Source organism: Microbacterium sp. 20-116 (genome assembly GCF_041079415.1).
Lineage (GTDB): Bacteria > Actinomycetota > Actinomycetes > Actinomycetales > Microbacteriaceae > Microbacterium.
In genome coordinates, this window is record NZ_JBFYGP010000005.1 from 112,709 (window position 1) to 227,375 (window position 114,667).

At 70.1% G+C, this 114,667-nt stretch carries 105 protein-coding genes (1 of these 105 only partly in view); 30 read left to right on the plus strand and 75 right to left on the minus strand.

Features of this window, described 5'->3' with window-relative positions:
• Positions 1-1,479 carry the 5' portion of a ribonuclease J gene (locus AB6V29_RS11425; protein ID WP_210071881.1) on the minus strand. Its footprint begins 198 nt before the window's first position, so only the first 1,479 of its 1,677 coding nucleotides appear in the window; the start codon lies at positions 1,477-1,479; its stop codon lies beyond the left edge, outside the window.
• A 76-nt stretch (positions 1,480-1,555) separates the two neighbouring features.
• Entirely contained in the window at positions 1,556-2,533 is a 978-nt protein-coding gene (dapA, locus tag AB6V29_RS11430) for a 4-hydroxy-tetrahydrodipicolinate synthase (RefSeq protein WP_103210415.1), read from the minus strand.
• Positions 2,534-2,629: 96 nt separating this feature from the next.
• On the opposite strand from dapA, the gene AB6V29_RS11435 reads away from it, so the two are divergent.
• Entirely contained in the window at positions 2,630-3,166 is a 537-nt protein-coding gene (locus AB6V29_RS11435; protein ID WP_369358724.1) for an NUDIX domain-containing protein, read from the plus strand.
• 19 nt (positions 3,167-3,185) lie between these two features.
• Here AB6V29_RS11435 and AB6V29_RS11440 read toward each other — a convergent pair whose 3' ends face one another.
• The 3 genes from AB6V29_RS11440 to AB6V29_RS11450 are packed head-to-tail and all read right to left on the minus strand — an operon-like array spanning position 3,186 to position 5,246.
• Positions 3,186-3,938: an SDR family NAD(P)-dependent oxidoreductase gene (locus AB6V29_RS11440; RefSeq protein ID WP_369358726.1), complete on the minus strand. Its 753-nt coding sequence runs from the start codon at positions 3,936-3,938 to the stop codon at positions 3,186-3,188.
• Position 3,939: 1 nt separating this feature from the next.
• On the minus strand, positions 3,940-4,440 hold the full coding sequence (locus AB6V29_RS11445; RefSeq protein ID WP_369358729.1) for a dihydrofolate reductase: 501 nt from the start codon (positions 4,438-4,440) through the stop codon (positions 3,940-3,942).
• Entirely contained in the window at positions 4,437-5,246 is an 810-nt protein-coding gene (locus tag AB6V29_RS11450) for a thymidylate synthase (protein WP_307315997.1), read from the minus strand. The genes AB6V29_RS11445 and AB6V29_RS11450 overlap by 4 nt, the downstream gene beginning before the upstream one ends.
• A 156-nt stretch (positions 5,247-5,402) precedes the next feature.
• Here AB6V29_RS11450 and AB6V29_RS11455 point away from each other — a divergent pair, with 156 nt between their 5' ends.
• The 4 genes from AB6V29_RS11455 (at position 5,403) to AB6V29_RS11470 (ending at position 7,845) form a co-directional block, all read left to right on the plus strand.
• On the plus strand, positions 5,403-5,834 hold the full coding sequence (locus AB6V29_RS11455) for a TlpA family protein disulfide reductase (protein WP_369358733.1): 432 nt from the start codon (positions 5,403-5,405) through the stop codon (positions 5,832-5,834).
• On the plus strand, positions 5,827-6,399 hold the full coding sequence (locus AB6V29_RS11460; protein ID WP_369358735.1) for a DUF4395 domain-containing protein: 573 nt from the start codon (positions 5,827-5,829) through the stop codon (positions 6,397-6,399). Before AB6V29_RS11455 ends, AB6V29_RS11460 begins: the two co-directional genes overlap by 8 nt.
• A gap of 107 nt (positions 6,400-6,506) precedes the next feature.
• Positions 6,507-6,932 carry an OsmC family peroxiredoxin gene (locus tag AB6V29_RS11465; protein ID WP_103210405.1) on the plus strand — a complete coding sequence of 142 codons (426 nt, stop codon included), beginning with the start codon at positions 6,507-6,509 and terminating at the stop codon, positions 6,930-6,932.
• Positions 6,925-7,845, plus strand: coding sequence for a TIGR01777 family oxidoreductase (locus tag AB6V29_RS11470; protein ID WP_369358738.1), 921 nt, complete (start codon positions 6,925-6,927; stop codon positions 7,843-7,845). Before AB6V29_RS11465 ends, AB6V29_RS11470 begins: the two co-directional genes overlap by 8 nt.
• A gap of 54 nt (positions 7,846-7,899) precedes the next feature.
• On the opposite strand, the gene AB6V29_RS11475 is transcribed toward AB6V29_RS11470, so the two are convergent.
• The 5 genes from AB6V29_RS11475 to AB6V29_RS11495 form a co-directional block, all read right to left on the minus strand.
• On the minus strand, positions 7,900-8,352 hold the full coding sequence (locus tag AB6V29_RS11475) for a hypothetical protein (protein ID WP_369358740.1): 453 nt from the start codon (positions 8,350-8,352) through the stop codon (positions 7,900-7,902).
• Complete coding sequence (gene dapB, locus AB6V29_RS11480; RefSeq protein WP_369358742.1) at positions 8,349-9,161, minus strand: 4-hydroxy-tetrahydrodipicolinate reductase; 813 nt, start codon at positions 9,159-9,161, stop codon at positions 8,349-8,351. The genes AB6V29_RS11475 and dapB overlap by 4 nt, the downstream gene beginning before the upstream one ends.
• Before the next feature lie 64 nt (positions 9,162-9,225).
• A complete protein-coding gene (locus AB6V29_RS11485; RefSeq protein ID WP_210071892.1) occupies positions 9,226-9,828 on the minus strand; it encodes a histidine phosphatase family protein in 603 nt (200 codons plus the stop codon).
• Between the two features lie 78 nt (positions 9,829-9,906).
• On the minus strand, positions 9,907-10,932 hold the full coding sequence (locus AB6V29_RS11490; RefSeq protein ID WP_267786618.1) for an aldo/keto reductase: 1,026 nt from the start codon (positions 10,930-10,932) through the stop codon (positions 9,907-9,909).
• 229 nt (positions 10,933-11,161) lie between these two features.
• Complete coding sequence (locus AB6V29_RS11495) at positions 11,162-13,459, minus strand: polyribonucleotide nucleotidyltransferase (protein ID WP_210071894.1); 2,298 nt, start codon at positions 13,457-13,459, stop codon at positions 11,162-11,164.
• A 304-nt stretch (positions 13,460-13,763) separates the two neighbouring features.
• Here AB6V29_RS11495 and AB6V29_RS11500 point away from each other — a divergent pair, with 304 nt between their 5' ends.
• Positions 13,764-15,020: a hypothetical protein gene (locus tag AB6V29_RS11500; RefSeq protein WP_369358745.1), complete on the plus strand. Its 1,257-nt coding sequence runs from the start codon at positions 13,764-13,766 to the stop codon at positions 15,018-15,020.
• 99 nt (positions 15,021-15,119) lie between these two features.
• Here AB6V29_RS11500 and AB6V29_RS11505 read toward each other — a convergent pair whose 3' ends face one another.
• Complete coding sequence (locus AB6V29_RS11505; protein WP_369358748.1) at positions 15,120-17,087, minus strand: GDSL-type esterase/lipase family protein; 1,968 nt, start codon at positions 17,085-17,087, stop codon at positions 15,120-15,122.
• Between the two features lie 133 nt (positions 17,088-17,220).
• Here AB6V29_RS11505 and AB6V29_RS11510 point away from each other — a divergent pair, with 133 nt between their 5' ends.
• Complete coding sequence (locus tag AB6V29_RS11510) at positions 17,221-17,832, plus strand: DedA family protein (RefSeq protein WP_369358751.1); 612 nt, start codon at positions 17,221-17,223, stop codon at positions 17,830-17,832.
• Positions 17,833-17,919: 87 nt separating this feature from the next.
• Here the strand turns inward: AB6V29_RS11510 and AB6V29_RS11515 are convergent, their stop codons facing one another.
• From AB6V29_RS11515 to AB6V29_RS11525, 3 genes are all read right to left on the minus strand, one after another.
• Positions 17,920-19,635: a VWA domain-containing protein gene (locus AB6V29_RS11515; protein WP_369358753.1), complete on the minus strand. Its 1,716-nt coding sequence runs from the start codon at positions 19,633-19,635 to the stop codon at positions 17,920-17,922.
• A gap of 61 nt (positions 19,636-19,696) precedes the next feature.
• Positions 19,697-20,632 (minus strand): ATP-binding protein, encoded by a 936-nt coding sequence (locus tag AB6V29_RS11520; protein ID WP_267786610.1) that lies wholly within the window; start codon positions 20,630-20,632, stop codon positions 19,697-19,699.
• A 48-nt stretch (positions 20,633-20,680) separates the two neighbouring features.
• Positions 20,681-21,442 (minus strand): fructosamine kinase family protein, encoded by a 762-nt coding sequence (locus AB6V29_RS11525; RefSeq protein ID WP_369358754.1) that lies wholly within the window; start codon positions 21,440-21,442, stop codon positions 20,681-20,683.
• Positions 21,443-21,488: 46 nt separating this feature from the next.
• On the opposite strand from AB6V29_RS11525, the gene AB6V29_RS11530 reads away from it, so the two are divergent.
• Together AB6V29_RS11530 and AB6V29_RS11535 are read left to right on the plus strand one after the other, a co-directional pair.
• Positions 21,489-22,271 carry a DNA/RNA non-specific endonuclease gene (locus AB6V29_RS11530; protein WP_369358755.1) on the plus strand — a complete coding sequence of 261 codons (783 nt, stop codon included), beginning with the start codon at positions 21,489-21,491 and terminating at the stop codon, positions 22,269-22,271.
• Between the two features lie 13 nt (positions 22,272-22,284).
• Positions 22,285-22,701, plus strand: a complete 417-nt coding sequence (locus AB6V29_RS11535; protein ID WP_369358758.1) for a nuclear transport factor 2 family protein — start codon at positions 22,285-22,287, stop codon at positions 22,699-22,701.
• Positions 22,702-22,725: 24 nt separating this feature from the next.
• Here the strand turns inward: AB6V29_RS11535 and AB6V29_RS11540 are convergent, their stop codons facing one another.
• From AB6V29_RS11540 to efeU, 6 genes are all read right to left on the minus strand, one after another.
• Positions 22,726-23,328 carry a class I SAM-dependent methyltransferase gene (locus AB6V29_RS11540; protein WP_369358760.1) on the minus strand — a complete coding sequence of 201 codons (603 nt, stop codon included), beginning with the start codon at positions 23,326-23,328 and terminating at the stop codon, positions 22,726-22,728.
• Positions 23,329-23,672: 344 nt separating this feature from the next.
• The gene (locus tag AB6V29_RS11545; protein ID WP_369358872.1) at positions 23,673-24,317 is read right to left on the minus strand and encodes a CE1759 family FMN reductase; all 645 of its coding nucleotides are present in this window, start codon (positions 24,315-24,317) and stop codon (positions 23,673-23,675) included.
• A 1-nt stretch (position 24,318) separates the two neighbouring features.
• Positions 24,319-25,548, minus strand: coding sequence for an LLM class flavin-dependent oxidoreductase (locus AB6V29_RS11550; protein ID WP_210071904.1), 1,230 nt, complete (start codon positions 25,546-25,548; stop codon positions 24,319-24,321).
• 116 nt (positions 25,549-25,664) lie between these two features.
• Positions 25,665-26,954, minus strand: a complete 1,290-nt coding sequence (gene efeB / locus AB6V29_RS11555) for an iron uptake transporter deferrochelatase/peroxidase subunit (protein ID WP_369358763.1) — start codon at positions 26,952-26,954, stop codon at positions 25,665-25,667.
• Positions 26,951-28,180 carry an iron uptake system protein EfeO gene (efeO, locus tag AB6V29_RS11560; RefSeq protein WP_369358764.1) on the minus strand — a complete coding sequence of 410 codons (1,230 nt, stop codon included), beginning with the start codon at positions 28,178-28,180 and terminating at the stop codon, positions 26,951-26,953. The genes efeB and efeO overlap by 4 nt, the downstream gene beginning before the upstream one ends.
• Positions 28,181-28,242: 62 nt before the next feature.
• On the minus strand, positions 28,243-29,184 hold the full coding sequence (gene efeU / locus AB6V29_RS11565) for an iron uptake transporter permease EfeU (RefSeq protein WP_369358766.1): 942 nt from the start codon (positions 29,182-29,184) through the stop codon (positions 28,243-28,245).
• A gap of 216 nt (positions 29,185-29,400) precedes the next feature.
• On the opposite strand from efeU, the gene AB6V29_RS11570 reads away from it, so the two are divergent.
• Positions 29,401-30,417, plus strand: coding sequence for an isopenicillin N synthase family dioxygenase (locus AB6V29_RS11570; RefSeq protein WP_369358769.1), 1,017 nt, complete (start codon positions 29,401-29,403; stop codon positions 30,415-30,417).
• Positions 30,418-30,763: 346 nt separating this feature from the next.
• Here the strand turns inward: AB6V29_RS11570 and rpsO are convergent, their stop codons facing one another.
• Positions 30,764-31,033 (minus strand): 30S ribosomal protein S15, encoded by a 270-nt coding sequence (gene rpsO / locus AB6V29_RS11575; RefSeq protein ID WP_056227311.1) that lies wholly within the window; start codon positions 31,031-31,033, stop codon positions 30,764-30,766.
• A gap of 168 nt (positions 31,034-31,201) precedes the next feature.
• On the opposite strand from rpsO, the gene AB6V29_RS11580 reads away from it, so the two are divergent.
• Together AB6V29_RS11580 and AB6V29_RS11585 are read left to right on the plus strand one after the other, a co-directional pair.
• Positions 31,202-32,536, plus strand: coding sequence for an MFS transporter (locus AB6V29_RS11580; RefSeq protein WP_369358772.1), 1,335 nt, complete (start codon positions 31,202-31,204; stop codon positions 32,534-32,536).
• 99 nt (positions 32,537-32,635) lie between these two features.
• Entirely contained in the window at positions 32,636-33,553 is a 918-nt protein-coding gene (locus AB6V29_RS11585) for a DMT family transporter (protein WP_307315947.1), read from the plus strand.
• A 101-nt stretch (positions 33,554-33,654) separates the two neighbouring features.
• On the opposite strand, the gene AB6V29_RS11590 is transcribed toward AB6V29_RS11585, so the two are convergent.
• The 3 genes from AB6V29_RS11590 to AB6V29_RS11600 all read right to left on the minus strand — a co-directional run bounded on the left by AB6V29_RS11590 (position 33,655) and on the right by AB6V29_RS11600 (position 36,064).
• On the minus strand, positions 33,655-34,215 hold the full coding sequence (locus AB6V29_RS11590; protein ID WP_210071910.1) for a YceI family protein: 561 nt from the start codon (positions 34,213-34,215) through the stop codon (positions 33,655-33,657).
• Between the two features lie 150 nt (positions 34,216-34,365).
• The gene (locus AB6V29_RS11595) at positions 34,366-34,731 is read right to left on the minus strand and encodes an FKBP-type peptidyl-prolyl cis-trans isomerase (protein ID WP_013583439.1); all 366 of its coding nucleotides are present in this window, start codon (positions 34,729-34,731) and stop codon (positions 34,366-34,368) included.
• 172 nt (positions 34,732-34,903) lie between these two features.
• Positions 34,904-36,064, minus strand: a complete 1,161-nt coding sequence (locus tag AB6V29_RS11600; RefSeq protein ID WP_369358775.1) for a PrsW family intramembrane metalloprotease — start codon at positions 36,062-36,064, stop codon at positions 34,904-34,906.
• A gap of 83 nt (positions 36,065-36,147) precedes the next feature.
• Between AB6V29_RS11600 and AB6V29_RS11605 the strand changes: the two genes are divergently transcribed.
• Positions 36,148-37,014 (plus strand): fumarylacetoacetate hydrolase family protein, encoded by an 867-nt coding sequence (locus tag AB6V29_RS11605; protein WP_369358778.1) that lies wholly within the window; start codon positions 36,148-36,150, stop codon positions 37,012-37,014.
• 60 nt (positions 37,015-37,074) lie between these two features.
• Here the strand turns inward: AB6V29_RS11605 and AB6V29_RS11610 are convergent, their stop codons facing one another.
• The 4 genes from AB6V29_RS11610 to AB6V29_RS11625 form a co-directional block, all read right to left on the minus strand.
• Positions 37,075-38,538, minus strand: coding sequence for an aspartate ammonia-lyase (locus AB6V29_RS11610; protein WP_210071913.1), 1,464 nt, complete (start codon positions 38,536-38,538; stop codon positions 37,075-37,077).
• A gap of 184 nt (positions 38,539-38,722) precedes the next feature.
• Positions 38,723-39,625, minus strand: a complete 903-nt coding sequence (locus AB6V29_RS11615; RefSeq protein WP_267786598.1) for a phosphodiesterase — start codon at positions 39,623-39,625, stop codon at positions 38,723-38,725.
• A gap of 42 nt (positions 39,626-39,667) precedes the next feature.
• Positions 39,668-39,997, minus strand: coding sequence for a peptidase (locus tag AB6V29_RS11620; RefSeq protein ID WP_267786597.1), 330 nt, complete (start codon positions 39,995-39,997; stop codon positions 39,668-39,670).
• Positions 39,997-41,214, minus strand: coding sequence for an inorganic phosphate transporter (locus AB6V29_RS11625; RefSeq protein ID WP_267786596.1), 1,218 nt, complete (start codon positions 41,212-41,214; stop codon positions 39,997-39,999). The genes AB6V29_RS11620 and AB6V29_RS11625 overlap by 1 nt, the downstream gene beginning before the upstream one ends.
• Positions 41,215-41,423: 209 nt before the next feature.
• Here AB6V29_RS11625 and AB6V29_RS11630 point away from each other — a divergent pair, with 209 nt between their 5' ends.
• Together AB6V29_RS11630 and AB6V29_RS11635 are read left to right on the plus strand one after the other, a co-directional pair.
• A complete protein-coding gene (locus AB6V29_RS11630; protein ID WP_369358781.1) occupies positions 41,424-43,538 on the plus strand; it encodes a S9 family peptidase in 2,115 nt (704 codons plus the stop codon).
• Between the two features lie 262 nt (positions 43,539-43,800).
• Positions 43,801-44,646 (plus strand): endonuclease domain-containing protein, encoded by an 846-nt coding sequence (locus AB6V29_RS11635; protein ID WP_369358784.1) that lies wholly within the window; start codon positions 43,801-43,803, stop codon positions 44,644-44,646.
• 366 nt (positions 44,647-45,012) lie between these two features.
• Here the strand turns inward: AB6V29_RS11635 and AB6V29_RS11640 are convergent, their stop codons facing one another.
• The 4 genes from AB6V29_RS11640 to AB6V29_RS11655 form a co-directional block, all read right to left on the minus strand.
• Positions 45,013-46,041 carry a 6-phosphofructokinase gene (locus AB6V29_RS11640; protein WP_141375580.1) on the minus strand — a complete coding sequence of 343 codons (1,029 nt, stop codon included), beginning with the start codon at positions 46,039-46,041 and terminating at the stop codon, positions 45,013-45,015.
• Positions 46,042-46,179: 138 nt separating this feature from the next.
• Positions 46,180-47,244 carry a hypothetical protein gene (locus AB6V29_RS11645; RefSeq protein WP_369358785.1) on the minus strand — a complete coding sequence of 355 codons (1,065 nt, stop codon included), beginning with the start codon at positions 47,242-47,244 and terminating at the stop codon, positions 46,180-46,182.
• 89 nt (positions 47,245-47,333) lie between these two features.
• Entirely contained in the window at positions 47,334-49,493 is a 2,160-nt protein-coding gene (locus tag AB6V29_RS11650; RefSeq protein ID WP_369358787.1) for a DEAD/DEAH box helicase, read from the minus strand.
• 268 nt (positions 49,494-49,761) lie between these two features.
• Positions 49,762-52,152: a heavy metal translocating P-type ATPase gene (locus tag AB6V29_RS11655; protein WP_369358789.1), complete on the minus strand. Its 2,391-nt coding sequence runs from the start codon at positions 52,150-52,152 to the stop codon at positions 49,762-49,764.
• Positions 52,153-52,271: 119 nt separating this feature from the next.
• Here AB6V29_RS11655 and AB6V29_RS11660 point away from each other — a divergent pair, with 119 nt between their 5' ends.
• Complete coding sequence (locus AB6V29_RS11660) at positions 52,272-53,639, plus strand: MFS transporter (RefSeq protein WP_369358790.1); 1,368 nt, start codon at positions 52,272-52,274, stop codon at positions 53,637-53,639.
• A gap of 99 nt (positions 53,640-53,738) precedes the next feature.
• On the opposite strand, the gene AB6V29_RS11665 is transcribed toward AB6V29_RS11660, so the two are convergent.
• From AB6V29_RS11665 to AB6V29_RS11685, 5 genes are read right to left on the minus strand one after another with little or no spacing between them, the layout of a single operon-like run.
• Positions 53,739-54,683: a bifunctional riboflavin kinase/FAD synthetase gene (locus tag AB6V29_RS11665; protein ID WP_210071922.1), complete on the minus strand. Its 945-nt coding sequence runs from the start codon at positions 54,681-54,683 to the stop codon at positions 53,739-53,741.
• The gene (locus AB6V29_RS11670; RefSeq protein WP_307315925.1) at positions 54,680-55,099 is read right to left on the minus strand and encodes a hypothetical protein; all 420 of its coding nucleotides are present in this window, start codon (positions 55,097-55,099) and stop codon (positions 54,680-54,682) included. The genes AB6V29_RS11665 and AB6V29_RS11670 overlap by 4 nt, the downstream gene beginning before the upstream one ends.
• A gap of 51 nt (positions 55,100-55,150) precedes the next feature.
• Positions 55,151-55,519, minus strand: a complete 369-nt coding sequence (locus tag AB6V29_RS11675; protein WP_210071924.1) for a hypothetical protein — start codon at positions 55,517-55,519, stop codon at positions 55,151-55,153.
• Complete coding sequence (truB, locus tag AB6V29_RS11680) at positions 55,516-56,400, minus strand: tRNA pseudouridine(55) synthase TruB (protein ID WP_307315920.1); 885 nt, start codon at positions 56,398-56,400, stop codon at positions 55,516-55,518. Before truB ends, AB6V29_RS11675 begins: the two co-directional genes overlap by 4 nt.
• On the minus strand, positions 56,400-56,876 hold the full coding sequence (locus tag AB6V29_RS11685) for a hypothetical protein (protein WP_369358793.1): 477 nt from the start codon (positions 56,874-56,876) through the stop codon (positions 56,400-56,402). The genes truB and AB6V29_RS11685 overlap by 1 nt, the downstream gene beginning before the upstream one ends.
• 186 nt (positions 56,877-57,062) lie before the next feature.
• Here AB6V29_RS11685 and AB6V29_RS11690 point away from each other — a divergent pair, with 186 nt between their 5' ends.
• Positions 57,063-57,941, plus strand: a complete 879-nt coding sequence (locus AB6V29_RS11690) for an A/G-specific adenine glycosylase (RefSeq protein ID WP_369358795.1) — start codon at positions 57,063-57,065, stop codon at positions 57,939-57,941.
• A gap of 205 nt (positions 57,942-58,146) precedes the next feature.
• On the opposite strand, the gene rbfA is transcribed toward AB6V29_RS11690, so the two are convergent.
• The 6 genes from rbfA to AB6V29_RS11720 all read right to left on the minus strand — a co-directional run bounded on the left by rbfA (position 58,147) and on the right by AB6V29_RS11720 (position 66,566).
• Positions 58,147-58,626 (minus strand): 30S ribosome-binding factor RbfA, encoded by a 480-nt coding sequence (gene rbfA / locus AB6V29_RS11695; RefSeq protein WP_210071928.1) that lies wholly within the window; start codon positions 58,624-58,626, stop codon positions 58,147-58,149.
• A 171-nt stretch (positions 58,627-58,797) separates the two neighbouring features.
• A complete protein-coding gene (infB, locus tag AB6V29_RS11700) occupies positions 58,798-61,605 on the minus strand; it encodes a translation initiation factor IF-2 (RefSeq protein WP_267786573.1) in 2,808 nt (935 codons plus the stop codon).
• 93 nt (positions 61,606-61,698) lie between these two features.
• On the minus strand, positions 61,699-61,950 hold the full coding sequence (locus AB6V29_RS11705) for a YlxR family protein (protein ID WP_369358797.1): 252 nt from the start codon (positions 61,948-61,950) through the stop codon (positions 61,699-61,701).
• Positions 61,951-61,984: 34 nt separating this feature from the next.
• Complete coding sequence (gene nusA, locus AB6V29_RS11710) at positions 61,985-62,974, minus strand: transcription termination factor NusA (protein ID WP_369358799.1); 990 nt, start codon at positions 62,972-62,974, stop codon at positions 61,985-61,987.
• A 198-nt stretch (positions 62,975-63,172) separates the two neighbouring features.
• Entirely contained in the window at positions 63,173-63,793 is a 621-nt protein-coding gene (locus AB6V29_RS11715) for an HD domain-containing protein (RefSeq protein ID WP_369358801.1), read from the minus strand.
• Positions 63,794-64,070: 277 nt separating this feature from the next.
• A complete protein-coding gene (locus AB6V29_RS11720; protein ID WP_369358803.1) occupies positions 64,071-66,566 on the minus strand; it encodes a glycogen/starch/alpha-glucan phosphorylase in 2,496 nt (831 codons plus the stop codon).
• 179 nt (positions 66,567-66,745) lie between these two features.
• Between AB6V29_RS11720 and AB6V29_RS11725 the strand changes: the two genes are divergently transcribed.
• Positions 66,746-67,555, plus strand: a complete 810-nt coding sequence (locus AB6V29_RS11725) for a DUF1206 domain-containing protein (protein ID WP_369358805.1) — start codon at positions 66,746-66,748, stop codon at positions 67,553-67,555.
• Positions 67,556-67,564: 9 nt separating this feature from the next.
• On the opposite strand, the gene AB6V29_RS11730 is transcribed toward AB6V29_RS11725, so the two are convergent.
• The 8 genes from AB6V29_RS11730 to ispG all read right to left on the minus strand — a co-directional run bounded on the left by AB6V29_RS11730 (position 67,565) and on the right by ispG (position 77,475).
• Positions 67,565-68,386, minus strand: coding sequence for an aldo/keto reductase (locus AB6V29_RS11730; RefSeq protein WP_369358807.1), 822 nt, complete (start codon positions 68,384-68,386; stop codon positions 67,565-67,567).
• Between the two features lie 80 nt (positions 68,387-68,466).
• On the minus strand, positions 68,467-70,263 hold the full coding sequence (locus tag AB6V29_RS11735) for a proline--tRNA ligase (RefSeq protein WP_210071938.1): 1,797 nt from the start codon (positions 70,261-70,263) through the stop codon (positions 68,467-68,469).
• A gap of 119 nt (positions 70,264-70,382) precedes the next feature.
• Positions 70,383-71,345 (minus strand): hypothetical protein, encoded by a 963-nt coding sequence (locus AB6V29_RS11740; RefSeq protein ID WP_369358811.1) that lies wholly within the window; start codon positions 71,343-71,345, stop codon positions 70,383-70,385.
• 152 nt (positions 71,346-71,497) lie between these two features.
• The gene (locus tag AB6V29_RS11745) at positions 71,498-72,028 is read right to left on the minus strand and encodes an RNA polymerase sigma factor (protein ID WP_267786561.1); all 531 of its coding nucleotides are present in this window, start codon (positions 72,026-72,028) and stop codon (positions 71,498-71,500) included.
• A 121-nt stretch (positions 72,029-72,149) separates the two neighbouring features.
• Positions 72,150-73,334, minus strand: a complete 1,185-nt coding sequence (locus tag AB6V29_RS11750; RefSeq protein WP_369358813.1) for a benzoate/H(+) symporter BenE family transporter — start codon at positions 73,332-73,334, stop codon at positions 72,150-72,152.
• A 111-nt stretch (positions 73,335-73,445) separates the two neighbouring features.
• Positions 73,446-74,375 carry a L,D-transpeptidase gene (locus AB6V29_RS11755; protein WP_369358816.1) on the minus strand — a complete coding sequence of 310 codons (930 nt, stop codon included), beginning with the start codon at positions 74,373-74,375 and terminating at the stop codon, positions 73,446-73,448.
• Positions 74,372-76,129, minus strand: coding sequence for a phosphatase PAP2 family protein (locus tag AB6V29_RS11760; RefSeq protein ID WP_369358818.1), 1,758 nt, complete (start codon positions 76,127-76,129; stop codon positions 74,372-74,374). The genes AB6V29_RS11755 and AB6V29_RS11760 overlap by 4 nt, the downstream gene beginning before the upstream one ends.
• A 215-nt stretch (positions 76,130-76,344) precedes the next feature.
• The gene (ispG, locus tag AB6V29_RS11765; RefSeq protein ID WP_056228466.1) at positions 76,345-77,475 is read right to left on the minus strand and encodes a flavodoxin-dependent (E)-4-hydroxy-3-methylbut-2-enyl-diphosphate synthase; all 1,131 of its coding nucleotides are present in this window, start codon (positions 77,473-77,475) and stop codon (positions 76,345-76,347) included.
• 242 nt (positions 77,476-77,717) lie between these two features.
• Between ispG and AB6V29_RS11770 the strand changes: the two genes are divergently transcribed.
• A complete protein-coding gene (locus tag AB6V29_RS11770) occupies positions 77,718-79,697 on the plus strand; it encodes an anthranilate synthase family protein (protein WP_369358820.1) in 1,980 nt (659 codons plus the stop codon).
• A gap of 69 nt (positions 79,698-79,766) precedes the next feature.
• On the opposite strand, the gene AB6V29_RS11775 is transcribed toward AB6V29_RS11770, so the two are convergent.
• Positions 79,767-81,083 (minus strand): RIP metalloprotease, encoded by a 1,317-nt coding sequence (locus AB6V29_RS11775; protein WP_369358822.1) that lies wholly within the window; start codon positions 81,081-81,083, stop codon positions 79,767-79,769.
• Between the two features lie 87 nt (positions 81,084-81,170).
• On the opposite strand from AB6V29_RS11775, the gene AB6V29_RS11780 reads away from it, so the two are divergent.
• Positions 81,171-82,835 carry a Mur ligase family protein gene (locus tag AB6V29_RS11780; RefSeq protein WP_267786555.1) on the plus strand — a complete coding sequence of 555 codons (1,665 nt, stop codon included), beginning with the start codon at positions 81,171-81,173 and terminating at the stop codon, positions 82,833-82,835.
• Between the two features lie 260 nt (positions 82,836-83,095).
• Here the strand turns inward: AB6V29_RS11780 and dxr are convergent, their stop codons facing one another.
• Complete coding sequence (gene dxr, locus AB6V29_RS11785; protein WP_267786554.1) at positions 83,096-84,178, minus strand: 1-deoxy-D-xylulose-5-phosphate reductoisomerase; 1,083 nt, start codon at positions 84,176-84,178, stop codon at positions 83,096-83,098.
• A 13-nt stretch (positions 84,179-84,191) separates the two neighbouring features.
• Complete coding sequence (locus tag AB6V29_RS11790; protein WP_267786553.1) at positions 84,192-85,184, minus strand: FKBP-type peptidyl-prolyl cis-trans isomerase; 993 nt, start codon at positions 85,182-85,184, stop codon at positions 84,192-84,194.
• Positions 85,185-85,375: 191 nt separating this feature from the next.
• Here AB6V29_RS11790 and AB6V29_RS11795 point away from each other — a divergent pair, with 191 nt between their 5' ends.
• The 4 genes from AB6V29_RS11795 to dhaM all read left to right on the plus strand — a co-directional run bounded on the left by AB6V29_RS11795 (position 85,376) and on the right by dhaM (position 88,535).
• Entirely contained in the window at positions 85,376-86,077 is a 702-nt protein-coding gene (locus AB6V29_RS11795; protein WP_267789383.1) for a 1-acyl-sn-glycerol-3-phosphate acyltransferase, read from the plus strand.
• Between the two features lie 102 nt (positions 86,078-86,179).
• Complete coding sequence (dhaK, locus tag AB6V29_RS11800) at positions 86,180-87,175, plus strand: dihydroxyacetone kinase subunit DhaK (RefSeq protein WP_369358825.1); 996 nt, start codon at positions 86,180-86,182, stop codon at positions 87,173-87,175.
• Positions 87,172-87,807, plus strand: coding sequence for a dihydroxyacetone kinase subunit DhaL (gene dhaL / locus AB6V29_RS11805; protein WP_369358827.1), 636 nt, complete (start codon positions 87,172-87,174; stop codon positions 87,805-87,807). The genes dhaK and dhaL overlap by 4 nt, the downstream gene beginning before the upstream one ends.
• A gap of 8 nt (positions 87,808-87,815) precedes the next feature.
• Positions 87,816-88,535, plus strand: a complete 720-nt coding sequence (dhaM, locus tag AB6V29_RS11810; RefSeq protein ID WP_369358829.1) for a dihydroxyacetone kinase phosphoryl donor subunit DhaM — start codon at positions 87,816-87,818, stop codon at positions 88,533-88,535.
• Between the two features lie 19 nt (positions 88,536-88,554).
• Here the strand turns inward: dhaM and AB6V29_RS11815 are convergent, their stop codons facing one another.
• Positions 88,555-89,520 carry a sugar-binding transcriptional regulator gene (locus AB6V29_RS11815; RefSeq protein WP_369358831.1) on the minus strand — a complete coding sequence of 322 codons (966 nt, stop codon included), beginning with the start codon at positions 89,518-89,520 and terminating at the stop codon, positions 88,555-88,557.
• A gap of 112 nt (positions 89,521-89,632) precedes the next feature.
• On the opposite strand from AB6V29_RS11815, the gene AB6V29_RS11820 reads away from it, so the two are divergent.
• The 3 genes from AB6V29_RS11820 (at position 89,633) to glpK (ending at position 93,824) form a co-directional block, all read left to right on the plus strand.
• Complete coding sequence (locus AB6V29_RS11820) at positions 89,633-91,351, plus strand: FAD-dependent oxidoreductase (protein WP_369358833.1); 1,719 nt, start codon at positions 89,633-89,635, stop codon at positions 91,349-91,351.
• A gap of 121 nt (positions 91,352-91,472) precedes the next feature.
• On the plus strand, positions 91,473-92,228 hold the full coding sequence (locus AB6V29_RS11825; protein WP_307315859.1) for an MIP/aquaporin family protein: 756 nt from the start codon (positions 91,473-91,475) through the stop codon (positions 92,226-92,228).
• 84 nt (positions 92,229-92,312) lie between these two features.
• A complete protein-coding gene (glpK, locus tag AB6V29_RS11830) occupies positions 92,313-93,824 on the plus strand; it encodes a glycerol kinase GlpK (protein ID WP_210071956.1) in 1,512 nt (503 codons plus the stop codon).
• A 152-nt stretch (positions 93,825-93,976) separates the two neighbouring features.
• Here glpK and AB6V29_RS11835 read toward each other — a convergent pair whose 3' ends face one another.
• Together AB6V29_RS11835 and AB6V29_RS11840 are read right to left on the minus strand one after the other, a co-directional pair.
• A complete protein-coding gene (locus tag AB6V29_RS11835) occupies positions 93,977-94,456 on the minus strand; it encodes a hypothetical protein (RefSeq protein ID WP_210071957.1) in 480 nt (159 codons plus the stop codon).
• 47 nt (positions 94,457-94,503) lie between these two features.
• The gene (locus AB6V29_RS11840) at positions 94,504-94,974 is read right to left on the minus strand and encodes an OsmC family protein (protein WP_307315854.1); all 471 of its coding nucleotides are present in this window, start codon (positions 94,972-94,974) and stop codon (positions 94,504-94,506) included.
• A gap of 137 nt (positions 94,975-95,111) precedes the next feature.
• Here AB6V29_RS11840 and AB6V29_RS11845 point away from each other — a divergent pair, with 137 nt between their 5' ends.
• Positions 95,112-96,095, plus strand: coding sequence for an asparaginase (locus tag AB6V29_RS11845; RefSeq protein WP_210071959.1), 984 nt, complete (start codon positions 95,112-95,114; stop codon positions 96,093-96,095).
• A 36-nt stretch (positions 96,096-96,131) separates the two neighbouring features.
• Here the strand turns inward: AB6V29_RS11845 and AB6V29_RS11850 are convergent, their stop codons facing one another.
• From AB6V29_RS11850 to prmC, 17 genes are all read right to left on the minus strand, one after another.
• Entirely contained in the window at positions 96,132-97,664 is a 1,533-nt protein-coding gene (locus AB6V29_RS11850) for an APC family permease (RefSeq protein ID WP_307315848.1), read from the minus strand.
• A 43-nt stretch (positions 97,665-97,707) separates the two neighbouring features.
• The gene (locus AB6V29_RS11855; protein WP_267786544.1) at positions 97,708-98,481 is read right to left on the minus strand and encodes a PP2C family serine/threonine-protein phosphatase; all 774 of its coding nucleotides are present in this window, start codon (positions 98,479-98,481) and stop codon (positions 97,708-97,710) included.
• 115 nt (positions 98,482-98,596) lie between these two features.
• Entirely contained in the window at positions 98,597-99,577 is a 981-nt protein-coding gene (locus tag AB6V29_RS11860; protein WP_307315844.1) for an aldo/keto reductase, read from the minus strand.
• Between the two features lie 65 nt (positions 99,578-99,642).
• A complete protein-coding gene (locus AB6V29_RS11865; protein ID WP_210071963.1) occupies positions 99,643-100,305 on the minus strand; it encodes a large exoprotein in 663 nt (220 codons plus the stop codon).
• Positions 100,306-100,405: 100 nt separating this feature from the next.
• Positions 100,406-101,155 carry a YaaA family protein gene (locus tag AB6V29_RS11870; RefSeq protein WP_369358836.1) on the minus strand — a complete coding sequence of 250 codons (750 nt, stop codon included), beginning with the start codon at positions 101,153-101,155 and terminating at the stop codon, positions 100,406-100,408.
• 70 nt (positions 101,156-101,225) lie between these two features.
• Complete coding sequence (locus AB6V29_RS11875; protein ID WP_058597269.1) at positions 101,226-101,486, minus strand: F0F1 ATP synthase subunit epsilon; 261 nt, start codon at positions 101,484-101,486, stop codon at positions 101,226-101,228.
• A 1-nt stretch (position 101,487) separates the two neighbouring features.
• Positions 101,488-102,936 (minus strand): F0F1 ATP synthase subunit beta, encoded by a 1,449-nt coding sequence (atpD, locus tag AB6V29_RS11880; RefSeq protein ID WP_210071965.1) that lies wholly within the window; start codon positions 102,934-102,936, stop codon positions 101,488-101,490.
• Between the two features lie 22 nt (positions 102,937-102,958).
• Positions 102,959-103,858: a F0F1 ATP synthase subunit gamma gene (locus AB6V29_RS11885; RefSeq protein WP_369358838.1), complete on the minus strand. Its 900-nt coding sequence runs from the start codon at positions 103,856-103,858 to the stop codon at positions 102,959-102,961.
• Between the two features lie 24 nt (positions 103,859-103,882).
• Positions 103,883-105,514: a F0F1 ATP synthase subunit alpha gene (gene atpA / locus AB6V29_RS11890; protein WP_103210257.1), complete on the minus strand. Its 1,632-nt coding sequence runs from the start codon at positions 105,512-105,514 to the stop codon at positions 103,883-103,885.
• Positions 105,515-105,576: 62 nt separating this feature from the next.
• A complete protein-coding gene (locus tag AB6V29_RS11895; RefSeq protein ID WP_369358840.1) occupies positions 105,577-106,365 on the minus strand; it encodes a F0F1 ATP synthase subunit delta in 789 nt (262 codons plus the stop codon).
• Complete coding sequence (locus AB6V29_RS11900; RefSeq protein WP_103210253.1) at positions 106,365-106,922, minus strand: F0F1 ATP synthase subunit B; 558 nt, start codon at positions 106,920-106,922, stop codon at positions 106,365-106,367. Before AB6V29_RS11900 ends, AB6V29_RS11895 begins: the two co-directional genes overlap by 1 nt.
• A 35-nt stretch (positions 106,923-106,957) precedes the next feature.
• Positions 106,958-107,191 carry a F0F1 ATP synthase subunit C gene (atpE, locus tag AB6V29_RS11905; RefSeq protein ID WP_043360904.1) on the minus strand — a complete coding sequence of 78 codons (234 nt, stop codon included), beginning with the start codon at positions 107,189-107,191 and terminating at the stop codon, positions 106,958-106,960.
• Positions 107,192-107,235: 44 nt separating this feature from the next.
• Positions 107,236-108,027: a F0F1 ATP synthase subunit A gene (atpB, locus tag AB6V29_RS11910; RefSeq protein WP_369358875.1), complete on the minus strand. Its 792-nt coding sequence runs from the start codon at positions 108,025-108,027 to the stop codon at positions 107,236-107,238.
• Positions 108,028-108,261: 234 nt separating this feature from the next.
• Positions 108,262-108,750 (minus strand): hypothetical protein, encoded by a 489-nt coding sequence (locus AB6V29_RS11915; RefSeq protein WP_307315833.1) that lies wholly within the window; start codon positions 108,748-108,750, stop codon positions 108,262-108,264.
• Positions 108,747-109,919 (minus strand): MraY family glycosyltransferase, encoded by a 1,173-nt coding sequence (locus tag AB6V29_RS11920; protein WP_115920134.1) that lies wholly within the window; start codon positions 109,917-109,919, stop codon positions 108,747-108,749. Before AB6V29_RS11920 ends, AB6V29_RS11915 begins: the two co-directional genes overlap by 4 nt.
• The gene (locus tag AB6V29_RS11925; protein WP_210071969.1) at positions 109,916-110,653 is read right to left on the minus strand and encodes an L-threonylcarbamoyladenylate synthase; all 738 of its coding nucleotides are present in this window, start codon (positions 110,651-110,653) and stop codon (positions 109,916-109,918) included. Before AB6V29_RS11925 ends, AB6V29_RS11920 begins: the two co-directional genes overlap by 4 nt.
• A gap of 39 nt (positions 110,654-110,692) precedes the next feature.
• A complete protein-coding gene (gene prmC, locus AB6V29_RS11930) occupies positions 110,693-111,586 on the minus strand; it encodes a peptide chain release factor N(5)-glutamine methyltransferase (RefSeq protein ID WP_369358843.1) in 894 nt (297 codons plus the stop codon).
• Positions 111,587-111,685: 99 nt separating this feature from the next.
• Here prmC and cysK point away from each other — a divergent pair, with 99 nt between their 5' ends.
• Positions 111,686-112,624 carry a cysteine synthase A gene (gene cysK / locus AB6V29_RS11935; RefSeq protein WP_369358845.1) on the plus strand — a complete coding sequence of 313 codons (939 nt, stop codon included), beginning with the start codon at positions 111,686-111,688 and terminating at the stop codon, positions 112,622-112,624.
• A gap of 1 nt (position 112,625) precedes the next feature.
• Entirely contained in the window at positions 112,626-113,195 is a 570-nt protein-coding gene (gene epsC, locus AB6V29_RS11940; RefSeq protein ID WP_369358846.1) for a serine O-acetyltransferase EpsC, read from the plus strand.
• Between the two features lie 52 nt (positions 113,196-113,247).
• On the opposite strand, the gene AB6V29_RS11945 is transcribed toward epsC, so the two are convergent.
• A complete protein-coding gene (locus AB6V29_RS11945; protein WP_369358849.1) occupies positions 113,248-114,501 on the minus strand; it encodes an acyl-CoA dehydrogenase family protein in 1,254 nt (417 codons plus the stop codon).
• Positions 114,502-114,667: the final 166 nt, after the last annotated feature.

Sequence of the window (114,667 nt, forward strand, 5' to 3'; positions counted from 1 at the left end):
GTGGATCTCCGGACCGGAGATGACGCTGCCGGTCGCGGAATCGACGACGACGATCACCGAGATGAAGCCCTCCTCGCCCAGGATGCGGCGATCCTTCAGATCGGCATCCGTGATCTCGCCCACCGACGAGCCGTCGACGTAGACGAAACCGATGTCGACCTGACCGACGACCTCGGCGACACCGTCGCGCAGGTCGACGACCGTGCCGTTCTCACCGAGGATCGTGTTCTTCTCGGGGATGCCGGTCTCGCGTGCGAGCTTCGCATTCGCCATGAGATGGCGGTACTCGCCGTGCACGGGAAGCACGTTCTTGGGCTTGAGGATGTTGTAGCAGTAGAGCAGCTCGCCGGCGGCAGCGTGGCCCGAGACGTGCACCTTGGCGTTGCCCTTGTGCACGACGGTCGCCCCGAGCTTGGTCAGCCCGTCGATCACACGGTAGATCGCGTTCTCGTTCCCGGGGATCTGACTGGATGCCAGGATGATCGTGTCGCCCTCGCCGGGCTCGATCGCGTGGTCGAGGTTGGCCATGCGACTGAGCACGGCCATCGGCTCGCCCTGCGAACCGGTCGACATGTAGACGATCTTGTCGTCGGGCAGGTCGCGCGCCTTCTTGTAGTCGATCAGCACGCCATCGGGGACGTTCAAGTAGCCCAGATCGGCGGCGATGCCCATGTTGCGCACCATGCTGCGGCCGAGCAGCGCCACCCGACGACCGTTGGCGTGGGCGGCGTCCAGCACCTGCTGCACGCGGTGCACGTGACTGGAGAAGCTCGCCACGACGACGCGACGCGGAGCGCGGGCGATGACCTGGTCGAGCACGGGGCCGATGCCCCGCTCCGTGGGGGTGAACCCGGGGACGTCGGCGTTGGTGGAGTCGACGAGGAAGAGGTCGACGCCCTCCTCGCCCAGGCGGGCGAAGGCGCGCAGGTCGGTGATGCGGCCGTCGAGCGGCAGCTGGTCCATCTTGAAGTCGCCGGTGGCCAGCACGAGCCCGGCGGGCGTGCGGATCGCGACGGCGAGCGCGTCGGGGATGGAGTGGTTCACGGCGATGAACTCGAGATCGAACGGGCCGACCTTCTCGTGCTGACCCTCCGTGACCGTCAGCGTGTACGGGCGGATGCGGTGCTCTTTGAGCTTCGCCTCGATGAGCGCGAGCGTCAGGCCCGAGCCGATGAGGGGGATGTCGCCCTTGAGCTTGAGGAGGTAGGGAACGGCGCCGATGTGGTCTTCGTGACCGTGGGTGAGAACGACACCGACGATGTCGTCGAGGCGGTGCTTGATGGGCTCGAAGTCGGGCAGGATCAGGTCGACGCCGGGCTGGTGCTCCTCGGGGAAGAGCACGCCGCAGTCGACGACGAGCAGCTTGCCGTCGTACTCGAACACGGTCATGTTGCGGCCGACTTCGCCGAGACCGCCGAGCGGGATGACGCGGAGGGTACCCGCGGCGAGCGCGGGCGGGTCGAACGGGGTAGTGGGCATATGAGCCTCCTCGGACACCGCCTCGCGGCATCCCTTCGTGTGGCGTCCCTGGCCGCGGTTCGGCGGACGCCGATGCTTATCTCGTGGTGCCGTGCACCTTCGGCAGGGCACCGCCGGCGGCCGCGTTGCGGTCGGGGCGGAAGTTGGAGAAGTCGGCGCCGGCCACGTCCTTCACGAGGGCCAGCTCGTCTTCGATGACGGCGGCTTCCCACTCCTCCGGCCCGACGAGGGGCAGGCGGACGCGCGGGCTGCCGATGCGGCCGAGGCCGTGGAGGATGTACTTCGCCGCGACCGTGCCGGGCACGTGCGTCATGACGGCGCGGACCAACGGCTCGAGACTCTTGTGCGCGGCCGTGGCCGAGGCCAGATCCCCCGCGTTCACGGCGTCCACGATCGTGCGGTAGGGCGTCGCGGTGATGTTCGCCGTCACACCGATGAGCCCGGAAGCCCCGATCGACAGGTGCGGCAGCACGTTGGCGTCGTCTCCCGAGAAGTACATGAGGTCGGTCTGGTTCAGCACGCGGCTGACCTCGCTGAAGTCGCCCTTGGCGTCCTTGATGGCGAGGATGTTCGGGTGCTTGGCGAGACGCAGGATCGTCTCGTACTTGATGGGCACACCGGTTCGACCGGGAATGTCGTAGAGGATCACCGGCAGGTCCGTCGCGTCCGCGACGAGACGGAAGTGCGTCAGGATGCCGGCCTGGGTCGGCTTGTTGTAGTACGGCGTGACGATCATGATGCCGTCGGCGCCGGCCTTCTCGCTCGCCTTGTAGAGCTCGATCGCGTGCGCGGTCTCGTTCGACCCGCCGCCCGTGATGATCTTGGCGCGACCGGCCGAGACGCTCTTTCCGACCTCGACGAGACGCAGCTTCTCGGGGTCCGTGAGGGTCGAGGTCTCACCCGTGGTGCCGGTGACGACGATGCCGTCGGCTCCGGCGGTGATGACGTCGTCGATGTGCTTCTCGGTGGCGGGCCAATCGACTTCGCCGTCGGCGGTCATCGGGGTGATGAGCGCGACGAGCACCTGACCGAAGGGATTGCCGGAGTGCGTCATGGGTCCAGGTTATCGGTTCACGGCGTTCCACCCTCGGCGTCGCCCGCAGCTCGGGTGAACAATGCGTGACAGCGACCGCGTCCTAGGGTGGGCGTCATGGCCTGGACCACCCGCTCATCGCGCACCGTCTACGAGAATCGCTGGATCCACGTGCGTGAGGACGAGGTGACCGGCCCCCACGGCGACGGGATCTACGGCGTCGTGCGGATGCAGCACCCCGCGGTGTTCGTCGTGGCCCTCGACGAGCGGGAGCGCGTGTGCTTCGTCGAGCTCGAGCGCTACACGACCGGGCGTTCCCTCGAGGTTCCCGCGGGCGGCTCCGACGGGGAGGATCCCCTCGAGGCCGCGAAGCGCGAACTGCTCGAGGAGACCGGGGTCACGGCATCCGAGTGGAGCTCGCTGGGCCGGATGAATGCGCTCAACGGCATCGCAGACGCTCCCGAGTACGTGTTCCTCGCGCGGGGCCTGACGACGACGGATGCCACGGCCTCGCAGGACGAGGAGGGTATCGACGCCGTGCGGTGGATCCCCTTCGCCGAGACGCTCAATCTCATCGCGAGCGGGGAGGTGTCGGACGGCGAGACGATCGGCGCTCTCGCCCTGGCGGGAATCCGGCTGGGCCGTTTCCGCTGAGCCCGTGCGGGGGCGCGGTTCAGCGTCCGCGCGAGGCGGCGCGCACGACCACGGCGTCGGGAAGCAGGCGCGAGGCGGCGACGAGCACCCTGTACCGCCACGACGGCACCGACACCGAACGACCGCGAGCGGCGTCGCGCAGGCCCTCGCGGACCACGTGCTCGGCGTCGAGCCACATGCCCGCAGGTACGCCCTCTCGGCCGGGCGGCAGGCCGAGGCGCTCGTGGAAGTTGGTGTGCACGAACCCGGGGCACACCGCTGTCACGCTCACACCGCGCGGGGCGTAGACGACGTTCGCCCAGCGGCTGAACGAGATGAGCCAGCCCTTCACCGCACCGTACGTGCCGCGCGGGACGAACCCGGCGACCGATGCGACGTTGACGATGCGGCCGCTCCCCCGCTCGAGCATGGCGGGCAGGGAGGCGTGCATCAGCCTCATCGCGGCTTCGACGTGCAGGCGGAGATGCCGCACCTCGAGGTCGACGGAGTTCTCTTCGAAGGCGAGATCGAGGCCGAAGCCGGCGTTGTTGACGAGCACGTCGACGCCCTCGGCCAGGCGCCTCTCGACCACGGCGAGCGCTTCGCCGTCGAGGAGGTCGGCGCCGAGCACCTCGACTTCGACGCCCCATCTCGCTCGCACATCGTCCGCGACCCGTTCCAGCGCCGCGCCGTCGCGGGCGACGAGGACCAGATCGGCACCGCGGGCGGCCAGCTGACGGGCGAACTCCGCGCCCAGGCCCGAGCTGGCGCCGGTGATGAGGGCGACGGCCACCTCAGCGCGTCCCTCGGCGATAGGTCTCGAAGCGATACCGGATGCCGCTTACGGAGGTGTGCCACCCCTCGACGGGATCGGCGGCCTCGAGCGTCCAGCCGTCGATCGAGGGGGCGAAAGTGTCGCCGTCCACCTCGACGTCGAGGCGTGTGAGTTCGAGGACGTCGGCGCGGTGGATCGCCTCGGCGTAGAGCCGGCCGCCCCCCATCACCCAGACGTCTTCGCCCTCTGCCCGCGCGAGAGCGTCATCGAGCGAGGATGCCCTCTCGGCGCCCTCGGCGGACCATCCCTCGGAGCCCGACACGACGAGATTCCGGCGCCCGGGGAGGGGGCGGAACCGCGGCGGGAGCGACTCCCATGTGCGCCGACCCATGATGACGTCGGACGACCCGGTCACCGCGCGGAAGTGCGCGAGGTCCTCGGGCACGTGCCAGGGCATCCCTCCGTCGGCGCCGATGACGCCTCCGTGCGCCTGCGCCCACACGAGGCCGACCGCGGTCATACCGCGACGGCTCCGCGGATCGCGGGGTGGTGCTGGTAGTCCTCGACGACGATGTCGTCGAACGAGTAGTCGAAGATCGACTCCGGCCGGCGGGCGAAGCGGAGCGTCGGGTAGGGGTATGGCTCGCGCGAGAGTTGCTCGCGGACCTGCTCTCGGTGGTTGTCGTAGACGTGGCAGTCGCCACCGGTCCAGACGAACTCGCCGGGCTCGAGGCCCGTCTGCTGCGCGACCATGAGCGTCAGGAGCGCGTACGAGGCGATGTTGAACGGCACGCCGAGGAACATGTCGGCGCTGCGCTGGTAGAGCTGGCACGACAGCTTGCCGTCGGCGACATAGAACTGGAACAGGGCGTGGCACGGTGCGAGCGCCATGTCCGGGATGTCGGCGGGGTTCCAGGCCGACACGATCAGCCGACGCGAGTCGGGGTCGCGACGGATCTGCTCCACGACCTGCGAGATCTGGTCGATCGTCCCGCCGTCGGCCGTGGGCCACGAGCGCCACTGGACACCGTAGACGGGCCCGAGCTCGCCATCGTCATCGGCCCACTCGTCCCAGATGGTGACGCCGTTGTCTTTCAACCACGACACGTTCGATTCGCCGCGCAGGAACCACAGCAGCTCGTACACGATCGACTTCAGGTGCACGCGCTTGGTCGTGATGAGCGGGAAGCCCTCGGCGAGGTCGAAGCGGATCTGACGCCCGAACACGCTCGTGGTGCCCGTCCCGGTGCGGTCGGACTTGTGCACGCCCGTTTCGAGAACGTCGCGGAGCAGGTCTTCGTAGGGCGTCGGAATGTCGGCGGTCACGGCCCTCACGATACCCGCGAAGCGGTCCCACCAGAACGTGGGAAGGGGGCTCGGTGCATGGCCGCGGGGAGCGCACCGCTGGGGAGGAGGCTCCGTCACGGGAGGACTCATCGGCCCTCGTCGCGCGCACGCGCATTAGCGTTGACCGTCGTGGACGTGACCTTCGCTCTTCTCGCGGTCGGCGCGCTGGTCGTGCTGACGACGCTCGTCGGTGTCGTGTTCCGCCGACGACAGGGGCGCGCACGGACAGTCGACTCGGCCGAGGCGGTCGATCCCGGCCTGCTCGGCGCGGACCGCCTGGGCCCGGAGGCGACCCTGGTGCAGTTCAGCACCGAGATCTGCTCGCGCTGCCCCGGGGTGCGCCGCATCCTCACGCAGGTCGCCGACTCCCGTGAGGGCGTCCACTACATCGACGTCGACCTGACCCATCGTCCCGATCTCGCTCAGCAGTTCCACGTCCTGCAAACCCCCACCACCCTCGTGCTCGATCGACGCGGAGCCATCCGCACCCGTTTCGGCGGGACTCTCGAACGCGCCGCGGTCGAGAACGAGTTGACCCGACTGCAGAAGGAGCCCACCCGTGCCTGACCCCTCGCGCATCGACGCCCGCGGCCCGCGCTTCGCGGCATCCATCACCGCCGCCCTGCTCCTGGTGGCGACGGCACTCGCCCTGGTCGGTGTCTCGACGCGGCGCGGGGATCTCGGGTGGGTCGCCTACCAGCCCGCGGCCGATGCCACCTTCCGCCCCGACGTCTGGACCGTTCAACAGGTCTCGTTCCAGGACCGCGTCGCCGACCCCGGCTTCGTTCTGCTGCTTGTCATCGCGCTGCTGTTCGTGTGGGGGGTCGCCTGGCCCCGCACGGCGCCCTGGGGCGTCCTGTATCGCCGGCTGGTGCAGCCACGGCTCGCGCCGCCGACCGAGTTCGAGGACCCCCGTCCGCCCCGCTTCGCCCAGGGCGTGGGGCTGTTCGTCACCGCCGCGGGGCTGCTCCTGCACCTCGTCGGAGTGCCGTGGGCGCTGCCGATCGCGGCGGCGATGGCGTTCGTCGCAGCGTTCCTCAACGCCGTCTTCGGGCTGTGCCTCGGATGCCAGCTCTACCTCTTGCTGCAGCGCGCGGGACTCATCGGTCGCCGCGGTCCCGCCGCAGCCTGAGCGTCTTCGAGCAGAGCCCTGTCAAGACCCGCCCGGCGGCCGACGCTCTCACTAGGCTGGCCGCGTCGCGGTCGCCCCTGACCGCGCCGAGACAACGGAGGTTCCCCATGGCCGTCACGAGCGAAGCCACCACCGCCTGGAAGGGCAGCCTGTTCGAGGGATCGGGTGAGGTCACCTTCACCTCGTCTGGAATCGGCACGTTCGACGTGAACTGGAAGGCGCGCAGCGAAGGATCGGGCTCGGTCACCACGCCCGAAGAGCTGCTCGCGGGTGCGCACTCGTCGTGCTTCAGCATGGCGCTGTCGAACGCACTGGCCGAGAACGGCACCCCGCCCGAGTCGGTCGACGCCACGGCGTCGATCACCTTCAAGCCCGGCACCGGCATCACCGGCAGCCACCTCAACGTCAACGCCGTCGTCCCCGGACTCGACGACGAGACGTTCCAGAAGATCGCCGCCGACGCGAAGGCCAACTGCCCCGTGTCGCAGGCGCTCACCGGCATCGACATCACCCTCGAGGCGACGCTTGCCTGAGACTCCGGCCCGACGCGTCGTCCTCGCCGGCGCGTCGGGCCTCATCGGCTCGGCGCTCCTCGACTCGCTGCGCGGCGACGGCGTCGAGGTCACCTCGCTCGTGCGCCACGAGCCGACGGCACCGCAAGAGGTGCAGTGGCTGCAGGACGCCGCACCCCTCGACCCCGACGTGCTCGCCGGGGCCGACGCGGTGGTGTGTCTGAACGGCGCGTCCATCGGGCGCTTCCCCTGGACAGCCTCGTACAAGAGCACCCTGCTGTGGTCGCGTATCACGCCGACCCGTACGCTGGCCGCGGCCGTGCGCGCGCTCGGTGCCGACGCCCCCGCACTCGTGAACGCCAGCGCCACCGGCTTCTACGGATCGCAGCCGGGAGCCGTGCTGACCGAGACCTCGAAGCGCGGCTCCGGTCTGCTGGCCGACATCTGCGTCGACTGGGAGCACGCCGCCCGCGCCGCCGGCGACTCGGCCCGCGTGGCGATGCTGCGCACCGCTCCCGTCGTGCACGAGCAGGGTGTGCTCAAGCCCCTGCTGCTTCTGACCAAGCTCGGCCTCTCGGGCCCCATCGGGCGCGGGACGCAGGTCTGGCCCTGGATCTCGCTCGACGACGAGGTACGGGCCATCCGCCACGTCATCGACGCCGACGTGTCGGGACCGGTCAACCTCACCGGGCCGGTGCGCGCGACGGCGAACGACCTCGGGTTCGCTCTGGCTCGCCGCATGAACCGTCCCTACCTCGTACGCGCACCGATCTGGGGCGTCAAGCTCGCCCTCGGGTCCGACGCGACGGAGGCCCTGCTCACCTCGGATGCCGACGTTCGTCCTGCCGTCCTCGAAGACAGCGGATTCGTGTTCACGCATCGCACGGTCGAAGAGGCCGTCGCCTCGGCCGTTCCCGCGCGCGACGCGGCCTGAACGCGCGGGGACGACCGACGCCACGCCGGTCGTCCCCGCGGCGCTGGCTCGTGTTCAGGCCGTCCGGCGCTCCGCCGTCTCGAGACGGATCGCCGTGCGGATCGCGTCTCGTGCGCGACGACGATCTCCCGCCGCGTCGTACGCGAGCCCCAATCGGTAGCGCGCGCGCCAATCGCCGGGGTGCTCCTCGACGTCCGCGCGGTAGCGCGGAAACAGCGCGTCGCCGTCCTCGCGCTCGATGCGGCCGCTGGGACGAACGGGAAGGTCCTCGTCGGGCAGCCCGCCCTCGGCCTCCAGCCGCTCGCCCAATCGCTGTGCACGCACGCCGAACCACAGCTCCCGACCGATCGCCCAGATGGCCAGGGCCGGAAGGACGAGCAGCGCCACGCCCATGACGACGCCGACGGTCTCGCCGCTCGAGAGCAGCACGATGGCCCGCTGCCCCGCCAGCACGACGTACATCAGCAGAAGCACCGTCATGACGGCGACCGCGATGCGGACTCTCATGCGCTGGTGACGCCCGCCACCTGGCCCGACACGTCGCCGTCGGAGATGGGGGCCTCGGGCGGCAGGGGTCGCACGCGTACCCCGATGTCGATGAAGCTGTCGAGGCCCACGTGCACCCCGCGCGCGTCGCGGGCGGCGGCCAGGGCGATCCGGATGCCGGGAGCGTACGCCCTGGCCGGCTCGATCGTGTCGTGGACGACGGTGAGCGACTCCCCCGCACCCGAGAGAATCGTCTCCTGCCGGGCGACGACGCCCGGACGGCGGAGCGAGTGGATGGGGACCGATGCGACACGCTGGCCACGGGCTCGCTGATCGACGTGCGGCGATTCGACGGGTCCGACATCGGCCCGCGCCGCTGCGATCAGCTCGGCCGTGCGCACGGCGGTACCGCTGGGTGAGTCGATCTTGGTCTCGTGGTGCGCCTCGATGATCTCGATCGAGGGGAAGAACGGCGCCGCGGCCGCGGCGAGGGCACTGCCGATCACCGAGCCGAGGGAGAAGTTCGGGATGAAGACGGCGCCCGTGCCACTGGCATCCACGAGGGAACGGACCAAGGCGATGCGCTCGTTCGACCAGCCCGACGTGCCCACCAGCACATTGATGCCGCGTTCGACGGCCGCGCGGACGACGTCGATCGACACCGCGGGCGTGGTGGCGTCGATGACGAGGTCGGCGCCGTCGATCTCGCTGAGCGGAGAGGCCGAGGTGAGCACCGCCGTCACCTCGTAGCCGTCCTCGGCGTCGACGACCGCGCGGATCACTCCGCCCAGCTTTCCGGTTCCCCCCACGATGGCCACACGCGTCGTCATGCGTCCAGCCTAGGTGCGAGCACCCGGCGTCGCGGCGTTATCCACAGACGCGCCGCGGACGAACTCAGACGGGAAGCGGGTCGACCAGGCCGGTGCGCAGCTCCACCGGCAGGTGCGCCAAGTCGTTGTGGGAGAGCAGCGTCCAGGGGCGCCCCTTCTTCTGCGCGATGACCGTCAGGCCGCAGTAGGCCTGGTTGATCGTCATCCAGCGCCAGTCGGGCGCCTGCAGAACCTCGCGAACGAACCACGAGATGACGAAGTTGTGCGTGATGACGAGCTCGTGCACCTCGCCGGCCTTGCGCGCGAGGAACTCGGCGGTGGCGTCGGCCATCTGGGCGCGACCGGCGTCGATCTCGGCCTCGCTCACCGAACCGAAGAAGGGCTCGAACACCGAGGGCGTCTCGGGCGTCATCCCGGTGGGGATGCAGTCGAACAGCAGCGCCGAGGACTCGGGCGTGACCGCGGGCAGGCGGTCGGCGACCGCGCGGGCGGTCTGCGCCGCGCGCTCGAGAGGCGAGTGCCAGACAGCGTCGAGAGGGAGGCCCGAGAGGCGGTCGGCCAGCAGAGCGGCCTGCCGCTGCCCTCTCGGAGACAGGGGCCCGTCGGTCAGACCGTGTTCGGCATCCTGGTGCTCGCCATGGCGCACCAGGTAGATGTAGTGCGTCACGTCAGCTCACTTCGTCGTCGATCTGCCGTCCCCCGGCCCTCTCGACAAGCCTACGTCACACCCCCGACACCGGGCCGGTCACTCCGCGGCTCGGGCGATATCCGACAGGTGCGCGCGGCTCAGGCGCACGCCCACGGCGCGCATGCACTCCACGACGTGGCGGGGGGCGAAAGCGTTGACGATCGGCGCCGTCACGATCTTCTGCGCGAGCAGCCAGGCGACGGCGACAGCGGCATCCGGGAGTCCGAGCTCTTCGCCCACCGCGTCGAGGGCCCGCAGAACGCGCGAGCCACGACGGTTCAGGTGCGCCGCCACCTGCGTGCCGCGCACCGACTGCGAGGACTGGCCGCGGGTGCGCGTCTCGCCGGCGAGGAAGCCGTGGGCGAGCGGGTGCGAGGGGGTAACGGCCATGTTCTGGGCCGAGGCGATGAGCCGCACGTCGCCCTCGAACTCAGACCGGCGCAGCACGTTGTAGGGGACGTCGAGTACCGCGATGCGCGGGTACCCGGCGGAGGACAGGATGCGGGCCTCGACGAGCTGTGCGGCGGTATAGCCGTGCGCACCGATCGCGCGGACCTTGCCCGACTCCACGAGCCACTCGCTGGTGGCCAGGGTGTCCTCGAGCAGGGCTCGGTCGCCGCGGGCGGCGTCGAGCGAGAGCACGTCGATGCGGTCGGTGCCCAGGCGCGTGAGCGAGGCCTCGACGGCGCGGACGAGATTGACGGAGTCCAAGCCCGGGTTGTCGGGGTGGCCGCCGATGCGGACCGTCAGCACCGTGTCGTCGCGCATGCGGCGGGTGCGGAGCCACTCGCCGATGATGAACTCGCTGCGACCGGCGGCGTAGCTGTCGGCCGTATGCAGCGCGTTGCCGCCGAGCTCGGCGTACGCGTCGAGGATCTCGTGGCTCGAGCGGGCGTCGACGTTCCAGCCGAACTCTCCCCCGCCGAGGAACAGGGGGAAGACGTCGAACCCCGTCTCGCCGAGAGGCACGCGCACGTGAGAGCCGAGGCCGGGGCCCTGCAGGGTGATCGGCGACGAGGGGTGCGCAGCACGATCCCGACGCAGGCGCGGCGAGGCCGTCTCATCGACGCCCGAGCCGCTCATGGTGAGGTCCTCTCCCCGCGATGCCGGATGACGGTACGGAACCACCCGTATCACCACGCCCCCCGACGTACTACGAGGCTAGGCCTTCCCCGAGACCGGCCAGCCCATTGCCCCGCCGTGGCGATAAACATTGCGTAACGCTTACGCGGCGATCGTCACACCCGCCCCACGGGCCACACGACGGATGCCCGCCCCGCGAGAGCGGGACGGGCATCCGGTGATCAGAGGATCAGCCTTCGGCGGGAGCCTCGGGACCCTGGCTCGCGGCGGCCGAGCTCTCCGTGTCGGCGGGCTCGGGCGTGGTGGCCTCCTCGTCGAGCACGGGCTCGAGCGACAGCTTGCCGCGGTCGTCGATCTTCGTGATGCGCACGAGGATCTTGCGACCGACCGAGAGCACGTCTTCGACGTTCTCGACGCGCTTGCCGCCGGCGAGCTTGCGGACCTCGCTGACGTGCAGCAGGCCGTCCTTGCCGGGAAGCAGCGAGACGAACGCGCCGAAGGTCGCGATCTTGACGACGGTTCCGAGGAACTGCTCGCCCACCTCGGGGTTGGTCGGGTTGGCGATGGCGTTCACCTGGGCACGGGCGGCCTCGGCCGAGGGGCCGTCGGTCGCGCCGATGTAGACGGTGCCGTCGTCCTCGATCGAGATCTGTGCGCCGGTCTCGTCCTGGATGGAGTTGATCGTCTTGCCCTTGGGCCCGATGAGCTCACCGATCTTGTCGACCGGGATCTGGACGCTGATGACGCGGGGCGCGGTGGGCGCCATCTCGTCGGGGGCGTCGATCGCCGAGTTCAGGACGTTGAGGATCGTCAGACGAGCCTCCTTGGCCTGGGTGAGCGCGGCCGCGAGCACCGACGACGGGATGCCGTCGAGCTTGGTGTCGAGCTGGATCGCGGTGATGAACTCGCTCGTTCCGGCGACCTTGAAGTCCATGTCGCCGAGAGCGTCTTCTGCGCCGAGGATGTCGGTCAGGGCGGCGTAGCGCGTCTGTCCGTCGACCTCGTCGGTGACCAGGCCCATGGCGATACCGGCGACGGGGGCGCGAAGGGGCACACCCGCGTTCAGCAGCGACAGGGTCGAGGCGCACACCGAGCCCATCGACGTCGAACCGTTGGAGCCGAGAGCCTCGGACACCTGACGGATCGCGTAGGGGAACTCCTCGCGGCTGGGGAGCACGGGAACGAGAGCACGCTCGGCCAGGAAGCCGTGGCCGATCTCGCGACGCTTCGGGCTGCCCACGCGACCGGTCTCACCGGTCGAGTACGGCGGGAAGTTGTAGTGGTGCAGGTAACGCTTGCTCGTGATGGGCGAGAGCGAGTCGATCTGCTGCTCCATCTTGAGCATGTTCAGCGTGGTGACGCCCAGGATCTGGGTCTCACCGCGCTGGAAGATCGCCGAACCGTGCACGCGCGGGATGACCTGCACCTCGGCGTCGAGCGGGCGGATGTCGGCGAGGCCACGGCCGTCCATGCGCACGCCCTCGGCGAGGATGCGACCGCGGACGATGGTCTTGGTGACCGACTTGTACGCGGCGTTGAACTCCAGGGTTGCGACGGCGGGCAGCTCGCCCGACTCGACGGCGGCGAGGAGCTGCTCCTTGACGGAGGTCTTGACCTCGTCGTCGGCGTTCTGACGCTCCTGCTTGTCGGCGATCTGGTAGACGGGCACCAGACGGTCGTAGGCACGGCCGGCGACGAAGTCGTAGGTCTCCTGGCTGTATGCCGGGAAGACGGGGAACGACTGGATCTCCTTGGCCGCGGTACGGGCGACCTCGTTCTGCGCGTCGACCAGCTGACGCAGGAAGGGCTTGGCAGCCTCGAGGCCCTCGGCCACGACCTGCTCGTTCGGCTTGGTGGCGCCGCCCTTGATCATGTTCCAGCTGCCCTCGGTGGCTTCGGCCTCCACCATCATGATGGCGACGTCGCCGTCGTCGAGCACGCGGCCGGCGACGATGAGGTCGAAGACGGCGTCTTCGAGCTGCGTGACGGTCGGGAAAGCGACCCACTGGTCGGCGTTCTCGCCCTGGCCGGGGATGAGCGCGAGACGCACACCGGCGATGGGACCCGAGAACGGCAGACCCGAGATCTGGGTCGACAGCGAGGCGGCGTTGATCGCGAGGGCGTCGTAGAACTCCCCGGGAGCGATCGAGAGCACGGTGACGACGATCTGGACCTCGTTGCGGAGGCCGTCGACGAACGACGGGCGCAGCGGCCGGTCGATGAGGCGGCACACGAGGATGGCCTCGGTCGAGGGGCGACCCTCGCGGCGGAAGAACGAGCCGGGGATCTTGCCGGCGGCGTAAGAGCGCTCTTCGACGTCGACGGTCAGCGGGAAGAAGTCGAATCCTTCACGCGGGTGCTTGCCGGCGCTGGTGGCCGACAGGAGCATCGTCTCTTCGTCGAGGTAGGCGGCGACAGCGCCCTGAGCCTGCTGAGCGAGGCGTCCGGTCTCGAACCGGACGGTACGGGTGCCGAAACGGCCGTTGTCGAGAACGGCTTCAGCGGCGGTGATTTCTGGACCTTCCAAGAGGTCCCTCCTTCTTTGTTTAGGCTCGCCGCCCCGTGTGGGCGACGAGCTGACATGCGAAGGAGCAGGAACAGGCAGAAAGGGCGCGCCGACGAATCGGCCCGGAAATCCCGGCGACTGGCCACCAGTAGACGACCACCCGGCGATCCGACGGGGAGTCCACCACAGGGGACCAGCGTCTGCCGGCCTGCTCCGTGAGCTCATATGTAGTTGAGCCGATGCCGAGGCGGCATCCTTCCCCACCCTATCAGCGACCACCGTTCGGGGGTGGGCAGCACACGGGATCGTGCTCTAGCGTGACCTCATGGGCCTCATTCGTCGCATGAGTCACACGCTTCTCGCGTGCGTCGTCGTCGGCGCGGCCCTCGTGCCCTCTCCCGCCTCGGCGGGCGTCCGCACCGGCCATGCCCTCGCCGTCGTCGACGACAGCGCCGTGGCCCAGGTGAAGCAGGAATTGGATGCCGCGGAGGCCGATGCCGCAGCCGCGTCGCACCGTGCCCTCGATGCGTCGGCCGTCGCCGAGCAGACGCGCCTCCAGGCGGAACGGACCGCGGCGCGCGCGGCGGAGCTGACCGCGCAGAGCGCCTCGGCCGATGCCGCGGAGACCTCCAGCGCCGCCGCCGCGGGAGCGAGTGCCGCGCGGTTGTACCGAACCGTGGGCAGTGGCCCCCTCGTGGCGCAGCTCCTGACGGACGCCGATCCCGATTCGCTGCTCGAGCGGCTCGGCATCCTGGATCGTGTGTCCGAGGTCACGGCACGCACCGCGGGCCGGGCCCGCAGCGCGGCCGACGTCGCCACCTCTCTGCGCGAGCAAGCGGAGCAGGCCCGCGACGAAGCCGCGCGCCTGGCCGACGACGCACGGACCACCGCCGCGACCGCGCAGAGCGACGCCGACACCGAGGCCGAGACCGTGCGGGCGGCGCAGGCACGCCTCGATGATCTGTACGCCCAGCTCGCGGCGTTGCGGGCGACCACCGCCGCTCAGGAACGCGCGGCGCGCGAGCAGGAGAAAGTGCAACGCGACGCGCAGCAGCCCGGCGGGTCGGCGGGAGCACCGGTGGCGGCTACCGGCGGCGGATCGGGCTCCGGCGGCGGGTCGACGGGTGGGTCCGGCGGGTCGAGCTCGTCCGGCGGGTCGGGCTCCGGCGGCTCGGGCTCCGGCGGTTCGGGGTCGAGCGGCGGGTCGGGCTCCGGCGGCTCGAGCCCGGGCGGCGGGTCCGGCGGCGGGTCGACCGCCCCGGCGGGGCCGGTCATGAGCCCCGGCGAAGCGCGCTCCGCGGCCCGCGGCGCGATCGGTCGCTACGGCTGGGGCGACGACCAGTTCTCGTGCCTCGTCTCGCTGTGGAACCGCGAGTCGAGCTGGCGGGTCGACGCCTACAACAGCGGCAGCGGCGCCTACGGCATCCCCCAGGCGCTCCCCGGCGACAAGATGGCCGCCTTCGGCCTCGACTGGCGCACCAACGCGAACACTCAGATCTCCTGGGGCCTGTCCTACATCAGCTCGCGATACGGATCCCCCTGCGGGGCGTGGGATCACTCTCAGCGCACCGGCTGGTACTGACGATCCGGGTCGAGCCCGCGCGAAACGCGAGAGAGCACACCAGCTCAGCGCGCATCGTCGTGCGACGTCGAGCCGATCGTGAGATCCCGAACGGAGGGCTCACACCGCGTCGGCGCGCTGGCGATCGCCGCGGGTCGGCAGCTCGACGAGGCCGGTGTGCTTGGCGACGATCCCGTCTCCCGCGGTGCGCCCGCGCAGGCGCCGCCACACCCACGGCAGCGCGTCGCGTGTGAGCCAGGTCCCTCGCGACCGCTCGGCGTCGTCGGCGTGCAGAGCCTCGTCGAGTCCGAGCAGCGCTCGCGCATCCGGCACGCCCAACGCCTCCGCCGCCCGGTAGGCGACGAGGCGGTGCCCGGCCGAGCTGAGGTGCACGAGGTCGTCGGCCCACATCGACGCCTCACCGATCTCGCCCACCGCCTCGAGATCGAGCAGGATGGCGCCCTGCTCGGCGGCGATGCGGCGCACGTGCACGTTGTACGCGGCGAAACGCCGGGCGAAGATGCGCGCCGCGGGCCGGCGCGGGAGGAACGTCGTGACCAGCAGAACGTCGGCACCGCTGCGGCGGACCGCCCGCACCGCCGACTCGACCTCGGCCACCAGGGCCGGCAGCACCGGGGCGGGGCCGACGAGGTCGTTCGCCCCGATGAGGATCGACACGAGATCGGGTTTCAGCTCGAGCGCGGCCGGGATCTGCTCGTCGATGAGGTGCCGCACCCGCCGGCTGCGCACGGCGAGGTTCGCGTAGCGGAACGGCCCCTGATCCGTGGTGCCCGCGAGCAGCTCGGCGAGGCGGTCCGCCCACCCGCGGAACTGACCCGACGGCATGCGCGACGCGTCGCACAGACCCTCCGTGAGCGAATCACCCAGGGCCACGAAGCGCGTCCACCGCCCTCGGGTTCGGGATGCCGTCGTGCCCGCCGGTCGTGGGCTCGTACGCCGCAGCAGACTGTCGTCGACGCGGCGCAGAGCCACGGCGTCGCGGTAGTGCTCGATCAGTGCCCCGGTCAGGGCCGACCATGTCCGCCCCTCGACCGAGTCGCGCGCCGCACGGGCGAAGGCGCGGCGCTTCGACTCGTCGCCGATGAGGTCCGCGACCCTGGTGCGCAGATCGTCGAGGTCGCCGGGCTTGTACAACCACCCGTCCACGCTCGAGCGCACGAGATCCAGCGGCCCGCCCACGCCGGTGGCGACGACCGGGACACCGCTCGAGAGCGCCTCCTGGATCGTCTGGCCGAACGTCTCGCTCTCCCCCGGATGCACGAATACGTCGAAGCCCGCGAGGGTCGAGGCGAGCTCGGTGCCATCCAGGTGGCCCGTGAACACGGCATCCGGTATCGCCCGCTGCAGCGCCGGACGCGACGGTCCGTCCCCCACGATCACCAGGCGCGTATCGGACAGGTCGGCGAGGGCACGCAGGTCGTCGACCTGCTTCTCGGGGGCGAGACGCCCGACGTAGCCGATGATGCGCTCGCCGTTCGGCGCGATCCGCGCTCGCCACGCGTCGTCGCGGTGCTCGGGGGCGAAGCGCACGGCATCCACTCCCCTGCCCCACCGGCGGATGCGGTCGACGCCCAGCTCTTCGAGCTGACGGGTCGAGGCCGACGACGGGGCGAGCGTCAGGGTCGCGCGGCGGTGCAGGCGCGCGACGTGGCCCGCGACGAGGGCCGTGGCGTGCGGGAGGCCGTACTTCTGGGAGTAGGCGACGACGTCGGTCTGATAGACGGCGACCGAGGGGATCTTGAGCGCGTCGGCGGCGGCGAGCCCCTGCCAGCCCAGCACGAAGGGGGATGCCAGATGCACGACGTCGGGATCGAAGTCGCGCAGCAGCGCGCCCAGGCGCGCCGCTCGGGCGAACACCACGCGCACCTCGGGATAAGACGGCAGCGGCACCGAGCGCAGCAGCTCGGTGCGGGCTCCGTGCAGGTCGGCGGTGACGTCGCCGGACTTGGGGGCGATGACCAGCGTCTCGTGCCCCGCCTCGGCGAGATGGCGCAGAACGTGGAGAACGGAACCGGTGACCCCGTTCATGTGCGGCAGGAAGGATTCGGCCAGCAGCGCGACTCTCACGTGACCAGGGTGGAGCGCATCCGCCTCCTGTGGGAGCGCGGAGGGGCCGACGTTCGCGATGTTCACCGGATGCTCCGCTCGGCGTCACCACCGCGTCGGCGGGGCGTCTCGATCGGCGGCGGAGAGTGACGGGATGGACGGAGTCGACGCCTGGCTGCAGGCGATCGCGGCGAGCCCCTGGGCTCTGCTCGGCATGGCCGCCCTCGTGTTCGCCGACGCGTTCCTGGTCGTCGTGCCGGGAGAGGCGGCGGTGACGGCATTCGGGGCGCTGGCCGTGTCGCACGGGACGCCGCCGTTGGCCGGGGTCATCGTCGTCGCGGGGCTCGCCGCCTTCGCGGGAGACGCCTGTTGCTACCTCGTGGGACGCACCGTCGGCGTCGAACGCTGGGCGTGGATGCGCGGACCCCGCGTGCGCGCGGCGCTCGAGTGGGCCCGGGCGCGCCTCGAGCGCAACGCCGCCGTGGTGCTGTTCACGGCGCGCTTCGTGCCCTTCGCCCGGCTCGCCGTCAATCTTGCTGCGGGCGCCGCGCGGGTGAATCCGGTGCGCTACCTCGGCGTCGCGGCGCTGGCGGCCCTGGCGTGGGCGGCGTACCAGGCGGTGGTCGGCGCGGTCGTGGCCGCGGTCGTCCCGGGCGGACCGGTGGTCGCGGTGGTCGTGTCGATCATCGTGGCGGTCGGGATCGGCGTGGGCATCGATCTCGTGCTGGCGCGGCGAGCGCGTCGCCGGTCGAGCGCGGAGGCGTGACGGCCGCGCCGGTGGGCGCGGATGCTCGGCGGGCGGGCGGACGGACCGGGACGAGGGAGGCACGCCCCACCCCGAACCCCTCGGCGTTCAGTCCGAGGAGACCGTGACGCCCGCGGCACGGAACGGGGCGAGCGTGCGTTCCAGCGGCGCCCACCCCCGCGGATCGAGCGGCACGAACACGGTGCGCGCGGCGCGCGCCGTCGCGCGATCGAGCTGGGCACGAAGATCGGCCGTCGCGGTCGACGGGTCTGCGCGCCCGACGAGGTCGACCGTCGCTTGACCATCGCTGACGATCACGAGGCGGCAGCGCTCGCGCGGCGCGTCTCCGAACTGCTCCAGAGCGCATCTGACGGCATCCGCGAGGGGCGTGCCGCCACCGCCCTGGGCGCTCGCGCGCTGAAGGGTCGCACGAGCGCGGGACGTGCGGGCGGTGCGCTGCTGCACCACACGCGAGAAGGATCCGGCCGCGAGCACGATGCTCACATCGCCCCGGTCCCGGTAGACGTGCGCGAGGGCGGCGTCCGCGACGCGGCGCGCGTGCGCGGCTCCGGCCGTTCCCATCGACGATGAGCCGTCGACCACGATCACCGTGTGCGATGCCGTGGGCTCGTTTCGCAGACGCCCGCGCAGGTCGTCGCGAGCGAGGGCGAGCTCACCCGTCGCGCCGGTCGTCGCGTGCCGGCGCAGAGCGCGTTGCAGCGTGGGGAGGATCGCGATGCGCCCGCCCGCCCTCTCCGGGGCGACGATGCGACCGGGCCGGCCCCGACCGCTACCTGCCCGCATCGCACCGCGACGGGCGCTCCGCCCCGCCCGCACCGTCGCTCGAACGACGGTGTCGCTCCGGGTGGGGTCGGCGAGCGCGACGGCACGGGCGGAGGGGTTCTCGCCGGGCTCGTGGGTCGCCACACCGGCTTCGGGCGCCCCGTCGGCCGATGCGGTGGCCGGCGCGGCGTCGGACGTCGGGGCACGCGGGTCGCCCGCCTCGCGGGGGCTCTCCCCGCCGTCATCGGCCGAGGGCTCCGCGGCGCAGACCTGCTCCGCCGCCTCGTCGGTCGCCGGATCCGCGTCCGCCGACGTGTCCTCTCCCCCACTGCCGGCCTCGGGCGCGGCGGCTTCACCCCCATCCGCGGACTGCCCCTCGCCCCCGCTCCCTTCCACCGCCGTCTCGTCCTCGCCGTCGGCGCTGTCGTCCCCCTCCGCGCCCACCGCCCACTCACCGGGCGGCTCAGCGGCATCCGTCCCGTTCGGCACCTCCGACGCGCCGTCCGTCCCTTCGACGTCGCCGTCGCCGCTCGCCCGCACCGCCCGCCCGTGGGGGACGGCGATCATCGCGCGCACGAGGGCGACGGGGTCGCCTTTCCATCCCTCCGAGACGAGGGTGGATGCCAGGACGCAGGCCGCGACGTCGATCGCTCCGTCGTGCACACCGTGCGTCGCCAGCACCCTGACGACACGACGCCACAGTCCCGCTTCATCCTCGCCCGCCGGCCTCCGCCCCGGCGCCACCCGTCCACCCACGTCGACGACGACGGTGCAGAGGCGGCGCACCGTGCGGGGCAGCGTCGTCCCCTCGGGGCACAGCGCGAGGACCCGGGCGGTCTTCGGGGGCGGCTCGTCCGCATCCGCTCGCCGAACGACCCGGGAGGCCTGCGGACGCACAGAGCGGAAGACCTGCTCGGCGCGCTGGGCGTCACCCGTCAGCGCGAGACCGAACGGGGCACCGGAGCGCCACGCCTCGATCACCGCGTGAGCAGCGGGCGCGAGAGGGATGTCTCCCGCGATCTCCGCTCGGAGCTCTGCCACCCCACCGTCGGCACGCGAGCCGGTCGCGGCGACGGGGCGACCGGGCGGTACGACGTGCCTCTCAGGCAACGCGCCGCCCCAGCACCGCGGTCGCGGCGACCCGCACGCGGGCGGCGGCGACCGATACCGGCTCGAGGGCGGTGCGCGGCGTGCGGTGCTGCAGAGCGGGAACCGCCACGGCGGCGAGGTCGTGGACGGTGACCGCGGGGCGTCCCGCGAGCGCCGCGGCCGCCCGGGCGGCTCGCACGAGGACGAGCTCCGCGCGGTGCCCCACCGCTCCCGCGTCGACGCAGAGGCGGACGGCGGCCTCGAGCAGGTCGTCTTCGAGGTCGACGTCGGCGCACCGGTCACGAGCGAGGCGGATCCGCGCGGCGAGGCGTTCCTCCCGCTCGGCCCACTCCGCGAGGAACCCGTGCGGATCGCGCTCGAACGCCAAGCGTCGGCGCACGATCTCCCACCTCTGCTCGACGTCGCGGATCGTCGCGACCGGCGTCGACAGTCCGAAGCGGTCCTCCAACTGGGGGCGCAGCTCACCCTCTTCGGGATTGCCGCTGCCCACGAGCACGAACCGCGCGGGGTGCGTGTGACTCATACCGTCGCGCTCGACGGTGTTCACCCCCGAGGCGGCGACGTCGAGCAGCAGGTCGACGAGGTAGTCGTCGAGCAGGTTGACCTCGTCGATGTACAGGATGCCGCCGTGCGCCGCCGCGAGCAGGCCCGGTGCGTAGGCGACCTCACCGCGGAGCGCCCGGTCGATGTCGAGCGATCCGAGCACGCGGTCTTCGCTCGCGCCGAGCGGCAGATCGACGACCGGCATGTCGAGATCCTCACGCGCGAGCAGCTGAGCGAGCCCGCGCACGGTCGTCGACTTCCCCGTTCCGCGGTCGCCCAGCGCCAGCACGCCTCCCACTGCCGGATCGACGGCGCACAGCGTGAGAGCGTGTCGCAGATCGTCCTGACCGACGACGGCGGTGAAAGGGAAGACGGGTGAGGTCATGGCATCCATCATATTGAGAATGTTTCTCAATAAGTGGAACCTCGCGCCTCACACCAATGCGAGCGTGCGCTCCGCGGCGCTGACGAGCGCCCGCCCGTACGAGGGGCCGTGGCCCGCCGCGTGCACCGCGAGCGGATGCAGCTGATGGAGCGGCACACGGGCTCGCCATCCCTCCCGCAGGGGGTGTGCGTTGTCGTACGCGGCGAGGATGTCGTCGAGGAACGGGCACCCGAACAGCTCCAGCATCGCGAGGTCGGTCTCGCGATGCCCGCCGTGCGCCGCGGGGTCGATGAGCACCACGCCCTCCGCAGCCCAGAGCACGTTGCCCGCCCACAGGTCGCCATGCAGGCGGGCAGGCGGCTCGTCGTCGTCGAAGGCGCCGTCGGCGATCAGGCCGCACGCCCGTCGGACGACCTCGGCACCGGATGCCGACAGGTTGCCCGCCGCGACCGCGATGGGCACGAACGGCTCCACGCGCTGAGCCGCGTAGAACGCGCCCCACGCGGATTCGGGACGCGCCTCTTGCGAGCGCCGACCGATGAAGATGTCCCCCTCCCATCCGGGCGGCGGTGAGCCGAAGGCATCGGCCCCGGCCGCATGGGTCGCGGCAAGCGCCGCCCCGAAGTCCGCCGCGGCCGCGCGAGTCGGCGCGGCCTCCGCGATGCGCTCGAGAGCGATCCGGTCCTCGCCGACGGCGATGACCCGCGCGATGCGCGCTCCCCCGGCCGCCTCGAGCCATCGCAGCCCCGCAGCTTCCGCGGCGAAGAATCCGGCGGGCGCGTCGACGCGGGTCTTCACGAGCTGTTCCATCGCCCCAGTCTGTCGCGATGTCGGAGGTGACCGGCACGATGGAGGCATGAGCGACGGCTACGACCCGGACTTCCTCGGCATACCCCTCCCGCTTCCCGCGCCCGCCGCGGCGACCACGCGGCTCGAATATCCGAGATTCTCGGTGCTGCTCGACGAACGGCGCCGATTCGCGGCGGTCACCGGCGTCGTGATCGACGGCGCGACCCTGCGCGAGCAACCGCGGACGGGCGAGTGGCGTCTCGACCCGCGCGTGCCCGACGACGCGCAGGCAGGGCCCGAGGTCTACAGCCGCAACGACCTCGACCGCGGTCACCTGGTGCGCCGCCGCGACCCCGGCTGGGGCTCCGCGGCCGAGGCTCGGGATGCCACCGAGGCCACGTTCTTCTACACGAACGCCGCCCCGCAAGCGGCCGGGTTCAACCAGTCGAAAGAACTGTGGCTCGGGCTCGAAGACCATGTCCTGGCCTACGCCGAGACCACCGATCAGCGGCTGGCGGTGTTCACGGCACCGGTGCTCGACGACGACGATCCGCCGTACCGCGGCATCCGGGTGCCACTGCGGTTCTGGAAGATCGCGGCGTGGCGGCAGGGCGAAACGCTGGCCGCGGCCGGATTCGTGCTCGATCAGACCTCGCTCGTCGACACGCGCCAGGGGCTGACGGTGCCGCCGCTCGGCGCGTTCCGCACGTTCCAGGCGCCGATCGCCGACATCGCGGCGGAGGCGGGCGTCGACGTCGGCGCCCTGGCCGCGGCCGACACGTTCGTCCGGCGCGGGCTGCGGCCGGTCGCGGCGCGGGAGTTGCGGAGCGTGCAGGAAATCGAGCTGTGAGGCAGGACCCGAGGTGGCATCCAGACAAAGGAGACGTGAGATAAAAGAGCACACACCCGCGGCCCGCGCCCTCGCGGACCTCATCGGGGCGACGAACACGCACGACTTCGACAGGGTTTCCCCTCTTCTCGCCCCCGATGTCGTCTACCACTTCACGGATGAGACCGTCCGTGGCCGAGCAGCCGCACGGGAATACTTCGAGCGCACCTGGCACACGGTGCGTGACGAGGAATACGGGATCGAGGACGTCGAGTGGCTGGTCTCGAGTGACGCGACGGCCGTCGCCAGCTACTGCTTCGTCTGGCGCGGCATCATCGACGGTCTCCCCCGGTCGGGTTCCGGTCGTGCGACGAACGTCTTCGTCCGCGCCGCCGAAAACCGCTGGCTTCTCGCGCACGAGCATCTGAGCCCGGAACCCGGTGCCACCTGACCATCGCCTGGTCGGATGAAGCGGTCAGTCCACCCGCACCGCGTGCAGCAACGTGTCGATCGCCGCGGAGCCGTGTCCGCCCCGCAGCTCGGCATCCGCGGCCGTCCGGGTGATCCGCTCGCAGCGCTCGATTCGGAACCGGTCGTCGAGCGCACCGCGCAGCAGCTCCGGGGTGTACAGGATCGCAGGGTCAGACGGACCGTGACCACCCGCCGCGATGTTCTCGACGTCGTGGCCGATCACGACGAGCGTTCCCCCGGGCGCGACCCATTCCGCGACCCGCGCGACCGCGGCCGCGCTGTCGGGCAGGTGCAGATAGCACGAGACGACGAGGCCGACCGGTGCCGGCGGCTCCCACTCGTGCACGTCGGCGTGGGTCCAGGTGACGGCGTCACCGCCGGGTCGCGCCGCGGCGAGCGCGAGCCCCGCCGCCGAGAAGTCGATCCCGGTACAGCTCCAGCCGCGGGCGGCGAGCCAGACGGCGGTACGTCCATCGCCGGTCGCGACGTCGATCACCGTTCCGGGACGAAGCGCGGAGACGATCTCGCGCACCACGGCGGGAGGCTCTGCGGCCCACACACCCCCGGCGGAAGCGCGGTATCGCTCGTCCCACTGCGTGGCATCCATTCGAGCTCCCTCTCCTCGACCCACCCTAGGCCGCGCGCGTCGCCCACCCGCGCCGGCCCAGCGCTCGGCACAACCTCAGCGATTCGCACACCCTCAGCCCCGAGACCGCGATCGCAGCGGAGGATACGCAGATCACTGAGCGAGTGACTCCGACGCGGCGCCCACGCCGCACGCACGACGGAGGATACGCAGATCACCGAGACAGCGCCCCCGACGCGGCGCCCACGCCGCACGCACGACGGAGGATACGCAGATCACCGAGACAGCGCCTCCCACGCGGCGCCCACGCCGCACGCACGACGAAGCCCCGCCACTCACGGGAGCGACGGGGCCTCGCCACGGGGTCACTCCCCCGACAGACCACCCAGTAGGTGACCGAACGACCGGCCCTCGCCGAGATACGACGAGGGGTCGAACGGATCGGCGTCGCGCACCGGCTCGCGGGCGGCGATGGCGTCCGCGAACTCCCGCGCACCGCGGTCGACGCGGGAACCGAGCGGGGCCACCTCGTCGGCGTTCGCCCCCCAGTCACTCGAGGCGGCGAACACGCCGGTCGGCACGGGGTTGGCGTGCAGGTAGGTGAACAACGGGCGGATCGCGTAGTCGATCGCGAGCGAGTGCCGAGCGGTGCCGGCGTTCGCGCCGATCAGCACGGGCGTTCCGCTGAGAGCCTGGGGGTCGAGCACGTCGATGAACGACTTGAACAGCCCCGAGTAGCTCGTCGAGAAGATCGGCGTGACGGCGATGATGCCGTCGGCCGAGACGACCGTGTTGATCATCTGCTCGAGCGCCGGTGGCGCGAAGCCGGTGAGCAGGTTGTCGGTCAGGTCGTGGGCGTAGTCGCGCAGCTCGAATACGTCGCTCGTGGCGTCGATACCGCGCTCGCGGAGCTCGGTGAGGGCTGCGTGAGAGAGACGGTCGCCGAGCATGCGCGTCGACGAGGGCGTCGAGAGCCCCGCGGTGATGACCGCGATGCGGCGGGCGGCCATATCAGGCACCGACCTTCGTCGCGGCGGCACCGAACGCGCTGCCCGCGCGGGCGGCATCCTGGTACGGGCTGCCCGCGGTCAGGTTGTCTCCGCGGTTCGCGGCGGGAACGGCCTGGCGCGGGGCCGCACCGGCGTAGATCTTCTCGACCTGGTTGGCGTGCGTCGGCGCGTCGGGCACCTCGGCCGGGCGGTTCACCTGCAGTTCCTTGCGCAGCACCGGCACGACCTCGGAACCGAGGATGTCGAGCTGCTCGAGCACGGTCTTGGTGGGAAGACCCGCGTGGTCGATCAGGAAGAGCTGACGCTGGTAGTCGCCGAACGTCTCGCGCATCGCGGCGTAGCGATCGATGATCTGCTGAGGCGAGCCGACGGTCAGCGGGGTCATCTCGCTGAAGTCCTCGAGGCTCGGGCCGTGGCCGTAGACCGGCGCGTTGTCGAAGTAGGGACGGAACTCGCGCACCGCGTCCTGCGAGTTGGCGCGCATGAACACCTGGCCGCCGAGGCCGACGATCGCCTGCTGGGGCGTGCCGTGACCGTAGTGGGCGAAGCGTTCGCGGTAGAGCGTGATGAGGCGCTGGTAGTGCTCCTTGGGCCAGAAGATGTTGTTCGCGAAGAAGCCGTTGCCGTAGTACGCCGCCTGCTCGGCGATCTCGGGAGTACGGATCGAGCCGTGCCACACGAACGGGGGCACGCCGTCGAGCGGACGCGGGGTCGAGGTGAAGCCCTGCAGCGGGGTGCGGAACTTGCCCTCCCAGTCGACGACGTCCTCACGCCACAGCTTGTGCAGCAGGTCGTAGTTCTCGATGGTGAGGGGCAGCCCCTGACGGATGTCCTTGCCGAACCACGGGTAGACCGGGCCGGTGTTCCCGCGACCGAGCATGAGGTCGGCGCGACCGCCCGACACGTGCTGCAGCATCGCGAAGTCTTCGGCGATCTTCACCGGGTCGTTGGTGGTGATGAGCGTCGTCGAGGTCGTGAGGATGAGGCGCTCGGTCTGAGCCGCGATGTAGGCGAGCGTCGTCGTGGGCGACGACGACCAGAACGGCGGATTGTGGTGCTCGCCGAGGGCGAAGACGTCGAGGCCGACCTCTTCGGTGTGCTTGGCGATCGTGAGGGTGTCCTTGATGCGCTGAGCTTCGCTCGGCGTCTTGCCGGTCGTCGGGTCCTGGGTGATGTCGCTCACCGTCATGACACCGAACTGCATTCCGGGCCAGCTGCTCGTCTCACTCATGATGCGCCTCCTATTTGTATGCATCTGAATATACATTGTGAAACGTCTCGCGCCGATCTTTATTCCGCGTGCGGAAACGTCGAGCGGACCCTCGCAACCCGGCGGAGCACTCGGCGTCAGGAGCCGAGCAGCCCCGCCCCCACCGACGCTCCCGCGGCCGGAGCGGGAGGCACCGCCCACAGCCCCGAACCGACGTGGCGAACGTACTCGTTCATGGCATCCGTCGACAGAGCCTTCTGCACGGTGATGTAGCGCTGCGGGCTCTTCTGGAACGACAGGAAGAACAGCCCCGCATTCAGCCGCCCGAGGTCGGTCGTGCCGTCGACGAAGTTGTAGCCGCGACGCAGGAGGCGGATGCCGCCGTTCATGTCCGGGTGCGCCAGCCGCACGTGACTGCGCGGGTCGATGGCCGGGATTCCCGTCGAACCCATCGCCGCGAAGTCCGGCTCCGTGAACTCGTCTCCGCCCGACAGCGGCGCGCCCTTCGCTTTGTCGCGCCCGATCACGCGATCCTGCTCGGCCAGGCGCGTGCGGTCCCACGTCTCGATGAGCATCGAGATGCGACGCGCGACGAGGTACGACCCGCCCGCGAGCCACGCCGGACCCTCGGATGCCGATACCCACACGTTCTCGTCGAGGGCGGCCGCGTCGTCGGCGAGGATGTTGGCCGTTCCGTCCTTGAAGCCGAAGAGGTTTCGGGGAGTCGACTGCTCCGACGTGGTCTTCGACGTGCGACCGAATCCGAGCTGCGACCAGCGGATCGTGGCGCGCCCGAAGGCGATGCGGCTGAGGTTGCGGATCGCGTGGACGGCCACCTGGGGGTCGTCGGCGCAGGCCTGGATGCAGAGGTCGCCGTCGGATCGCAGCGGGTCGAGGTCGTCGCCGAGGAAGGCCGGGAGTCGCTCGAGCCCGTCGGGTCGCTGACCTTGCAGGCCGAAGCGCGCATCGAACAGCGAGGGGCCGAAGCCGAAGGTGATCGTGAGGTTGCTCGCGGGAAGCCCGAGAGCCTCCCCCGTGTCGTCCGGCGGCGCCTCGGGAGATCCACCGACGGCTCCCGTGGCGGTGACCTCGAGCCCCTGCATCATGCGAGTGGCGGCGTAGGTCCAGTCCGAGAGCAGCTCGGCGAGGTCGTCGCGGGTCGTGCGCGCCATCATGTCGTACGCCGCGAAGTGCAGGTGCTCCTGCACGGGCGTGGTGATCCCCGGCTGGTGGATGCCGGTCGGCGCCGCCGCGGCATCCATCACCGCCCGCTGCTGCTCACGGCCGTACGCCGCCCCACCCACGAGTCCTGCGCCCGCGCCCACCACGAGCCCCGTGGCGCCGGCACCGAGGGCGAGGCCCATCAATCCGCGGCGCGACAGGCCCGTGGCATCCGGCGCCTGCTGTTCTTCCTCGGTCACGCTCACTCCAGGATCGTCACCGTGAGCTGCGACAGCGGCTCGGCGAGGGCGTTGATGAGGTCGGTGAGCTGACGCTTGTCGGCCTCGGTGATCTGGCTGTAGGGGACGAAGCCGGCGTCGAGCGAGCCGTACTTGGCCAGCGCCGCCTCGAGGTCGGCGTAGCCGCCGTCGATGCGCGAGACCAGCGCGGTGCCCTTGTCGCCCTTCGAGTCGGCGAAATCGCGCACGAGCGAGAACGCCATCTTCGAACCCTCGACGTTCGCCGCGAAGTCGTTGAGATCGGTACCCGACCACCAGTCCTCTTCGCCGCTGATCTTGCCGGTGGCGACCTCGTCGAGCAGCGAGATCGCGCCGTTCGAGATGCCCGCCACCCCCTGCGTGGTCAGCGCCTGGGTGAACGCGTCGGAGTGGACGTAGTCGTACAGCTCCTGCGTGTCGGCGATGAGCTTGTCCGCGTGGGTCGCCCGCTCGGCCGGGGTCGAGGGAGCCCAGTTCTTCCACGCCGGGGTCTCGCCATCCGCGTTGAGCGCGTCCTTCGCGGGCACCCACAGGTCTTTCTCGATGCGGTGGAACCCGGTCCAGTCGAGCCCCTCGGCCACGGCGTCGACCTCGCGGTAGTCGATGCGCGGGTCGAGGTCGCCCAGCGCCTCGGCGATCGGCTCGATGCGCTCGTAGAACGCCCGCACGCGTGGGAACTGCTCGCGCGCGGAAGCGTCGTCGCCCGACTCGTACGCGGCCGTGAAAGCCTTGACCGCGGGGATCAGCTGGCCGACCTGGTCCTTCACGAACGCCGCGTAGAGGTCGACGGCCTGCTGCTTCTGCTCGGCATCCGGTCCGGTGACCGCCACCGCGTCGCCCGTGACGGAGAAGCTCGCCCGCCCCACTCCGTCGCCGACCATCCCCGGCTTGCAGAGGGTGAAGTAGTCACCGGGCTGCGCGACGACCGTGAGGTTGCGCGAGGCGCCGGGGGCGATGTTCTCGACCTCGCCGACGATACGCAGACCATCGGATGCCAACAGGTAGAACTCCGTGACCTGATCGCTCTTGTTGCTGACGTCGAAAGCGACGGTGCCGCTGGGCGCGCTGGCCGACGACACGGCGCAACCATCGTCGGTCGAGGTGACCGACAGGGCACCGGAGGCCGAGGCGTCGGACTTGGCGACGCAACCGGAAAGGACGAGGGCGGCCGCGCCGGCCACGGCCGTGGCCGCGAGGAGGCGAGTCGAGTTCATGATGCTCCGTTCGGAAGGAGGGGTGGATGCCGCGGCGTCGGGCACGCGAGCGGCGTCGGGGGCTACGGGGCGGCGGTCGCCGCGTCGGGGGTCGGGGCGGGGGCGGGCGCGGCCTCGACGGCTCCACGCGATCGGCGGTTGGCGCGGACGCCCCGCACGAAGAGGGGCACGACGACCGCTACGTAGGCGATCCACGCGAGGACCTGCAGCCAGGTCATCTGGGGCATGAAGCCGACCGTGGCCTGCAGCAGCGCGGCCAGAGGGCCGCCGGGGGCTATCGCCCCGGAGACGTCGAACGCCCAGCCGAAGGGGAAGCCCGCCCAGCCGGTCGCGACCGAACCCGTCGCCGCATCGACCGGGGCGCCGGCACCGAAGGGACCGGGGAGCGCCCCGGCCTCCTGCAGGTCGTGGAAGGCGTAGGCGAGCACACCCGCTGCCACCACGACGAGGAATCCGCCCGTCCACGTGAAGAAACGCGAGAGGTCGAGGCGCAGCATGCCGCGGGCGATGAGCCAGCCGAGCACGACGGCCGCGGCGAGACCGAGGAGAGCCCCGACGAGCGCCGTCGGGGCGTCGCCGAACGACTGGACCATGGACCACAGCAACAGCGTCGTCTCGACGCCCTCGCGCGCAACGGAGACGAACCCGATCGCGACGAGCGCCCAGACGCCGCCTCGCAGAGCCCTGTCGACACCCCCCTCGAGGCCGGCCTTGAGCGTGCGGCCGGCGCGCTGCATCCAGAAGATCATCCACGTCACCATGGCCACCGCCAGCAGCGAGAGGCCGCCGCCGAGCAGCTCCTGCGCCTCGAACGTGAGCATGTATGCACCGAAAGTGAACACCGCACCGATGGCGAGGGCGAGAGCGACGGCGAGACCGACACCCGCCCACAGGCGCGGCAGGGCGTCGCGCCGGTCGAGGCGCGTGAGGTAGGCGACGAGGATGCCGACGACGAGAGCGGCTTCGAGGCCTTCGCGAAGGCCGATGAGGAAGGTGGCGAGCACGGGCGGGTGTTCCGACTTTCGATTCTCGGGTGGGAGCCGCGGCGCTGCGGGTAGGTAAGGGAAGCCTCACCTGACCAGTACACATTACGCAATCCCCTGCCCCTCCGCACCCCGCCGGTCGGCGGGGATCGGCCCATTTCACCCGGCTCATCGGTGTCGTCGGTAACCGTCGGCAACATTTCGGCGCGCACCTCGGAGACGACCTAGCCTCGACGCATGTCCGACCTGAACCTCCCCGTGCTCGACCTGTCGCTCCTCGACCAGGGCCCGGATGCCGCCTCCCGCTTCCGCGAAGAGCTGCGCGCCGCGACCCACGACGTCGGCTTCTTCTACCTCACCGGCACCGGCGTGAGCCCCGAGCTGGAGGCGCGCCTACTCCAGGCGGCCACGGACTTCTTCGCGCTTCCCGAGGCCGAGAAGCTCTCGATCGAGAACGTCACGAGCCCGCACTTCCGCGGCTACACCCGCGTCGGCGGCGAGCGCACCCAGGGTCGCGTCGACTGGCGCGAACAGATCGACATCGGCCCCGAGCGCGACGCGATCGATGACCCCGACGGTCCGGGATACAACCGGCTCATCGGCCCGAACCTGTGGCCGTCGGCGCAGCCCGAGCTGAAAGACGTCGTCACCGAGTGGCACGACCACCTCACCGGCGTCGCCCGCAAGCTGCTGCGCGCGTGGGCGCTCGCCCTCGGCGCAGAGGAGCAGTACTTCGACCGCCACTTCGGCGACCCGCAGACCCTCATCAAGATCGTCCGCTACCCCGGCAAGGACGACCCGACGCCCCAGCAGGGTGTCGGTGCCCACAAGGACTCCGGCGTCCTCACCCTGCTCTGGGTCGAGCCCGGCAAGGGTGGACTGCAGGTCGAGCGCGAGGGAGAGTGGGTCGATGCTCCCCCGGTCTCGGGAGCTTTCGTCGTCAACATCGGAGAGCTGCTCGAGTACGCCACGCAGGGGTACCTGCGCGCGACGAACCACCGCGTGATCTCGCCGCGGTTCCCCGACGAGCGCATCTCGGTGCCGTTCTTCTTCAACCCCGCCCTGGATGCACGTCTGCCGATCATCGAGTTGCCGGCCGATCTCGCCGCCGAGGCCCGCGGCGTCGAGGACGACCCCACGAACCCCATCCACGCCACCTACGGCGAGAATGCCCTCAAGTCACGGCTGCGCGCCCACCCCGATGTGGCGGAGCGCTGGCACTCCGACCTGCTCGCCGCGCGCACGGCATCCTGACGCGTCCACCGCGCGACCGCCGCCCGCGACCGTTCGCATGGCCGCGGGCCGCAGGGCCGCGCGGCCGCCGGACCTCAGGGCCACGGGACCACAGGGCCACAGGGCCGCCGGGCCACAGCTCCGCGCATAAACACCGTCGGCGCCCATAAACGCGTGCACACCGCGTTTATGGGCGCCGATCGCGTTTATGCGTGCGACCCGGTGCATGTGGCCGCACGACGCCGACGCATCGTGACGGGACGACGAGCACACGCCGCGAGGGCACGGCATCCGGGAATGACGAAGGCCGCCCCACACCGTGGGGCGGCCTTCCAAGAATGTTTTGCGCGATAGAACGCTGGTGCGATTAGCGACGCAGACCGAGACGCTCGATGAGCGAGCGGTAACGGTTGATGTCGACGTCCTGCAGGTAACCCAGCAGGCGGCGGCGCTGACCGACGAGCAGGAAGAGCCCACGGCGCGAGTGGTGGTCGTGCTTGTGGGTCTTGAGGTGCTCGGTGAGGTCCTTGATGCGCTGCGTCATCATCGCGACCTGCACCTCGGGGGATCCGGTGTCACCGGGGTGCGTCGCGTACTCTTCGATGATCGCCTTCTTGACGTCTGCTTCGAGTGCCATAGATGGGATCCCCTTCCTTCTCATTGCGCGGCGCCCGTCACACGATGTGCGAGCTCTCTTTATCCGCGGCCGATCGAACGGCAACCGCATGAGTCTACCAGCATCGGGATGCCGACACCGCACCGGTCCGCGGCGTCCGGTGTCGGAGGGCTGGCGTAGCCTCGATCCGTGAGTCAGACCGATCCCGCCGCTCCCCCGCGCCGAGGCGCGCGCGGCGCGTTCATCGATCTGCAGCCCCTCACGACCTCTCCGGCATTCGCACGGCTGTGGGTCGGCTCGACGCTCGCCGGACTCGGCGGCCAGCTGACGGTCGTCGCCGTCATGCTCCACGTGTTCGAACTCACCCAGAGCACTCTCGCGGTGTCGATGATCGCGGTCGCGGGACTGCTCCCCATGATCGCGGCGGGGCTCTACGGCGGCATGCTCGCCGACGCCTTCGACCGGCGTACCGTCGCGCTGCTCGCCGCGGTGGTCACGTTCGCGTCGACGGCGTTGCTCGCCGTGCTCGCGTGGACGGGGCTCGAGACCGTGGCCTGGCTCTTCGCCCTCAGCGTGCTCAACTCCGCGGCGAACTCGATCGTCATGGCCACGAAGTCGGCGATCACCCCGCGCCTCATCCCCCGCGATCTGCTGCCCGCCGCTGCGGCTCTGCAGGGGGTCACCGTGGGAGTCATGGTCATGGCGGGTCCGGCTCTGGCGGGTGTCCTCGTGGCGGTCGCGGGCTACGCCTGGACGTATTCGCTCGACGTGCTGCTGATGACCTCTTTGTTCCTCGGCCTGTGGTCTTTGCCCAAGCTCCGCCCCGAGGGCGAGATCGTGCGCCCGGGGCTGCAGTCGTTCCGCGACGGCGTGCGTTTCCTGCGCCGCGCACCCAACATCCGCCTGCAGTACATCCTCGACATCATCGCGATGACCTTCGGCCAACCGGTCGCCCTGTTCCCCGCGATCGGCGCGGTGCTGCTCGGTGGTGGCGCGATCACCACCGGAATCCTCACCGCGGCGGTCGCCGCGGGCGCCTTCTTCTCGAGCCTGTTCTCGGGCCCGGTCGGCCGGGTGCGCCGGCAGGGGCTCGGCATCGAGCGTGCGATCCAGGTCTACGGTCTGTCCATCGGCCTCTTCGGGCTGGTGCTGCTCGCCGCCACCCTCGGGTGGCTGCGTCCCGCTCTCGTCGACGAGACCCACGCCGCGGTCGCCCTCATCGCCCTTGCCGCGGTCGTGCTGGCGGTGTCGGGAGCCGCCGACAATGTCAGCGCGATCTACCGGTCGACCATGATGCAGGCGGCGGTTCCGGATGCCATGCGCGGTCGCCTGCAGGGCATCTTCATCGTCGTGGTGGCCGGTGGCCCCCGCGTCGGCGCCCTGTACGCCGGCACTCTGGCGACCCTCGCCGCCCTGTGGGTTCCACCCCTGTTCGGCGGGATCCTGATCCTCGCCCTCGTCGGAACGCTGGTGCGCTTCTCGCCGCGCTTCCGCCACTACGACGCCCTCGACCCCCAGCCCTGACCGGGCGCGAGGCGCAGCAACTGCCGACCGTCGGCGGATTACGGACGTCGCATCGGCGGAGCCCACTCGATGTCGCACCTCGGCCCTAGGGTCGGGATCGTGGCATCCACTTCCGCTCCCTCGCCCGTCTCGATCGCGGTGCAGTTCGTGCTCACCGGCGTCGTGTGGGGGTCGAGCTTCCTCTTCATCGCCGTGGCCCTGACCGGCATGACCCCGGCGCAGGTCGCCGGCGGGCGCCTGCTGTTCGGCGCCCTCGCCCTCGCGGCGATCGTGGCGATCCGCCGCGAGCGCCTTCCCCGCAGTCGACGCGTCTGGGGGCACCTGAGCGTGCTGTCGCTGAGCTTCTGCGTCGTTCCGTTCCTGCTGTTCGCGTGGGCCGAGCAGCACGTGTCGTCCGGCCTGGCGAGCATCTTCAACGCGACGACGCCGATCATGACCGCGATCATGGCGTGGGCGGTGTTCCGCGTCGAGAGCCTCAAGGTCGGCCAGCTGGTCGGCATCGCCGTGGGTATCGCGGGCGTGGTGGTGATCATCGCGCCGGGCGCCGCGGCCGATGTGGGCGACAGCACGATCGCGCAGATCGCTCTCCTGGGCGCGACGGCCTGCTACGGCTTCAGCCTCGCGTACATGCGCCGCTTCCTCGGCGACACCGGCCTCTCGGGCATCGCGTTCGCGTTTGGCTACATCGGCCCGGCGGCGGCGTTCATGGTGCTGCTCTCACCGTTCATCCTCGCCGAGCCGATGCAGCTGACCCTGCCGGTCGTCGGGAGCATCGTCGCCCTCGGGGTCCTCGGCACGGGCATCGCCTACGTCTGGAACCAGAACACGCTCCGCGCCTGGGGGCCCACCCGCGCCTCGACCGTGACGTACATCACGCCGGTGGTGGGGGTGGCTCTCGGCATCCTGGTGCTCGGTGAGCGCATCTCGTGGAACGAGCCCGTGGGCGCGGCGGTCGTGTTCGTGGGCATCCTCCTCGTCCAGCAGCGGATCCGCCTCTCGGGTCGAACCCGCTCCTGACGCTCCGCGAGAATCACCCCGCGGGAACGACGAAGGCCCCGGATGCCGAGCACCCGGGGCCTTCGCGATGTTTCATGTCCGCAGCGCGAGCTGCGGCGAGATCACGCCTGGAGCGCGAGCTGCAGGTCGAGCTCGATGGTGACGTCCTTGCCGACGAGCACGCCGCCGGTCTCGAGGGCGGCGTTCCAGGTGAGACCGAAGTCTTCGCGGTTGACGACCGTCTTCGCGGTGGCGCCGGCCTTGTAGTTGCCCCACGGGTCGGTGCCGAAGCCGCCGAAGTCGAGCGCGAAGGTGGCGGGCTTGCTGATGCCGCGGATGGTCAGGTTGCCGTCGACGAGGAAGTCGCCGTCCTCGACGCGAACGCCGGTGGAGCGGAAGTCCATCGTCGGGTAGGTCTCGACGTCGAAGAACTCGGCGGAGCGGAGGTGCTGGTCGCGGCCCTCGTCCTTAGTGTCGACCGAGGTGACGTCGACGGAGGCCTCGACGGTGGCCTCGAGGGGGTTCTCGGGAGCGACGATCGTGGCGCTCTTCATGCCGAAGGTGCCGCGGACCTTCGAGATCATCATGTGGCGCACCGAGAAGGTGACCTCGCTGTGCGACGGGTCGAGGACCCAGGTGCCCGCTTTGTAGCCGGGGATGTCGAGGGCGGTGGTGTCAGTCATGTCACTCCTAAAGGTCTGGGGAGCCGCATCGGCGTCCTGCCGGGGGTCAACTCCCATTCATACGAATGTATTCCACGATCGAGCGAAATAACGAACCCGAGGAGGCCGACGCCCCCTCGGGTTCGTGAACGTTCCGTGAAGAACGCCCGATCAGCCGACCTTCAGCAGGTCGATGATGAAGATGAGGGTCTTGCCGCCCAGGAAGTGCCCACCGGCGGGTCCGTAGGCCAGGTGCGGCGGGATCACGAGCTCGCGGCGTCCGCCGACCTTCATGCCCGGGATACCGTCCTGCCAACCCTGGATCAGGCCGCGGAGCGGGAACTGGATGCTCTCGCCGCGACCCCAGGAGGAGTCGAACTCTTCACCCGACTCGTACTCGACACCGGCGTAGTGCACGGTGACCGTGTCGCCGGGCTTGGCCTCGTCGCCGTCGCCGACGATGATGTCGCGGATGACGAGGTCGGAGGGGGCGGGGCCGCTGGGAGCGTCGAACTCCGGCTTGGTGCGATCAGTCATGCCTCCATCCAAGCACGGCGAGCGCGCCCGCGAAGCCCCTGGACACGGAGCCGAGAAAAGACTCAGCGCCCGGTGCCGCGGCGATGCCTGCGTGTCTACCGGGCGCTGAGTTGGCCTACATCGATGGTGCCCCTGCCCTTCGACGGTGTCAAGACCCCGCCGCGGTGCCGGGTCAGGGGCGCAGGAGCGTCGCCCGCGCGGCCGTCGTCCGTTCGAGCAGATACCGCTCGGTGGCCGGAGCGTGCGGGTCGCGACCCGACAGGGTGCGCTGCCGCGCGGCGGCGAGAGCCGTGGCATCCGCGATGAAGCCCTTCATCACCGCCGAGCGGTCTCCGGGCAGCGTGCGCGACCAGGCCAGGGCCGAACGCCGCCCCGGGGCGGTGGCGAGCATGTCGACCTCTTGGGGGGTGAACCATCCCGCCGCGGCGTACTCGCCCAGCCGCGCACGGGTCAATCGCGACTCCTCGCGGCGGAGGGCCAGGATGCCGAGGATGAACAACACGAACAGCGGCACCTGAAGCGCGGCGTACAGCTCGAAGAAGTCGAAGAAGGTGGCGGAGCCGTTCCACAGGGCGTGCAGCACGATCGCACCGATGACTCCGGGGACCGCGTAACGCAGTGCCGCGCCGGTGCGCAGCCCCCGGCGCGCGGCCAGCCCGAAGGCGAACCCGGTGAGGCTCGTGAACATCACGTGAGCGAACGGCGAGAGCACGGCGCGCAGGAAGAACGTGCTCGCGACCTGCCCCGGGCCTCCCTCAAGGTAGCTGATGGCGAAGTACTGCACGTTCTCGGTGAGGGCGAAGCCGGCCCCGATGAGCGCACCGTAGACGATGCCGTCGACCGGGCCGTCGAACGCGCGGCGAGCGAGAGAGAAGACGAGGAGCACGCCCAGGCCCTTCGCGAGCTCTTCGACGATCGGCGCCTGGATGACGCTGCTGAATGCCGGCGGCTGCGAACCGACGACCAGCGTGACGACGAGGTCGACGCCGAGCGCGAGCGTGACCGAGGCGATGGCGCCCCAGGCGACGGCGAAGACCAGCAGGCGACGCGGCTCGGGCTCCCACCGATCGATGTAGCGCACGGCGAACCACACGATCACGAAGGGGATCGTGGCGAGCACGAGGCCGATGAACGACGCGGCGGTGCCGAGGAATCCGGTGAAGTAGCGGACCAACAGCGCGAGCAGCGGCACCAGGAGCACCGCCACGATCCACAGCGCCACGCCACCCCGGCGCGAGCGAGGCGGGGCTGCCGAGACGGCCGCCTGCGGAGCCGTCGAGATGCGGGGCGCATCGGCCGATCCGGGCTGCGACAGCGGCGAGGGATAGGTCATGCGCACAGCCTAGAGGCGGCCTCGGACACGGCATCCGGGGCTTGCGGACTCCCCCACCGGGCCCGGGCCGGTAGCGTGGAGGCATGCGTTTCGCCCACGTCCGTGCACAGGAGGGGGCGGAAGCCCCCCGTCTCGTCAGCGTCCAGGGCGAGGAGTTCTCGTTCGTGGACGAGTTCTTCGCCGGTGCCCCGAGCACCCTCGAGCAGCTGATCGCCGGCGGCGACGAGCTGCTGGGGCGCGTTCGCGACGCCGCGGCCGGCGCTCCGCGGCATCCGCTCTCCGGCATCCGATACGCCTCCGCGGTGCTCGCGCCGCCCTCGATCCTCGCGGTCGGGCTCAACTACGCGGCCCACTCGGGAGAGCTCGGACTCAAGACCGATGCCGGCCCCACCGTCTTCGTCCTCTGGCCGAACTCCCTCACCGCCCACGGCGAGACCACCTCGTGGCCGCGTTCGCTCAGCGAGGCCGTCGACTACGAGGCGGAGCTCGGCGTCATCATCGGCCGTCCGGGTCGTGACATCGCCGAGGAGGACGCCCTCGACCATGTCTGGGGGTACACGGTCGTCAACGACGTGACGGCGCGCAACATCCAGTTCTCCGAGGCGCAGTGGTCGCGCTGCAAGTCGTTCGACGGGTTCACCCCGACCGGCCCGTTCGTCGTGACCGCCGACGAGATCCCCGATCCGCAGGACCTCCACATCTGGACCGTCGTCGACGGGCACACGGTGCAGGATGCCAGCACCGGCCAGATGGTGCGCTCGGTGGCGACCCTCATCAACAAGCTGTCGGAGTCGGTGACCCTCCTGCCCGGCACCCTCATCTCCACCGGTAGTCCCGGGGGCGCCGGCTACTCTCGCGACCCGCAGATCTTCCTGCGCGACCGTTCGACCGTGACCGTCGGCATCGACGGCATCGGCGAGCTGACCACGCACTGCCGCATCCTCGGCTGACGTCGGGACGAACAGAAGGGCCGGGACGAACGCGTCCCGGCCCTTCGCTGTTCGCGGGGCTCAGCCCTCGACGACGCTGTCCGCCGCACGCACGATCGGAATCGCGGCCGTGACGGCCTGCAGGCCCGAGAGGCGCGCGGGCGAGATCTGCTTGAGCACCTCATCGCGCGTCATCAGCCCGGCCTCGACGACCAGGTCGGCGACGTTGCGGTGCGTGAGCAGCGCCGTCTTGGCCAGGGCCGCGGCGGCGGCGTAGCCGATGAACGGAGTGAGGGCGGTCACGACGCCGACGGAGGAGCCGACCATCGCGCCGAGCCGCTCGCGATTGGCCGTGATGCCGTCGACGCAGTTGACGCGAAGGGTCCACATGGCCTGACGCATCCAGGTGATCGACTGGTAGATGGAGTGGGCTATGACCGGCTCGAAGGCGTTGAGCTGCAGCTGACCGCTTTCGACGGCCATCGTCACCGTCATGTCGGCACCGACCACCGAGAAGGCGACCTGGTTCACGACCTCGGGGATGACCGGGTTGACCTTGCCGGGCATGATGCTCGAGCCCGCCTGGCGCGCGGGGAGGTTGATCTCGCCCAGGCCCGCCTGGGGACCGCTCGAGAGCAGGCGAAGATCGTTGCAGATCTTCGATAGCTTCACGGCGTTGCGCTTGAGCGACGACGAGAACGACATGAAGGCGCCCGTGTCGCTCGTGGACTCGACGAGGTCGGTCGCCGTCTCGAGGTCGAGGCCGGTGATCTCGCGCAGGTGCCGCAGCACCGCTCCCCCGTACCCCGCGTGGGCGGTGATGCCGGTGCCGATGGCGGTCGCGCCCATGTTGATCTCGTAGAGCAGGTAGGCGTTCTCGGTGAGGCGGCTGTAGTCCTCGCCGAGGGTCGTGGCGAAGCCGTGGAACTCCTGTCCGAGCGTCATCGGCACGGCATCCTGCAGCTGCGTACGCCCCACCTTCAGCACGTCATGGAACTCCTCGGACTTCGACAGGAACGACTGCCGCAGGAGCTTGAGCTCCTCGAGCAGGCTCTGAAGCGTGAGGGCGAGGCCGATCTTGATCGCCGTCGGATACACGTCATTGGTCGACTGACTGCGGTTCGTGTCGTCGATCGGCGAGAGGAAGGCGTAGTCGCCCTTCTCACGTCCCGCAAGCTCCAGGGCGATGTTGGTGATCACCTCGTTGGCGTTCATGTTGGTCGAGGTGCCGGCCCCGCCCTGGATGACGCCGACGGTGAACTCGTCGTGGAACTCACCGTCGATCACGCGCTGAGCGGCACGGTCGATGAGGTCGGCCTTGTCGTGATCGAGCACGCCGATCTCGCGGTTGGCGCGCGCCGACGCCTGTTTGACCATCGCGAGGGCGCGCACGAGGTCGGGATAGACCGAGATGGGACGCTTGGCGATCGGGAAGTTCTCGAGCGCTCGAGCCGTGTGGATCCCCCAATACGCGTCGGCGGGGATCTCGAGGGATCCGAGGGAGTCGGTCTCGGTACGGGTGCGCGTCATTGCGTCCAAAGCCATGTGGGAGTCCTCGTGGGTGTCATGGTGAAGAGGGGATGCCACGAGCCTAACGAGCACCGCTACCCGGGCCAGTGGACACGGCGGCCGGTCGACGGATCTGCGCGCTCCGTAGTGTCTATTGCCGCCGCGCGCGCCCGGCCGGGCCTCAGACCGGGCAGGCGGACGCGGGGCCGGGCTCTGCCGCTCAGGACCGTTTTCGCGAGAACGCCTCGAGACGCTCGTCGGGGCTGAGCGCCGCCATGCGCGCCGTCCACTCCGGGGTGAACAATCCCGACGCCTCGACGTCGACCACGGGGACGACGGCGTGGGTGATCGTTTCGTCCCAGACGTGCACGAGGTGGAACGATCGCCCGGCATCCATACCGTTGACCGCGTCCGCGGGGCGCGCGAGATCCATCGTGTAGCAGGAGGCCGATGCGACGCTCACGGGAACGCCGGCGAAGGTGCCCGAGGTCGAGTAGTGCAGGTGCCCCGCCAGGATCGCCCGCACGTCGCTCCCGGCGATGGCCGCGGCGAGGCCCGGCTGGTCCCGCAGCTCGAGGATGTCGAAGAAGGGGATGTGCGTGGGCAGCGGCGGGTGGTGGAGCGCCAGGATCGTGCCCAGCGGAGCCGGCTCGGCGAGTTCGGCGCGCAGCCAGTCGAGTTGCGCGGCGTCGAGATCGCCGTGGTGCCAGCCGGGGACGCTCGAGTCGAGCGCGATGAGCCGCAGGCCGTCGAGATCCCAGACCCCCGTCACGGGTTGCTGCGTCGGCTCGGCGTCGAGGAGCCCTTCACGAAGGGCGGGGCGCTCGTCGTGGTTCCCGGCGACCCACACCACCGGTGCGCCCAGGCGCGAGGCCCACGGCTCGACCGCGTCGCGCAGCGCACGATAGGCCTCGGGCTCGCCGAGGTCGGTGAGGTCGCCCGTGAACACCACCGCATCCGGCCGCACCCCGGTCGCCTCGGCGGCCTCGAGCGTCCGGCGAAGGTGCAGCGCGGTGTCGTATCGGTCGCCGAGCAGACGATCGCCACCCAGCAGGTGTGTGTCGCTGAGGTGAAGGATCACGCGCGCCGCGGGCGCGTGTTGACCGAACTGCACGGATGCCATGTCTTCAGCCTACGAGGGGGCTCCGACATCGCGTCCGAGGTCTCAGTGACGCAAGAGGATCAGCAGCAGAGCACCGAGCACGGCTGCCGCGCACACCGCGAAGCAGAGGTACGCGCCGATCAACGACACGCGCTTCTGCGCGTCGCTCAGCGGGTTCTTCTTGGCCGCTTTGGCCACCGCCTTCTCGGCGCGGCGCTTCTGCTTGTCGGTGAGCACCGTGATGGCATCCGTGAACTCCGCCGGGGACACCAGCGGCGGGCGGCCACCGCGCACGAGCAGGCGCAGGCCGACCGAGTAGAACGTCACGACGATCGAGGCGCCGACGATCGCGGCGACGAAGACGTGGAGGAAGGCTTCCCAGTTGATCAGCATCAGGCGTCTCTCCCGACCTTGTCGCGCTCGAGACGGCGCTGACGACGCGTGGGTCCGGGCTTGCGGGGCACGTTGACCGCGGCCCCCGAGTCGGCGACCTCGCTCATCGCGTTGGCCGAGGTGACCGAGTCGCGCCGCGAGCGAAGGAACAGCCCCATGATGATGACGACGGCGATGACGGCGTCGACGGCGACCCCCCAGCCGCCCAGCCACACGACGATCAAAGCCGCGGCAGCTCCCACCGCACCGGCGGCGGGCAGGGTGAGGACCCAGCCGATCATGATGCGGCCCACGGTGTTCCAGCGCACGGTCGAGCCGCGGCGTCCGAGGCCCGAGCCGATGACCGAGCCCGAGGCAACCTGCGTCGTCGACAGGGCGAAGCCGAGGGCGCTGGATGCCAAGATCGTGGCGGCCGTGGAGGTCTCGGCCGAGAACCCCTGGGCGGGCTTCACGTCGGTGAGGCCCTTGCCGAGCGTGCGGATGATGCGCCAGCCGCCCATGTAGGTTCCGAGGGCGATCGTCAGCGCGCACGCGAAGACGACCCAGAGCTGCGGGTCCGGGTTCGACGTCGACTGCCAGCCCACCGTGATGAGGGCGAGCGTGATGACACCCATCGTCTTCTGGGCGTCGTTCGTGCCGTGCGCCAGGGCGACCAGCGACGAGGTGAAGATCTGGCCCCAGCGGAAGCCGTCGCGACCATCGGCCTTCATGTCGTAACGGCGGGTGATGCCGTACGCGATCTTGGTCACGGCGAAGGCGATGATCCCGGCCGTGAGAGGCGCGATGAGCGCCGGCAGGATGACCTTGCTCAACACCACGCCGGTGTCGATCGCCGAGGCACCCACGCCCACGAGCGTCGCGCCGATCAGGCCGCCGAACAGAGCGTGCGACGAGCTCGAGGGAAGACCCAGAAGCCACGTGAGCATGTTCCACGTGATCGCGCCGATGAGGCCGGCGAAGATGATCGGCGGGAAGATGTCGGGACTCAGCTGGTCCTCGCGGATCATCCCGCCCGAGATGGTCTTGGCGACCTCGGTCGACAGGAACGCGCCCACCAGGTTGAGGCTGGCGGCCAGCAGGACGGCGACCTTCGGCTTCAGCGCACCGGTCGCGATGGGGGTGGCCATCGCGTTCGCGGTGTCGTGGAATCCGTTGGTGAAATCGAAGAACAGTGCCAGCGCGATGACCAGCACGATGATGAGGGCTGCGCTCTCCACCGTTCGCTTTCCGTGAGAAGGAAGAGGGGATGCCGACGGGATCGGCGCGACGAACGAAGAGTTCACCTGGAGTTCGACACCCGTTCACCGGGGTCGCCTCGACATCCTTTCACCGAGGACCGCGACGGTCAAACTTGCGCAGCGTCGAGGCGCCGGCATCCTGAGCATTTTCGCGGACCGATCACGCACGGGCGCACTAGCGTGGGACGGTGACCGATCTCGACCCGAAGCTGACCCCGCCCGTCGCCGACCGCCGCCCTGTCGCGCGAACCCACCACGGCGACACGTTCGACGATCCCTACGAGTGGTTGCGCGCCAAGGACGATGCCGAGGTTCTCGCGCACCTCGAGGCCGAGAACGCCTACACGGGCGAGCGCACCGCGCACCTCGCCCCCCTTCGCGACACGGTCTTCGGTGAGATCAAGGGCCGCACGCTCGAGACCGACCTGTCGGTGCCCGCGCGCCGGGGCGATTGGTGGTACTACGGTCGCACGGTCGCCGGGGCCCAGTACGGCATCCAATGCCGCGCCCCCCTCGACTCCCCCGACGACTGGACGCCGCCTACCCTCTCGCCCGACTCCCCCGTCCCCGGCGAGCAGGTGCTGTTCGACGGCAACGTCGAGGCCGAAGGCACCGAGTTCTTCTCGCTCGGCAGCTTCGAGGTCTCGAACGACGGCACGCGCATGCTCTACGGCATCGACGTCGCGGGCGACGAGCGCTACACCGTTCGCGTGCGCGACCTCACCACCGGCGAGACGCTCGCCGACGAGATCCCCGGCACCTTCTCGGGTGCGACGTTCTCGCCCGACGGGCGCTTCATCGTCTACACCACCGTCGACGACGCCTGGCGGCCCGACACCGTGTGGCTGCACGAGATCGGAACGCCCGTCAGCGACGACGCGAAGCTCTTCCACGAGCCCGACGATCGGTACTGGATCGGCGCCGACTTCACCCGCAGCGACCGCTTCCTCGTGATCGAGATGGGCTCGTCGATCACGAGCGAGGAGTGGATCCTCGATGCCGATGACCTCCGCGGCGAACCCCGCGTGGTGTGGCCGCGCCGCGAGGGCGTCGAGTACTCCTCCTCGCACGCCGTGGTCGACGGTGAGGACGTGCTGTACATCCTGCACAACGACGGCGCTCTCGATTTCGAGCTCGTGCGGGTCTCGGCATCCGATCCTCAGGGTCCGCGCGAGACGGTGATCGCGCACCGCACCGGCCACCGTCTGCTGGGCGTCGACACCTTCCGCGACTGGGGCGTGGTCGGCTACCGGCGCGACGGCCTCGCACGCCTGGGCATGCTGTCGTACGCCGACGGCGCCGTGACCGAGATCGGGTTCGACGAGCCGCTGTACAGTGTCGGCACCGGCGGAAACCCCGAATACGCACCCCCGGTGCTGCGCCTCGGCTACGGCTCGTTCGTCACCCCCGGCACCGTGTACGACTACGTCGTCGAGACCGGCGAACTGCTGCTGCGCAAGCGCCAGCCCGTGCTGGGCGGGTTCGACCCCGCAGACTACGGGCAGGCGCGCGTCTGGGCCCCCGCCGAGGACGGCACCCAGGTGCCCGTATCGCTCGTGTGGAAGCGCTCGTTCGGCGACCCCGGTTCGTCGCCCCGACCGGTGCACCTGTACGGCTACGGATCGTACGAACACTCGATCGAGCCCGGCTTCTCGGTGCCGCGCCTGTCGCTGCTCGACCGAGGCGTCGTCTTCGCGGTCGCCCACGTGCGCGGCGGCGGCGAGATGGGTCGCCAGTGGTACGAAGACGGCAAGATGCGAGCCAAGCGCAACACCTTCACCGACTTCGTCGCCGCGGCGCGTCACCTCGTGGATGCCGGGTACACCACCCCCGACCGGATCGTCGCCGAAGGCGGAAGCGCCGGGGGCCTGCTCATGGGCGCCGTGGCGAACCTCGCGCCCGAGATGTTCGCCGGTGTGCTGGCCGACGTGCCCTTCGTCGATGCGCTGACGACGATCCTCGACCCCTCGCTCCCCCTCACCGTCATCGAGTGGGACGAGTGGGGCGACCCGCTGCACGATGCGGACGTCTACGCCTACATGAAGTCGTACTCGCCGTACGAGAACGTGCGCGAGGGCGTCGAATACCCCCGCATCCTCGCGGTCACCTCGCTCAACGACACCCGCGTGATGTACGTCGAACCCGCGAAGTGGGTCGCGCGCCTGCGCGAGGTCGGTGCCGACGCGCTGCTGAAGTGCGAGATGGTCGCCGGCCACGGCGGCGTCAGCGGCCGCTACAACGCCTGGCGCGAGCGCGCCTTCGAGATCGCGTGGTTGCTCGACGTGCTGGGCCTGGCGGAGTAAGCCCGACCCGCGTCTCGAACGCCCCGTCGCCTCGCGCGGCGGGGCGTTCGGCGTCTGGATTCCGCGGCGTTGCGTCATGAGAACAGGGGAAGTCACGAGAACAGGGCGAATCGGCCGGTTTCGCCCTGTTCTCGTCGCATCTCCTGTTCTCGTGACGAACGCGCTGCTCCGACACTCGTCCCCAGGCCGCTCCTCCTCCGAACCATCCCCATTTCGCGGAAGCAGGGGACGACTGGCGTCTCCCGGCCGCGAGTCTGGTGCGATGGAACCCAGCCTGGTCGCATGGTTGACGGCACGCGGCGGCGTCGCGCACACGACCTCGGCTGCGGCTGCCGGCTTCGGCCCACGGGCGATCGCGGCGGCGGTGGCGACGTCGGAGGTGGAACGCATCCGGCGTTCCTGGATCGTCACGCCCGACTGTCCCTCGAGCCGGAAGAGAGCGGCATCCGTCAGCGGTCGGTCGACGTGCGTGAGCGCGGCTCATGACATGGGCCTGTGGACACCGCAGAGCGAAGACGTGCACGTGTGGGTGCCCGCCACGGCCTCGCGCCTCGACGACGCACGTCTGCGACTGCATCGCGCCACTGCACCCATACCCCTGATGCGCACCGATCCCCTCGAGCCCATCGTCAACGTGCTGTTCCACGTCGCTCGCTGCCTTCCTCCCGTCGACGGTCTCACCGTGTGGGAATCCGCACTTCGGTCGAAGAAGGTGGATGCCGACACCCTGGCGGCGGTGGGTTGGCGCTCGACCCGCGCCTCGAGGTTCGCGCACGTCGCCACGTTCCTCTCCGACTCGGGCCTCGAGACGCACTTCCGCGAGCTGATGCTCGCGATCGGCGTCCGCCTTCGGCAGCAGGTATGGGTCGACGGGCACCCGGTCGACGCCGTGATCGGCGAGCGCCTGGCGATTCAGATAGATGGGTTCGCTTTCCACAGCTCACCGACGGACCGGCGCCGCGACCTCCGCCAGGACGCCCGGCTGGTGCTGCGCGGGTACACGGTCCTCCGCTTCGACTACGTGCAGATCCTGTTCGAGCCCGCCTATGTGATCGACACCGTGCGCCTCGCGATGGCGCAGGGACGCCACCTCTTCCCGTCCCGCTGAGTCGTTCCGCCCGGTCCGCCCCCCTGCGTCACCAGAACAGGGGATGCCACGAGAACAGGAGAAAACTGCCTCGATTCCCCTGTTCCGGGCGCACCGCCCTGTTCTCGTAACGGCCCGGAGGAAGCGCATACGTCAGGCCGACCCGCCCACCGAATCGATACCGCGGCCCTTCCACGTCACGAGAACAGGGGATGCCACGAGAACAGGACGAAACCGCCCCGATTCCCCTGTTCCGGGCGCACCGCCCTGTTCTCGTGACAATCCGGAGGAGGCGCCCCGCCCGCCCGACCCCCACAGCGCGACACCCCACTACAGCGCGACGCCCCACCCCGCACGAGGCGGGACGGGGCGTCGACGCAGCGAAGCTCAGCCGAAGAGGGCCGCGGCCTCTTCGTAGCGGTACAGGGGCACGCTGTTGAGCTCGCCGAGGGCGTCGGCGAAGGGAACGCGCACGATGTCGGTGCCGCGCATCGCCACCATCTGGCCCCACGCGCCTTCGTGGAGAGCGTCGGCGGCGTGCAGACCCAGGCGCGTGGCGAGGACGCGGTCGAAGCCCGAGGGCGAACCGCCGCGCTGGATGTGTCCGAGCACGGTGGAACGGGTCTCGATGCCGGTGAGGCGCTCGATCTCGGGAGCAAGCAGCTCGCCGATGCCGCCGAGGCGGGGACGGTTGAAGGCATCGAGGCCCTTGTCGCTGAAGGCCTCGTCCATGCCCGTGAGCTTGAAGCCCTCCGACACGACGACAAGGGGCGCGCGACCGCGGTCGTGCGCGCGGGTGACCTGCTCGACGATCTCGTCGATCGACATCGGCACCTCGGGGATGCAGATCACGTGGGCACCCGCGGCGATACCCGCGTGCAGGGCGATCCAGCCGACGTGACGGCCCATGACCTCGGCCACCATGCAGCGCTGGTGCGAGTCACCGGTCGTTCGGAGGCGGTCCATGGCATCCGTTGCGATGTTGACGGCCGTGTCGAAACCGAACGAGTAGTCGGTGGCGCGGAGGTCGTTGTCGATCGTCTTGGGAACGCCGAGCACGTTGATGCCGTCCTTCGACAGACGGTCGGCCGCGGCGAGCGTGCCTTCGCCGCCGATGGCCAGGATGCCGTCGAGCCGGTGCCCGTACATGGTCTTGGAGATGTTCTCGGCGCCGCCGCGTGCCCCCTCGTAGGGGTTGGTGCGGCTCGTGCCGAGGATGGTGCCGCCGACCTTGGACAGGCCCTTCACCTCATGACGCGTGAGCGGGAAGAAGTCGCCGTCGACCACGCCGCGCCAGCCGTCGCGGATGCCGACGAACTCGATGTCGTAGTTGGTCGTGCCCTTGAGCACGACGCCACGGATGACCGCGTTCAGCCCGGGGCAGTCGCCGCCGCTGGTCAGGATGCCGATCTTCATGGGCAGAGTCCTCTGGTGCTGTGGTTCGGGTGAAGGGGTCGGCGCCGTTGCCGTCTTCGACCCTATCGCCGCGGGCGGGACTGCTGCCACACGGTGACGGACGGGCGGTGGTCCCTCGGCCGACCCCGCAGGCCGCTCCTACGCCCGCCGCCACCGCCCATCACTCGCGCCGCGATCGACCGACCACGTCTCCTCCGAGCGGGAGGGGACGACCGTGTCGAACCAGAACGTCTCATCGGGGCCCCACCCCGCGAGCAGACTCGCGCCGCCGTCTCCGAGGTCGACGACGCGTCCCGCGGTGGTCAGGTATCCGGCGACCGTCAGGTGGACGCCGACGGCTTCGTCCGCGACAGCCGCCCAGTCCGGCTGAACCCAGTCGCCCACACGGCCCGTGGTCATCTCCCAGACGTAGCGGCGGGAGGCGGTGACGACCAGCGGATGCCGACGGCATAGTCGCGCCCATGCCTCGGGGCCGTCGATCTCGATGACCTCCCCCTCGGGGACCCGCACGGGCTGGACGCGGGCCGTCTCCCAGCCGAACGAGTCCTCGACGAGAGTCAGTCCGAGGGGCTCTCCCCCACGGCGCGCACGGGTCGAGCGAGGAAGATCCTGCGGCGGTGTCGACCACCACACCCCGGAGACGTCCTGTCCGGCGTACTCCGTCGCGAACTGCGTCTCTTCGGCCTCCATCGAAGCGCGCCACCGCGAGAGCCGGGCGCGCAGAGGCTCCTCGGACGACCTCTTCGATTCCCAGAAGACACAGGCCTGGGCAGCGCGCGCGACCGGCTCCGTCCACCAGCTGATCGACGGGTCACGGCTGACCGACTCGGCCACGGGCTCGAGCGCAGCGAGGACCTCCTCCGTCGTCACCAGGACGTCCTCTCCCGACGGCGGCTGCCAGTAGGCGGCGAGGTCGACCGCCACCGCCAAGGCGGTATCGAGCACGGCCGGGTCGATGTGCGGTCGCACCGCGCCGAGCGCGATGGCGGCCTCGGCAGGGCTCACCTCGGGCTCGACGCAGGAGGTCGCATCGCCCGCGAAGGCGATGACGGTGCCTCGGTGCTCGTCGAACGGTCGCGCGGCCCACGACACCGCCCACGCGGCCCTCTGCACCGCCGGACCGTCCCCCTGGGCGAGAAGCACTTCGAGGCACAGCCGTCGTCCTCGGGGTCCGGCCAGCAGCGCGGAGGGGTCCAGGGTCATGTCCCCGACCGTAGTTTCCGGCCGTCGCACCGGCCACGCACGAACGCCCCGACGCCGAAGCGACCGGGGCGTTCGAGGGGAGAACCGGATCAGGCCGCGCCGAGCGCCTGACGCAGCAGATGCATGAGCGCCGACAGCTGAACCGAATCGCTCGAGCCGGGCTCGATCGCCTGGCCGTCGAGGGCGCGGGCCGCGAGGCCCTCCTTCGAGTCGATGAGCTCGGCGATCTTGGTGTCGATCGTGTGCGCGGCGATGATGCGCCAAGCGGTCACGGGCTCCTCCTGACCGATACGGTGCACACGGTCGATCGCCTGGGTCTGCTCGGCGGCGGTCCACGACAGCTCGGCGAGCACGACGTTGGACGCGGCCTGCATGTTCAGGCCGACACCGGCGGCGGTCAGCGAACACACCGCGATCCCGACATCGGGGTCGGTGTTGAACGCGTCGATCGCGGCCTGACGTGCGGTCGAGGTCTGCTCACCGCGCACCGAGACGGCCTTGAGGCCGGAGGCCTTGAAGTGGGCCTCCGCGGCATCCATCACGTCGATGTGCTTGGCGAAGAAGACGACCTTGCCGACGGAGCGCTGCAGTTGCACGGCGTAGTCGGCGGCGAGGTGCGCCTTGGCCTGACCGATGCGGCGGACCATCGTGAAGACGTTCTCGCTCCCCGAGCCTGCGGCCTTGGATTCCTCGAGCTCGCCGTGGGCGACGAGACGCACGATGTCCTCGTCGATCTCGCCGGCGGCGGAGCCCCGGTCGCCGCGCGCCTCGATGATGCGGCGGTACTTCGCCGCGAGACGGGCGCCGAGTTCGCGCTCGGCCTGGCGGATCGAGCGGCCGAACTCGTCGTCGAGCTCGACCGGTAGGTCGGCCACGAGCTTGTCGGGCAGGTCGGCGGCGACGTCCTTCTTCTTGCGCCGCACGATGCCCATCGAGATCACGGCCTCGCGCGCCTCGGGGTAGAACGCCTTGTCCGCGGGCGTCAGACCCGTGGCATCCAGCTTCTCCATGAGCTCGGGACCGGGCTTCTCGCCGTTCGTCCAGCCGAGGAAGCGCCAGATCGCGTCGAAGTCCTCGACGTCGTTGATCAGCGGGGTACCGGTCAGCGCCAGCAGGAGCGGGTCGCGGGTCTGCTGACGGACACGGGATGCCAGGGCCAGCACGTTCTGCGAGCGCTGCGACGTGAGGTTCTTGATGAAGTGCGCCTCGTCGACGACGATGCCCTTCAGCCCGATCGACGACAGCCATGAGAGGTGTCGGTCGAGGATCTCGTAGTTGACGATGAAGATGTCGGCGAAGGCGTCGATGTCGGCGCCGCCGCCCGAGATGACGGTGGCGCGCCGCTGGGGCGTCCATCGCTGCACCTCGCGGGCCCAGTTCATCTTCACGACGTTGGGCACGACGACCAGCAGCGGGTACGCGTCAGCGACGGATGCCGCGAGCACCGACTCCGCGGTCTTGCCGAGGCCCGGCTCATCGGCCAGCAGGAACGAGCGGTGGCCGGTGCGGACGGCCTCGAGGAACCGCGACTGGTGCGGCATGACCTCGAGCCCGCGCGGCGAGAGACGGTCGAACTCGGGGACGGGCGGCAGCTCCATGCTCGCGGCCGACCCGCCGGCGCCGGTCTCGAACGCCTTGTACAGCGGTCCCATGAGTTCCCAGCCGTCGAGGCGACGACGGGGGGCGTCCCCGGTCGAGCGGGGAGTGAGGTCGGGTGCGAGGAAGGGGTTCGCCATCTGGCGCGCCTCGATCGAGGCGGGGATGACCTGCTTCTCGGCGAGCGCCGCGGGAACGACCGGGGCGACCTTCGGCGTGTTGTCGGTGATGATGAGCTCGTCGGGCGGCAGCTCGGCACCAGATTCGAGCAGCCAGTCGCGGCGCATACGACGGGCGACCGGCGAGGTGGCCTGGTCGACCTCGAGCAGCTGGATCAGCGAGGTGTCGCGGGCGGCGGTCTTCGCGAGGATCGTCGCGACCCCGTCGAGGCGCTTGAGCAGCTCGGCGCGTGCGGCGTCGGTGATCTCGGTGTCGGCCTTGACCCGGGCGCGCTCCTCGCGGACGAGGAAGGCGATCACCTGGAACTTGACGCGGTTGGTGGGCCCGAGCTTTCCGCGCTGCGCCTTCGCCTCGATCTCGCGCACCTTGCGGGCGAGGATCGGGATGACGGGTGCTTCGTCGTCGCGTCGGGATGACGTGGTCTTCCTGCGTCGTTGGCTCGAGCCTCGGGACGCGGTTGCCGTAGTCGGCATGCTCCTCCTGAGCGTGTCGTCCGGATGACAATCCGGAGCGTCCGGCGAATGCCGGTGGATCAGTGACCCCGGGAATTCGTCGCTCGAACCGCCGCCGAAGAAGCGGTGTCGGCGACCCGCAACGCGTCTACGCCGAAACGGCTCGCGAGGACAGCGGAGATCGGGGTCGAGATCATTCTAGCGGCCGGAAGCCGCTTTCCGCGTGAGGCGGAGGAATTCGTCGCCGCCCAGGACGCTGAATGAGGATCCTCCGCACGTCTTTCGGGTCTCACGCCGCGCGGCGCAGCCTCAGGCTGTTCAGCACGACGAACACGCTCGAGAACGCCATCGCGGCCCCGGCCAGCATCGGGTTCAACAGGCCCAGCGCCGCGAGCGGCAGCGCGGCGACGTTGTACGCGAACGCCCAGAAGAGGTTGCCGCGGATGATCCGCATCGTGCGCCGGCTGAGGGCGAGGGCGGTGACGATGCCCCGCGGGTCGTCGCGCATGAGAGCCACGTCGCTCGCGTGCAGCGCGGCATCCGTCCCTCCGCCCATCGCGATACCCAGATCGGCGGATGCCAGGGCCGCGGCGTCGTTGACTCCGTCGCCGACCATCGCGACGGTGCGTCCCTGGGCGCGCAGGGCCGTGATCTCGTCGACCTTCCCTTCGGGCAGGACCCCCGCGCGTACGCGTTCGATGCCCAGTGCATCGGCGACGGCACGGGCGACGTGCTCGTTGTCGCCGGTGAGGAGCACGGGCTCCAGCCCCATGGCCTTCAACTGCGCGACCGCTCGGGCGCTCTCGGGGCGGACCGTGTCGGCCACCTCGATGACGACTCGGGCGTGCAGGGCACCGTCGGGACCGGCCCACCCGGCAACCACGACGGTGCCGCGCCGCTCCCCCGCCTCGACGGCGTCGGCGAGCGCCGCGGGCAGCTGCGCGCCGAGGTCCGCGGCGAGCGCCGGACGACCCGCGAACACCCGTACGCCGTCCACGGTCGCGGTGACCCCACGACCGGGCAGGGCCTCGAGGTCGGTGGCGACCGGCCCCTCGCCCGCGGCGGCGACGATCGCGTGGGCGATGGGGTGCTCCGAGCCGCGTTCGACGGCGGCGACGCGCCGCAGGGCGTCGGCGGCATCCTGAGCATCGGCGGTCGTGACGCGCGCGACGCTCATCCGGCCCGAGGTGAGAGTGCCCGTCTTGTCGAGCACGATCGTGTCGATGCGCTCCGCGGACTCGAGTGCCGCGGGTCCGGTCACGAGGATGCCGAGCTGCGCTCCGCGACCGGTGCCGACGAGGATCGCGATCGGGGTCGCAAGTCCCAGGGCGCAGGGGCAGGCGATGATGAGCACCGCGACGGCCGCGGTGAAGCCGGCGGCCACGGGCTGCCCGGCGACGAGCCACGCGACGAGGGTCAGCGCGGCGAGAACGATGACGACGGGCACGAACACGCCGGAGATCCGGTCGGCGAGGCGTTGCACGCGACTCTTGCCGAGCTGGGCGTCTTCGACGAGGCGGGCGATTCGGGCCAGGCGGGTCTGCTCCCCCACTCCCGTCGCGCGGACGACCAGTCGCCCGCCCGAGGCGATGGTGCCGCCGGTGACGGTGTCCCCGGGGCCGACGTCGACGGGCAGCGCTTCTCCGGTCAGCATGCTCTCGTCGACCGAGGCACGCCCTTCGAGCACCTCCCCATCGGTGGCGACCGTGGCGCCCGGCCGCACGACGAAGGCATCGCCCACCGAGAGCCGGTCGATGTCGATGCGTCGTCCGTCGGCGAGTTCCGCCTCGCGAGCGCCGAGGTCGAGTAGGGCGCGCAGCGCCGCGCCGGCCCGCCGGGTGGATCGCTGCTCGATGACGCGCCCGAGCAGGAGGAACACCGTCACCGCGGCCGCGACCTCGAAGTAGACGACGGAGGTCGCGTCGTGCACCGGGCCGAAGAGCATGACCTCATGCCGGATGCCGATCCGCCCGGCCGTTCCGAAGACGAGTGCCCACACGCTCCACAGGTAGGCGGCGAAGGTGCCCAGGGTGATGAGGGTGTCCATGGTCGCCGCGCCGTGGCGCGCGTTGCGCAGTGTCGCACGATGGAACGGCCAGCCGCCCCACAGCACGATCGGCGTCGTGAGAACGAGCGAGACCCACTGCCAGCCCGGGAACTGCCACGCCGGGATCATCCCGAGGGCGACCACCGGCACGGCGAGGGCGAGCGAGACCCACAGACGGACGCGCAACGGGGTGGAGCCGGGCGCGTCGCCGGTGTCGTGGACGTGGCCGGCGTGGTCCGCTGCCGCGTCGAGCGCGTGGCCGGTCGCCGCGTCGATCTCGCCGCCGGGCGCGGGAACGGCGACGGAATCGGGCGCCGAGGTGCCGGCATCCGCTCGCTCGCCCGTGGGGGTCGGCAGAGGGGCGGATGCCGCCACACCCGCCGCCGGCCGAGAGGCGGGGCGCGGACGGACGGTGGCGTCGTATCCGGCGGAGCGGACGGCGTCGACGAGGGCAGCGGGGTCGAGGTCGGCGGGGTAACGCACCCGCGCGGTCTCGGTCGCCAGGTTCACCGCGGCCTCGACGCCCTCGACGCGGCCGAGCTTCTTCTCGACGCGGGCGACGCAGCTCGCGCAGGTCATGCCTTCGATATCGAGCACGGCCTCCGCGGTCGGTGCTTCGGTGCTCTCGGCCATGGCTCCTCCTCCGGTCACTCCGTTCTCAACACGATACCCCCTGGGGGTATTCCCGGGGCCGGATACCGTCCGGGCCGCCCACCCGCCCGCGCCGGCCTGCGCGACCCTACGCTGGAGTCATGGCCGACACGATGACACGCGAGCAGCGGGTCGTCCTGGCGGTTGCCGTTCTGGCGTCGTTCGTGTCGTTCCTCGACGGGACCGTGGTCAACGTCGCTCTCCCCGCGATCGCGGGCGAACTCGGCGGCGGCCTGTCGACGCAGCAATGGGTCGTGGACGCCTATCTCGTGACCCTCGGGGCGTTCATCCTCGTCGCGGGTTCGCTGAGCGATGTGCTGGGGCGCGTCGTGGTGCTGCGGATCGGCCTCATCGGCTTCGGCATCACCTCTCTCGCGATCGCCGCAGCCCCCACGGCCGAGTTCCTCATCGTCGCCCGAGCGCTGCAGGGCATCGCCGGCGCGCTCCTGGTCCCGAGCTCGCTGGCCCTGATCACCTCGACGTTCCGCGGACCCGCGCAGGCCCGCGCGATCGGCATCTGGACCGGCGCGACCACCGTCGCCATGCTCGCCGGCCCCCTCATCGGCGGCATCTTCGTCGACACGCTCTCGTGGCGCCTGGTGTTCCTCGTGAACGTCCTGCCCATCGCGGTGACCCTGTGGTTGCTCGCCCGCCTCGGGCACCGCGACCACCGTCGTCCCGGCGCGCGCGTCGACATCCTCGGGGCCGTGCTGTGCGCCCTGGGACTCGGCGGCATCGTCTTCGCCCTCATCGAACAGCCGAACCTCGGGTGGGCCTCGCCGGTGATCTGGGCGCCCGGGGTCATCGGCATCCTGTCGTTCGCGGGTTTTCTCGTGCGCCAACGCACGGCGCGCGACCCGATGATGCCGCTCGACCTGTTCCACTCGCGCAACTTCTGGGCGGGAAATCTCACCACCGTCTTCGTCTACGCAGCCCTGTCTCTCAACGGCTTCGTCCTGAGCGTGTACCTGCAGCAGGGCGCGGGGCTGCCGGCCACCCTCGCGGGACTCGCATCGCTGCCGAGCACGGTGCTGATGATCCTGCTCAGCTCACGAATGGGCGCGCTCGCGGGGCGTTTCGGACCGCGCCTGTTCATGACGCTCGGCCCGATCGTGATGGCCGTGGGCGCCCTCCTGCTGCTGAACGTCGGCGGCGACTTCGCCTACGTGACGCAGGTGCTGCCCGGAGTGATCGTGTGGGGCCTGGGCCTGACCGCCACGGTGTCCCCCCTCACGGCGGCCGTGCTCGGCGCGATCGACACCGAACGATCGGGCATCGCCTCGGCCGTCAACAACGCCGTCTCGCGCGTCGCGGGACTCCTCGCGATCGCCGCGGTGTCGGCGGTCGTGGGCGGCTCGCTCGATCTCGACGGCTTCCACCGCGCTGCCGTCTTCACCGCGGCGCTGATGCTGCTCGGGGCTGCGGCGTCGTTCCTCGGCATCCGGAATCGGTTGCCCCGGCAGGACTGAGCGACGAGCCCGGGCGTCACGCGCACCCGGGGCGGTGTAGCGGTGCCCGAGCGGTCCCGAGGCCACGGACGACGCCGCGAAACCGCGCCCTCTCCGCGCTCAGCGCAGAATGGCCCGCGCCCGCTCCACGTCGTCGGCCATCTGCACCAGCAGGGCGTCGATGCCGTCGAAGGCCGTCATCTCGCGCACCCGCTCGACGAAACGCACCTCGACATGGTGGCCGTACAGGTCGAGGCCGGTCTCATCGATCACGTACGCCTCGACCTGGCGTGCGTGCACGTCGTCGAACGTGGGATTGGTGCCGACGCTGATCGCGGCCGGGTAGCTGATGCGCCGCGCGCCGTCGACGTCCACGAGCCAGCCGGCGTAGACACCGTCAGCGGGGACGAAGCCCTCGAGTTCGGGCGAGAGGTTCGCGGTGGGGTAGCCGAGCTCGCGGCCGCGCTTGAGTCCGTGCACGACTTCGCCCCACACCGAGGGCGCACGACCGAGCAGGCGCGCAGCCGTGGCGACGTCGCCGACCGACAGCGCCTCGCGTATCCAGGTGGACGACACCCGCCGATCGGCGTGCACCGCGCGCACATCCTCCACCACGTCGACGCGGAACCCGTGCTCGGCGCCCATGCGCGTCAGCAGGTCGGGGTCGCCCTCTCCCCCGGCGCCGAAACGGAAGTCACGACCCACGAGCACCGTTCGCGCCTGCAGCGCTTCCACGAGCACCCGCAGCGCGAAGTCGTGGGCGGGGATGGCCGCCAGCTCTTCGTCGAAGGTCAGCAACAGGGTAGCATCCACCCCGGCCCGCTCGAGCAGCTCGAGCTTCTGGTGCGGTCCGATCACATCGGGCGGACATTTCTCGGGGCGCAGCACGCTCAACGGGTTGCGGTCGAAGGTCACCGCGACCACGCGCGCTCCGTCGGACGCGTCGATGCGCGCCCGGTCGATCACGGCGCGGTGCCCGGCGTGGACGCCGTCGAACTTGCCGATCGCCACCACCGAGGGACCGAAGTTCTTCGGCACCTCCGCGGGCTCGCGGAACACGATCACCGGGTCGCCCGACGGTGACGCATGAGCCACCACAGTCCGAGGAAGGGCAGCACGAGGGGGATGAACAGGTAGCCGTATCCGTAGACCGACCACACCGTCGGGTGCTGGAACAGCTCGGGGAGCACGAGACTCAGGGTTCCCACGACGAGGACACCCACCAGCTCGAAACCGATGGCGATCCACGCGATGCGGTACCAGGTCGGTCGCGCCGAGAAGACGAGCGCGAGGGTGGCGAGGATGTACACGACCGCGGCGAGGGCCGACAGCGAGTACGCGAGCGGGGCGTCGTCGAACTCGCGGACGATCTGCACGAAGGAGCGGCCGGTGGCGGCGAGCGCCATGATGCCGTAGACGACGACGAGGACACGGCCGATGCCGGTCATCCCCCGGGAGCGGGTGGGAGTGGTGGATGCCATGACCTGTCGATTCTAGTTCGCCCGCGGCCGCGGCGAGCGGTGCGGCCCGCGTCAGGCCAGCTGTACGGTCCAGATGATGTGCATGCGCCAGACCATGACGGCCACGGCGAGGGCCGCGACGCCCATGATGACGGTGCTCCAGCGGCTGCGTTCGATGAGCGCCCACGCGGCTCCCGCGACTGGCACGAGGGCGGCCGAGACGAGATAGGTCCAGAACTCGAGCAGGCTCCCCGACGGGGGGTTGCCGGCGAACGGCGAGATGATCGCCACCACGATCTGCACGATGAGCAGCAGTTCGATGAGCGCGAGGGATCCGACCGTGACGTCTCCGGGGCGGCGTCCGACGAGCCCCGCCGTGATCGCGACGAGGCCCGCGAGGACGGCGATCCCCACCTGCACGAGCGTGAACCACAGGATCATCGGGCGGCCTCCTCGGGCATGTTCATGGCGCTCTTGAGCTGCGTCCCCCGCTTCTCGACGATGCCGACGAGGCGACCGTCGGGGTCGATCGCGGCGGCGAGGGCGCCCGTCAGGCGTCCTCCCCCGTCGATGCGTTTGCCGTGACGCAGATCGCGCGCTTCGTCCGCCCCCACCGCGAGGGCGCCGACGACGACGGCGGCCGCGGTGGCCGGCTCGACGAGGGCGTCTTCGGCGATGTCGTCGACGGATGCCGCGCCGGAGACGTCGAAGGCACCGATGCGGGTGCGCCGAAGGGCCGTCAGATGCCCGCCCACGCCCAGCGAGCGACCCAGGTCGCGGGCCAGGGCTCGGATGTACGTACCGCTCGTGCAGTCGACGACGACGTCGAGTTCGATCGTCGTGTCGCCCCGACGGGTCTCGCGCACATGGAAGCGCGAGACGGTGACGCGCCGAGCCTTCAGCTCGACCTCTTCGCCCGCGCGGGCGAGGTCGTAGGCGCGGCGCCCGTCGACCTTGATGGCCGACACCGTGCTCGGCACCTGGTCGATCTCGCCCGTCAGCTCGGCGATACCCTCGAGGATCTGCGCCTCGGTCACGGCGGACGCGTCCGCACGGGCGGTCTCGGTCCCGTCGGCGTCGTCGCTGTCGGTCTCGACCCCCAGGAGGATCGTCGCCTCGTACGTCTTGTCGGCGCCGACGATGTACGTGAGCAACCGTGTCGCCCCCTCGACGCCGAGGACGAGAAGTCCGGTTGCCATCGGGTCGAGCGTGCCGGCATGGCCGATCTTGCGGGTGCCGAGCGCCCGGCGGGCCCGCGACACGACGTCATGGCTGGTGATGCCCCCGGGTTTGTCGACCAGGAGAATGCCGGGGCGGACCATCAGCAGAAGTCTCCGAACACCTGGACGGGGTGCGAGGGGTCGGAGTTCTCGACGATGACCGAGGCGGCGACGCGCGGCCGCGCGGTGTGGACGTACTGCTTCTGCGCGTCGGGCAGCTCGGGGCGCGGCTGTCCGACGGGCGGGTTGGACTCGAGCCACACCGACCAGTTCCACAGTCCCCGCCGCGCCGGGGTCTGGAGGAACACGCCGTCGACCACGAGCACTGCGTCGCCCTCGCCCGCGCGGAAGGGCGCCACGACGCCGTCGCGCACGTCGGCTGCCTCGTCCGAGACGCTCGCCCGGTGCACGGCCGTGCCATCCTCGGCCACCGCGGACGCGAAGCCCTCCGCGAAAGCGCGCGCCGCCTCGGCATCCAGCCCCTCGATGGCCACCACGACGCGGCCCGCGCGGTTGTTCTGCCGCATGAGGTCGCGCAAGCTGCGCTGAAGGGTCTCGACGGGGTTCTCGCTGGACATGCCTCCAGCCTACGGTCGACCACCGACACTCGACCGCGCTCTCCGCCCCGCAACGGCTGCGCCGCGCCGCCCCGAACCACGCGGAAACGCGACGCGCGCACAGAAACACGCTCTGCTCGCGTTTACGGGCGCGGAGGGCGTTTATGCGTGCCGAAGGACCGGGTTCTGCGACCGTAGGCTGGAGGGATGCCAGATCTCGCCGCCCCGCTCATCGCGTGGTACCGCGACGCGGCGCGCGACCTTCCCTGGCGCCGCCCGGGGTTCGGCGCGTGGGGCACGCTGGTCAGCGAGTTCATGCTGCAGCAGACCCCGGTCACGCGAGTCATCCCGCATCTCGAAGCGTGGCTGGAGCGCTGGCCGACCCCGGCGGACCTGGCCGCCTCTCCCCCGTCCGAGGCGGTGACGCAGTGGGCCAACCTCGGCTACCCGCGGCGCGCGCTGTGGCTGCATCGGGCGGCGGTCGAGATCCGCGACCGGCACGACGGAGTCGTCCCCCGCGATGTCGACGCGCTCCTCGCCCTCACCGGGATCGGCGACTACACCGCCCGCGCGGTAGCGGTCTTCGCCTACGGCGACCGCCACCCGGTCGTCGACACGAACACGAGGCGCGTCCTCGCCCGCGCGGTCGAGGGCGTGGCGCAGCCCGGTCCTCCGCACCGCCGGGATCTCCAGCGGATGGATGCCGAGCTCCCCCACGACATGATCGATGCGGCGATCGTGAACGCCGCCGCCATGGAGCTCGGCGCGATCGTCTGCACGGCCCGCTCGCCGAAGTGCGACCTCTGCCCGCTCGCCGCGCAGTGCGCCTGGCGGGCCGCAGGGTACCCCGCCTCCGAAGACCGCCGCCGTCGGCAGGCGAAGTACGAGGGAAGCGACCGCCAGGCGCGCGGAGCCGTGCTGAAGGTGCTGCGCGAGGCGGCCCCCTCCTCGGTGCCGCTGTTCGCGGTGCTCCCCGACTGGTCCGACACCGCACAGCGCGACCGTGCCATCGACTCGCTCATCGCCGACGGCCTCGCCGAAGCGGTCGACGACGTCCTGCGTCTGCCCGGTCACTCGGCATCCTGAATCCGCCCCGGGGCACTCCGCCCCGGTGCACTCCGCCCCGGTGCACTCCGTGCCGGACGCGACGCTCCGGCGACACCGTCGTCGCGGCGCGGATCGAGCCCGTCGCCACCGCCGAACGGTGCGGTCCTCCACCGACAGCCCTCCCAGGAACGACGAAGGCCGGACACGACCCCTCGGGGCGGTGTCCGGCCGTGTGCTTCGAAGCTCAGGCGCGAGGCGCGTCTTCGACGTCGACGTCGTCTTCGCTGTCGTCGTCGTCCTCTTCGTCTTCGCGCGGCTTGACGTACGGATCGGCGTCTCCCGCGTAGGCGGCCGAGGCGGCGAGACCTGCGACCGACTCGTCGCGCTCGCGCGCTTCGCGCAGCAGCGCCGAGATGTGGTCGGCGTTCTCGGGGATTCCATCGAGGATGAACTCCAGTGACGGGGTGAGCCGCGTGTTGAGGTTCTTGCCGACCTCGCTGCGGAGCATGCCGGTCGCCGACTTCAGCGCGGCGGCGGTGTCGGCGCGATGCGCCTCGTCGCCCATGACGGTGTAGAACACCGACGCGTGCTGGAGATCACCCGTGACCCGCACGTCGGTGATGGTGACGAATCCAAGCCGCGGGTCGCGCAGCCCCTTCTCGAGACGCTCGGCGAGCACCACGCGGATCCGGTCCGCCACTCGCGCCTGTCGTTCCCCTGCCACGTCAATTCCTATCTCTCACTAAGCCAGACGTCACACGCCAGATGCCGAAGCATAGGCGAAGGACGGAGGTTTCGTGGGTCTGCGGGAGCATCGGGGTAGAGGCCCCGCTCTGCTCCCGCAGACCCACGAAACCGGAGGCCGTAGCCGGTAGCTACGACCTCCGGTGTGTGATCAGCCTCGCGGCTTCTCGACCATTTCGGTGGTCTCGATCTCGTCACCGATCTGGATGTCGTTGAACTTGCCCAGACCGATACCGGCCTCGAAGTCCGTACGCACCTCGGTGACGTCGTCCTTGAAGCGACGCAGCGACTCGATCGCCAGGCCGTCCGCCAGCACGACACCATCGCGGATGACGCGGGCCTTGGCGTTGCGCGTGATCGTTCCCGATCGCACGATGACACCGGCGATGTTGCCGAACTTCGAGGAGCGGAACACCTCGCGGATCTCGGCGACACCCGACTGCACCTCTTCGAACTCCGGCTTGAGCAGGCCCTTGAGCGACTGCTCGACGTCGTCGATCGCGTTGTAGATGACCGAGTAGAACCGCACGTCGACACCCTCGCGGGCGGCACGCTCGCGGGCCTTCGTGTCGGGACGGACGTTGAAGCCGATCACGATCGCGTTGTCGATCGTGGCCAGGTTGATGTCCGACTCGGTGATCGCACCCACACCGCGGTGGATGATGCGCAGCTGGACGCTGTCATCGACCTCGATCTTGAGCAGCGATTCCTCGAGCGCCTCGACGGCACCCGACACGTCACCCTTGATGATGAGGTTGAGCGACTCGACCTTGCCCTCTTCGAGAGCACGGGTGAAGTCCTCGAGCGAGATGCGCTTGCGGGCCTTGGCCAGCTGGGCGTTGCGCTCGGCGGCTTCACGCTTCTCGGCGATCTGACGCGCGGTGCGGTCTTCCTCGGTGACGATGAACACGTCGCCGGCGCGGGGCACGGAGTTCAGACCCTGCACCGAGACGGGACGCGACGGGTAGGCCTCTTCGACCGCTTCGCCGTTCTCGTCCATCATCGCGCGGACACGGCCGTAAGCCGTTCCCGCGACGATCGCGTCGCCGACGCGGAGGGTTCCGGACTGGATGAGCACCGTGGCGACCGAACCGCGACCCTTGTCGAGCTTCGCTTCGATCGCGACACCGCGGGCAGCCTTGTTCGGGTTGGCCGTCAGGTCGAGACCGGCGTCGGCGGTGAGCAGGACCGCATCCAGGAGGGCCTGGATGTTGAGGTTCTGTCGAGCCGAGACGTCGACGAACATGACGTCTCCGCCGTACTCTTCGGCGACCAGGCCGTACTCGGTGAGCTGCTGGCGGACCTTGGCCGGGTTGGCGTCGGGCTTGTCGACCTTGTTGACCGCGACCACGATCGGCACGTTCGCCGCCTGGGCGTGGTTCAACGCCTCGACCGTCTGCGGCATGATGCCGTCATCGGCCGCGACCACGAGGATCGCGATGTCGGTCACCTGCGCTCCTCGAGCACGCATGGCGGTGAACGCCTCGTGACCCGGGGTGTCGATGAAGGTGATCGCGCGCTCGATGCCCTCGTGCTCGGTCCAGATCTGGTACGCACCGATGTGCTGCGTGATGCCGCCGGCCTCGCCCGCGACCACGTTGGTCTGGCGGATGGCGTCGAGGAGTCTCGTCTTACCGTGGTCGACGTGACCCATGACGGTGACCACGGGAGGACGGATCTCGAGATCGTCCTCGCTCTCGGCCTCGAGCTCGGCATCGAGGTCGAGACCGAAGCCCTCGAGGAGCTCCTTGTCTTCGTCCTCGGGCGAGACCATCTGGATCTTGTAGCCGAGCTCGGCACCGAGCACCTCGAAGGTGGCCTCGTCGAGCGACTCGGTCGCGGTGGCCATCTCGCCCAGGTTGAACAGGATGGTCACGAGCGTGCCGGGCTGGACGGTGTAGCCGCGCAGGGCCTCGAGCTTGTCCGCGAAGTCGGCGATGGATGCGCCGCGGCGCAGGCGGATGATCTCGCCGTTGCCCTTCGAGACGTTGACGCCGCCGACGACCGGCGCCGACCGCATCTCGAATTCCTGCCGCTTCGCCCGACGCGACTTACGCTGCTTGGACTTGCCGCCACCCTTACCGAAGGCACCCGCGGTACCACCGCCGGGACCACGGCCACGGCCGCCACCACCACCGGGACGACCGGCGAAACCACCGGCCGGAGCGCCACCACCGGGGCGCTGGAAACCGCCACCGGCACCGCCGGGACGACCGGGACCGCCGGGACGCTGCTGGAACGGAGCGCCGGGACGACCGCCGCCACCGGGACGACCGGCACCGCCGGGGCGCGGGGCACCGGGACGCGGGGCGCCGGGACGCGGAGCCTGGGGACGCGGGATGTTGCCGGGGGTCGGGCGCTGGCCCATGCCCTGCGCCGAAGCGAAGGGGTTGTTACCCGGACGGGGGCCCGCGGGACGCTGGCCCATGCCCTGCGAGGAGGCGAAGGGGTTGTTGCCCGGACGCGCTCCACCCGGACGCGGGGGCGCGCTCGGGCCGGGCTTGGGGGCACCGGCGCCGGGGGCGGCGGCACCGGGGGTCGGCGCACCGGACGTCGACGCCGAAGCGGCGGGCTTGGCTGCCGGGGCCTCGGCCGCTGCGGGAGCGGCCTTCTCGGGGGCAGCGGTCTCGGGGACCGGGCTCGCCGCGGGAGCGGCGGGGGCCGCGGGCTTGGCGGGGCCGGGGGTCGGGCCCGAGGGACGGGCACCGGGGGTCGCCGCAGGACGCGCGGGGCCCGGACGGGCGCCGGGGCGCGCCGCGGGCGCGGCGGGCGATCCACCGGCGGCCGGCGCCGAAGAGCCCTCGGCCGCGAGGGCGGCGCGGAGCTTACGGGCCACCGGGGGCTCGATGGTGGATGAGGGGCTCTTGACGAATTCGCCGAGCTCCTTCAGCTTCGCAAGCGCGACCTTGCTGTCGACGCCGAGTTCGGAAGCGATCTCGTGCACGCGTGGTTTTGCCACAATTCTCCTGTCTGAGGGCCTACCCCGGACAGGGCAGACCGCTAGTTGCGGACGGGTCTCATTTCGAGCCGTTCACTTCGTGTCCATAGCCGTTCAGCCTTTTCGCTGGAGGTGTGATTCGAAGGTCTGCGCGTCAAGCGGGCCTGACACACGCAATGCTCGTACGAAGGCGCGACGCGTAAGAGCTTTTCTCACGCATGCGTCCGTCTCGTGCACCCACGCTCCCCGACCCGGAAGGACCGCTCGTTCGTCTGCGACGAGGACCGATCCGTCGGTGACCACTCGCAGAAGCGAGGATCGGGGGGCGCGTGCGCGGCATCCGACGCACGTTCGTACGGGTTCCACTCTACACCTCGTGATCGTGGGGACGATCGGACCCTCAGTTGTCTTCGAGGATGCTGTCGGGCTGGATGTCGATCTTGGCGCCGGTGAGCTTCGCGGCCAGGCGGGCGTTCTGGCCCTCCTTGCCGATCGCCAGCGACAGCTGGTAGTCCGGCACGAGGGCGCGCACGGCCTTGGTCGTGGCATCCAGGACGAAGGACGAGGTGACCTTGGCCGGCGACAGCGCGTTCGCGACGAAGCGCGGAAGCTCGGCGTCGTAGTCGATGATGTCGATCTTCTCGCCCGAGAGCTCCTCGGTCACGGCGCGCACGCGACGACCGAGTTCGCCGATGCAGGCACCCTTGGCGTTGACCGTCGGGTCGGTCGCCTGCACGGCGATCTTCGAACGGTGGCCGGCTTCGCGAGCGAGCGAGACGATCTCGACCAGGCCCACGGCGATCTCGGGGACCTCGAGGGCGAAGAGCTTTCGGACCAGGCCCGGGTGCGTGCGCGAGACGGTGATCTGCGGACCCTTGTTGCCCTTGGAGACGCTCGTGACGTAGACGCGCAGTCGCGAGCCGTGCGCGTAGGTCTCGCCGGGCACCTGCTCTTCCGGCGGGAGGATGGCCTCGACGGTGCCGAGGTCGACGTGCACCATGCGTGGGTTGGGACCCTGCTGGACGACACCGGCGACGATGTCGCCCTCTTTGCCCTTGAACTCCCCCAGCACGGCGTCGTCGGCGATGTCGCGCAGACGCTGGCTGATGACCTGCTTGGCGGCGAAGGCCGCGATGCGACCGAAGTCATCGGGAGCCTGCTCCTCTTCGCCGATGACGGCCCCCTCGTCGTCGGTCACGGGCGTGAAGATGCCCACGTGACCGGTCTTGCGATCGAGGGAGGCACGAGCGCCCGTCGGGATCTCGCCGCTGGGCGAGATGTGCTTGGCGTAGGCGGTCAGGATCGCCTGCTCGATGATGCGCGCGAGTTCATCGAAGGGGATCTCCTTCTCGCGTTCGATCGTCTTCAGAAGTGCGAGATCGATGTCCACAAGGGCCCTCCGTTATTCAGCTCTCGTCGACGCGACCGGCGCCGACAACCCCCCTACGATACCCGGGATACCGGGTCCCTCGCGACCCACGGGACGTCGGACGCGGCGGCGGTCGGTGCGAAACTCCTGAGAAACGGTGGCCGCACCGCCCGCGGAACCCGCGATCGCGGCCCCGGCCCGCTGCACGCGGCCGATATCTCAGGAGTTCGGCCCGCCCGCCAGACGCTCGAGTGGATTCGCGGCCAGCTTCGCGACCACTCCCCCGTCGACGAGCCGCCGGGCGGCGGTGGCGGGCTTGCGTGCCGCCTGATCGGCCACGCACGCCCCGAACTCGGCCGCGAGGGCGCCGCGCGGGTGAGCGGCGAGCACCTCGCGGCGGAAGTCCTCGGGCAGCGCGTCGGGGCGAGCTCCCGAGATGTCGAGGCCCGTCGCGATCTCGAGCAGGTGCCCCTCGACATCCATCGTCGGATCGACGCTCGGCCAGTTGTGCCGCACGATCACCTCGAGCACCCGCTCGCGTCGGGGCTGCACCCACCCCGCGCCGGCGGTGAGCGCGACGCCGACATGCCCGCCCGCGTGCTCGTACGACAGCGTGTGGTTGTCGAAGGCGCCCACCGTGCCGATGTCGTGCAGGACGGCGGCGACGTACAGCAGCTCGCGGTCGATGTCCCGGATGCCGTCGGCCACCGCGAACGCCTCGGCCCACAGCCACGACCGCAGCGCGTGCGCCGTGATCGCGGGCGACTGGTACTGCCGGACGAGCGCGAGGGCACCCCGGGCGGCGAGGGTGTCGGGAACGGGGAAGTCGCTGATGCGCACGGGGCCTCCGGGATCGGGTGGACTCCCACTCTTCCGCCGTGCGGCCTCACCCGATAGGAGTGCGGCGGCCAGCCTTCGAAGCCTTCTCGCCAGCGTGGGCGCGACGCAGGAGATCGTGACGCGCGGCGCCGCGGCGACGGGGTCCGCCGCGGGCGCGGCATCCGATCTCCTGCGTCGTGCTCGCACAGGACGCGCCATCGGCCCGAGACCCGCCGACGACACGAACGGATGCCGCGACCTCGGGCGAGCGCCCGGGTCGCGGCATCCCGAAACCGCGTCAGCTCACCGGCGTGGCGTGCCAGATGCGATCGAGGTAGTCGCGCATCGCGCGGTCGGACGAGAAGTAGCCGCTGCGCGCGACGTTGAGGATGGCCGAGCGCACCCAGCCGTCCTGGTCGGCGTAGGCGGCGTCGACGCGGTCCTGGGCGTCGAGGTACGCCGAGAAGTCGGCGAGCGCCATGAACCGGTCTTCGTACAGCAGGTTCGACACGAGCGGTTCGAAGACCGTGCGGTCGCCGCCCGAGAACGCGCCCGAGGCGATCAGGTCGATCGCACTGCGCAGGCGCTCGTCCTTCTGGTAGAAGTCGGCGGGGCGGTAGCCCTCGGCCCATAGGGCCTCGACCTCGGGCTCGCTCATTCCGAACAGGAAGAAGTTGTCGTCGCCGACGAGCCCCCGGATCTCGACGTTCGCTCCGTCGTCGGTACCGATGGTGAGGGCACCGTTCAGGGCGAGCTTCATGTTGCCCGTTCCCGAGGCCTCCTTGCCGGCGAGAGAGATCTGCTCCGACAGGTCGGCGGCGGGGATGATGCTCTCGGCGAGGGTGACGTTGTAGTTCGCCGGGTAGAGCACCTTGAGCTTGCCCTGCACGCGCTCGTCGGCGCTGACTACCTCGCCGACGGCGTTGATGAGGTGGATGATGCGCTTGGCCATGCCGTAGCCGGGGGCGGCCTTCGCACCGAACAGGAACGTGCGTGCCTGCACGTCGGCGACGTCGAGGCGGCCCGACACGATGCCCTCGTAGGTGCTGACGATGTGCAGCACCTTCAGCGTCTGACGCTTGTACTCGTGCAGACGCTTGATCATGACGTCGAGCATGTGACCGTCGTCGAGGGCGGCCTCCCCGCGAGCTTCGAGCACGCGGCTGAGGCGACGCTTGTTCGACGCCTTCACCGCGGCGAACCGCTCGCGGAAGTCCGCGTCGTCGGCCAGGGCCTCGAGTCCCCGGAGTCGCTCGAGGTCGACCGTCCAGCCGGCGCCGAGGGCCTCGGTGATGAGCGCCGAGAGGTCGGGGTTCGCCAGGCGCAGGAAGCGACGGGGCGTGACGCCGTTGGTGACGTTCGTGAACTTGTCGGGCCACATGGCGGCGAAGTCCTTGAGCACGTTGTCGCGCAGCAGCTGCGAGTGCAGCTCGGCGACGCCGTTGACCTTCGAGCCGGCCACCGTGGCCAGGTAAGCCATGCGCACCGAGCGGTACGGGTGCTCGCCGATGATCGACATGCTGCGGATGAGCATCTCGTCGTCGCCGAAGCGCTCTCGCACCTCGAGCAGGAACTCGTCGTTGATGCGGTAGATGATCTCGAGGTGGCGGGGCAGCAGGCGACCGAGCAGATCGACCGACCAGACCTCGAGGGCTTCGGGCAGCAGGGTGTGGCACGTGTACGCGAAGCACTTCTGAGTGATGGCCCACGCGGCATCCCACTCGAGATGCTTCTCGTCGACGAGGACGCGCATGAGCTCGGGCACCCCGATGACCGGGTGCGTGTCGTTGAGCTGGAAGATCACGCGCTCGGGCAGACGCTCCAGGTCGAAGTCCTCGGGCAGGACGTTCTCGATGAAATCGGCGATGGATGCCGCGACGAAGAAGTACTGCTGCTGCAGGCGGAGTTCCTTGCCCTGGGGCGTGGAGTCCTCGGGGTAGAGCACCTTCGAGATGTTCTCGGCGAAGGTCTGCGCGCGCACCGACTCGACGTAGTCGCCGGAGTTGAAGGTGTGCAGGTCGAACGCGTTCGTCGCCACCGCGCGCCACAGGCGCAGGGTGTTCACGCGACCGTTGTGGTAGCCCGGGACCATCATGTTGTACGGCACCGCGAGGACGTTCCACTCGGGTACCCAGCGGGTGCGCTCGACACCCTCGTCGTCGTAGGTTTCGGTGGTGCCGGCGAACGAGATGGTCTGCGCGGCCTCGGGGTGGGCGAAATCCCAGGGCGACCCCATGCGCAGCCAGGCGTCCGGCTGCTCGATCTGCTGACCATCGGCGAAGGTCTGACGGAAGATGCCGTACTCGTAGCGGATGCCGTAACCGATGGTGGGCACGCTCATGGTGGCGAGCGAGTCGATGAAGCAGGCGGCGAGGCGCCCGAGGCCGCCGTTGCCGAGCCCGGGTTCGATCTCGACCTGGCGGAGGTCGTCGATGTCGATGCCGCACTGCGCGAGGGCCTCGGTGGCGATGTCGGTCAGACGCGCCGCGAGGAGGTTGTTGTCGAGCTGCCGGCCCAGCAGGTACTCGGCCGAGAGGTAGCAGACGGTCTTCGCCTGCTGCGTCTTCTGCTGTGCCCGATCGTCGAACCATCGCGCCATGAGGTAGTCGCGCACCGTGTAGGCGAGGGCGAGGTACTGGTCGTTCACGTCGGAGGTCGACAGGGTCACGCCCTGGTCGAAATTCAGGTTCTGGAGGAACTGTTTCGCGAAGCCGTCGACGGACGCCGCGGGGGCGACGACGGGCGCGATGGCGAGCGGGTGGGTGGGGCGCAGCTCTGGGGTGTTCTCGGGCACCTTCCGACCGTAATCAGAACCGCCCCCTCCCGCCAATGGGGCAACGGCACCGACACACGATCTTCACCCGCTCGCCGCACACGCTTATCGACCCGAGAAGCCGCGCGAGCCGAACGGATGCCGACCCCGGGCGCGCACCCGGATTATCGCTCGCCCGGGAATCGGCATACGGTTCCGTGGTGCCCTCCTCCGCCCGCAGCGCCGCCCGCGAGGCCGAGGCCAACCCCGCATTCCGTGTCATCGCCCGCGCCGGGTACGCTGCCAACGGCATCCTGCATCTCCTGATCGGCGGGCTGGTGATCGCGGTCGGTTTCGGAGCGCGGGAGGACAGCGATCAGACCGGCGCGTTTCGCGCCCTCGCCGCCGTACCCCTGGGTGCGGCCGCGCTGTGGGCCCTCGCGATCGGCCTCGTCACCCTGGGTGCGTGGCACCTCCTGCAGGCTTTCGCACCTCGACGCCTCACGGTGTGGCGCCGCATCGGGCGGATCGCGACCGAGGCGCCGCAGGGCCTGATCTTCGTCGCCGTCGGCCTGGTGTCGGCATCCGTCGCCCTCGGTGCGCGTCCGCACGCCGAACAGGCGGCCGAGAGTCTCAGCGAGGCCGTGCTGACGTGGCCCGTCGGCGGGTTCGTGCTCGGGGCCGTGGGCCTCGCGGTCGCCGGTGTCGGCATCGGGTTCGTCTGGATGGGACTGCGCCGGTCGTTCCACTCGAAGGTGCGCACGCCCGACGGCCCCGCCGGCTTCGCGCTCAGCGCGCTCGGAGTCATCGGCTTCGCGGCGAAGGGCGTGGCGCTCATCGTCGTGGGCGTCCTCGTGGTCGTCGCCGCCATCACCGTCGAGCCCGACACCGCGGGCGGTCTCGACGGTGCCACCTCGGCGGTCATCGCGCTTCCGGCCGGCCCCGTTCTGGCGTCGCTCGTCGGCCTCGGATTCCTCGCCTACGGAGCGTTCACGGTGTTCCGTGCCCGGTACGCCCGCCTCGACGCCTGACCCGACGACTCAGTCGAGATCGGGATTGCGACCGGTCCGCTCCCCCGTGTCGAGGGTCGCGATGGCCTCGTGGTCGTCGGCGTCGAGCACGAAGTCGAAGACGTCGCCGTTCTCACGGATGCGGTCGAGCGACACCGACTTGGGGAACACGACGAGGCCGCGATCGAGGTGCCAGCGCACGACCACCTGGGCCGGAGTCTTGCCGTAGCGCTCGGCGATGCGCGCAAGCTCGGGCTCGTCGAGCAGGCCGCCGCGCGCGAGCGGTGCCCACGACTCGGTGACGATCTCGTGCGCGGCGTGCCAGTCGACGAGCTCGTCCTGCGGGAAGCGCGGGTGCAGCTCGACCTGGTTCACGGCGGGGAGGACACCCGTCTCGTCGCGCAGACGCTCGAGGTGCGGCACGGAGAAGTTGCTGACGCCGATCGAGGTGGCGCGCCCCTCCTCCTGCAGGCGCTGCAGAGCCCGCCACGTGTCGACGTAGCGATCGGCGCTGGGAATGGGCCAGTGGATGAGGTACAGGTCGACACGGTCGACGCCGAGCTTGGCCGCACTGGTGTCGAAGGCGCGGAGCGTCTCGTCGAAACCCTGGTCGTCGTTCCAGACCTTGGTGGTGACGAAGACGTCGTCGCGATTCAGGCCCGAGGAGCGCAGTCCCTCGCCCACCTCGGCCTCGTTGCCGTAGAGCGCCGCGGTGTCGATGTGGCGGTAGCCCATGGCGAGGGCGCCTTCGACGAGACCGGCGGTCGCGTCGGCGGGCACCTTGTAGGTTCCGACACCCAGCTGGGGAATGGTGGAACCGTCGGACAGGGACAGACGGGGAGCCGAGATCATGGCATCCACGCTACCGATCTCGGCGTCGCGTACGGTCGGCGTGCCCTCCGAAAACCGGGGAGGCGCCGGGGAGGAGGGGGTCAGCGCGTCAGCGCGGCCACGGCGTCGTCGACCGACACCGTCTCGCGCTCGCCCGTGCGGCGGTCCCAGAGCTCGACCTGGCCCTCGGCCGCGCCGCGACCGACGATGAGGATGCGCGGGATGCCGACGAGCTCGGCGTCGCCGAACTTCACGCCGGGCGACACCTTGGGGCGGTCGTCGTAGAGCACGTCGAGGCCCGCGGCCTCGAGCTGGTCGGAGACGGATGCCGCGAGCTCGAACGCCACCGCGTCGCGGCCGGTGGCCACCACGTGCACGTCGAACGGGGCGACCGACGACGGCCAGATGAGGCCCTTGGCGTCGTTGTTGAGCTCGGCGATGATCGCGAGGATGCGGGTCACCCCGATGCCGTACGAGCCCATGGTGACGGTGGCGAGCTTGCCGTTCTCATCCAGCACCTTCAGGCCCAGGGCCTCGGCGTACTTGCGACCCAGCTGGAAGACGTGGCCGATCTCCATGCCGCGCGCGAGCTCCACGGGGCCGGAGCCGTCGGGGGCGGGGTCGCCCTCTCGCACGGTCGAGACCTCGACGAAGCCGTCGCCGACGAAATCGCGGCCGGCGACGAGCGAGTGCACGTGCTTCTGGTCGATGTTGGCGCCGGTGATCCACGCCGTGCCGTCGACGACGCGGGGGTCGAGGTAGTAGCGGATCTTCGTCGCCGACTCCTCACCCAGCACGGCGCCGGTGGGCGACCAGGGTCCGATGTAGCCCTTCACCAGCAGCGGGTTCTTCGCGAAGTCCGCCTCGGTGGCCGCCTCGACCTCGGCCGGAGCGAAGGCGACCTCGACGCGCTTGTCGTCGACGTCGCGGTCCCCCGGGAGGCCGACGACGACGAGCTCGCGCGTGCCGTCGAGGTGCGTGAGGGCGAGCACGACGTTCTTCAGCGTGTGCGCCGCGGTCCACTGGTTCGCCTCCGCCGTGGCGGGACCGGCGATCCCGGGAGCCGGGGCGTCGAGGTGCGCGTTCGAGTGGTCGACGAGGGTCGCGATCGTCGGGGTGTCCGGCGAGTCGAAGACGACCGGCTCGGGCTGGCCCTCGATCGGCAGCGCGTCGGGAACGACGGTGGTGAACGCCTCGACGTTGGCCGCGTAACCGCCGGCCGAGCGCACGAAGGTATCCTCGCCGATCGGCGTCGGGTGAAGGAACTCCTCCGACTTCGAGCCGCCCATCGCCCCCGCATCGGCCGCCACGATGACGTACTCGAGGCCCAGGCGGGTGAAGATGCGCTCGTAGGCGTCGCGCTGAGCCTGGTACGAGGCGTCGAGCCCGGCATCCGTCGCGTCGAACGAGTACGCGTCCTTCATCGTGAACTCGCGACCGCGCAGGAGACCGGCACGGGGACGAGCCTCGTCGCGGTACTTGTCCTGGATCTGGTAGATCGTCAGGGGCAGGTCCTTGTACGACGAGTACAGATCCTTCACCAGCAGGGTGAACATCTCCTCGTGCGTCGGCGCGAGCAGATAATCGGCACCCTTGCGGTCCTGCAGGCGGAACAGCGCGTCGCCGTACTCCTCCCAGCGGCCGGTGACCTCGTAGGGCTCACGCGGCAGCAGCGCCGGGAAGTGCACCTCGAAGGCACCCGCGTTCGCCATCTCCTCGCGGACGATCGTCTCGATCTTGGCCTTGACCTTCAGACCGAGCGGCAGCCACGCGAAGACGCCCGGGGCGTTGCGACGGATGTAGCCGGCGCGCACGAGCAGACGGTGGCTCGTGACCTCGGCATCCGAGGGATCTTCGCGAAGCGTGCGGAGGAAATAGTTCGACAGACGGGTGACCACGAGAGTCGAGTCTAGGGCGGTGGATGCCGAAGACCCGGCCTCTGGGCAACAGTCACGCCGCTCACCGTCCCTGGAACCAGAGAGATCACGCCGTGGGGTGGTCGAGCGGGATTCCCAGGTCAGCCGAGTTCTGTCAGGACAGCCTCGACCATGGCGCGCATCTGTGCATCATCGAGCCCGCGCCCGCGCACGTTCAAAACTCCACCGCGTGCAGCGGCATCCAGCTCAGAGGCAACATTGGGAGGGTTCTCCGGATAAAGCCATCCGGAGACGCCGCCAGCAAGAGGGAACGATTGTCGTCTGTCGTCGCCGGCGGCTGCGTCCTTGTCGAGCGTGCCGCCCGGCCAGAACGTCAGATCCATGGTGAAGAGCGTGCTGACGTCTTCGCTGTGTCCCGAGAAGCCGCACCATCCCGCGGCCCCATTCGAGGTCAACACGTCCCAGGCCTGCCCATGCGGGAAGTAATCGGTCTGGATGGGGCCGATGTCATCGCGCCCCAGCGCCTCTCGGACGGCCGGGAGAACCTCACTCTCGCAGTCGGGGATCGACCATGCGTCCGAGGACAGCGCGCGTGCGATACCCGGCGTCTCAGCTGCACGCGGACCGATGTTCTGCACCGCAGCCGCGGCACCCTCCACGTCGTCGGATTCCGCGTTCACCCATGCATCGCCGTGGCGCTCGCTGTAGGAACAGACACTGCCGCCGACGCACGGGGGCACGAGTCCCACTTCCTGGCGAACGGAGTCAGGCACGGCCTCCCATGGCACGACAGTCATCGTCACCGGGACTCCCTCCCCGGCGGACACGGGAATCCATGTGCACGACACCCCTCCGAGAACCCGGGCACCCCCGAGAAGATTCGTCCCTGGCTTCATCGGAACACCGAAGAACTCCGAGACAGTTTCGTCATCCAGCACGACGGAGCACTCGCCCCCGAAGGCAAGTGCCTGCAGTACGGTCGTCGGTGACATCGTCGGCGTCGGAGCCGACGTCGGGGTAGGTATCGGGATGGGGGTCGTCGTCGTGGTGACCGTCGGCGATGGCGTCGTCGCGATCTCCGGCGCACTGAGCGTCGAGGTCACCGCCACTCCCCCGGCGATCGCGACCACCATCGCCGCGGCCACGGAGCCCGCGATCCAGGCGTTGCGGTGCGCCCCGACGGGCTTGATGTCGTGGGCGCCGCCCACGATGCGGGCGCGCAAGGCCGCGCGCTCGGAGGGCGTCAGTTCGTCGTTCATGCCCGTGCCCCTTCCAGCGCGAGCTCGTCGCGCAACTTCGCTTTGGCGCGGGCGAGCCGCGATTTCACCGTTCCGGCCGGGATGCCGAGGGCTTGAGCGATCTCGCGCTCGGCGTAGCCCTCGAGCACCGACAGCACGACCACCGCCTGCTCGCGCTCAGGGAGGCGCTTGAGCGCCGAGAGCACCCCGCTGTCGTCGGCAGCGTCGCTCGACACCTGCTCGGCGACCGGGGCGCGGTCCAGCAGGGCGCGATAGCGCCGGCTCGACCGCTCCAGGTTCCGCGCGCTGTGCGCCACCGTCGTCAGCAGCCACGGCAGCGGAGACCCATCGACCAGACGCACCGAGGCGCGCTTGCGCCACAGCTCGAAGAAGGCCACGGTCACGGCATCCTTCGCATCCTCCCGATGACTCAGCAGCCGTGACGCATGGCGGAACAGCCGCGTCTCGTGCCGATCGAACAGCGCGGCGAGCGCGAGCTCGTCGCCTTGGCGTACCCGGTCCCACAGCCCGGCATCGTCTTCATCCACACCCAGTAATGTCCGCGGGGGCGCCATCGGTTCCCTTTCCGGCGACGAGATGGATAACGAAACGGTGACGGTCCGCGAGGTTCGTGCCGCACGGCGACGCCACCGTCATCGGGCCGCAAGCTCAGGCCGCCCGACGCCCCACGTGCAGCACCGCGCGCACCACGAGTCCCGCGACCAGGGCCCAGAACGCGGCGCTCACCCCGAACACCGCGATCCCGGAGGCGGCCACGAGGAACGTCACCACGGCGGGCACCCGCTCGCCGGGGTCGTCGATCGCCTGCTGGATCGCCGACCCGAAGGCGCCGAACAGCGCCACGCCCGCGACCGCCGGGATGACGCCCGCCGGGGCAAGCAGCACGATCGCGGCGAACGCCGCGGACAGGGCGCCGAGGACGATATAGGTGCCCCCGGCCGACACCCCCGCGACCCACCGCTTCTTCGGGTCGGGGTGCGCATCGGGTCCCGCGGCGATCGCCGCGCTGATCGCGCCGAGGTTCATCGCGTGCCCGCCGAACCCGGCCGCGGCGGCCGAACCGAGCCCGGTGACGAGCATCGCGGGGCGCCACGGGATCGTGTAGCCGAGGCTGCGCATGACGGCGACCCCGGGCACGTTCTGCGACGCCATCGTCACCACGAACAGCGGCACCGCGATGCCCACGACCGCACCGACCGTGAGAGAGGGGGCCGTGAACTCCAGGCGCGGCAGCAGGGTCGCGGCATCCGCGTCCACTCCCGTACGGGCCAGCTCCACCCCGACCACCGCGATCGCGGCGACGAAGGCGAGCGGTACGGACCAGCGGGGAAGGAATCGGGATGCCACGAGCCACACCAACAGCACGGGAGCCACACCCCACGGGTCGTTCACGAGGCCGGCGAACGGCGCCACGCACAGCGGCAGCAGGACACCGGCGAGCATCGCCTGCGCGATCGAGGCCGGGATCCGCGCGATGAGCGCGCCGAGCGGGGGGAACAGCGCCGTGCAGAGGATCAGCGCGGCGGAGACGAGGAATCCCCCCACGACCGCCGGCCACCCACCGTCGACGGCGCCGGTGGCGGCCAGCAGGGCGACGCCGGGGGTCGACCACGCGACCGTGATCGGAATGCGGTATCGCCCCGCGAGCACGATGCAGCCGATCCCGACCACGAGCGTGATCGCGAGCAGGCCGCTGGCCGCCTGGGCGGGAGTCGCCCCTACGGCACGCAGGCCCGTGAGCACGACGGCGAAGGTGCTGGTGAACCCGACGAGGGCGGTGACGACCCCGGCGACGAGCGGTCGGGCGAGCGAGGGCGGCGAGGTGTCGGCCATAGGCCCCCGAGGCTACCGGATGCGCAGAGGCCCTCCGTGCCCCGGCCGCGACCGGGTGCCCCCGGGGCCTACGGCGTTCCCGGGGCGGTCACCCCGCGGGCGCGGTGGGCGTCAGCGCAGCACGACGAGCGTGCCGAGAGGAAGCGCGGCGAGCGCCGCGACCGCGTCGGCACCGATCCGGACGCAGCCGTGCGAGATCGCCCCGTCGCGCTCGTCCGCGTAGTGGATGCCGATGAGTCCCCCGTCGTGGCCGCCGAAGGGCTCGTCGGCGGCGGCCGAGTGCAGCGAGGTCAGGTGGATCGGCTGGTCGCCGGTCCCCTGCGACGGGTCGACGTAGCGCGCCTCGAGGTACCCGACCACGCCGGTCGGCGTGGGTGTGCCGTCGGCACCGACGGCGGCGGGGAACGTCGCCTGCACGGTGCCGTCGAGGGCGACGATCGACACGGACCGCTGCGCCACCGACACCTCGACGCGAGACGTCGGGCCGGTCGTCTTCGCCAACGACGCCAGCGGGGCCCAGGCCTCGGTCTGCGCCGCCGCGGGCTGACCCGCCGGCGCAGCCGACGGGAGCGTGCGGCGGGCGGGCGTCAGCACGAGCGCCCACGACCCCTCGATGCGGACCACGACCACGGGAGTGGCCTCTCCCAAGAAGTCGCGCGCGGCCAGACGCGCGATGGGACCGCCGCTGCCGCCCGGGCGTCCCGTGCCGTCGGCGTCGCCGAAGAGGGGCAGGTCGGATGCCGTCGAGTACACGTCGGCGTGCGCGGGCACGGCCGTGTCGGCGACGAGGAGCCCGCCGATCACCGCGTCATAGCGCGCCTCCGGCAACGCCGACAGTGCGCCGGCGTCGACCGCGGGCACCGGGCGAGGCGACGCGGCGGTCGCGGGCGTCGGGGAGGACGAGGGCGTGGGATCGGCTGCCGGGACCGAGGGGGCGGCGGGAGCCAGCGCCCACGCGGCGATCACCGCGACGACGGCCGCAGCCGCCGTCGCGGTGATCGTGACGAGCGCCAGGCGCCGACGAGCGGGGCTCGTCGTCATCCGCTCACCAGGGGCAGGCGCACGCCGGTGACCGTGACCGCGAGCGGTCCCGCAACGACGGCGCCCGTGGCATCCAGGAGCGTGATCGTGTGCGCACCGGCCGGGGTCGAGGCGGGGATCGTGACGGTCGTGGCGAAGGCGCCGTTCGCATCGGCGGCGATGGTCGCGATCGTCACCGGGTCGCTGTGCAGCTGCACCGTGAGCGGCTGACCGGCGGCGAAACCCGAGCCCGCGATCTGCAGCTGGCCACCGGCGGCGACGGTCGTGCCGTTCGGAGCGGTCAGCGCGCGCGTCGTGCTCGTCGAGCCGCTCGGGGCGGGGAACACCTGGGCCGCGCCGCCGACGCCGAGCACCGTGACGGTGGCGTCGGCGTTGACCTGCACCTTGGCCGACATCGCGGCGGCGAGGTTGAGACGCTGCCACGAGCCGTTGCCGCCGGACGTCTGATCGAGCGGGTAGCCCGAGTCGATCTGGGTCTGCGCGAGGATCGACGTGCGCTGCGCGTCGGTCAGCTGCGGGAACGCGGTCAGCAGCAGGTTCGACGCGCCCGCCGGCACGGCCGCCGGCTGACCGGCGGTGCCCGTGCGAGCGAAGCCGTAGGTGAGGCGTTCGGTGTACACCGACACGGCCGAGGCGCGGTCGGTGACCTTCTGCGCCGTTCCGCCGGGCATGGCCTTCCCGCCGTAGGGGTCGTTCTGGTACGGCGTCTCGGCGGCGATGCACGCGGCGAGGGTGCTTCCGCACTGCTGCTGCAGGTACGTCATCAGCTCTTGACGGGCGGGCTGCAGCACGCCGGTGCGGTAGGCGTCGTCCGACCAGCGGGCGGCGAGAGCGGCCTCGCCGTCGATGCGGCCGCCGACGATGTCGAGCGGGTAGTGCACACCGAGCACGATGCGGTTGTTGCCGTTCTCGGACGCCCGCGCGAGCACCTCGGGCCCCAGTTCGGGCACGAGGGTCGCGAGGGTGATACCGGCCTGATAGGCGGTGGTCGTGTGACCGGACGGGAACGAGCCACCCTTGCAGATGCCCGGCTGACCGTACGCGGCGTCGAGGGGCACATCGTTGGGCGAGAACTGGTGCGTGGTGTCGGTGACCGGTGCGACACGGCCGATGAGCAGGTTGCCGTTCGCGTCGGCCCATGCCGTTCCCTGGCGCATGGCCTTGAGCGACGAGGCGTTGTTCACGCTGGGCGCGCAGGAGGCGTTGTCGCCCGAGACGGCCGTCGCGTTCGGATCGGTCATGACGAAGGGGCGCGCGTAGCTGAACGTGTTCTTCGCCGTGCTCGTCGACACGTAGGCGCCCGACGATCCGTTCGAGCTGTTGATGAGGGCCTGCGTCAGCGGCAGGGCGCCCGAGTTGAGACCGTTGACGTAGATCGCGCCGAGCGACGAGCCGAGACCTCCCGAGACGGTGAAGGACTGGTCGTAGGCGGTCTTGGCGTTGTTGTTGTACTCGGAGTCCTGCAGAGCGCGGAACTGCTGCGCGGCGGTGGCATTGTTGTTGATCCACACCGTCAGCCGGTCGTTGTAGGCCAGCACCGTCGGGTTCACCACCGTGCCGCTGAAGTCGCCCTGACCGCTGGGCGTCCAGAAGTCGCGGTAGCCGCTGAGCAGCGCGACGAGATCGGGCTTGGCGCTGTCGCTGGGGTAGCTCGCCGCGTTCGCCGAGAGCGGCGCCGCGGTGCCGGCGACGACGAGCGCGCCGGCGATGGCGATGCGCCACGCCGTGCGGAGCCTGTGGGTGCGTGAATCCATGCGTGATGCGCCGCGGGGTGCGCGGCGTCTCCTCTCCGACCGTCCGATGGGATCGGCCGCGACGCGTCGCCGCGACCGGATCAGACGGTAGGCCCGCTCCGTGAGCATCGGTGGTTCGCCCGCCGCCGAGACGTCGAACGGCCGGTGTCACCCACGTGAACGAATGCTGTGGGGAGGCGATGAGAGCCCGGTAGGCCAGCGACGACGCGCGAGGCTCAGGCCGTGATGACCTGCGCGGTGCCGGTGGCGGCGTCGGGGCCCATCTCGGCGGCGAGGCGGTTGGCCTCGGCGATGAGGGTCGCGACGATCTCGCTCTCGGGAACGGTCTTGACGACCTCGCCCTTGACGAAGATCTGGCCCTTGCCGTTGCCGGATGCCACACCCAGGTCGGCGTCGCGCGCTTCGCCGGGTCCGTTGACGACGCAGCCCATGACGGCGACGCGCAGCGGCACGGTCATGTCCTTGAGGCCCTCGGTGACGTCGTCGGCGAGGGTGTAGACGTCGACCTGCGCACGGCCGCACGAGGGGCACGAGACGATCTCGAGCTTGCGCTCGCGCAGGTTCAGCGACTGCAGGATCTGATGGCCGACCTTGACCTCTTCGGCGGGGGGCGCCGACAGCGAGACGCGGATGGTGTCGCCGATGCCCTCCGACAGCAGGATGCCGAACGCCGTGGCGCTCTTGATCGTGCCCTGGAACGCGGGGCCCGCCTCGGTGACGCCGAGGTGCAGGGGCCAGTCGCCCCGTTCGGCAAGCAGGCGGTACGCCTTGACCATGACGATCGGGTCGTTGTGCTTGACCGAGATCTTGAAGTCGTGGAAGTCGTGCTCCTCGAACAGCGAGGCTTCCCACACGGCGCTCTCGACGAGCGCCTCGGGGGTGGCCTTGCCGTACTTCTCGAGCAGGCGGCGGTCGAGCGAACCCGCGTTGACGCCGATGCGCAGCGAGACGCCCGCATCCTTGGCGGCCTTGGCGATCGCGCCGACCTGGTCGTCGAACTTGCGGATGTTGCCCGGGTTCACGCGCACCGCGCCGCAGCCGGCGTCGATCGCCTGGAACACGTACTTCGGCTGGAAGTGGATGTCGGCGATGACCGGGATCTGGCTCTTCTTCGCGATGATGTGGAGCACGTCGGCGTCGTCTTGCGACGGCACGGCCACGCGCACGATCTCGCAGCCGGACGCCGTCAGCTCGGCGATCTGCTGCAGGGTGGCGTTGATGTTGGTCGTGGGCGTCGTGGTCATCGACTGGACGCTCACCGGGGCGTCGCCGCCCACGAGGACCTTGCCCACGCGGATCTGGCGGGTCTTGCGACGGGGCGCGAGGGTCTCCGGCACGCGGGGCATTCCGAGGTTCACAGCAGGCACGCGATCAGCCTACGCCGCCCGCACCGCACGGTGCCTGAACCGGCGCCGAAAGGCTGCTGTGGTAGGTTCGGCGCCATGCGCGCTCACACATCCTGGTGGCTCACCGTTTAGGCGGTGCGCACGCATGCAACAGACCGCCCTCCCCCTGGGGAATCCGGGCGGTCTTCGTGTTTTCGGCGGCCGCATCGGACCTCGTTCAGCACAGACGGAAAGACTTCTCGATGACCGGGCTCGACCCCTCCTCCCCTTTCACGGACCTCGCCGCAGGCTCCGCCCCCTTCGCCCTCATCGCCCGTGACGGGGCGACCGTCGAGGTCCTCACGGGAGACGTGGTCGACGTGGACCTCCTCGCCGACATCCCCCTGACGGATGCCGAGGGCCGCGCCCGCGAGGTGCTCGCCCTCGTTCCCTACCGCCAGGTGCGCGAGCGCGGCTTCGTCTGCCACGACGACGGGGCACCGCTGCGCTGCCTGGTGATCGACGACCGTGTCTCCGTGCCGCGGGCGGAGGCCCTGGCATCCCTCCCCTCCTCGCCCGTGCCCCTTGCCGACGCCGGCTTCGACATCACCGACGAGGACTACGCCGCCATCGTGCGCCGCGTCATCGCGGACGAGATCGGTCGCGGCGAGGGTGCGAACTTCGTGATCCGTCGCGACTTCGTCGCCGGCGTCGACGTCGACCCGCGCATCGCCGCGCTCACGTGGTTCCGGGCTCTTCTCGAGCACGAGAAGGGCGCGTACTGGACCTTCGCCGTCGTCACGGCCGATCACATCGCGGTGGGAGCGAGCCCCGAGGCGCACGTGAGCGCCAAGGACGGCATCGTCACGATGAACCCCATCTCGGGCACCTTCCGCCACCCGGCGGGCGGGGCGACGTCCGAGACGCTCGCCGAGTTCCTGCGCTCGACCAAAGAGACCGAGGAGCTCTTCATGGTCGTCGACGAGGAGCTCAAGATGATGAGCGCCGTCTGCAGCGACGGTGGCCGCATCACCGGCCCGCACCTCAAAGAGATGTCGCGCCTCACGCACACCGAGTACATGCTGCGCGGCTCGAGCGATCTCGACCCGCGCGACATCCTCCGCGAGACGATGTTCGCCCCCACGGTCACCGGCTCCCCCATGCAGAACGCCTGCACCGTGATCGCCCGGCACGAGACCGTTCCGCGCGGCTATTACTCCGGCGTCGCGGCCCTCTTCACCCCGAACGGCTCGACCGAGGGGCCCACGCACGACCTCGACGCGCCGATCCTCATCCGCACGGCCTATCTGGTCGACGGGCGCCTGCGCGTTCCGGTCGGGGCCACGCTCGTGCGCCACTCCGATCCCGACGGCGAGGTGGGCGAGACCCACGGCAAGGCCGCCGGTGTGCTCGGCGCGATCGGCGCGGTCCCTCGAAGCGTGCCCGTCGCTCCCGAGGGGGCGGATGCCGATGCCCCCGCCGCCCCGCAACGACCGCTCGGCGAGGATCCCGCGATCGCCGAACTGCTGGCATCGCGCAACGATCGCCTGGCGCCCTTCTGGATGAACCCGCAGGACCCCGACGGGTCGGGCCCTTTCGCGGGCCGCACGGCGCTCGTGGTGGATGCCGAGGACCGCTTCACGACGATGCTCGCGCACCAGCTGCGACACCTGGGACTCGACACCCGTATCGTGCACTGGTCGCAGGCGTCGGACGACGAGGTCGATGCCGCCGACCTCGTGATCTCGGGCCCCGGCCCCGGTGACCCGCGCGACGACAGCCCGCGCATGTCCGCGATGCGCCACGTCGTCTCCCGCCGCCTCTTCCGCCACGCTCCGCTTCTCGCGGTCTGCCTGAGCCACCAGATCCTCGCCGACCAGCTCGGCATCGATCTCGCCCCTCTCGCGCAGCCGCACCAGGGCCTGCAGAAGAGCGTCGACGTCTTCGGCGAGGACGCCTCGATCGGGTTCTACAACACGTTCACGGCGCGCGTGGCGCCGGGCACGACCGAGCGCGGGATCGTTGTCGAGTCGATCACCGTGCGCGGGGAGTCGACGGGGGCTCCCCTCCCCGTCCCGGAGGGGCGCATCGAGATCCCGGCCGAGGTCGCGGCCGACCCCGAGACCGGCGACGTCTACGCCCTCCGCGGCCCCGCGTTCGCGAGCGTGCAGGGGCACCTCGAGTCGATCCTGTCGCGCGACGGCATGCGGACCCTCGAACGCCTGATCGCGCACGCGCTCTGACCCGCGGCCTCTCGGCGGGCTCACACCCTTCCCACGGGGAGGGTGTGAGCCTGTCGCCCCCGGGCGCGGCTAGAGCAGCTGCACCGGGTTGAAGATGTCGGCGAGGAACAGCACCCCGCCCGTCGCCACGAGCAGGATCACGACGACGAAAGTCACCGGAACGAGCTTCGTGGCATCCACGGGACGAGCGACCTTGCCGCGCAGACGCGCGATCTGTCGCTTGATGCCGTCCCACAGCGCCACGACGACGTGACCGCCGTCGAGCGGGAGAAGCGGGATGAGGTTGAAGACGAACAGGGCGATGTTCAGGCCGCCCAGCAGCGTGATCATCGTCTGCACGCGGTCGAGGATCGGCGCGTCGACCGCGGCGATGTCGCCGGCGAGACGGCCGGCGCCGACCACGCTCATGGGGCTGTTCGCGTCGCGCGGCTGGCCGCTGAGGGTGTCGACGGCCACGTCGTAGATGCGCACGGGGAACTGCGACACGATCTGCGCGACCGAGCCGATGTACTGCCCCGTCGCCGCAAGGCTCGTCCCGATCGGTTGGCGAACCAGGGCGCTCTGCGGGCTGATGCCCGCGAATCCGACGGTCTGGTACTCGGTGGCGCCCGCGGCGTCGACCACGGGACGACCGTTCGCGTCGGTGACCGCACGGTCGGTGGTCGCGGGCGTGAACTCCACGGTGCGCTGCGCGCCGTCGCGGTCGATGACGACCGAGAGCTGCTTACCGGGTGATCGCTGGATGATCGCGGCCGCCTCGGCGAACGTCGAGACGGGGGTGCCGTCGATCGAGACGAACTCGTCACCGGGTTGGATGCCGGCGGCGGCCGCCGGAGCGACGGGATCGCTGGGGGTGCAGTCGGTGCGCCCCTCGCTCGCGGGGATCACGCACTGCGAGACCGAGGCGACGGTCGTGGTGCCCTGCTGGATGCCGATGCCGCTCAGCGCGATCGTGAAGAGCACCACCGCGAGCACGAGGTTCATGATCGGGCCGCCGAGCATGACGATGATGCGCTTGTAGACGGGCAGCTTGTAGAAGACCCGATCGTCGGCGGCGATCAGGGTCTCAGCGTTCGCGTCGCGGGCGTCCTGGACCATCGTCGCGAAGAAGCGCGAGCGCTTGGTTCCGGGCTTGGCGTCCTCGGGTGCGGGCGGGTACATGCCGGCCATCGAGATGAAGCCGCCGAGCGGCAGCACCTTCAGGCCGTACTCCGTCTCGCCGATCCGCTTCGACCAGAGGGTCGGTCCGAAACCGATCATGTACTGGCCGACGCGCACGCCGAAGAGCTTGGCGGGCAGGAGATGCCCGACCTCGTGCAGCGCGATCGAGACGGCCAGGCCGAGCACGAGCACGATGACGCCGATGAGGAACGCGATCGCAGTCACCCGCCGACGATACCGCCGCGCGCCTTTGAACCGCCCGTGCAGCCTCGATGCGGTGTCTGTGCGACGCCGGATGAGACAATGGATCCGATGTCCTCCGCCGCCCCCTCGAACCTGCCGCCCGTCCTCCGCCCGGAGAACCCGCCGCGCCGCGACCTCGCCGAACTCGCCCGACGCTACGGCGTCCGCACCGTGGGCGACGTCGACGGCACCACCCTCACCGGCATCACGCTGGCCACCGCCGATCTCCGCGCCGGCGAGGCTTTCGTCGCCATCCGCGGCGTGAACCGGCACGGGGCGGAGTTCGCCCCCATCGCCGCCGAGCGTGGCGCCGTCGCGGTCATCACCGACGACGCGGGGGCGGAGATCGCCGGCCCGGCGGGTCTTCCGATCGTGGTCGTCGACGACCCCCGCGCGCTCCTCGGCGATCTGTCGGCGTGGGTCTACGGAACCGGGCCCGACGACGCGCTCCCCCAATTGCTGGCGACCACGGGCACCAACGGAAAGACGAGCGTCTCGCACCTGCTCGAGGGGATCCTCGGTCAGCTCGGCGTCGTCACCGGCTTGTCCTCGACCGCCGAGCGTCACATCGCGGGCGAGGTCATCGTCTCGCGCCTGACCACTCCGGAGGCCTCCGAGTTCCACGCCCTCCTCGCCCTCATGCGCGAGCGCGGCGTGCAGGCGGTCGCGGTCGAGGTGAGCGCGCAGGCTCTCACCCGCCACCGGGTCGAGGGGCTCGTCTTCGATGTCGCGGGCTTCACGAACCTCACCCACGACCACCTCGACGACTACGCCGACATGCGCGAGTACTTCGAGGCGAAGCTCCCCCTGTTCCGCCCCGACCGCGCGCGTCGCGGCGTCGTCTGCCTCGACTCGGCGTCCGGCGCCGAGATCGCCGCGCGCGCCGAGATCCCCGTCGTCACCATCGCCACCCCGGCGATCAGCGAGAACGCGGCCGCTGCGGCATCCGCCGACTGGACCGTCGAGATCGTCGACGAGCGCCAGGAAGGCACCGAGTTCACCCTCAGCGACGGCAAGGGCCGTTCCCTCACCACCGTCGTTCCCGTCATCGGTCGGCATATGGCCGCCAACGCGGGCCTCGCCATCGTCATGCTGCTCGAGACCGGATACACCTGGGAGCACCTCTACAGCACCCTCGACGGCTCGCACATCGAGGCTTCGCTGCCCGGTCGTACCCAGCTCGTCTCGGGCACCGAGGGTCCCGCGGTCTACGTGGACTTCGGCCACTCCCCCGACGCGTTCGAGAAGACCCTCGCCGCGGTCCGGAGGGTGACCCCCGGCAAGGTCGTCATGGTGTTCGGCGCCGACGGCGACCGCGACGCCACCAAACGTCACGACATGGGCCGCACGGCCGTCGAAGGCAGTGACATCCTCGTCGTCACGGACCACCACCCCCGTCACGAGAACCCGGACACCATCCGCGAGGTGCTCGTCGAGGGGGCGCGACGCGCTCGACCCGACGCCGAGATCCTCGAATTCACCCCGCCCGAGCGCGCGATCCTCGAGGCCGTGAAGCTGGTCGGAGACGGCGACGCGATCCTGTGGGCCGGTCCCGGTCACCAGGACTACCGGGACATCCGCGGCGTGCGCACCCCGTACTCGGCGCGCGAGCTGTCGCGTCGTGCGCTGCGTGCAGCCGGCTGGCCCGTGCCCGACCCGCAGTGGCCCGTGCCGTACCCGGCCGACAGCACTCCGTCGTCGGACCCCGAGCGCCCGGTCGACTTCCCCGCCTGACGCCCGGGCGAGCGCGTTCGGGTCATCGCGCTCCAGCTGCATCGATCCGGTCTCGCGCAGCCGTGAGCCGCAGGCGCGGCAGGGTCGTGGGGAGTCGTGCGGGAGTCGTGCGGACAGCGCCCGCCGCCTGAGGCACAAGGCCCACGACCTCGACGCTCAGCGACCCTCAGGCCGACCGCGGCGCAGCGCCCGCCCCGGTAGCAGCCGCCGCTCCGGGTTCAGCGCGCCGGGTTCAGCGCGCCGGGTTCAGCGCGCCGGGTTCAGCGCGCCGCGATGATCTCGTCGGCGGTGCGCCGTGCCCAGGCCTCGGCTTCGGCGAGCGACTCGCGCGTGAGCTTCGTCGGCGGCTCGTGGCGGTCCACCACGCGCTCGATCAGCTCGACGATCTCGAGGAAGCTCAGCCGACCCTCGTGGAACGCGTCGACGGCCTGCTCGTTGGCCGCGTTGAACACGGCGGGATAGGTGGCGCCCGCGCGTCCGACCTTCTTGGCCAGGGCCACCGATCCGAACGCCTTCTCGTCGAGCGGCTCGAAGGTCCACTGCGAGGCGCGCGTCCAATCGAGCGGAACGCCCACGCCGGCGATGCGATGCGGCCAGTCGAGGCCGAGCGAGATCGGCAGACGCATGTCGGGCGGCGACGCCTGCGCGATGGTCGAGCCGTCGACGAACTCGACCATCGAGTGCACGATCGACTGCGGGTGCACGGTCACCGCGATCCGGTCGTACGGCACGTCGAAGAGCAGGTGCGCCTCGATCACCTCGAGGCCCTTGTTGACGAGAGTGGCGGAGTTCGTCGTGACCACACGGCCCATGTCCCACGTGGGGTGAGCGAGGGCTTCCGCGGGGGTGACGTTCTGCAGCTCGTCGCGCGAGCGTCCGCGGAAGGGGCCTCCGGATGCCGTGAGCACGAGCCGGCGCACTTCACCGTCGTGACCGGAGCGCAGCGCCTGGGCGATCGCGGAGTGCTCGGAGTCCACCGGGACGATCTGCCCCTCGGCGGCGAGCGCGGTGACGAGCTCGCCGCCGACGATCAACGACTCTTTGTTGGCGAGGGCGAGGGTGCGCCCCGCCTCGAGGGCGGCGATGGTGGGACCGAGTCCGACCGACCCGGTGATGCCGTTGAGCACCACGTCGGCCTCGACGTCGCGCACGAGCTGCTCGGCCTCGACGGCACCGAGGGCGGTGTGCTCGACGCCGAAGGCCAGGGCCTGCGCCTCGACGCCGGCACGGTCGGTGCCGGCGGCGAGACCGACGACCTCGAAGCGATCGGCGTTGTCGGCGATGACGTCGAGCGCCTGCGTGCCGATCGAACCGGTGGAACCGAGGATGAGGACGCGGCGCATGCCCTCAGCCTAGTTAGCCCGCCATGTTGGCGTGCTGCACGCCCAGGATGTCGACGACGAAGAACAGGGTCGAGTTGGCCGGGATGTCGCCCTGCGCCTTGTCGCCGTAGCCCGCGGCGGGCGGGATGACGACGACGACCTGCGAGCCGACGGTCTGCCCCTCGAGGGCCTGCCGGAAGCCGTCGACGACCTGGTCGGTCTGGAACTGCGCCGGAGTGCCGCGCTGCCAGCTCGAGTCGAAGACCTGCCCGCTGTCGTAGAGGGCGCCGGTGTACTGCACGATGACCTGGTCACCGGCGTTGACCGTTTCGCCCGCTCCCTGGCGCAGGTTCTCGATGCGCACGTCGGTGGGAGCCGGAGCGGTGGGCTTGGGCAGCATCTGCTTGCCGTCGGCGTCGGTCGTGGTCGTGGGGGCGCCGTTGTCGTCGAAAGTCACCGCCGGCATGCCGTCGACGGGGGCGACCTCGGTGCCCTCGGCGCGGGTCGGCAGCTCCGAGATGGCGTCGGCGACCATGACGAAGGCGGGTGAGCCCTCACCGAGCGTGCCGGCGGGGAACGACGAGACGGTGCGCGACCCGATCGGCGCGCACTCGAGAGCGGCCCCGAAGATCTGCTGCGAAGAGACGAGCGTGTCCATGCCGCTCGGCTCGGTGTCGAGGGTCTGGAGCTGAACGGCGCCCGAGGCGGTGTCGATCAGCGTGAAGTTGGCCTTGAGGACATCGCCCGCCTTGACCTGCTGGCCCGTGCCCTCGACGAGGGTCGTGCGCTGCAGGGCGGTGGGGTTGTACCCGTCGGGCAGAGTCACGGTGACCTTGCTCTGGAAATCGCCCGAGACGACGAGACCGTCGGGAGCGGGCGCGTCGGCGAGCGCGCTCTGGCACTGCCCCGCGTCCGCCGACCCGCTCGCGTCGGGCGTCGACGTCTCGTCGGGCGAACCGGAGCACCCGGCCAGCAACAGGGCAGCGACGGCAGCGACGGACAGGGAAGCGATCGGGCGGAAGCGCACGGGTGACCTCTCGAGGAAAGACAGAGAACCCTCATCTTGGCGCATCCGGCTTTGCCGCGGCTGAGAGGCCGGTGCGCGCGCGTTCGCGCGTACGCGCGCGCACCATGCACGCCCGGGCATGCGGCGGCGAGTAACCTCGTCGAGTGAGTTCCGACCTGCCCGCCGAGACCCCCGCGACCGTGCCGGAACAGATGGGCGCGACCTACCGCCTCGGACGCCTGCTGATCGCTCCCCTGGCGCGCGCCGTCTATCGACCGCGCATCGAGGGGCGAGAGAACGTCCCCCGGACCGGTCCCGTGATCTTCGCGAGCAATCATCTGTCGTTCATCGACTCGATCGCCATCCCGGTCGCCGCTCCGCGCCCCGTGCACTTCATGGCGAAGTCCGCGTACTTCGAGAAATGGGCGTCGCGCCAGTTCTTCACCGCGATCGGTGCGATACCCGTCGAGCGCGGCGCCGGCCAGAAGGCCCTCGACGCCCTCGACCAGCAGCGAGCGCTTCTCGACGACGGCCGGGCCGTCGCTCTCTACCCCGAGGGCACGCGCTCCCTCGACGGCCGCCTCTACAAGGGCCGCACCGGGGTCGCCTTCCTCGCCCTGCAGACCGGCGCCCCGGTCGTCCCGGTCGGTCTTATCGGCACCGACAAGGTCATGCCCGTCGGTGCGAAGATCCCGACGACCAAGGAGCGCATCACGGTGCGTTTCGGCACGCCCCTCGACCTCTCCCCGCACGGTGCCGCCTCCTCGGGCCGCGCGCGTCGCGGTGCCACCGACGAGATCATGGCCGCGATCCACGCTCTGAGCGAGCAGGAGCTCGCGAACGCCTACAACGAGGCACCCGCGCAGAACCCGATCGAGCGCATCAGGCAGGTACTGCCGCACGAGCGCCTCTGAGACGCGGTCTCTCACCGGCTTTTCCTCCTTGACGTGACGGCCCCCCGCGAGCAGGGTCGAAACCGACGGCCCGAACCGTCGTCGCCACAACGAGGAGGCACCGTGAAGAAGTTCGTCAACGACCCCGCCGACGTGTTGGCGGAGGCCCTCCGCGGCATCCGAGCAGCTCATCCGAACGTCCGAGTGGATGCCGAGAATCGCGTCATTCTGCGGGCGGAGCCGACACGCGCGGGCAAAGTGGCGCTCGTGTCGGGCGGCGGATCCGGGCACGAGCCCCTGCACGGCGGTTTCGTCGGTCTCGGCATGCTCGACGCCGCGGCGGCCGGCGAGGTGTTCACCTCCCCCACCCCCGACCAGGTGCTCGCCGCGACGCAGGCGGTCGATTCGGGTGCGGGCGTGCTGCACATCGTGAAGAACTACACCGGCGACGTGCTGAACTTCGAGATGGCGGCGGAACTCGCCGAGGCCTCGGGCGTGCAGGTGGAATCCGTCGTGGTCGCCGACGACGTCGCCGTCACCGACTCCACCTGGACCGCGGGCCGCCGCGGCACCGGCACCACCGTGATCCTCGAGAAGGTCGTCGGTGCCCTCGCGGAGGAGGGAGCCGACCTCGCCTCCGTCGCCGATCTCGCCCGCCGCGTCTCGTCCGCCGGCCGCTCGATGGGCGTCGCCCTGACCAGCTGCACCGTCCCCGCGGCGGGCCGACCCACCTTCGAGCTCCCCGACGACGAGATGGAGGTCGGCGTCGGCATCCACGGCGAACCCGGCCGTTCGCGCGTGAAGCTGGCATCCGCTCGAGAGATCGCGAAGCTCATGGTCGATCCGATCGTCCACGACTTCGGCGAGCCCGTCGGGCCGGCGATCGTGCTGCTGTCGGGCCTCGGCGGCACCCCGCTGATCGAGCAGTATCTGCTCTACGGCGAGGTCGCACCGCTGCTCGCCTCGGCCGGCGTCGACATCCAGCGCGTGCTGATCGGCGACTACATCACGAGCCTCGACATGGCCGGGGCGTCGTTGACCGTCGTCAAGGCCGACGAAGAGATGCTCCGCCTGTGGGACGCCCCCGTCGTGACCCCCGGTCTGCGGTGGGGCGCATGAGCGGCTCCGTCTCGACCGACGATCTGGTGGCATGGCTCCGCGCGTTCCACGAGGCCGTGCAGCAGCAGAAAGACGAACTCACCCGCCTCGACTCCGAGATTGGCGACGCCGATCACGGCTCGAACATGGCGCGAGGTCTCGACGCGGTGGTCGCCAAGCTCGACCCCGTCCCGGCGAGTCCGGCCGATCTGTTCAAGACCGTCGGCATAACCCTCGTCTCGACGGTCGGCGGTGCCAGCGGCCCGCTCTACGGCACGTTCTTCCTCCGCATGGGCCCCGCCCTCGCCGCTGGGGGACAGATCGATGCGGACGCCCTGGGCGCCGCCCTGCGCGCCGGCGTCGACGGGGTCGTCGCCCGCGGGAAGGCCGAGCTCGGCGACAAGACCATGATCGACGCCCTCTCGCCCGCCGTCGACGCCTGGGATGCCGCAGCCCACGAGGGCCCCGCCACGGCCGCCCGGGCCGCCGCCGAGGCCGCGGCCCGGGGGCGCGACGCCACTGAGCCGCTCGTCGCGCGCAAGGGTCGCGCGAGCTATCTCGGCGAACGAAGCGCGGGGCACCTCGACCCCGGCGCGACGTCCGCGACCCTGCTCCTGCAGGCGCTGAGCGACACCCTGGCGGCCGCCGAGTGATCGGTCTCGTGGCCGTCTCGCACTCCCGCGCTCTCGCCGAGGCCGCCGTGCACCTCGCCCTGCAGATGGGAGGCGAGACACCGCCGACGGTTCGCGTCGCCGCAGGCGGTCCCGACGACGATCTCGGAACGGATGCCGTAGCCATCGCCGCGGCCATCGACGAGGCCGACTCCGGAGACGGGGTCCTCGTGCTGATGGACCTCGGCTCTGCGATCCTCAGCGCCGAGACGGCTCTGGAGTTCGTCGCCGCACCCGAGCGCGTCCGTTTGAGTCCCGCCCCCTTCGTGGAGGGACTCGTCGCCGCCGTGGTGACCGCCGCGGGTGGGGGCGACCTCGAGACCGTGGCCCGCGAGTGCGCCACCGCCGCCGCCGCGAAGGCACGGCAGCTGGGCGCCGACGCCGACGGGGCGGCATCCGGTGTCGGCGATACGGGAGTCGCCCCGCCCGGAGAGGCGCTCTCGTTCGAAGCCGTCGTCACCAACCCCTCCGGCCTGCACGCACGACCGGCCGCCGCCTTCGTCAAGGCCGCTTCGCGGCACGACGCCGAAGTGCGCATCGCCGACCTCGAGACCGGTGCCGACGAAGTATCGGGGCGGAGCCTGCTCGCGCTGATGGCGCTGGGGATCCGTCAGGGATCACGCGTGCGGGTGCGCGCGTCGGGCCCCGAGGCCGAGGCGGCGCTGGCGGAACTCCGGGCGCTCATCGACGAGGGGTTCGGCGAGCGGTGAGCGCTCGGCGCGGCCTGCGTCAGCGCGTGACGCTCAGCAGACGCCGCGCGAGCGACTCCTCGACGACCAGTTCGGTCACGAGGTCCGCAGCGAGCGCTCCACGCAGTCCGTCGAGCTTGGACAGGCTCGACACGACGCAGAAACGACGGGGGATGCGCCGGACCGTGTCGAGATCGGGGCCGCTGGAGCGGGCGTTGAGCTCGGGGATGTCACTCGAGCCGTCCGCGCGGTAGAAAACGGTCGCGCAGTCGCCGACCACGCCCTCGCGCTCGATGACCGCGCGGTCGCGCTCGTCGAAGTAGTCGCCGCTGTACACGTGCGAGGGCACGTCGGCATGGGGCGAGCCGAGGCCGAAGACGAACAACCCGACGCGCTGCTGGATCTCCAGCACGGAACGCACCGACCGCTCCCGCCACATCGCCTGCTTCGTGTGCGGGTCGTCGAACAGCGCGGGCACCGGGAATTGGTGCACCGACGACGACCACGCGGCGCCGAGCTTGGACAGGATCTCCCCCGCGTAGGGGATGCCGGAGGTGCGGACGTTCGCCGCGCCATTCATCTGGACGATGTGGGTATCGTGCACGTCTTTCTGCGGGACGTGACGCGCGACGGCGGAAAGAGTGGAACCCCAGGCGACGCCCACCGTCATCGACGATTCGACGCGCTCGGCGAGGGTGCGCGCCGCGGTCAGCGCCGTGCGCTCGAGACGCTCGGCCTCCGAGGTGCGCGCGGGGGTGGGCACGACGTGCGCCGTGATGCCGAAGCGGTCCGCGATCCGCTGAGCCATCTGACCCCGGGCGTCGTCGGGCGGGCTGATGGAGATGGTGACCAGACCCACGTCGCGGGCATGCTGCAACAGGCGCGACACGGACGAACGCGAGACCCGCATCTCGTGCGCGATGGCATCCATCGTGAGGTCCTGCATGTAGTAGAGCTGCGCCGCGCGCAGGGCGTCGCGGGAGCGCTCCTCTGCTTGCGTCACCACCGTCGGAATACCTTCATGAACACTATTCTGCACGTTTGTTCAAGGGGCTTGCAACAACGTGCAGACAGGCGCATTGTGATCGTCGTACCAACAACGAAAGGTCGCAGTCGACATGTCGTCCCCCGCAACTCCGCTCCGCGCCGACGTCCAGGCGCTCCGCGACGCCGAAGACCTCGACGTCCTCATCATCGGTGGGGGCATCAACGGCCTCGCCACTCTCCGCGACCTCGCCCTCCAGGGCGTCAGCGTCGCGCTCGTCGAGCGGGGCGACTTCGTCTCCGGCGCCTCCTCAGCCTCCAGCCACATGGTCCACGGCGGCATCCGCTACCTCGAGAACGGCGAGTTCCGTCTCGTGAAAGAAGCGGTGACCGAGCGCAACGACCTGCTCAAGACGGCCCCCCACTACGTCAAGCCGCTCGAGACGACGATCCCGATCTACAAGACGTTCTCCGGCATCCTGTCGGCGCCCTTCCGTCTCCTCGTGACGCACGGTCGCGGCAAGCCCAACGAGCGCGGCGCCCTGCTGATCAAGGTCGGCCTGATCATGTACGACACCTTCTCGCGCGACGGCGGCTCGGTTCCGCGCCACAAGTTCCTCAGCAAGAAGAAGTCGCTGACGGAGCTGCCGAAGCTCAACCCCGACCTCGCCTACACGGCCACGTACTTCGACGCGTCGATGCACGACCCCGAGCGCATCGCCCTCGACGTCCTGCGCGACGGCATCGAGGCGGGCGCCGGCCGCACTCAGGCCGTCAACTACGTTTCGGCCGTGGGCGCGGACGCGAACGGGGTCCGCGTGCGCGACGAGGTCTCGGGCGAGGAATTCAGCGTCAAGGCGAAGGTGATCCTCAACACGGCCGGCCCCTGGACCGACCTCGCGAACTCCGCCATGGGTCTCGACACGACGTTCATGGGCGGGACCAAGGGCTCGCACATCGTCCTCGACAACCCCGAGCTGCTCGCCGCAACCGGTGGCCGTGAGATCTTCTTCGAGCACTCCGACGGCCGCATCGTGCTGATCTACCCCCTCAAGGACCGCGTTCTCGTCGGCACCACCGACATCGACGCCGACCCCGCGAAGCCCGTCGTGTGCACCGACGACGAGATCGAGTACTTCTTCGACCTCATCGGTCACGTGTTCCCGAGCATCGGCGTGGACCGTTCGCAGATCGTCTACACGTTCTCGGGCATCCGCCCGCTCCCCCGCCACGACGACACCGCTCCCGGCTTCGTCTCGCGCGATTACCGGATCGTCGAGGACGAGATCGCGGGCGTTCCGGCCATGAGCCTGGTCGGGGGAAAGTGGACCACCTTCCGCGCTCTCGCCGAGCACCTCAGCATGAAGACGCTGCAGAAGTTGCGTCGTCCGCACCGCGTCAGCACCCAGGGCCTGCCGATCGGCGGCGGCGCGGGCTTCCCCACCACCCCCGAGCAGCGTCGTCGCTGGATCGCCGCACGCACGAATGCGCACTCGGCCGCGCTCGTCGAGGCCATGCTCGAGCGCTACGGCACCCGTGCCGACGCCGTCCTGGCCGCCCTCCCCGCCGAGCCCACGCCCGTTCCCGACGCTGCCGGGTACTACCGCGAGGAGCTCGCCTTCATCGCGAAGAACGAGCAGGTCGTGCACCTGATCGACGTGCTGCTGCGCCGCACGCACCTGGCCTTCGTCGGCGGCATGAGCGAGCGCACGCTGCAGGAGGTCGCCGAGGCGGTCGCCGAGCCCCTCGGTTGGGACGCGACCCGTGTCGAGGAAGAAGTGGCTCGAACGACGGAGATTCTGCGCTCCGCCCACCGTGTCGACCTGGCACAGGCCGGGGTGGCCCGAATCTGAGAGAACGTGCGGGCGTGCCACCTGTTGCACGCCCGCACGTGAGCCGTAGGTTCGGAGCACCGAGCCGCACTACCACCCGAGCCGAAGGTGTCCGGGTGACGAAAGAAAGGTCGATGACGACATGCAAGAAGTGAACCTGGGGCTGTACTTCCTCTCCGAGGTCGTAGGCACCGCCATGCTCATCCTGTTGGGCTGCGGCGTGGTCGCCAATGTGGCCCTCGCCAAGACCAAGGGCAACGCCGGCGGCACCCTGATGGTCAACTGGGGATGGGGCCTGGCGGTCTTCGCCGGTGTCATCGTCTCCGCATACTCCGGCGCCCAGCTGAACCCCGCCGTCTCGATCGGCCTCCTGGTCGCCGGCAAGATCTCCTTCGTCCAGTTCCTCGTAGCCGTCGCCGCGCAGATGGTCGGTGCCATCATCGGCGCCGTCCTGGCCTGGGCCTCGTACAAGCAGCACTTCGACGACGAGCCCGACCCCGCCGCCAAGCTCGGCGTCTTCTCGACCGGTCCCGCCATCCGCTCGTACGGCTTCAACTTCCTCACCGAGGTCATCGCCACCTTCGTCCTGGTGTTCGTGATCTTCGGCTTCGGCGACTACGGCGTGGCCGACATCGGCGTCCCGGGCGGCATCGGCGGCCTCGCGGCCGTCCCCGTGGCCCTGCTCGTCGTCGGTATCGGCGCCTCCCTCGGCGGCCCGACCGGTTACGCGATCAACCCGGCCCGTGACCTCGGCCCCCGCGTCGCCCACGCCCTCCTCCCCATCAAGGGCAAGGGTTCGAGCGACTGGGGCTACGCGTGGGTTCCGGTCGCCGGCCCCCTCGTCGGTGGTCTGCTGGCGGGTCTGCTGGCCCCGGTGCTCCTGAGCCTCGGCAAGTAGTCACCCTCGCGGAACGTCTCCCGACGCCCCTCCCCTCATCTCATCCTCTTCACCCGTAACAGACACTGACAAAGGAGTCCATCCATGGCCGACTACGTCCTCGCCATCGACCAGGGCACGACCTCGACGCGCGCGATGATCTTCGACAAGTCCGGGAGCGTCGTCTCCGTCGGGCAGAAGGAGCACGAGCAGATCTTCCCGCGCGCGGGATGGGTCGAGCATGACCCCGCCGAGATCTGGCGCAACACCCAGGAGGTGATCGGCCTGGCCCTCAGCCGCGCCGACATCACCCGCCACGACATCGCCGCCGTCGGCATCACCAACCAGCGCGAGACCGCGGTCGTGTGGGACAAGAACACGGGCAAGCCCGTGTACAACGCGATCGTCTGGCAGGACACGCGCACGCAGTCGATCGTCGACCGCCTCGCGGACGGCGACCCCGAGCGTTACAAGAGCATCGTGGGCCTGCCGCTGGCGACCTACTTCTCGGGGACCAAGATCGTGTGGATCCTCGAGAACGTCGACGGAGCGCGTGAGAAGGCCGAAGCCGGCGACCTGCTGTTCGGCACGACCGACAGCTGGGTGCTGTGGAACCTCACCGGCGGCATCGACGGCGGCGTTCACGCCACCGACGTCACCAACGCCAGCCGCACGCTCTTCATGGACCTCGAGACGCTCTCGTGGCGCGAGGACATCCTCGCGGACTTCGGCGTCCCCGTCTCGATGCTCCCCGAGATCCGCTCCTCCTCCGAGGTCTACGGCACCGTCGAGTCTTCGTCGCTGCTGCGCGAAACCCCGATCGCGGGCATCTTGGGCGACCAGCAGGCGGCGACCTTCGGCCAGGCGGCCTTCGACCCGGGCGAGAGCAAGAACACCTACGGAACGGGTAACTTCCTCATCTTCCAGACGGGCGAAGAGATCGTCCACTCCAAGAACGGCCTGCTGACGACGCTCGGGTACAAGCTGGGCGACCAGCCCGCGCGCTACGCTCTCGAGGGCTCGATCGCCGTGACCGGCTCGCTCATCCAGTGGCTGCGCGACCAGCTCGGCATCATCTCCTCGGCCCCCGAGGTCGAGAAGCTCGCCGAGAGCGTCGACGACAACGGTGGCGTGTACTTCGTGCCGGCGTTCTCGGGCCTGTTCGCACCGTACTGGCGTCCCGACGCCCGCGGCGCGATCGTGGGTATGACCCGCTACGTCAACCGCGGTCACATCGCCCGCGCGGCCCTCGAGGCCACCGCCTTCCAGTCGCGCGAGGTCCTCGACGCGGTCAACGCCGACTCCGGCGTCGACCTGGCCGAGCTCAAGGTCGACGGCGGCATGACCGCCAACGACGCCCTCATGCAGTTCCAGGCCGACATCCTCGGCGTGCCGGTCGTACGTCCGGTCGTCGCCGAGACCACCGCCCTCGGGGCCGCCTACGCCGCGGGCCTCGCCGTGGGCTTCTGGGACAACCTCGACGACCTGCGCGCCAACTGGCAGGAAGACAAGCGCTGGGAGCCGAACATGGACGACGGCGAGCGCGAGCGCGAACTGCGCCTGTGGAAGAAGGCCGTCACCAAGTCGATGGACTGGATCGACGACGACGTGCGCTGATCCCGCCCCTCCCCCACGACGGAACCCCGTCGGCCTCGAGCCGGCGGGGTTCCGTCGTTCGCGTGCCCTTTCGCACGGAGGCGAGGCCGCTGAGCATGGGGGGCGTCACCCTCTCGAGACGCCGGGTGTGCGGCATCCGGATGCCGCAACCCTCAACGCTGCGGCTTGGGATACGCCGCACGTACGGCGTCGGAGAGCAGGTAGTCCGAGACGCCGATGAGCAGGATCGCGAAGAGGATCTGCTCGGTCACGACCCAGAAGGGATAGAGACCGGGGATTGCCGCCAGCACGAGGGCGACGATGGGGAAGATGCGGCTGAACAGCTGCAGGCGGCGGAACGCCCAGTACCACCCGGCGCGGGCGCGCCAGAGGAAGTAGAACAGGGTCGTGGTGATCGCGAGCACCACGAGGCACCGCATCCACACCGCGAAACCGACGTCTTCGCCGTTCAGGGTCATGACGAAGGCGACCGCGACCGTCGCGACACCCAGCACGAAGCCCACGACCAGCAGCAACGTGATCGCCCGGAAGGCGCGGTGCACCTTCGGATCGGCGGAGACGGAGACGCGGTGATCGGCCTGGCGCCCGCCGGCGATCCGGTCGAGGCGGCGCAGGGCGGGTTCGAGCTGCATGCGCTCACTGTACGACGCCCGACCGCGCCTCCCGCGACGCGCGGCGCTCAGCCCGCGGTGACCTCGGGCTCGTGTCGCACGGGGAAGTTCACCGAGTTGGCGATGAAGCACCACTCACGCGCCTGCCGGTGAGCGGCCAGCGCGGCCTCGACCATCGACTCCTCGGCGACGCGCACGCGGGGGCGAAGGACGACCTCGGTGAAGGCTCCCCCGCTGTTGCCGTCCTCCTGCATCGTCCCCGAAGCATCGTCCTCGTAGGCGGTGACGACGACACCGGTCGTGACGCACGCGTGCAGATACGACAGCAGATGGCACTCGCTCAGCGCCGCGATGAGCAGCTCCTCGGGGTTCCACTTGGCCGGGTCGCCCCGGAAGGGCTTGTCGGCGGATGCCGCGATCGCGGGCTTGCCGTCGACCTCGAGGGTCACGGCACGCTCATAGTCGCGATACCCGCTCGTGCCCGTTCCCAGATCGCCGGTCCAGGTCGAGCGCAGGCGGTAGTGATGCTCTCCGTTCATGCCCCCAGTCTGCCCCGTCCGCGCGGCAGGAGACGCCGGGGAACGTCGTCCGGCGATTCCTGGGAGCGACGATTCCCGGCCGCTCGCGCGATCTGGCCGCCCCCGTGGAAGAGGGGCCGGCCGGATACGATGGAGGGATGCCCGCAACACCTCCCGCCTCCGTCGAACTCGCCGTCGTGGACCGCAACGGCTTCGTCGAATCCCGTCACTACGGCGTCGCCGTGGTCCTCGCGCCCGACGGGACCGAGAAGCTCTCCCTCGGCGAGGCGGGCGCCCTGTTCCTCCCCCGCTCGAGCATGAAACCGCTCCAGGCCCTGGCGTGTCTGTCGGCCGGAGCCGAGCTGGCCGACGAGCGTCTCGCGATCTCGATGGCGAGCCACGCGGGCACCGAGCGTCACGCCGAGGTGGCCCGCGGCATCCTGCAGGCCGCCGGCCTCACCGAGGACGACCTGGGCTGCCCCGCCGCGTGGCCCACCGACACCGCTTCGCGTGACGAGATGGTGCGCGACCACGCCTCCCCCTCGCCGTTGCGCATGAACTGCTCGGGCAAGCACGCCGCGATGCTCGTGACGTGCGTGGCCAACGGCTGGAGCACGGGCGATTACCTCGACCCGCAGCACCCGCTCCAGGCGCACATCCGCGAGGTCATCGAGCGTCTCGTGGGTGAGCGTATGACGACGACCGCGATCGACGGCTGCGGCGCTCCCGTCTACGCCATGAGCCTCGTCGGGCTCGCTCGAGCCATCCAGCGCATCGCGACGTCGTCGGAGCGCTCCCCCTTCGCGCTGCACCGCAGCGCCGGCACCCTCGTGCGCGCGGTGAAAGAGAACCCGTGGACGATCGACGGCCCCGGTCGCCCCGACACGGTGGTCATCGAGCGACTCGGCGTGTTCTCGAAGATGGGCGCCGAGGGTGTGCAGGTCATGACCGCACCCGACGGCACCACGGTCGCTCTGAAGATGCTCGACGGCTCCAACCGCGCCGGACACGTCGTCGCCCTGCGGCTGCTCGAACGCGTCGGTGCCCTCACCTCGCAGGAGGTCGCCGACACCGTCGCGCAGCTTTCGCTGTCGGTGCTGGGCGGCGGCCACGAGGTCGGCTCCATCCGCTCCGCCGTCTGACCCGATCTCGTCCTGCGCGACGCGGGGCGCTTCGAGTCAGATACCTCCGTCGACCGATCGAGGGTGGGCGATCGGCTCGTCCGGCACGAGCACCTCGGTTTCGCGATTGAGGCTCTCGCCCCGGAAGAACGGCTTGGCCGCCGGGAACACGAACCAGAGCATCATCAGGACGACGCCGAGCGCGAGCGCACCGATTCCGACCACGAAGGTGCCCCCGATGCCCAGCAGCACGGTGTTGCCGTACTCGGGGTCGTACATGTCGATCGCCGACTGCACGAAGGCGTAGGTCAGCATGAGGGCTCCGAGCAGGGGCAGGATGCCGCGATAGACAAGGCTCTTCGCCGAGGAGAACAGCTGGCGGCGGTAGTACCAGACGCAGGCGTAGCCGGTCATGGCGTAGTAGAAGGCGATGGCGAGGCCGAGCGACAGGATCGAGTCCTGCAGGATGTTGTCGCTGATGAGCGTCATGCCCACGTAGTAGACGCTGGCGACGATCCCCATCACGAGGGTCGAGAACGACGGTGTGCGGTAGCGGGGGTGCACCGTCTGGAAACGATGCGGCAGTGCCTTGTACGCGGCCATGGCGAGCGTTCCGCGCGCCGTGGGGAGGATGGTGGTCTGCGTGGACGACACCGCCGAGATGAGCACCGCGACGACGAGGACCCATCCGAACGGACCGAACAGATCGTCCTTGAGGGCGAGGAACACGTCGTCGGCGTTCGCGGGGTTGGCCAGGCCCGCCCCGTCTTCTCCGACCCCGGCGTACATCATCGCCGCGACGGTGACCGTGACGTACGTGCCGAGCAGGATGACGGTCGTGAGCAATGCCGCGCGCCCGGGGATGCGCTGGGGGTCTTTGGTCTCTTCGTTGAGCGCCAGGCAGGTGTCCCAGCCCCAGTAGATGAAGAGGGCGAGCAGAACCGCCTCGGTGAACCCGCTCCAGTCCGTGAAACCGAACGGGTTGAACCATGCGAGGTCGAAAGGCGTGGGGTTCGGCGCGGTGCCGTCGAAGAACTTCCACAGCGCCAGCACCACGAACAGCGCGAGCACGACGTACTGCACCGCGAGCAGGATGTTCTGGATCCGCTCGCCGATCTCGACACCGCGGTAGCTGATAAAGGTCATCGCCGCGATGAACGCGACGCCGGTGGCGGTGACGAGCGGCACGTTCTGGGCGAGAGAGCCGTCACCGACGAGGGACCAGAGGTAGACACCCGCGATCTGCGAGAGATTGGCGAGCACGACGATCCCGGCGACCGCGACGCCCCAGCCGCCCATCCACCCGGCCCACGGACCGAAGGCCTTCGTGCTCCAGGTGAACGTGGTCCCGCAATCGGGCACCTCGTTGTTGAGCTCGCGATAGGCGAAGGCGATGAACAGCATCGGGATGAACGCGAGGACGAAAGCGATCGGCGCCGAAGCCCCCACCGCGAGGACGACGAATCCGAGGGTGGCGACGAGGGAATACACCGGAGCGGTGGATGCCAGACCGATCACGGTCGAGCCCCAGAGACCGAGGGTGCCGGCGGCCAGGCCTTTGCCGGCCGTCCGTTCGGGTGCGGAGGTCATATGCCGAACGTAGAATCCGCGGGTCTCCGCGGTCAAGATGAATTTATGCGGGGCGACGGATGACGTCGAGCACGACGATCGAGATGTTGTCACGCCCACCGTTCTCGAGCGCGGCCGCCATCATCGCGTCGACGGCCGCGGCCGGGTCGGCGTTCGCCTCGAGGAAATGACGGATGCCGAAGTCGGTGAGCTCCTTGGTCAAACCGTCGGAGCAGATGACGAAGCGGTCACCGTCGAGCACGTCGAGGCGAAGATAGTCGGGCTTGACGCTGTCGCTCGGGCCGACGGCCCGCGTGATGACGTTGCCGTACGGGTGGTTCTCCGCCTCTTCGGGGCTGAGGCGTCCCGCCGCGATGAGCTCTTGGACCACCGAGTGATCGGTCGTCACCTGGACGATCTCGCCGTCGCGCAGAAGATACACGCGCGAGTCGCCGATGTTCAGGGTCACCCAGTGGGGTTCGTCCGTCTGGGTCTCGAGGTATACGCCCGTGAGCGTGGTGCCGGTGCCCTCGTCGGTCGTCTCCGGGTGGGCCACGATGTCTTTGACCGCGCGGGACAGGGCCTTCTCGATGTTCTTGGTCGAGACGGGACCGGTCGCGACGACGGCACGGAGACGTTCGACGGTGCTCGCGCTGGCGATCTCTCCGCCCAGGTGTCCGCCCATACCGTCGGCCACCACGAACAGCGGGTAGTCGGCCAAGACCGCATCTTGATTGACCTCGCGGCGACGTCCGACCTCGGTGCTCGCTGCCCACGACAGCTCGAGGACGGTTTCGCCGAGCGAGACGGTGCGCGTGTGGGTGGTCACCTCGGGCACGAACGATCCTCCGGTTGGCCGACTGCGCCGGCGGAACCGCACGGCCCTGTCATCTTAGTCGACGCTCGCCCCCGATCCGCGGACGCGCCGCAGGTGCGCCTGACCTCCGTGTCGATCACCCCGCGGCAGGATCCGCGGGAAGGGGCAGGATGCCGTCGAGCTCGACGAGGTCCTCCCCGCTCGGCGTCCACGCGGTAGCCGCGGCGGCGTTCGCTCGGACCTGCTCGGGACTCGTCGCTCCGGCGATCACGCTCGAGACGACGGGCTTGGACAGGAACCAGGCGAAGGTCGCCTCGAGCATGCTGATGCCGCGCGCGTCGCAGAACGCCTGGTAGCGCTCGAGCGCGTCCCACGGCGCCTCACTCCACAGATGCCGCCTCTGGCGCATGATGCGACTGTCCTCCGGCCCGCCGTCACGCGTGAACTTGCCGGTGAGCAGTCCGTTGTGCAGGGGGAAGAAGGGCAGGAGCCCCAGGCCGTAGCGCTCAGCCGCGGGAATGACCTCACGCTCTGCGGCGCGCGCGAGCAGGCTGTACTGATTCTGGGTCGAGACGAAACGCACCCCCCGCGCCGCGTGGTCGGCCTCGGCGATCTGCCACCCCGCGAAGTTCGAGTGGCCGACGTAACGGACCTTGCCCTCGCGAACCAAGTCGCTCAGAGCGTCGAGCGTCTCATCGATCGGGGTCGACGGATCGGGCGTGTGCAGCTGGTAGAGATCGATCCAGTCCGTCCGCAGGCGACGCAGCGAGGCTTCGACGGCGCGGCGCACATGCGTGCGGGACCCCTTCGCCCCTCCCGAGATCGCCGGCGCGAAGTCGGAGTGCCCGAACTTCGTCGCGAGGACGACCTGGTCGCGTCGTCCCTCGAGAGCCTCCCCCAGCAGGCTCTCGGACAGACCGAACTCGCGTCCGTACATGTCGGCGGTGTCGAGGAAGGTCACCCCCGCCCCGATGGCGGCGTCGAGTACCGCCCGCGTGCCCTCGATCGTCTCGGTCGCCGTGCCGGCGCGCCCGAAGTTGTTGCAGCCGAGGCCTACCGCGGATACGCGGAGTCCGGAACGGCCTACGCCGCGGAGGGGAAGAACGGGAGACGTCATCCCTCCACGCTATCGCCGCGTACGACGAAGGGCTCCCCGTCGTGACGAGGAGCCCTTCGATGACGTCAGACCTGGGGGCCTGCCGGCGGAGCCGGAGGCGGCGGGGTCGTACCCGTGGCCGGCGGGTTGTACGGCTGCTGCGCCGGGGGCGCTCCGTAGCCGGGGCCGGCGTATCCGCCACCGTTGCCGGCGACGGGCTGACTCGGCTGAACGGGGATGCCGTTCCACACCGTCTTGTCGGCGAGGAAGGAGTTGGCCCACGGCGCGGGAGCGATCGCGGGGTTCCATCGATTGTTGCTGAAGGCGATGATCGCGAGCCAGATGAGCGCGCCGATACCGGGGATCAACCACAGCAGGAGCAGCGGCCAGTCCTTACCGAGCTTGAGGCCGATGCGGTACGAGTACATGACCGCGACCGCAAGGATCGCGAGGCTGAAGATCGGGCCGATGACCGGGATGTTCGAGAGCACGCTCGAGGCGACCGCGACGATCAGGACCACCCACGGCGAGACATCGCCGAGCTTGGCGGCGATGAGGCCGTTGTATACGGGCACCCAGGCGCGCCACTTGCCCTGCACACCGGCCTTCTCGAAGATCTTCATGTAGAGGAACGACGAGATCACGTATGCCGCGACAGCGAGGATGAAGAGGATCGGGATCAGGACGAGCAAGACTGCTGCGAGAGCGGCGGCACCGCTCCCGTCGTCGTAGTAGTAGGAGTCACTCATGCGAGTTCCTTTCCAAGCGAGTGCGCGGGAAGCATCCATGCGCCCCCCGCGTCTCACATGCTAGCGATCCTGAGACTTTCCTGACAGGGGCGCGCGAGACTTATACAATCAGCGCCACCTCGCCGGGTGCGCCGGCGCGGAGCGTCCACCCCGCGCCCTCCGCCCATTCATGAAGGTCGTCGATGGTCTCGATCTGCGCTCGTTGCACGGCCAGCGCCCGGACCAGCTCCCCCTTCGCGTGTTTGTTGAAGTGGTTGAGGGCGCGCGCCGCGCCGCCGGAGTCCTCGCTCATCACGCGGACGTACACCGCCGCCACCCCGGCGGGAAGGGGACCGAGCGCGGCGTACGCCTCCGAGCGCAGGTCGAGGACGAAGTCCGGCCGAAGCTCTGCCCACGCCTGGCTCACGGCGTCTGCCCAGATGCGTCGCAGCGCCGGAGTGCCCGGCAGCGATGTGCCCGCCGCGAGACGATAGGCCGGGATGCCATCGAGAGCTCCGACCGGTCCGAACGGCGCGGACTGGATCATCACGTGGTCGCCGAGCCAGGCACGCGCCGCGGCGTCGAGGCCGGCGGCATCCAGGGCATCGAAGAGGACCCCGGTGTAGCGATCGATCGCCGGCATGGTCGGCGCGGTACGCAGGGCCGCGTTGTCGCCGATCTCGTGCCGACGCTTCGCGCTGATCTTGAGTACCCGCGCGGCTTCTTCCTCATCGGAGGAGAGAGCGACCAGCGCATCGACGACGGTCTTGCGCGCACCGCTCAACGAGGGCAGGGGCAGCCCCGCGAGATCGAGAGGGAGGCCGTCGCCGCCCGGTCGCTTGGTCTCGGACGGGGGAAGAAGGACGAGCATGGGTTCTCCGCAGACAGACGACGCGCGCCGCCCGGAATCGGGCGACGCGCGTCGAGGGAAAGAGACGGTGTCAGGAGACGAGTGCCGCGTTTCCGGCGACGATCGTGAGTTCGTCGTTCGCCATCGACAGGAAGCCGTCCTCGGCGTTGGCGAGGATCTTCGAGCCGTCGGTACGGGTGATGCGCACCTCGCCCTGGGCGAGGATCGCGAGAACCGGCTCATGACCCTGCATGAAACCGATCTCACCCTCGACGGTCTTGGCCACGACGAGCGAGGCCTCCCCCGTCCACACCTCGGCGTCGGCCGACACCAGGCTCACGCGCAACGACATGTCAGCCGTTCTCCTTCTGGATCTGCGCCCACTTGGCCTCGACGTCGGAGATGCCACCGACGTTGAAGAACGCCTGCTCGGCAACGTGGTCGAACTCACCCTTGACGATCGCGTCGAACGACTCGATGGTCTCCTTGATCGGGACCGTGGAGCCCTCGACACCGGTGAACTTCTTGGCCATGTAGGTGTTCTGCGAGAGGAACTGCTGGATACGACGCGCACGCGACACGACGATCTTGTCCTCTTCCGAGAGCTCGTCGACACCGAGGATGGCGATGATCTCCTGCAGTTCCTTGTTCTTCTGGAGGATCTGCTTCACCGAGGTGGCCACGCGGTAGTGGTCGGCACCGATGTAGCGCGGGTCGAGGATGCGGCTCGTGGAGGTGAGCGGGTCGATGGCCGGGTAGAGACCCTTCGACGCGATCTCACGCGACAGCTCGGTGGTCGCGTCGAGGTGAGCGAAGGTGGTCGCCGGAGCCGGGTCGGTGTAGTCGTCGGCGGGGACGTAGATCGCCTGCAGCGAGGTGATCGAGTGGCCGCGCGTGGAGGTGATGCGCTCCTGGAGCACGCCCATCTCGTCGGCGAGGTTCGGCTGGTAACCCACGGCCGAGGGCATGCGGCCGAGCAGCGTCGAGACCTCGGAACCGGCCTGCGTGAAGCGGAAGATGTTGTCGATGAACAGCAGCACGTCCTGCTTCTGGACGTCACGGAAGTACTCAGCCATCGTCAGGGCCGACAGCGCGACGCGCAGACGCGTTCCCGGCGGCTCGTCCATCTGACCGAACACGAGGGCGGTCTTGTCGAAGACACCGGCCTCTTCCATCTCGCCGATGAGGTCGTTGCCCTCACGGGTACGCTCACCGACACCGGCGAACACCGAGACACCACCGTGGTCCTGCGCGACGCGCTGGATCATCTCCTGGATCAGGACGGTCTTGCCGACGCCGGCGCCACCGAAGAGGCCGATCTTTCCACCCTGCACGTACGGGGTGAGGAGGTCGATCGACTTGATGCCGGTCTCGAACATCTCGGTCTTGGACTCGAGCTGGTCGAAGCTGGGCGCCTTGCGGTGGATGCCCCAACGCTCGGTGATCTCGACCTGCTCACCGGGAGCGGCGTTGAGCACCTCACCGGTGACATCGAAGACCTTGCCCTTGGTGACGTCTCCGACGGGCACCGAGATGGGGCCGCGGGTGTCACGCACTTCCTGACCGCGGACGATGCCGTCGGTGGGCTTGAGGGCGATGGCGCGCACGAGGTCGTCACCGAGGTGCTGAGCGACCTCGAGGGTGATCTCGGTCGACTCGTCACCGATGGTGATCGTGGTCTTCAGCGCGTTGTAGATCTCGGGGATCGCGTCATGCGGGAACTCGATGTCGACGACCGGGCCGGTGACGCGCGCGACGCGTCCGACGACGGCCGCGTCGGTCTTCTCGGCGGTGAGGCTCATGGCTTCTTCTCTCCTTGGGAACTTACTTGCCGGATGCCAGAGCATCGGCGCCGCCGACGATCTCGGCGATCTGCTGCGTGATCTCCGCCTGACGCGCGTTGTTGCGCAGGCGGGTGTAGTCGGTGATGAGCTTGTCGGCGTTGTCGCTGGCCGACTTCATGGCCTTCTGCGTCGCGGCGTGCTTGGCGGCCGACGACTGGAGGAGGGCGTTGAAAATTCGGCTCTGGACGTAGACCGGCAGAAGCGCATCGAGCACGGTCTCGGCGTCCGGCTCGAACTCGTAGAGCGGGTAGATCTCGGCCTGACCCGGGGCCTCGTCGGCCTCGAGCACCGCGAGCGGAAGCAGGCGCACCGACTCGGGCGACTGCGTCATCATGCTGACGAAGCGGTTGTACACGAGGTGGATCTCGTCGACACCCTCGTTGTCGCCACCAGCGCGATACGCCTGGAGAACGGCATCCGAGATTTCCTCCGCGGTGGAGAACTGCGGGGTGTCGGTGTCACCGACCCACTGCGCGGCGCTCGCCATGCGGCGGAACTGGAAGTAGCCGACGGCCTTGCGACCCACCAGGTAGAACACCACGTCCTTGCCCTGCGAACGCAGGAGCTCGGCCAGCTCGAGAGCCTCGCGAAGGATCTGCGAGTTGAACGCTCCCGCCAGGCCTCGGTCGGAGGTGAACACGACCAGGGCCGAACGGCGGATGTTCTCGCGCTCGGTCGTCAGCGGGTGGTCGACGGAGGAGTGCGTGGCCACCGCGGAGACGGCGCTCGTGACGGCCCGCGCGAAGGGCGATGCCGCGCGCACACGCGCCATCGCCTTCTGGATGCGCGAAGCCGCGATGAGCTCCATCGCCTTCGTGATCTTCTTGGTCGTCTGAGCAGAAGAGATCTTCTGCTTGTAGACCCGCAGTTGTGCGCCCATGATTCCGTTCTCGTGTCGTCGCTATCAGCGACGGCCCTTGACGATCCGCTCCTGGTTGACGTCTTCCGCCTCGGCAGCGTCGACCTTCTCGGCGCCGACGACGCCCTGGTCCTTGCCGGGCTGGAATTCCTTCGCGAATGCGTCGATCTTCTGCTCGAGCTCCGCGAGCGTGTCGTCACCGAGCACGTTGGTCTCACGCAGGGTGTCGAGCACCGTCGAGTTGCGGCGGAGGTAGTCCAGCAGCTCGCGCTCGAAGCGCAGGACGTCGGACACCTCGACGGTGTCGAGCTTGCCGTTCGTTCCGGCCCAGATCGAGACGACCTGCTCCTCGACGGGGTACGGCGAGTACTGCGGCTGCTTGAGCAGCTCGGTCAGACGCGCACCGCGGGCGAGCTGACGACGTGAAGCCGCGTCGAGGTCGCTGGCGAACATCGCGAAGGCCTCGAGCGAGCGGTACTGCGCGAGCTCGAGCTTCAGGGTTCCCGACACCTTCTTGATCGACTTGACCTGAGCGTCACCGCCCACTCGCGAGACCGAGATACCCACGTCGACAGCGGGACGCTGGTTGGCGTTGAAGAGGTCGGACTGCAGGAAGATCTGGCCGTCGGTGATGGAGATCACGTTGGTCGGGATGTACGCCGAGACGTCGTTCGCCTTCGTCTCGATGATGGGCAGACCCGTCATCGAACCGGCACCGAGCTCGTCGGAGAGCTTCGCGCAGCGCTCGAGCAGACGCGAGTGCAGGTAGAAGACGTCGCCGGGGTAAGCCTCGCGGCCCGGCGGGCGGCGGAGCAGCAGCGAAACGGCACGGTAGGCCTCGGCCTGCTTCGACAGGTCATCGAAGATGATCAGCACGTGCTTGCCGCCGTACATCCAGTGCTGGCCGATGGCCGAGCCGGTGTAGGGGGCGAGGTACTTGAAGCCGGCGGGGTCGGACGCCGGGGCGGCGACGATGGTGGTGTACTCCATCGCGCCCGCCTCCTCGAGGGCGCCCTTCACCGAAGCGATGGTCGAGCCCTTCTGGCCGATCGCGACGTAGATGCAACGCACCTGCTTGTTGACGTCGCCGGACTCCCAGTTGGCCCGCTGGTTGATGATCGTGTCGATCGCGATCGCCGTCTTACCGGTCTGGCGGTCGCCGATGATGAGCTGACGCTGGCCACGACCGACGGGGATCATGGCGTCGATCGCCTTGATGCCGGTCTGCAGCGGCTCGTGGACGCTCTTGCGCTGCATGACGCCGGGAGCCTGGAGCTCGAGCGCGCGACGCCCCTCGGTCGCGATCTCGCCGAGACCGTCGATCGGGTTGCCGAGCGGGTCGACGACGCGGCCCAGGTAGCCGTCACCGACACCCACCGAGAGGACCTCACCGGTGCGAGTGACGCTCTGGCCTTCTTCGATGCCGGCGAAGTCGCCGAGGACGACCACACCGATCTCGTTCTCGTCGAGGTTCTGAGCGAGGCCCAGCGTGCCGTCCGCGAAGCGGATGAGCTCGTTGGCCATGACGCCCGGAAGGCCCTCGACGTGCGCGATGCCGTCGGCCGCGTCGACGACGGCGCCGACCTCGGTCGCCGCGGCGCCGGTGGGCTCGTAGGCGTTGACGAAGTCCTTCAGCGCGTCACGAATGACGTCGGGGCTGATAGAGAGATCTGCCATTGTCTTCCTTCGTTCGTGGGGCACTCGGCCCCCAGATCCACGCCCATTCGGGCGGAAAGTCTTTAGCCTGCGATCCGCTGGCGGAGGTCAGCGAGACGTGCGGACACGCTCGCGTCGATGACGTCGTCCGCGACCTGCACGCGCAGACCGCCGACCACCGTCGGGTCGATCACGGTGTTCAGCGTGACCGCTGAACCGTAACGTGCGCTGAGAGCGTTCTGCAGACGAGTCTGCTGTTCGGCGCTGAGGGGGGCTGCGGCGTACACGGTGGCGACGATCCGCGCGCGCTGGTCGGCGACGATGCGCTCGGCCCGGCGAAGCAGGGCGCGTACGCGGCGGCCGCGGGCGTGCTGCACCAGCGACGACACGATGAGTGCGGTGCCGGTGCTCGCGCGGCCGTCGAGAAGGGTCGAGACGAGCGACCCCTTCGCCGAGGCCCCGCCGAGGCGCCCACCGAGAGCGAGCTCGAGCTCGCCGTTGCTCGCGACGGTGCGCGAGAAGGCGAACAGCTCCGACTCGATGTCCGCCGACTCGGCGACCGAGGTCGCCTGGATCGCCAGCTCTTCGAGACCCTCGACGAACTGCCCGGCGTTCGACCAGCGCTGCTGGGCAGCGCTGGAGAGCAGGGCGACCGTGGCGGGACGGTAGGTGGAGCCGAAGACGGCCGAGACCAGCCCCGCGCGAGCGGGGGCCGGCACCGACGAGTCGGACAGCGCGCCGCTCAACTGCGACGATCCGCTCACGGCACCGACGGCCGCGAACAGCTCGCGCGCGACGTCGAGATCGACGCCCGACGCGGAGGCCAGGGCCTCCGTCGTCGCGGTCCGCGCCTGAGTGGTCGCGCTGCCCATTACTTGGCCGCCTTCTCGGACGCCTCGAGCTCGGCGAGGAAGCGGTCGACCACGGCGTTCGCACGCGCGTCGTCGGACAGGGTCTCACCGATCACGTTGCCGGCGAGGTCCACCGCGAGGGTACCGACCTCGGAGCGCAGCTGCACGAGGGTCGCCTGACGCTCCGCCTCGATCTGCGCGTGAGCGGACGCGGTGATGCGAGCGGCATCGGCTGCCGCGGTCTCGCGTGCCTCGGCGACGATCTTGCGACCGTCCTGGGTGGCGGACTCGCGGATCTCACCGGCTTCGCGGCGCGCCTCGGCGAGCTGAGCCGTGTACTGCTCGAGGGCGGCCTCGGCCTGACGCTGGGCCTCGTCGGCCTTCGCGATGTTGCCCTCGATGGCAGCACTGCGCTCGTCGAGCAGCTTCGCCATGCGCGGCAGAGCGACGCGCCACACCACGAAGATGATGACGACGAAGCACACCGCCGACCAGATGATGTCGTAGACCGCAGGAAGCAGCGGGTTGTGCGCTTCCCCCGCGGGCTCCGCGGCGAGAGTGACAAGAGCGTTCAGCATCCTGTCTCCTTACAGTGAATCGAGAGCGGCCGGGATCAAGTGAAGATGAAGCCGGTCGCGATACCGATGAAGGCGAGCGCCTCGGTGAAGGCGATACCGATGAACATCAGGACCTGCAGGCGGCCCGCGAGCTCGGGCTGACGGGCGACGCCCTCGATCGTCTTGCCGACGACGATGCCCACGCCGATGGCGGGGCCGATGGCGGCGAGACCGTAGCCGATCGTGGCGACGTTACCGGTGACCTGGGCGAGAACCGTAGTTGCGTCCACGGGTTTTTTCCTTTCGTTGGGTGGCTCGGCGTGCGCCGGGCCGCTCAGTGCTCTTCTGCGACCGCGAGCTGGATGTAGACCGCGGTGAGGATCGCGAAGACGTACGCCTGGAGGAAGGCGACGAAGATTTCGAACAGGGTGAAGGCGAAGCCGAAGGCCAGCGAACCGGCGCCGAGAGCCGTCCACCATCCGCTGAGCCCCACGACGAAGAACTGCGTCGCCGAGAAGAACAGGACCAGCATGAGGTGACCGACGACCATGTTCATCAGCAGACGCAGCGTCAGGGTGACGGGCCGGATGATGAAGGTGGAGAGGAACTCGAGCGGGACGATGATGATGTACAGCGGCCACGGGACGCCCGAGGGCAGCAGCGCGTTCTTGAAGAAGCCGGCGGGGCTCTTCTTGATGCCTGCGTAGATGAAGGTGACGTAGGCCACGATCGCGAGCAGCATCGGAACGGCGATGACGCTGGTGCCGGCGATGTTCAGGAACGGGATGACACCCGTGATGTTCATGAACAGCACCATGAAGAAGATGGTGGTGAGGATCGGCAGGAAGCGCTTGCCGTCCTTGCGTCCGAGGATGTCCTCGGCGATGTTGACGCGGACGAAGTCCAAGCCCATCTCGGCGACGCTCTGGAAGCGGCCGGGGACGACCTTCATGCGGCGAGTGCCGAGCACGAGGAAGAGAACGAGGGCCAGCGTCGCCAGCATCTGCGTGAGGTTGATACGCGTGATCGCGAAGATCGTGCCCTCGAACAGCACCGCATCCGGGAAGAACTCCGAGATGGACGGCGGGTGGAACTCGGCACCCGCGGACGCGAAGTTCGTGATCAGGGTCGCAGCTTGAGTAGTCAGCGCTGGCTCCAGCTTCGGGGCATCGGTGTGAACCGTTGCGACGATGGTCGGTGATTGTTACCCGAAGTGCGAGCCTGGAGAAGAGTTCCAATCGCGGGTGGGTACTACGGCAACCCTATCAAACTCCCGGCGGATCCATGAGTCCGAGTGCCGTGATCGTCTCGCCGACGGACTAATGGGCCTCGACGTGCCGCCTCATGAGATACGGGGGTCTCAGGATCGGCGATCACCCGCGTCGGGGTCGGTGGGCAGGGTCACGTCGCTCACGCTCGGGATACGCATGCGCAGCAACACGACCACGTCGACGGCGAGCGAGGCGATGACGCTGACGACGAGCGCCACGTAGAACACGACCGGGTCGACCCACCCCTGTCCGCGCAGCACCACGATCGCCACGATGAACAGGATGAGCTTCAGCAGCCACCCGCCCAGGACGATTCCGAAGAAGATCGGCACGTAGAGGGCATCTCCGAACCAGCGGTTCGCCACGAGGATGCTGATGGCCGTCACCGCGAGGAAGATCGCGCTGACCGCGACGCCCGACAGGGCGCTGCCGAGGCCTCCCCCGCCCCCGACGAGGAAGCCCACGACAGCCCCGAGCACGAGCAGCACCGCCGTCACGATGCCACCCCATACCAGGGCGGTGCGCAGCACCGGGGTACTGGAGAGAGGGCGACGAGGGGCGGGCGAAACACTGCTCATGAGGGGGACTCCGGTCGGGTGGGTCGGGGTCGGCGGGACAACCGCAGACGGTGCTGGGAGGGCAGGAGCGTGAGGACGGCGCAAGCGGCGACACCGGTCACGCCGAAGGCGATGCCGATCGCGTAGTCGCCGGGCCAGCCCTGCTGGGTGCCGATGTACATCAGCAGGAACGCGAGGCTCACCACGGCGGTCCAGCTGTAGAAGATGAGGACCGCGTCGCGGTCGGTGTGCCCCATGTCGAGCATGCGGTGGTGAAGGTGCTTGCGGTCCGGCGAGAAGGGCGATCTGCCCGCCCACTGCCGCCGAGCGACCGCGAGCCCGAAGTCGAGCAGGGGCAGCAGCACGATGACCACGGGCAACAGGATCGGGATGAAGGCACCGAGCAGCTGCGAACGGCCGATCTTCTCGGGATCGAGCACCGCGGGGTCGAGCTGACCGGTGATCGCGACGGCGGAGCTCGCCATGAGCAGCCCCAGCATGAGTGCGCCCGCGTCGCCCATGAAGAGCTTCGCCGGGGTCCAGTTCATCGGGAGGAAGCCCAGGCACGCCCCCACGAGCACCGCCGCGATGAAGGACGCGAGGTTGAAGTAGGTGCTCGCTCCGGTATCGCGCACGAGGAGGTACGAGTACGCGAAGAAGACGCCGTTGGCGATCAGGCAGACGCCCGCCACGAGACCGTTCAGCCCGTCGATGAAGTTCACGGCGTTCATGACGACGACCATCGCGAACACGGTCAGCAGGAAGCTCACCCAGCTCGATCCCACCGTGAGTGCGCCGATCGGCAACGACAGGATCTGCAGCTGACCGAACCAGGCGATGATGCCGGCCGCCACGAACTGCGCCCCGAGCTTGATCATCCAGTCGAGATCCCACAGGTCGTCTGCGACGCCGACGAGCACGATGAGCAGCACCGCCCCAAGCAGAGAGAGCACCGGGACGGGGTCGATCCAGAAGATCGCGAAGTAGGGGTTCCTGCTCGAGAGCGCGAAGGCGGCGACCACGCCGAGGAACATCGCGACACCACCGAGGCGCGGGGTGGGCGTCTTGTGCACATCGCGGTCGCGGATGCCGGGGTACAGCTTGAACCGCAGAGCAAGCTTCCACACCACCCACGACAGCGCGAGCGTGACCGCCGCCGTGAACAGGATGGTGAGGAGGTATTGGGTCACGGACCCGGCGCCTCGGCATCCGGGGTCGTTGCGGAGGGTGTCGCGAGGGGGTCCACGACCTCGTCGACGGGGTCCGGCTCGAGGAGGTCGCCCACCACCGCGCGCAGACGGTCGCGCGAGATCGCGCCCTCGCGCAGCACGCGGATCTGCGGTTCCGCTCCCCCGACGAGTGTCGTGGCATCGATGATCGTCGAGGCGACGCCCGTCTCGCTGACGCCGGCGTCGAGGTAGGCCGCCACACTGTCGCCGAGCATGTCACGAGCGGAGTCGATGTCGACCGCCGCTGCTCGACCCGTGAGGTTCGCGCTCGACACCGCGAGCGGTCCGGTCTCTTCGAGCAGTTCGAGCGTCATCTTCTGCGCGGGCATGCGCACCGCGACCGTGCCGTGCGTGTCACCGAGGTCCCACGAGAGCGAGGGCTGGGCGGGAAGCACGATCGTCAGCCCTCCCGGCCAGAACTCGCGAACGAGATCGTCGACGGCGGGAGGGATCTCGGCGACGAGGGCCCGCAGCGTCCCGACTCCGGGAACGAGGACGGGCGGCGGCTGCTGGCGTCCGCGGCCCTTCGCCTCGAGCAGGCCCGCGACGGCACGCGCGTTGAAGGCGTCCGCGGCGATTCCGTAGACGGTGTCGGTGGGGAGCACGACGAGCTCGCCGCGGCCGATCGCTTGACGCGCGTGGCGCATTCCGGACAGCAGCTGCGATTCGTCACGGCAGTCGTAGACGGGTGACATAACGCGCGTCAGTCTAGTCGCGCGCCGCCCTCCGCGTGGTCACGGACGGGTGGCGGTGGTGGCGCGATCCCTGCTCGTCAGATCGCGGTGGGTCGCGGCCGAACGCCAGCCGTCGGCGACGAGGATCTCGCGGATGGCCTCGCCCTGCCACTCGCCGTGCTCGATGACGATCATCGCCCCGGGGTGACCGAGCCGGAGTCCGACGCGGCTGAGATGGCGCACGGCATCCAGTCCGTCCGGTCCCCCGTACAGCGCCGCCGGCGGGTCGTAGAGACGCACCTCGGGATCACGCGGGATCGCGTCGTCTGGAACGTAAGGAGGGTTGGATGCCACGACCGACACGGTCCCGTCGAGCTCGCGGAACGCGTCGGCGAGGTCGACGAAGGCGAGTGTGACGTTGTCGGCACCGACGCGGGCCACGTTCTGCTTCGTCCAGACGAACGCATCAACCGAGTTCTCGGCGGCGAAGACACGGGCGTGGGGCACCTCGGTGGCCATCGCGAGCGCGATCGCGCCGCTGCCGGTTCCGAGATCGACCGCGATCGGCGCCTCGGATGCCGCAGAGCGCAGCGCGTCGATCGCGAGCTGGGCCACCATCTCCGTCTCGGGGCGCGGGACGAACACGCCCGGTCCCACCGCCAGCTCCAGGGAACGGAACGGCGCGAGACCGGTGAGGTGCTGCAGGGGCTCACGGGCCGCACGGCGGTCGAGCAGAGGGGCGAGGGCGCGCGCGGCGGGCTCCGGCATCCGGTCTCCGCGGATGGCGGCGGCCTGCACCCCGCCGCGGGAGGAGTCGAGCACATGGGCGACGAGGAGTTCGGCGTCGACCTGCGGATCGGGTACTCCCGCCGCGTGCAGTCGCTGCGCGGCGGAGCGCAGGACATCGGCGACCGAAAGGGCCGTGGGGACGGGGAGCGGGACGGTCTTTGGCATGACGGGAGCCCAGCCTAGTCGCGCGGCGTCACACGGGCCGGCGGTGTCGGAAGGCTCGCCTAAAATGATCGCGTCCCGACCGACGGCGAAAGGCGAGCCATGCCCGGCATCCACTCCGACATCACCTCTGCATTCGGCGACACGCCGCTCGTGCGGCTGAACCGCGTCGCCGAAGGCGCGGGCGGCCGGATCCTCGCCAAGCTCGAGTTCTACAACCCCGCCTCGAGCGTCAAGGACCGCCTCGGCATCGCCATCATCGACGCGGCCGAAGCCTCGGGCGAGCTCAAGCCCGGCGGCACGATCGTCGAGTCGACGAGCGGCAACACCGGCATCGCCCTCGCCATGGTGGGCGCCGCACGCGGGTACAAGGTCATCCTCACGATGCCGGCCTCGATGTCGAAGGAACGCCGCATCCTGCTCAAGGCCTTCGGCGCCGAGCTCGTACTCACCGATCCCACCAAGGGCATGTCGCACGCCGTGGACGAGGCCAAGCGCATCGTCGCCGAGACGCCGGGCGCCGTCTGGGCCCGCCAGTTCGAGAACGAGGCGAACCCCGCGATCCACCGCAAGACCACGGCCGAAGAGATCCTGCGCGACACCGAGGGCAAGGTCGACTACTTCGTCGCCGGAATCGGCACCGGCGGCACCATCACCGGCGTCGGCCAGGTGCTCAAGGAGCGCGTGCCCGGGGTCAAGGTCGTCGCCGTCGAGCCCGCCGACTCCCCCGTGCTCACCAAGGGCCACCCCGGTCCCCACAAGATCCAGGGCATCGGCCCCAACTTCGTGCCCGCGATCCTCGACCGCGACATCATCGACGAGGTGATCGACGTCGAGTTCGACGACGCGATCCGCCTGGCCCGTGAGACGGCTGCGAAAGACGGCATCCTGGTCGGCATGTCGTCGGGTGCGGCGATCTGGGCGGCCCTTGAGGTCGCGCGGCGCCCCGAGGCGGCGGGCAAGAACATCGTCGTCATCATCCCCTCCTACGGCGAGCGGTACCTCTCGACGGCGCTCTACGAGCACCTGCGCGAAGACTGACGTGGGGGTCCTCTCCCGCATCCGCGAAGACATCTCTTCTGCCAAGCTCCGCGATCCCGCGGCGCGCGGCGGCCTCGAGATCGCGCTGCTGTACCCGGGGCTTCACGCCGTGTGGTCGTACCGCATCGCGAACCGGCTCTGGCGACGGGGTCTGCGCTTCCCGGCGCGGGCCCTGTCGCAGGTGACCCGGTGGCTCACCGGGATCGAGATCCACCCCGGCGCCGCGATCGGTCGACGCTTCTTCATCGATCACGGCATGGGTGTCGTGGTCGGCGAGACGGCCGAGGTCGGCGACGACGTGATGCTGTACCACGGCGTCACCCTGGGCGGTCGTCAGCGCGAGGGCGGCAAACGCCACCCGACCCTGCACGACGGGGTCGCGGTCGGCGCCGGGGCGAAGATCCTCGGGCCGATCACGATCGGCGCCCGCAGCGCCGTCGGCGCCAACGCCGTCGTGACCGCGGATGCCCCGGCCGACAGCGTGCTCGTCGGCGTCCCCGCCAAAGCGCGTCAACGCCGTGCCGGCGAGGACACCCGCGCGGTGCTGACGACGCCCGAGTACTGGATCTGAACACCCCCGTGCGGGTCCGCCATCGCCGCGTTCCCGCACGGGGGTGGGTCGGTCAGACCGACAGGCGGTTCTCCGCCGCGGCCAGGTGGTCGTAGCCCGGGGTGCGCAGCATCTCATGCAGGTGGCGGCGTCGCACGCCCATGTTGCCGCCGTCGTAGATCGGCAGGCACAGCACGTCCTGCATGATGCCGCCGAGCGGTACGCGGTCGCCGTAGGAGTCCACCCCGACGAGGCGCATCGCGTCATAGACCGTCTGCACGGCGAGCTCGGACTTGTAGATCTTCGACATGTTCGACAGCTCGCGGTCGAGGCCCCCGGTCTTGTCGAAGTGGTCGGCGGCCTTCCAGGCGAAGTACCGGCCGACCTCGATCCGCGTCTTGATGTCGGCGAGCATGTATCCGGCGTTCTGGTGGTCGATGACCGGCACACTGCCCGAGCGCTTCTCGGTCGAGACGAAGTCGTACGCGATCTCGAAGGCACGGCGCATCTTGCCGACCGCCGCCGCGGCGATGCTGGAGCACGTCCACGAGAACGATCCCTTCGTCAGCGCCATCCCGTCACCGGGCGCACCGATGAGGTTCTCCACGGGCACGCGGACGTCGACGAAGTCCACGTACGGCGAGTTCGTGGCGAGGTGGCCCATCGTGTCGATGATGCCCGAGAAGGTGACACCGGGCGTGCCCTTCTCGACGACGATGATCGCGAGCGACTCGGCCGGGGGCTTGGTCTCGTCGATGCGGCAGACGACGCTGATGATGTCGGCGCCCTCGTCGTCCCAGCCCGAGGCATTGGTCGTGTACGCCTTCCGTCCGTTGAGGACCCACTCGTCACCGTCGCGGACGGCGAAGGTCTGCACGCCGTACTTCGGGTCGGGGTGGTCGAAGTTGGCGCTTCCCGCCGCCTCCGTGAACGCGATCGCCGCGAGAGCGGGGCTGCCGTCGACGAAGGGGGCGAGGAAGCGCTCCTTCTGCTCGGGCGTGCCCGCCGTGATGATCGGGAAGGTGCCGAGACCGGTGCCGAGGACGATGGTCGGGGTGTTGATCTCGACGCGCGCGAGCTCCTCGCAGGCGAGAGCGAACTGCAGGTTGCTGAAGCGGTGCCCGCCGTTCTCGACGGGGATGAGTCCCTTGACGAAGCCGGCGTCGACCATCTGCTGGTAGAAGGGCTTGAGGGCGCGGAAGCGGTCGAGCGGGTCGGGGATGGGCGCGATGACGTCGGGAACCTGGCTGAGCACGGTCTCGGCGAACTCCCGCGCCTGCAGGCGCAGACCGAGCTGCTCTTCGGAGAGGGTGAAGTCGATGGCCACGGATGAGCTCCTGTCTCGTCGGATGAGGTGTGGGTAGCGTCGCAGCGCTACGGACGGCAGCAATTGGACGCGCGTGCACGACGGTGAGGACGACAGTGCACGCGATGCCGCGGTGAGCACTTCGTTACCGGCACGACACGCGACGCGGCGTCCCGGGTAACAGCGC

What these genes read in the sequence shown, in the direction of transcription:
- AB6V29_RS11445 (WP_369358729.1), bottom strand. Translation starts at nt 4,440, where the DNA reads ATGACCGCGGTCGGCCTCGTGTGGGCGCAGGCGCACGGAGGCGTCATC.
- glpK (WP_210071956.1), top strand. Translation starts at nt 92,313, where the DNA reads ATGGCCGACTACGTCCTCGCCATCGACCAGGGCACGACCTCGACGCGC.
- AB6V29_RS11750 (WP_369358813.1), bottom strand. Translation starts at nt 73,334, where the DNA reads ATGGCCGACACCTCGCCGCCCTCGCTCGCCCGACCGCTCGTCGCCGGG.
- AB6V29_RS11770 (WP_369358820.1), top strand. Translation starts at nt 77,718, where the DNA reads ATGACCGGGCTCGACCCCTCCTCCCCTTTCACGGACCTCGCCGCAGGC.
- ispG (WP_056228466.1), bottom strand. Translation starts at nt 77,475, where the DNA reads ATGCCCCGCGTGCCGGAGACCCTCGCGCCCCGTCGCAAGACCCGCCAG.
- AB6V29_RS11610 (WP_210071913.1), bottom strand. Translation starts at nt 38,538, where the DNA reads ATGGCTTTGGACGCAATGACGCGCACCCGTACCGAGACCGACTCCCTC.
- AB6V29_RS11605 (WP_369358778.1), top strand. Translation starts at nt 36,148, where the DNA reads ATGCGTTTCGCCCACGTCCGTGCACAGGAGGGGGCGGAAGCCCCCCGT.
- AB6V29_RS11525 (WP_369358754.1), bottom strand. Translation starts at nt 21,442, where the DNA reads ATGGAACAGCTCGTGAAGACCCGCGTCGACGCGCCCGCCGGATTCTTC.
- AB6V29_RS11620 (WP_267786597.1), bottom strand. Translation starts at nt 39,997, where the DNA reads ATGCTGATCAACTGGGAAGCCTTCCTCCACGTCTTCGTCGCCGCGATC.
- AB6V29_RS11755 (WP_369358816.1), bottom strand. Translation starts at nt 74,375, where the DNA reads ATGACGACGAGCCCCGCTCGTCGGCGCCTGGCGCTCGTCACGATCACC.
- AB6V29_RS11820 (WP_369358833.1), top strand. Translation starts at nt 89,633, where the DNA reads ATGTCGTCCCCCGCAACTCCGCTCCGCGCCGACGTCCAGGCGCTCCGC.
- AB6V29_RS11690 (WP_369358795.1), top strand. Translation starts at nt 57,063, where the DNA reads ATGCCAGATCTCGCCGCCCCGCTCATCGCGTGGTACCGCGACGCGGCG.
- AB6V29_RS11570 (WP_369358769.1), top strand. Translation starts at nt 29,401, where the DNA reads ATGTCCGACCTGAACCTCCCCGTGCTCGACCTGTCGCTCCTCGACCAG.
- rpsO (WP_056227311.1), bottom strand. Translation starts at nt 31,033, where the DNA reads ATGGCACTCGAAGCAGACGTCAAGAAGGCGATCATCGAAGAGTACGCG.
- AB6V29_RS11650 (WP_369358787.1), bottom strand. Translation starts at nt 49,493, where the DNA reads ATGCCGACTACGGCAACCGCGTCCCGAGGCTCGAGCCAACGACGCAGG.
- AB6V29_RS11660 (WP_369358790.1), top strand. Translation starts at nt 52,272, where the DNA reads ATGGCCGACACGATGACACGCGAGCAGCGGGTCGTCCTGGCGGTTGCC.
- AB6V29_RS11730 (WP_369358807.1), bottom strand. Translation starts at nt 68,386, where the DNA reads ATGATCTCGGCTCCCCGTCTGTCCCTGTCCGACGGTTCCACCATTCCC.
- AB6V29_RS11615 (WP_267786598.1), bottom strand. Translation starts at nt 39,625, where the DNA reads ATGGCATCCGTGCAGTTCGGTCAACACGCGCCCGCGGCGCGCGTGATC.
- AB6V29_RS11530 (WP_369358755.1), top strand. Translation starts at nt 21,489, where the DNA reads ATGAGCGACGGCTACGACCCGGACTTCCTCGGCATACCCCTCCCGCTT.
- cysK (WP_369358845.1), top strand. Translation starts at nt 111,686, where the DNA reads ATGCCCGGCATCCACTCCGACATCACCTCTGCATTCGGCGACACGCCG.
- AB6V29_RS11640 (WP_141375580.1), bottom strand. Translation starts at nt 46,041, where the DNA reads ATGAAGATCGGCATCCTGACCAGCGGCGGCGACTGCCCCGGGCTGAAC.
- AB6V29_RS11550 (WP_210071904.1), bottom strand. Translation starts at nt 25,548, where the DNA reads ATGAGTGAGACGAGCAGCTGGCCCGGAATGCAGTTCGGTGTCATGACG.
- AB6V29_RS11795 (WP_267789383.1), top strand. Translation starts at nt 85,376, where the DNA reads ATGGGCGCGACCTACCGCCTCGGACGCCTGCTGATCGCTCCCCTGGCG.
- dhaL (WP_369358827.1), top strand. Translation starts at nt 87,172, where the DNA reads ATGAGCGGCTCCGTCTCGACCGACGATCTGGTGGCATGGCTCCGCGCG.
- dapA (WP_103210415.1), bottom strand. Translation starts at nt 2,533, where the DNA reads ATGACGCACTCCGGCAATCCCTTCGGTCAGGTGCTCGTCGCGCTCATC.
- AB6V29_RS11545 (WP_369358872.1), bottom strand. Translation starts at nt 24,317, where the DNA reads ATGGCCGCCCGCCGCATCGCGGTCATCACCGCGGGGCTCTCGACGCCC.
- dapB (WP_369358742.1), bottom strand. Translation starts at nt 9,161, where the DNA reads ATGACGACGCGTGTGGCCATCGTGGGGGGAACCGGAAAGCTGGGCGGA.
- AB6V29_RS11475 (WP_369358740.1), bottom strand. Translation starts at nt 8,352, where the DNA reads ATGAGAGTCCGCATCGCGGTCGCCGTCATGACGGTGCTTCTGCTGATG.
- AB6V29_RS11845 (WP_210071959.1), top strand. Translation starts at nt 95,112, where the DNA reads ATGCCCGCAACACCTCCCGCCTCCGTCGAACTCGCCGTCGTGGACCGC.
- AB6V29_RS11850 (WP_307315848.1), bottom strand. Translation starts at nt 97,664, where the DNA reads ATGACCTCCGCACCCGAACGGACGGCCGGCAAAGGCCTGGCCGCCGGC.
- AB6V29_RS11655 (WP_369358789.1), bottom strand. Translation starts at nt 52,152, where the DNA reads ATGGCCGAGAGCACCGAAGCACCGACCGCGGAGGCCGTGCTCGATATC.
- AB6V29_RS11685 (WP_369358793.1), bottom strand. Translation starts at nt 56,876, where the DNA reads ATGTCCAGCGAGAACCCCGTCGAGACCCTTCAGCGCAGCTTGCGCGAC.
- AB6V29_RS11510 (WP_369358751.1), top strand. Translation starts at nt 17,221, where the DNA reads ATGGACGGAGTCGACGCCTGGCTGCAGGCGATCGCGGCGAGCCCCTGG.
- AB6V29_RS11915 (WP_307315833.1), bottom strand. Translation starts at nt 108,750, where the DNA reads ATGAGCAGTGTTTCGCCCGCCCCTCGTCGCCCTCTCTCCAGTACCCCG.
- prmC (WP_369358843.1), bottom strand. Translation starts at nt 111,586, where the DNA reads ATGCCAAAGACCGTCCCGCTCCCCGTCCCCACGGCCCTTTCGGTCGCC.
- efeO (WP_369358764.1), bottom strand. Translation starts at nt 28,180, where the DNA reads ATGAACTCGACTCGCCTCCTCGCGGCCACGGCCGTGGCCGGCGCGGCC.
- AB6V29_RS11835 (WP_210071957.1), bottom strand. Translation starts at nt 94,456, where the DNA reads ATGCAGCTCGAACCCGCCCTGCGCCGCCTCGACCGGATCGCCGGCGGG.
- AB6V29_RS11500 (WP_369358745.1), top strand. Translation starts at nt 13,764, where the DNA reads ATGGGCCTCATTCGTCGCATGAGTCACACGCTTCTCGCGTGCGTCGTC.
- AB6V29_RS11465 (WP_103210405.1), top strand. Translation starts at nt 6,507, where the DNA reads ATGGCCGTCACGAGCGAAGCCACCACCGCCTGGAAGGGCAGCCTGTTC.
- AB6V29_RS11875 (WP_058597269.1), bottom strand. Translation starts at nt 101,486, where the DNA reads ATGTCGTTGCGCGTGAGCCTGGTGTCGGCCGACGCCGAGGTGTGGACG.
- AB6V29_RS11635 (WP_369358784.1), top strand. Translation starts at nt 43,801, where the DNA reads ATGGAACCCAGCCTGGTCGCATGGTTGACGGCACGCGGCGGCGTCGCG.
- AB6V29_RS11870 (WP_369358836.1), bottom strand. Translation starts at nt 101,155, where the DNA reads ATGCTCGTCCTTCTTCCCCCGTCCGAGACCAAGCGACCGGGCGGCGAC.
- atpA (WP_103210257.1), bottom strand. Translation starts at nt 105,514, where the DNA reads ATGGCAGATCTCTCTATCAGCCCCGACGTCATTCGTGACGCGCTGAAG.
- AB6V29_RS11760 (WP_369358818.1), bottom strand. Translation starts at nt 76,129, where the DNA reads ATGGATTCACGCACCCACAGGCTCCGCACGGCGTGGCGCATCGCCATC.
- AB6V29_RS11825 (WP_307315859.1), top strand. Translation starts at nt 91,473, where the DNA reads ATGCAAGAAGTGAACCTGGGGCTGTACTTCCTCTCCGAGGTCGTAGGC.
- AB6V29_RS11670 (WP_307315925.1), bottom strand. Translation starts at nt 55,099, where the DNA reads ATGGCATCCACCACTCCCACCCGCTCCCGGGGGATGACCGGCATCGGC.
- AB6V29_RS11925 (WP_210071969.1), bottom strand. Translation starts at nt 110,653, where the DNA reads ATGTCACCCGTCTACGACTGCCGTGACGAATCGCAGCTGCTGTCCGGA.
- AB6V29_RS11885 (WP_369358838.1), bottom strand. Translation starts at nt 103,858, where the DNA reads ATGGGCGCACAACTGCGGGTCTACAAGCAGAAGATCTCTTCTGCTCAG.
- atpD (WP_210071965.1), bottom strand. Translation starts at nt 102,936, where the DNA reads ATGAGCCTCACCGCCGAGAAGACCGACGCGGCCGTCGTCGGACGCGTC.
- AB6V29_RS11645 (WP_369358785.1), bottom strand. Translation starts at nt 47,244, where the DNA reads ATGACCCTGGACCCCTCCGCGCTGCTGGCCGGACCCCGAGGACGACGG.
- AB6V29_RS11780 (WP_267786555.1), top strand. Translation starts at nt 81,171, where the DNA reads ATGTCCTCCGCCGCCCCCTCGAACCTGCCGCCCGTCCTCCGCCCGGAG.
- AB6V29_RS11540 (WP_369358760.1), bottom strand. Translation starts at nt 23,328, where the DNA reads ATGGATGCCACGCAGTGGGACGAGCGATACCGCGCTTCCGCCGGGGGT.
- AB6V29_RS11600 (WP_369358775.1), bottom strand. Translation starts at nt 36,064, where the DNA reads ATGACCTATCCCTCGCCGCTGTCGCAGCCCGGATCGGCCGATGCGCCC.
- AB6V29_RS11435 (WP_369358724.1), top strand. Translation starts at nt 2,630, where the DNA reads ATGGCCTGGACCACCCGCTCATCGCGCACCGTCTACGAGAATCGCTGG.
- AB6V29_RS11900 (WP_103210253.1), bottom strand. Translation starts at nt 106,922, where the DNA reads ATGCTGAACGCTCTTGTCACTCTCGCCGCGGAGCCCGCGGGGGAAGCG.
- AB6V29_RS11675 (WP_210071924.1), bottom strand. Translation starts at nt 55,519, where the DNA reads ATGATCCTGTGGTTCACGCTCGTGCAGGTGGGGATCGCCGTCCTCGCG.
- dxr (WP_267786554.1), bottom strand. Translation starts at nt 84,178, where the DNA reads ATGCGCCGCGTCCTCATCCTCGGTTCCACCGGTTCGATCGGCACGCAG.
- AB6V29_RS11840 (WP_307315854.1), bottom strand. Translation starts at nt 94,974, where the DNA reads ATGAACGGAGAGCATCACTACCGCCTGCGCTCGACCTGGACCGGCGAT.
- truB (WP_307315920.1), bottom strand. Translation starts at nt 56,400, where the DNA reads ATGGTCCGCCCCGGCATTCTCCTGGTCGACAAACCCGGGGGCATCACC.
- AB6V29_RS11590 (WP_210071910.1), bottom strand. Translation starts at nt 34,215, where the DNA reads ATGACTGACACCACCGCCCTCGACATCCCCGGCTACAAAGCGGGCACC.
- AB6V29_RS11520 (WP_267786610.1), bottom strand. Translation starts at nt 20,632, where the DNA reads ATGACCTCACCCGTCTTCCCTTTCACCGCCGTCGTCGGTCAGGACGAT.
- AB6V29_RS11490 (WP_267786618.1), bottom strand. Translation starts at nt 10,932, where the DNA reads ATGAGCGGCTCGGGCGTCGATGAGACGGCCTCGCCGCGCCTGCGTCGG.
- AB6V29_RS11860 (WP_307315844.1), bottom strand. Translation starts at nt 99,577, where the DNA reads ATGACGTCTCCCGTTCTTCCCCTCCGCGGCGTAGGCCGTTCCGGACTC.
- AB6V29_RS11595 (WP_013583439.1), bottom strand. Translation starts at nt 34,731, where the DNA reads ATGACTGATCGCACCAAGCCGGAGTTCGACGCTCCCAGCGGCCCCGCC.
- AB6V29_RS11895 (WP_369358840.1), bottom strand. Translation starts at nt 106,365, where the DNA reads ATGGGCAGCGCGACCACTCAGGCGCGGACCGCGACGACGGAGGCCCTG.
- AB6V29_RS11865 (WP_210071963.1), bottom strand. Translation starts at nt 100,305, where the DNA reads ATGAGTGACTCCTACTACTACGACGACGGGAGCGGTGCCGCCGCTCTC.